Annotated in this window: 100 protein-coding genes (2 of these 100 cut by a window edge); 59 read left to right on the top strand and 41 right to left on the bottom strand. The window is 72.9% G+C overall.

Annotation, left to right across the window (positions count from 1 at the left end; genetic code table 11):
- Nucleotides 1-95, top strand: partial view of a GNAT family N-acetyltransferase gene (locus QSK10_RS02085; protein ID WP_285660850.1) — the 3' end only. The gene continues 406 nt to the left of window position 1, outside the view; 95 of the gene's 501 nt are visible here — the last part of the coding sequence; its start codon lies off the left edge, out of view; the stop codon is at nt 93-95.
- Here QSK10_RS02085 and QSK10_RS02080 read toward each other — a convergent pair.
- Complete coding sequence (locus tag QSK10_RS02080) at nt 77-1,390, bottom strand: glycosyltransferase family 87 protein (protein WP_285660849.1); 1,314 nt, start codon at nt 1,388-1,390, stop codon at nt 77-79. The genes QSK10_RS02085 and QSK10_RS02080 overlap by 19 nt on opposite strands.
- Nucleotides 1,391-1,466: 76 nt before the next feature.
- Here QSK10_RS02080 and QSK10_RS02075 point away from each other — a divergent pair, with 76 nt between their 5' ends.
- The 4 genes from QSK10_RS02075 to QSK10_RS02060 are packed head-to-tail and all read left to right on the top strand — an operon-like array spanning nt 1,467 to nt 4,670.
- A complete protein-coding gene (locus QSK10_RS02075; RefSeq protein WP_285660848.1) occupies nt 1,467-2,036 on the top strand; it encodes a GNAT family N-acetyltransferase in 570 nt (189 codons plus the stop codon).
- Between the two features lie 32 nt (nt 2,037-2,068).
- Nucleotides 2,069-2,749: an LppM family (lipo)protein gene (locus tag QSK10_RS02070; RefSeq protein WP_285660847.1), complete on the top strand. Its 681-nt coding sequence runs from the start codon at nt 2,069-2,071 to the stop codon at nt 2,747-2,749.
- A 37-nt stretch (nt 2,750-2,786) separates the two neighbouring features.
- Nucleotides 2,787-4,025, top strand: coding sequence for a winged helix-turn-helix domain-containing protein (locus QSK10_RS02065; protein ID WP_285660846.1), 1,239 nt, complete (start codon nt 2,787-2,789; stop codon nt 4,023-4,025).
- Between the two features lie 51 nt (nt 4,026-4,076).
- Entirely contained in the window at nt 4,077-4,670 is a 594-nt protein-coding gene (locus QSK10_RS02060) for a DUF2752 domain-containing protein (RefSeq protein WP_285660845.1), read from the top strand.
- Nucleotides 4,671-4,744: 74 nt separating this feature from the next.
- Here QSK10_RS02060 and QSK10_RS02055 read toward each other — a convergent pair whose 3' ends face one another.
- Both QSK10_RS02055 and QSK10_RS02050 read right to left on the bottom strand, forming a co-directional pair.
- Nucleotides 4,745-5,548, bottom strand: a complete 804-nt coding sequence (locus QSK10_RS02055; protein ID WP_285660844.1) for a DUF4097 family beta strand repeat-containing protein — start codon at nt 5,546-5,548, stop codon at nt 4,745-4,747.
- Nucleotides 5,549-5,566: 18 nt separating this feature from the next.
- The gene (locus QSK10_RS02050; protein ID WP_285660843.1) at nt 5,567-6,073 is read right to left on the bottom strand and encodes a toxin-antitoxin system HicB family antitoxin; all 507 of its coding nucleotides are present in this window, start codon (nt 6,071-6,073) and stop codon (nt 5,567-5,569) included.
- Nucleotides 6,074-6,171: 98 nt separating this feature from the next.
- On the opposite strand from QSK10_RS02050, the gene thyX reads away from it, so the two are divergent.
- The 5 genes from thyX (at nt 6,172) to QSK10_RS02025 (ending at nt 11,250) form a co-directional block, all read left to right on the top strand.
- Complete coding sequence (gene thyX, locus QSK10_RS02045) at nt 6,172-6,933, top strand: FAD-dependent thymidylate synthase (RefSeq protein ID WP_285660842.1); 762 nt, start codon at nt 6,172-6,174, stop codon at nt 6,931-6,933.
- 33 nt (nt 6,934-6,966) lie between these two features.
- A complete protein-coding gene (gene dapA, locus QSK10_RS02040) occupies nt 6,967-7,884 on the top strand; it encodes a 4-hydroxy-tetrahydrodipicolinate synthase (protein WP_285660841.1) in 918 nt (305 codons plus the stop codon).
- Nucleotides 7,877-9,565 (top strand): ribonuclease J, encoded by a 1,689-nt coding sequence (locus QSK10_RS02035; protein ID WP_285660840.1) that lies wholly within the window; start codon nt 7,877-7,879, stop codon nt 9,563-9,565. Before dapA ends, QSK10_RS02035 begins: the two co-directional genes overlap by 8 nt.
- Nucleotides 9,566-9,658: 93 nt before the next feature.
- Nucleotides 9,659-10,747: a WD40/YVTN/BNR-like repeat-containing protein gene (locus tag QSK10_RS02030; protein ID WP_285660839.1), complete on the top strand. Its 1,089-nt coding sequence runs from the start codon at nt 9,659-9,661 to the stop codon at nt 10,745-10,747.
- A 47-nt stretch (nt 10,748-10,794) separates the two neighbouring features.
- A complete protein-coding gene (locus QSK10_RS02025; RefSeq protein WP_285660838.1) occupies nt 10,795-11,250 on the top strand; it encodes a hypothetical protein in 456 nt (151 codons plus the stop codon).
- On the opposite strand, the gene QSK10_RS02020 is transcribed toward QSK10_RS02025, so the two are convergent.
- Nucleotides 11,247-11,933, bottom strand: coding sequence for an SDR family oxidoreductase (locus tag QSK10_RS02020; protein WP_285660837.1), 687 nt, complete (start codon nt 11,931-11,933; stop codon nt 11,247-11,249). The two genes, QSK10_RS02025 and QSK10_RS02020, sit on opposite strands and share 4 nt — an antisense overlap.
- A 123-nt stretch (nt 11,934-12,056) precedes the next feature.
- On the opposite strand from QSK10_RS02020, the gene QSK10_RS02015 reads away from it, so the two are divergent.
- Nucleotides 12,057-13,829 (top strand): bifunctional metallophosphatase/5'-nucleotidase, encoded by a 1,773-nt coding sequence (locus QSK10_RS02015; protein WP_285660836.1) that lies wholly within the window; start codon nt 12,057-12,059, stop codon nt 13,827-13,829.
- Between the two features lie 45 nt (nt 13,830-13,874).
- Here the strand turns inward: QSK10_RS02015 and QSK10_RS02010 are convergent, their stop codons facing one another.
- A complete protein-coding gene (locus QSK10_RS02010) occupies nt 13,875-14,510 on the bottom strand; it encodes a TetR/AcrR family transcriptional regulator (protein WP_285660835.1) in 636 nt (211 codons plus the stop codon).
- Nucleotides 14,511-14,588: 78 nt separating this feature from the next.
- Here QSK10_RS02010 and QSK10_RS02005 point away from each other — a divergent pair, with 78 nt between their 5' ends.
- The 3 genes from QSK10_RS02005 to QSK10_RS01995 all read left to right on the top strand — a co-directional run bounded on the left by QSK10_RS02005 (nt 14,589) and on the right by QSK10_RS01995 (nt 17,574).
- Nucleotides 14,589-16,079 (top strand): MFS transporter, encoded by a 1,491-nt coding sequence (locus QSK10_RS02005; protein WP_285660834.1) that lies wholly within the window; start codon nt 14,589-14,591, stop codon nt 16,077-16,079.
- Nucleotides 16,080-16,127: 48 nt separating this feature from the next.
- The gene (locus QSK10_RS02000) at nt 16,128-17,222 is read left to right on the top strand and encodes a serine hydrolase domain-containing protein (protein ID WP_285660833.1); all 1,095 of its coding nucleotides are present in this window, start codon (nt 16,128-16,130) and stop codon (nt 17,220-17,222) included.
- 136 nt (nt 17,223-17,358) lie between these two features.
- Nucleotides 17,359-17,574 (top strand): hypothetical protein, encoded by a 216-nt coding sequence (locus QSK10_RS01995; RefSeq protein ID WP_285660832.1) that lies wholly within the window; start codon nt 17,359-17,361, stop codon nt 17,572-17,574.
- A gap of 7 nt (nt 17,575-17,581) precedes the next feature.
- Here QSK10_RS01995 and QSK10_RS01990 read toward each other — a convergent pair whose 3' ends face one another.
- Both QSK10_RS01990 and QSK10_RS01985 read right to left on the bottom strand, forming a co-directional pair.
- The gene (locus tag QSK10_RS01990; RefSeq protein ID WP_285660831.1) at nt 17,582-18,511 is read right to left on the bottom strand and encodes an NADP-dependent oxidoreductase; all 930 of its coding nucleotides are present in this window, start codon (nt 18,509-18,511) and stop codon (nt 17,582-17,584) included.
- Nucleotides 18,512-18,544: 33 nt separating this feature from the next.
- Nucleotides 18,545-19,093, bottom strand: a complete 549-nt coding sequence (locus tag QSK10_RS01985) for a GNAT family N-acetyltransferase (RefSeq protein WP_285660830.1) — start codon at nt 19,091-19,093, stop codon at nt 18,545-18,547.
- 75 nt (nt 19,094-19,168) lie between these two features.
- Between QSK10_RS01985 and QSK10_RS01980 the strand changes: the two genes are divergently transcribed.
- From QSK10_RS01980 to QSK10_RS01970, 3 genes are all read left to right on the top strand, one after another.
- Entirely contained in the window at nt 19,169-19,774 is a 606-nt protein-coding gene (locus tag QSK10_RS01980; protein WP_285660829.1) for a TetR/AcrR family transcriptional regulator, read from the top strand.
- Between the two features lie 38 nt (nt 19,775-19,812).
- A complete protein-coding gene (locus tag QSK10_RS01975; protein ID WP_285660828.1) occupies nt 19,813-20,280 on the top strand; it encodes a hypothetical protein in 468 nt (155 codons plus the stop codon).
- Nucleotides 20,281-20,409: 129 nt separating this feature from the next.
- Entirely contained in the window at nt 20,410-24,249 is a 3,840-nt protein-coding gene (locus QSK10_RS01970) for a GH92 family glycosyl hydrolase (protein ID WP_285660827.1), read from the top strand.
- Between the two features lie 34 nt (nt 24,250-24,283).
- Here the strand turns inward: QSK10_RS01970 and QSK10_RS01965 are convergent, their stop codons facing one another.
- Together QSK10_RS01965 and valS are read right to left on the bottom strand one after the other, a co-directional pair.
- Nucleotides 24,284-25,927, bottom strand: a complete 1,644-nt coding sequence (locus tag QSK10_RS01965; RefSeq protein ID WP_285660826.1) for a BCCT family transporter — start codon at nt 25,925-25,927, stop codon at nt 24,284-24,286.
- Nucleotides 25,928-26,030: 103 nt separating this feature from the next.
- Entirely contained in the window at nt 26,031-28,559 is a 2,529-nt protein-coding gene (gene valS / locus QSK10_RS01960) for a valine--tRNA ligase (RefSeq protein WP_285662893.1), read from the bottom strand.
- 174 nt (nt 28,560-28,733) lie between these two features.
- Between valS and QSK10_RS01955 the strand changes: the two genes are divergently transcribed.
- The 5 genes from QSK10_RS01955 (at nt 28,734) to QSK10_RS01935 (ending at nt 32,375) form a co-directional block, all read left to right on the top strand.
- Nucleotides 28,734-29,294, top strand: coding sequence for a non-canonical purine NTP pyrophosphatase (locus QSK10_RS01955; protein WP_285660825.1), 561 nt, complete (start codon nt 28,734-28,736; stop codon nt 29,292-29,294).
- Nucleotides 29,295-29,341: 47 nt separating this feature from the next.
- Nucleotides 29,342-30,361 carry a methyltransferase domain-containing protein gene (locus QSK10_RS01950; protein ID WP_285660824.1) on the top strand — a complete coding sequence of 340 codons (1,020 nt, stop codon included), beginning with the start codon at nt 29,342-29,344 and terminating at the stop codon, nt 30,359-30,361.
- 56 nt (nt 30,362-30,417) lie between these two features.
- Nucleotides 30,418-30,726 carry a thiamine-binding protein gene (locus QSK10_RS01945; protein ID WP_285660823.1) on the top strand — a complete coding sequence of 103 codons (309 nt, stop codon included), beginning with the start codon at nt 30,418-30,420 and terminating at the stop codon, nt 30,724-30,726.
- Between the two features lie 196 nt (nt 30,727-30,922).
- Nucleotides 30,923-31,681: a lysozyme gene (locus QSK10_RS01940; RefSeq protein WP_285660822.1), complete on the top strand. Its 759-nt coding sequence runs from the start codon at nt 30,923-30,925 to the stop codon at nt 31,679-31,681.
- A 58-nt stretch (nt 31,682-31,739) separates the two neighbouring features.
- Nucleotides 31,740-32,375, top strand: a complete 636-nt coding sequence (locus QSK10_RS01935; protein ID WP_285660821.1) for a peptidoglycan recognition protein family protein — start codon at nt 31,740-31,742, stop codon at nt 32,373-32,375.
- Nucleotides 32,376-32,424: 49 nt separating this feature from the next.
- Here QSK10_RS01935 and QSK10_RS01930 read toward each other — a convergent pair whose 3' ends face one another.
- The 6 genes from QSK10_RS01930 to QSK10_RS01905 form a co-directional block, all read right to left on the bottom strand.
- Entirely contained in the window at nt 32,425-33,612 is a 1,188-nt protein-coding gene (locus tag QSK10_RS01930; protein ID WP_285660820.1) for an acyl-CoA dehydrogenase family protein, read from the bottom strand.
- Nucleotides 33,609-34,106, bottom strand: coding sequence for a MaoC family dehydratase (locus QSK10_RS01925; RefSeq protein WP_285660819.1), 498 nt, complete (start codon nt 34,104-34,106; stop codon nt 33,609-33,611). The genes QSK10_RS01930 and QSK10_RS01925 overlap by 4 nt, the downstream gene beginning before the upstream one ends.
- Nucleotides 34,103-35,065 carry an HpcH/HpaI aldolase/citrate lyase family protein gene (locus QSK10_RS01920; RefSeq protein ID WP_285660818.1) on the bottom strand — a complete coding sequence of 321 codons (963 nt, stop codon included), beginning with the start codon at nt 35,063-35,065 and terminating at the stop codon, nt 34,103-34,105. Before QSK10_RS01920 ends, QSK10_RS01925 begins: the two co-directional genes overlap by 4 nt.
- On the bottom strand, nt 35,056-37,077 hold the full coding sequence (locus QSK10_RS01915) for a protein meaA (protein WP_285660817.1): 2,022 nt from the start codon (nt 37,075-37,077) through the stop codon (nt 35,056-35,058). Before QSK10_RS01915 ends, QSK10_RS01920 begins: the two co-directional genes overlap by 10 nt.
- Complete coding sequence (ccrA, locus tag QSK10_RS01910) at nt 37,074-38,426, bottom strand: crotonyl-CoA carboxylase/reductase (protein WP_285660816.1); 1,353 nt, start codon at nt 38,424-38,426, stop codon at nt 37,074-37,076. Before ccrA ends, QSK10_RS01915 begins: the two co-directional genes overlap by 4 nt.
- 464 nt (nt 38,427-38,890) lie before the next feature.
- On the bottom strand, nt 38,891-40,486 hold the full coding sequence (locus QSK10_RS01905) for a hypothetical protein (RefSeq protein ID WP_285660815.1): 1,596 nt from the start codon (nt 40,484-40,486) through the stop codon (nt 38,891-38,893).
- Between the two features lie 246 nt (nt 40,487-40,732).
- Between QSK10_RS01905 and QSK10_RS01900 the strand changes: the two genes are divergently transcribed.
- Nucleotides 40,733-41,761 (top strand): hypothetical protein, encoded by a 1,029-nt coding sequence (locus tag QSK10_RS01900; protein ID WP_285660814.1) that lies wholly within the window; start codon nt 40,733-40,735, stop codon nt 41,759-41,761.
- Between the two features lie 254 nt (nt 41,762-42,015).
- Here the strand turns inward: QSK10_RS01900 and QSK10_RS01895 are convergent, their stop codons facing one another.
- On the bottom strand, nt 42,016-42,729 hold the full coding sequence (locus QSK10_RS01895) for a TetR family transcriptional regulator (protein WP_285660813.1): 714 nt from the start codon (nt 42,727-42,729) through the stop codon (nt 42,016-42,018).
- 45 nt (nt 42,730-42,774) lie between these two features.
- On the bottom strand, nt 42,775-43,617 hold the full coding sequence (locus tag QSK10_RS01890; RefSeq protein WP_285660812.1) for a DUF6042 family protein: 843 nt from the start codon (nt 43,615-43,617) through the stop codon (nt 42,775-42,777).
- 190 nt (nt 43,618-43,807) lie between these two features.
- Between QSK10_RS01890 and QSK10_RS01885 the strand changes: the two genes are divergently transcribed.
- Both QSK10_RS01885 and QSK10_RS01880 read left to right on the top strand, forming a co-directional pair.
- A complete protein-coding gene (locus tag QSK10_RS01885) occupies nt 43,808-44,497 on the top strand; it encodes a response regulator transcription factor (RefSeq protein ID WP_285660811.1) in 690 nt (229 codons plus the stop codon).
- Nucleotides 44,494-45,843 (top strand): sensor histidine kinase, encoded by a 1,350-nt coding sequence (locus QSK10_RS01880; protein WP_285660810.1) that lies wholly within the window; start codon nt 44,494-44,496, stop codon nt 45,841-45,843. The genes QSK10_RS01885 and QSK10_RS01880 overlap by 4 nt, the downstream gene beginning before the upstream one ends.
- Here the strand turns inward: QSK10_RS01880 and dacB are convergent.
- Entirely contained in the window at nt 45,840-47,399 is a 1,560-nt protein-coding gene (gene dacB, locus QSK10_RS01875) for a D-alanyl-D-alanine carboxypeptidase/D-alanyl-D-alanine endopeptidase (protein WP_285660809.1), read from the bottom strand. The two genes, QSK10_RS01880 and dacB, sit on opposite strands and share 4 nt — an antisense overlap.
- A gap of 134 nt (nt 47,400-47,533) precedes the next feature.
- A complete protein-coding gene (locus QSK10_RS01870; protein ID WP_285660808.1) occupies nt 47,534-50,359 on the bottom strand; it encodes an AfsR/SARP family transcriptional regulator in 2,826 nt (941 codons plus the stop codon).
- A 187-nt stretch (nt 50,360-50,546) separates the two neighbouring features.
- Between QSK10_RS01870 and QSK10_RS01865 the strand changes: the two genes are divergently transcribed.
- The 4 genes from QSK10_RS01865 to QSK10_RS01850 all read left to right on the top strand — a co-directional run bounded on the left by QSK10_RS01865 (nt 50,547) and on the right by QSK10_RS01850 (nt 53,712).
- Nucleotides 50,547-51,707: an MFS transporter gene (locus QSK10_RS01865; protein ID WP_285660807.1), complete on the top strand. Its 1,161-nt coding sequence runs from the start codon at nt 50,547-50,549 to the stop codon at nt 51,705-51,707.
- 12 nt (nt 51,708-51,719) lie between these two features.
- Complete coding sequence (locus QSK10_RS01860) at nt 51,720-52,343, top strand: HD domain-containing protein (RefSeq protein WP_285660806.1); 624 nt, start codon at nt 51,720-51,722, stop codon at nt 52,341-52,343.
- A 10-nt stretch (nt 52,344-52,353) separates the two neighbouring features.
- On the top strand, nt 52,354-53,214 hold the full coding sequence (locus QSK10_RS01855) for an alpha/beta fold hydrolase (protein ID WP_285660805.1): 861 nt from the start codon (nt 52,354-52,356) through the stop codon (nt 53,212-53,214).
- Nucleotides 53,215-53,277: 63 nt separating this feature from the next.
- Nucleotides 53,278-53,712 (top strand): nuclear transport factor 2 family protein, encoded by a 435-nt coding sequence (locus tag QSK10_RS01850; protein ID WP_285660804.1) that lies wholly within the window; start codon nt 53,278-53,280, stop codon nt 53,710-53,712.
- Nucleotides 53,713-53,937: 225 nt separating this feature from the next.
- On the opposite strand, the gene QSK10_RS01845 is transcribed toward QSK10_RS01850, so the two are convergent.
- Nucleotides 53,938-54,888, bottom strand: a complete 951-nt coding sequence (locus tag QSK10_RS01845; RefSeq protein ID WP_285660803.1) for an amidohydrolase family protein — start codon at nt 54,886-54,888, stop codon at nt 53,938-53,940.
- A gap of 173 nt (nt 54,889-55,061) precedes the next feature.
- On the opposite strand from QSK10_RS01845, the gene QSK10_RS01840 reads away from it, so the two are divergent.
- The gene (locus QSK10_RS01840; protein ID WP_285660802.1) at nt 55,062-55,631 is read left to right on the top strand and encodes an NADPH-dependent FMN reductase; all 570 of its coding nucleotides are present in this window, start codon (nt 55,062-55,064) and stop codon (nt 55,629-55,631) included.
- Between the two features lie 25 nt (nt 55,632-55,656).
- On the opposite strand, the gene QSK10_RS01835 is transcribed toward QSK10_RS01840, so the two are convergent.
- A complete protein-coding gene (locus QSK10_RS01835) occupies nt 55,657-56,715 on the bottom strand; it encodes a CapA family protein (protein WP_285660801.1) in 1,059 nt (352 codons plus the stop codon).
- 328 nt (nt 56,716-57,043) lie between these two features.
- On the opposite strand from QSK10_RS01835, the gene QSK10_RS01830 reads away from it, so the two are divergent.
- The 5 genes from QSK10_RS01830 to QSK10_RS01810 all read left to right on the top strand — a co-directional run bounded on the left by QSK10_RS01830 (nt 57,044) and on the right by QSK10_RS01810 (nt 63,753).
- Complete coding sequence (locus tag QSK10_RS01830) at nt 57,044-58,183, top strand: citrate synthase/methylcitrate synthase (protein ID WP_285660800.1); 1,140 nt, start codon at nt 57,044-57,046, stop codon at nt 58,181-58,183.
- A 184-nt stretch (nt 58,184-58,367) separates the two neighbouring features.
- Nucleotides 58,368-61,673, top strand: coding sequence for a bifunctional lysylphosphatidylglycerol synthetase/lysine--tRNA ligase LysX (gene lysX / locus QSK10_RS01825; RefSeq protein WP_285660799.1), 3,306 nt, complete (start codon nt 58,368-58,370; stop codon nt 61,671-61,673).
- Nucleotides 61,670-62,299, top strand: a complete 630-nt coding sequence (locus QSK10_RS01820) for a DUF998 domain-containing protein (protein ID WP_285660798.1) — start codon at nt 61,670-61,672, stop codon at nt 62,297-62,299. The genes lysX and QSK10_RS01820 overlap by 4 nt, the downstream gene beginning before the upstream one ends.
- Nucleotides 62,284-63,000 (top strand): alpha/beta fold hydrolase, encoded by a 717-nt coding sequence (locus tag QSK10_RS01815; protein WP_285660797.1) that lies wholly within the window; start codon nt 62,284-62,286, stop codon nt 62,998-63,000. Before QSK10_RS01820 ends, QSK10_RS01815 begins: the two co-directional genes overlap by 16 nt.
- A gap of 156 nt (nt 63,001-63,156) precedes the next feature.
- Nucleotides 63,157-63,753 (top strand): hypothetical protein, encoded by a 597-nt coding sequence (locus QSK10_RS01810; RefSeq protein WP_285660796.1) that lies wholly within the window; start codon nt 63,157-63,159, stop codon nt 63,751-63,753.
- Nucleotides 63,754-63,808: 55 nt separating this feature from the next.
- Here the strand turns inward: QSK10_RS01810 and QSK10_RS01805 are convergent, their stop codons facing one another.
- The 3 genes from QSK10_RS01805 to QSK10_RS01795 all read right to left on the bottom strand — a co-directional run bounded on the left by QSK10_RS01805 (nt 63,809) and on the right by QSK10_RS01795 (nt 66,703).
- Nucleotides 63,809-64,567, bottom strand: coding sequence for a hypothetical protein (locus QSK10_RS01805; protein ID WP_285660795.1), 759 nt, complete (start codon nt 64,565-64,567; stop codon nt 63,809-63,811).
- A gap of 262 nt (nt 64,568-64,829) precedes the next feature.
- On the bottom strand, nt 64,830-65,483 hold the full coding sequence (locus QSK10_RS01800) for a response regulator transcription factor (protein WP_285660794.1): 654 nt from the start codon (nt 65,481-65,483) through the stop codon (nt 64,830-64,832).
- The gene (locus QSK10_RS01795; RefSeq protein ID WP_285660793.1) at nt 65,471-66,703 is read right to left on the bottom strand and encodes a sensor histidine kinase; all 1,233 of its coding nucleotides are present in this window, start codon (nt 66,701-66,703) and stop codon (nt 65,471-65,473) included. Before QSK10_RS01795 ends, QSK10_RS01800 begins: the two co-directional genes overlap by 13 nt.
- Nucleotides 66,704-66,865: 162 nt before the next feature.
- Here QSK10_RS01795 and QSK10_RS01790 point away from each other — a divergent pair, with 162 nt between their 5' ends.
- From QSK10_RS01790 to QSK10_RS01775, 4 genes are read left to right on the top strand one after another with little or no spacing between them, the layout of a single operon-like run.
- Nucleotides 66,866-67,108, top strand: coding sequence for a hypothetical protein (locus QSK10_RS01790; RefSeq protein ID WP_285660792.1), 243 nt, complete (start codon nt 66,866-66,868; stop codon nt 67,106-67,108).
- Nucleotides 67,109-67,113: 5 nt separating this feature from the next.
- The gene (locus tag QSK10_RS01785) at nt 67,114-67,830 is read left to right on the top strand and encodes an ABC transporter ATP-binding protein (protein WP_285662892.1); all 717 of its coding nucleotides are present in this window, start codon (nt 67,114-67,116) and stop codon (nt 67,828-67,830) included.
- Nucleotides 67,827-70,247, top strand: a complete 2,421-nt coding sequence (locus tag QSK10_RS01780) for an ABC transporter permease (protein ID WP_285660791.1) — start codon at nt 67,827-67,829, stop codon at nt 70,245-70,247. Before QSK10_RS01785 ends, QSK10_RS01780 begins: the two co-directional genes overlap by 4 nt.
- A 48-nt stretch (nt 70,248-70,295) precedes the next feature.
- Nucleotides 70,296-70,868, top strand: a complete 573-nt coding sequence (locus tag QSK10_RS01775; protein WP_285660790.1) for a flavoprotein — start codon at nt 70,296-70,298, stop codon at nt 70,866-70,868.
- On the opposite strand, the gene QSK10_RS01770 is transcribed toward QSK10_RS01775, so the two are convergent.
- Together QSK10_RS01770 and QSK10_RS01765 are read right to left on the bottom strand one after the other, a co-directional pair.
- Entirely contained in the window at nt 70,806-72,053 is a 1,248-nt protein-coding gene (locus QSK10_RS01770; RefSeq protein WP_285660789.1) for an MFS transporter, read from the bottom strand. The two genes, QSK10_RS01775 and QSK10_RS01770, sit on opposite strands and share 63 nt — an antisense overlap.
- Nucleotides 72,054-72,112: 59 nt before the next feature.
- A complete protein-coding gene (locus tag QSK10_RS01765) occupies nt 72,113-73,378 on the bottom strand; it encodes an MFS transporter (protein ID WP_285660788.1) in 1,266 nt (421 codons plus the stop codon).
- 278 nt (nt 73,379-73,656) lie between these two features.
- Between QSK10_RS01765 and pta the strand changes: the two genes are divergently transcribed.
- A complete protein-coding gene (gene pta, locus QSK10_RS01760) occupies nt 73,657-75,714 on the top strand; it encodes a phosphate acetyltransferase (RefSeq protein WP_285660787.1) in 2,058 nt (685 codons plus the stop codon).
- On the top strand, nt 75,711-76,889 hold the full coding sequence (locus QSK10_RS01755; RefSeq protein WP_285660786.1) for an acetate/propionate family kinase: 1,179 nt from the start codon (nt 75,711-75,713) through the stop codon (nt 76,887-76,889). Before pta ends, QSK10_RS01755 begins: the two co-directional genes overlap by 4 nt.
- Here QSK10_RS01755 and QSK10_RS01750 read toward each other — a convergent pair.
- Nucleotides 76,886-77,470 carry an HIT family protein gene (locus QSK10_RS01750; RefSeq protein ID WP_285660785.1) on the bottom strand — a complete coding sequence of 195 codons (585 nt, stop codon included), beginning with the start codon at nt 77,468-77,470 and terminating at the stop codon, nt 76,886-76,888. The genes QSK10_RS01755 and QSK10_RS01750 overlap by 4 nt on opposite strands.
- A 40-nt stretch (nt 77,471-77,510) precedes the next feature.
- A complete protein-coding gene (locus QSK10_RS01745; protein ID WP_285660784.1) occupies nt 77,511-78,329 on the bottom strand; it encodes a TrmH family RNA methyltransferase in 819 nt (272 codons plus the stop codon).
- A 93-nt stretch (nt 78,330-78,422) separates the two neighbouring features.
- Here QSK10_RS01745 and hutH point away from each other — a divergent pair, with 93 nt between their 5' ends.
- Together hutH and QSK10_RS01735 are read left to right on the top strand one after the other, a co-directional pair.
- A complete protein-coding gene (hutH, locus tag QSK10_RS01740; RefSeq protein ID WP_285660783.1) occupies nt 78,423-79,967 on the top strand; it encodes a histidine ammonia-lyase in 1,545 nt (514 codons plus the stop codon).
- A gap of 40 nt (nt 79,968-80,007) precedes the next feature.
- Complete coding sequence (locus QSK10_RS01735; protein ID WP_285660782.1) at nt 80,008-80,892, top strand: GNAT family N-acetyltransferase; 885 nt, start codon at nt 80,008-80,010, stop codon at nt 80,890-80,892.
- Nucleotides 80,893-81,062: 170 nt separating this feature from the next.
- On the opposite strand, the gene QSK10_RS01730 is transcribed toward QSK10_RS01735, so the two are convergent.
- Nucleotides 81,063-81,500: an SsgA family sporulation/cell division regulator gene (locus QSK10_RS01730; RefSeq protein ID WP_285660781.1), complete on the bottom strand. Its 438-nt coding sequence runs from the start codon at nt 81,498-81,500 to the stop codon at nt 81,063-81,065.
- Between the two features lie 213 nt (nt 81,501-81,713).
- On the opposite strand from QSK10_RS01730, the gene QSK10_RS01725 reads away from it, so the two are divergent.
- Entirely contained in the window at nt 81,714-82,124 is a 411-nt protein-coding gene (locus QSK10_RS01725; protein ID WP_285660780.1) for a TIGR02611 family protein, read from the top strand.
- Here the strand turns inward: QSK10_RS01725 and QSK10_RS01720 are convergent.
- Nucleotides 82,113-82,565: a hypothetical protein gene (locus tag QSK10_RS01720; RefSeq protein ID WP_285660779.1), complete on the bottom strand. Its 453-nt coding sequence runs from the start codon at nt 82,563-82,565 to the stop codon at nt 82,113-82,115. The genes QSK10_RS01725 and QSK10_RS01720 overlap by 12 nt on opposite strands.
- A gap of 82 nt (nt 82,566-82,647) precedes the next feature.
- Between QSK10_RS01720 and QSK10_RS01715 the strand changes: the two genes are divergently transcribed.
- Nucleotides 82,648-84,561: a tetratricopeptide repeat protein gene (locus QSK10_RS01715; RefSeq protein ID WP_285660777.1), complete on the top strand. Its 1,914-nt coding sequence runs from the start codon at nt 82,648-82,650 to the stop codon at nt 84,559-84,561.
- Here the strand turns inward: QSK10_RS01715 and QSK10_RS01710 are convergent.
- Together QSK10_RS01710 and QSK10_RS01705 are read right to left on the bottom strand one after the other, a co-directional pair.
- Nucleotides 84,505-86,169, bottom strand: a complete 1,665-nt coding sequence (locus tag QSK10_RS01710; protein ID WP_285660773.1) for a hypothetical protein — start codon at nt 86,167-86,169, stop codon at nt 84,505-84,507. The genes QSK10_RS01715 and QSK10_RS01710 overlap by 57 nt on opposite strands.
- An 82-nt stretch (nt 86,170-86,251) precedes the next feature.
- Nucleotides 86,252-86,656, bottom strand: a complete 405-nt coding sequence (locus tag QSK10_RS01705) for a hypothetical protein (protein WP_285660771.1) — start codon at nt 86,654-86,656, stop codon at nt 86,252-86,254.
- 289 nt (nt 86,657-86,945) lie between these two features.
- On the opposite strand from QSK10_RS01705, the gene QSK10_RS01700 reads away from it, so the two are divergent.
- The gene (locus tag QSK10_RS01700) at nt 86,946-87,128 is read left to right on the top strand and encodes a hypothetical protein (protein WP_285660769.1); all 183 of its coding nucleotides are present in this window, start codon (nt 86,946-86,948) and stop codon (nt 87,126-87,128) included.
- A 52-nt stretch (nt 87,129-87,180) separates the two neighbouring features.
- Here the strand turns inward: QSK10_RS01700 and QSK10_RS01695 are convergent, their stop codons facing one another.
- A complete protein-coding gene (locus tag QSK10_RS01695; protein WP_285662891.1) occupies nt 87,181-88,791 on the bottom strand; it encodes a bifunctional 3'-5' exonuclease/DNA polymerase in 1,611 nt (536 codons plus the stop codon).
- 53 nt (nt 88,792-88,844) lie between these two features.
- Between QSK10_RS01695 and QSK10_RS01690 the strand changes: the two genes are divergently transcribed.
- From QSK10_RS01690 to QSK10_RS01680, 3 genes are all read left to right on the top strand, one after another.
- A complete protein-coding gene (locus tag QSK10_RS01690; RefSeq protein WP_285660767.1) occupies nt 88,845-89,285 on the top strand; it encodes a DUF1801 domain-containing protein in 441 nt (146 codons plus the stop codon).
- A gap of 1,235 nt (nt 89,286-90,520) precedes the next feature.
- Nucleotides 90,521-91,150 carry a TetR/AcrR family transcriptional regulator gene (locus tag QSK10_RS01685; protein WP_285660765.1) on the top strand — a complete coding sequence of 210 codons (630 nt, stop codon included), beginning with the start codon at nt 90,521-90,523 and terminating at the stop codon, nt 91,148-91,150.
- Nucleotides 91,147-91,929, top strand: coding sequence for an SDR family oxidoreductase (locus QSK10_RS01680; RefSeq protein WP_285660763.1), 783 nt, complete (start codon nt 91,147-91,149; stop codon nt 91,927-91,929). Before QSK10_RS01685 ends, QSK10_RS01680 begins: the two co-directional genes overlap by 4 nt.
- Before the next feature lie 102 nt (nt 91,930-92,031).
- Here the strand turns inward: QSK10_RS01680 and QSK10_RS01675 are convergent, their stop codons facing one another.
- Together QSK10_RS01675 and ddaH are read right to left on the bottom strand one after the other, a co-directional pair.
- Nucleotides 92,032-92,994 carry a zinc-dependent alcohol dehydrogenase gene (locus QSK10_RS01675; protein WP_285660761.1) on the bottom strand — a complete coding sequence of 321 codons (963 nt, stop codon included), beginning with the start codon at nt 92,992-92,994 and terminating at the stop codon, nt 92,032-92,034.
- 155 nt (nt 92,995-93,149) lie between these two features.
- Nucleotides 93,150-93,965: a dimethylargininase gene (gene ddaH / locus QSK10_RS01670; protein WP_349497668.1), complete on the bottom strand. Its 816-nt coding sequence runs from the start codon at nt 93,963-93,965 to the stop codon at nt 93,150-93,152.
- A 297-nt stretch (nt 93,966-94,262) separates the two neighbouring features.
- Between ddaH and QSK10_RS01665 the strand changes: the two genes are divergently transcribed.
- Nucleotides 94,263-94,685 carry an Lrp/AsnC family transcriptional regulator gene (locus QSK10_RS01665; RefSeq protein WP_285662889.1) on the top strand — a complete coding sequence of 141 codons (423 nt, stop codon included), beginning with the start codon at nt 94,263-94,265 and terminating at the stop codon, nt 94,683-94,685.
- Between the two features lie 117 nt (nt 94,686-94,802).
- Here the strand turns inward: QSK10_RS01665 and QSK10_RS01660 are convergent, their stop codons facing one another.
- A complete protein-coding gene (locus QSK10_RS01660) occupies nt 94,803-96,005 on the bottom strand; it encodes an MFS transporter (RefSeq protein WP_285660759.1) in 1,203 nt (400 codons plus the stop codon).
- 184 nt (nt 96,006-96,189) lie between these two features.
- Between QSK10_RS01660 and QSK10_RS01655 the strand changes: the two genes are divergently transcribed.
- Entirely contained in the window at nt 96,190-97,479 is a 1,290-nt protein-coding gene (locus QSK10_RS01655) for a Dyp-type peroxidase (protein WP_285660758.1), read from the top strand.
- A gap of 46 nt (nt 97,480-97,525) precedes the next feature.
- Entirely contained in the window at nt 97,526-98,014 is a 489-nt protein-coding gene (locus QSK10_RS01650; protein WP_285660757.1) for a hypothetical protein, read from the top strand.
- A 40-nt stretch (nt 98,015-98,054) separates the two neighbouring features.
- Here the strand turns inward: QSK10_RS01650 and QSK10_RS01645 are convergent, their stop codons facing one another.
- Genes QSK10_RS01645 through QSK10_RS01625 form a run of 5 tightly spaced genes read right to left on the bottom strand, consistent with a single transcriptional unit; the run spans nt 98,055 to nt 105,246 of the window.
- Nucleotides 98,055-100,196 (bottom strand): MGH1-like glycoside hydrolase domain-containing protein, encoded by a 2,142-nt coding sequence (locus QSK10_RS01645; protein ID WP_285660756.1) that lies wholly within the window; start codon nt 100,194-100,196, stop codon nt 98,055-98,057.
- 28 nt (nt 100,197-100,224) lie between these two features.
- On the bottom strand, nt 100,225-102,219 hold the full coding sequence (locus tag QSK10_RS01640) for a beta-galactosidase (RefSeq protein WP_285660755.1): 1,995 nt from the start codon (nt 102,217-102,219) through the stop codon (nt 100,225-100,227).
- A 5-nt stretch (nt 102,220-102,224) separates the two neighbouring features.
- Nucleotides 102,225-103,031: a carbohydrate ABC transporter permease gene (locus tag QSK10_RS01635; RefSeq protein ID WP_285660754.1), complete on the bottom strand. Its 807-nt coding sequence runs from the start codon at nt 103,029-103,031 to the stop codon at nt 102,225-102,227.
- The gene (locus tag QSK10_RS01630; protein ID WP_285660753.1) at nt 103,028-103,906 is read right to left on the bottom strand and encodes a carbohydrate ABC transporter permease; all 879 of its coding nucleotides are present in this window, start codon (nt 103,904-103,906) and stop codon (nt 103,028-103,030) included. Before QSK10_RS01630 ends, QSK10_RS01635 begins: the two co-directional genes overlap by 4 nt.
- Complete coding sequence (locus QSK10_RS01625; protein ID WP_285660752.1) at nt 103,903-105,246, bottom strand: ABC transporter substrate-binding protein; 1,344 nt, start codon at nt 105,244-105,246, stop codon at nt 103,903-103,905. Before QSK10_RS01625 ends, QSK10_RS01630 begins: the two co-directional genes overlap by 4 nt.
- A 106-nt stretch (nt 105,247-105,352) precedes the next feature.
- On the opposite strand from QSK10_RS01625, the gene gcvPA reads away from it, so the two are divergent.
- The 7 genes from gcvPA to QSK10_RS01590 all read left to right on the top strand — a co-directional run.
- The gene (gene gcvPA, locus QSK10_RS01620; RefSeq protein ID WP_285660751.1) at nt 105,353-106,678 is read left to right on the top strand and encodes an aminomethyl-transferring glycine dehydrogenase subunit GcvPA; all 1,326 of its coding nucleotides are present in this window, start codon (nt 105,353-105,355) and stop codon (nt 106,676-106,678) included.
- On the top strand, nt 106,675-108,276 hold the full coding sequence (gene gcvPB, locus QSK10_RS01615; protein WP_285660750.1) for an aminomethyl-transferring glycine dehydrogenase subunit GcvPB: 1,602 nt from the start codon (nt 106,675-106,677) through the stop codon (nt 108,274-108,276). Before gcvPA ends, gcvPB begins: the two co-directional genes overlap by 4 nt.
- Complete coding sequence (locus QSK10_RS01610) at nt 108,273-109,349, top strand: ATP-NAD kinase family protein (RefSeq protein WP_285660749.1); 1,077 nt, start codon at nt 108,273-108,275, stop codon at nt 109,347-109,349. Before gcvPB ends, QSK10_RS01610 begins: the two co-directional genes overlap by 4 nt.
- Nucleotides 109,346-110,092, top strand: coding sequence for an SDR family NAD(P)-dependent oxidoreductase (locus QSK10_RS01605; protein ID WP_285660748.1), 747 nt, complete (start codon nt 109,346-109,348; stop codon nt 110,090-110,092). Before QSK10_RS01610 ends, QSK10_RS01605 begins: the two co-directional genes overlap by 4 nt.
- A 27-nt stretch (nt 110,093-110,119) precedes the next feature.
- Complete coding sequence (locus QSK10_RS01600) at nt 110,120-110,767, top strand: GntR family transcriptional regulator (protein ID WP_285660747.1); 648 nt, start codon at nt 110,120-110,122, stop codon at nt 110,765-110,767.
- A 75-nt stretch (nt 110,768-110,842) separates the two neighbouring features.
- Complete coding sequence (locus QSK10_RS01595; RefSeq protein WP_285660746.1) at nt 110,843-111,340, top strand: hypothetical protein; 498 nt, start codon at nt 110,843-110,845, stop codon at nt 111,338-111,340.
- 376 nt (nt 111,341-111,716) lie between these two features.
- Nucleotides 111,717-113,932, top strand: the 5' portion of a protein-coding gene (locus QSK10_RS01590) for an AfsR/SARP family transcriptional regulator (protein ID WP_285660745.1). It continues 826 nt past the right edge of the window; the window shows 2,216 of its 3,042 coding nt (coding positions 1-2,216); the start codon lies at nt 111,717-111,719; the stop codon falls past the right edge of the window.

Here is a 113,932-nt window from a genome sequence, read left to right as displayed (position 1 = left end):
ACCTGCGGCACGGCTTCAGCGAGGACGGCGAGAGCTCGGTCTACGACTTCTTCGGGGCCGAGCTGGACGTGGTCCGCTACACCTTCGACGGCTGAGGCGCGCGCCGGAACACCGGCCACCACACGCCGGGGCGGCTGTCGGTGGCGTCCACGCCCTTGCGGATCGGCAGCCAGACGAGCAGCGCGACCAGCACGAACACGTAGGTGTTCTCGGCCAGGAACCACGGGAGGCCGTGGTCCCAGTGCTTGCCGGGCTCCTCGGCGAACAGCCAGACGAAGGAGTACATGAAGGGCAGATAGGTCAGCGCGCCCAGCACGGCGTAGGACCATTTCGCGCGGGAGGACATGGTCCGCCAGCCGGTGGCGACGACGTCGGCGATGATCAGCAGAGCGGGGACGATCCAGTACACGTGGTGCGTCCAGGACACCGGTGAGATGAGGATGCCGACGACGCCGGTGATGGTCAGCCCGGCGATCTCGTCGCCCTCGCGGACGGCCTTCGCCGCCCGCCACATGCCGTAGCCGACGGCCGCGGCGACCAGGATCAGCCACATGATCTGCGGGTAGGGCCGGGGGTCGAAGATCCGGGCGAGGAGCCCGGCGATCGACTGGTTGGACGTGTTGTCGTTGTGGCCGACGCGCCCGGAGTCCCAGGCGGTGATCAGCCAGAACCGGATCGACATGCGCGGGTCGACCACCGCCGCCAGCAGCGACGCGGCCGCCGCGGCGACCACCGAACCGGCCGCCGCGCGCCAGCGGCGGGTGACCAGCAGGTAGACGATGAAGATGCCGGGGGTGAGCTTGATGGCGGTGGCCAGGCCGATGCCGACGCCGGCCAGCCGCGAGTCGCGGCGGACCAGGAACAGGACGTCCCCCAGGACCAGCGCGATCAGCATGAGGTTGACCTGGCCGAAGCTGAGGGTCTCCCGGATCGGCTCGACGCTGACGATGAAGCACCCGGCGACGGCCAGGCCCAGCCAGATGGGCACCTTGTGCCTGCGCAGCAGGGGCGCCAGCAGCCAGTACGAGGTCACGATCAGGCAGGCCGCCATCGCCAGGATGTGCGCCCATTTCGCCACGTCCCACGGCAGCGCCCCCATCGGCGCCATCAGCACCGAGGCGAACGGCGGATAGGTGTAGCCGAGGGTGCCGTTGATGACGTCGGGCTGCCAGTAGTCGTAGACGTTGCCGCCGGCCAGCCAGTAGCGGACGGCCTTGCGGTAGATGCGGAAGTCGAAGAGGTGGTGCTGGCCGCCGTAGACGTCCACCAGGTACCAGGTCAGCCCGACCAGGGCCAGGACGGCCAGGAGCTGGAGCGCGAGCCGGGCCCGCGGGTTGCGGGGACGGCGTGGATCGGCCGACTCACCGGCCTCCCGCTCCGCCTCGACCACAGCCACCTTCTCCCGCAACTCCAAACCTCACCCGGTGCCCCGCGAGCGCTCCGGAACGTGCCCGTACTCTTGCCGCATGGCGACCGGTTATGTGCGCCCGGCACGCGCAGAGGACGCTGCCGAGATAGCGCGGCTGCAACTCCTCACCTGGCGTACCGCGTACGCCCTTCTGGTCCCCCCGCACATTCTCGAACGGCTCGACAAGTCCTGGCTGACCGACCGCTGGCGGGAGGCCGTGACCGCCCCGCCCTCGGATCGTCACCACGTCCTGATCGCCGTCGAGCAGTCCGGAGGCGCCGAGATGGCCGTCGGATTCGTGGCGATCGGTCCAGCGGACGACGATACCGCAGCACCCGGCGAGGATTCCCCTCGCCCGGACGCGCCGGTGACCACCGCCGCCATCACGGATCTCTTGGTGGAGCCGCGTTTCGGCAGGCGCGGTCACGGCAGCCGTCTCCTGTCGGCCGCCACGGCCCACTGGGGTGACGAGGGCTTCACCGGCGCGCGGGCCTGGGCGTTCGGCGAGGACCCGGCGACCATCAAGTTCCTGACCTCGGCGGGCTGGGCCTTCGACGGCAAGACCCGCGGCCTGGACATGGACGGCGTCGTCGTGCCGCAACGCCGTCTGCACGTCGCGCTTACCTAACGGCCCGCGACCGATCCATTACGATCGGTCGCGTGATCACCACACGGGGGCGGGTCCTGGGCACGGCACTGCTGGCGCTGTTCGGCGTCCTCGCGCTGGCCGGGTGCGTCAAGTTCGACATGAACGTCACGGTCAACCGGGACGACACCGTCAGCGGCACGGTCGTGGTCGCCTTCGACAAGGCGCTCCGGGACAGGCTGAACCTGGGCGGCGACCCGCTGGGCGGCGAGCCCGTCAAGGGCATCACCCGGCAGGAGCCCTACGACGACGGCGTCTACGCGGGGGTGCGGTACACCTTCGAGAACACGCCGCTGTCGGAGTTCAATGACACCGACGACTCCGGCGGCGACCACATCCGCATCGTCCACGAGGGTGAGGACTACGTCCTGACCGGTGTGATCGACCAGACCTACACCCCGCCCTCCGGTGGCGGGCCGATCGATCCGGAGATCATCGCCGCCTTCGACCGGGCCGACATGCGGGTCGCGGTGACGTTCCCCGGGCGCGTGCTGACCACCAACGGGGAGGTGGGCGCGAACGGGAAGACGGTCACCTGGAAGCTGCGGCTGGGCGAGCGGAACGAGCTGCGCGCCACCGCCGGGCCGGGCCCGAACACCGCGCTGGCGATGTGGGTCCTGTGGATCATGATCGCCCTGATGGTGATCGTGTTCCTGCTCATCGTGTGGCGGCTCATGCGCGTCTCGCTCCGCTAGCGGAGATCCCGTCGGACCCCTGCGGTAGCCTCCGCCGGTGGCCACGACTCTCTCCACGGCGACCCTGACCAACGCCCAGGCGCGCCGCGTCGCCCTGGCCGCGCAGGGCTTCGCGGCGGCGCGTCCCACCGCGACGCCCACCGCCCGGCACCTGCGCAAGGTCCTCGCCCACACCAACGCGCTGCAGATCGACTCGGTGAACGTGCTGGTGCGCGCGCACTACATGCCCGTCTTCTCCCGGCTGGGCGCCTATCCCGCCACGCTCGTGGACAACGCCGCCTACCGGGGCGAGCGCGAGCTGTTCGAGTACTGGGGGCACGCCGCCTCGCTGTTGCCGGTGCGGTTCCAGCCGCTGCTGCGCTGGCGGATGGCCGCCGCCGACGAGCACGCCTGGGGCTCGATGCGCCGGATGGGCCGCGACCACCGCGAGTTCGTCAAGCGGGTGCTGGCCACCGTCGAGGAGCACGGCCCGCTCACCGCGCGCGGCATCGAGGCCGAGCTGGCCAAGGAGGACGCCTCGATCCTGGACCGCCGCAAGGACCACTGGGGCTGGAACTGGAGCGCGGTCAAGGCGACCCTGGAGTACCTGTTCTGGGCCGGTGAGGTGACCGCCGCCGGGCGGCCCAACTTCGAGCGCACCTACGACCTCACCTCCCGGGTGCTGCCGAAGGCGGTCGTGGACGCGCCGACGCCCGATGTCGCCGACGCCCACCGCGAGCTGATGGCCGCCGCCGCGGTGTCCTTCGGCGTGGCCACCGAGACCGACCTGCGCGACTACTTCCGGCTCAAGCCCGCCCCGGCCCGCGCGGCACTGACGGAGCTGCTGGAGGAGGGCGTGCTGACCCCGGTGACCGTGCAGGGCTGGGCCAAGCCCGCCTACCTGCACCGGGACGCCCGCGTCCCGCGCAAGGTCTCGGCGGCGGCCCTGGTCAGCCCCTTCGACCCCCTGGTCTGGGAGCGGGACCGCACGCTGCGGCTGTGGGACTTCCACTACCGCATCGAGATCTACGTGCCCGAGCCCAAGCGCCAGTACGGGTACTACGTGCTGCCGTTCCTGTTCGGGGACGGCCTGGCCGCGCGCGTGGACCTCAAGGCCGACCGCAAGGCGGGCGTCCTGCGGGTCCCGGCGGTCTGGCGCGAACCGCACGCGCCCGGCGGCACCGCCGCCGCGCTGGCCGCCGAGCTGCGCGAGATGGCGCGCTGGCTGGGCCTGGACGACGTGGAGGCCCCGGTGCGCGGCGACTTCGCCGGCGAGGTCGCCGCGGCCCTGGCGTGAGCGCGCGGCGGGTATCGTGAGACTCCCCACGCGCGCACCCGGAGGCGAGAGATGAGCGAGACGGCCGCCGTCGGCACGTCCCCTGCCACGGGATACCCCGAGCCCTGCGCGGCCGACTGCGCCGAGCACGCCGAGCACCGGCAGATGGTGCTCGGGCCCGACGGGAACCTGTACCCCGCGCCGGTCTACCCCGAGCCGAAGAACGGCCCGGTCCGGCGGGTGTTCCGGAAGATCGCCACCGGCCCGCTGGGGCCCCTGGCGCTGCTGCTGTGCGCGGCCCTGCCGGTCTGGTACGTGCTGGCCAACAACCCCACCGACGACCAGCCGGACCTGGGGGCGTGCGCGTTCAAGCTGGTCACCGGCTTCGACTGCCCGGGCTGCGGCGGCACGCGCGCGCTCTGGTACCTCCTGCACGGCGACCTGCCCGAGGCGGCCCGCTACCACGCCATCGCGGTCTTCGCCGCGCCGTTCATCGTCTACATGTACCTGTCGTGGGCGTGGCGGACGTGGTTCCCGAACGCGAGGCTGAAGCTACCGAAGCTCGCCTTCGGTCCCAACACCATCAGCGTGTTCCTGGCCGTGTGGGGCGTGTTCTGGGTCGTCCGCAACCTGCCCTGGGCGCCGTTCACCGGCCTCTACGTCTAGACGACGGGAGGCGGCCACCGTCCGGTGACCGCCCCTCGCTGGATTCTCGCCCCGCACCCCTGAGGCGTGCCGCCTCAGTCCAGGGTGCGCAGAACCTCGATGTCGCCGCTGATGGTGCGGACCTGCAGGTTCAGGTCCGGCTCACCGATGTTCCCGGCGGGGGTGTCCCCGACCGAGAGGTCGCTGCTGGTGCGGCCGGAGGTGGTGCTCAGGTCGAGCCACACGCCGGTGCCCTTGGCGACGCCGATGGAGACCGAGCCGGAGACGGTGCGCACCTTGTGCACGCCCCGCCGGCCCTGCCGGACCAGCACGTCGCCGGAGGCCGTGGTCGCCGACAGCTTCGCGCCGGCGAAGCCGACCCGGATGTCGCCGGAGGCCGACTTCGCGTTGACCTCGCCGTCGGCGTGGTCGATCTCGATGTCGCCGGAGGCGGAGTTGGCGTGCACCGAACCCGCGGCGCGCATGACCTTCACGTCACCGCTGGCGGTGTTGACGCCGATGTCGTGCGCGTCGGCCACCGACAGCGAGCCGCTGCCGCTGTTCAGCTGGACGCGCGTGGACTGGCCCCGGGAGATCAGGTCGGCCGAGGCCGACTTGGCGTTGACCGAGGATCCCGAGGGCAGCTTGACGGTGATCCGCAGCGCGGGCTGGCGCTTGAACAGCCATCCGATGCCCGCCTCGGGGACCCGGACGGTGAGCCGGTCGCCGTCGAAGCGGACCTCGGTGGCCGCGGCCACCTCGGCGCCGTTGCGGTCGCCGGGCTCGTAGGGCGAGACGTCGACGTAGGCCGACTCGCGCTCCTCGCAGGTGATGTCGCCGAGACCGGCCGCCATGGTGATGTCGGCGTGCACGGGCGTTGCGCAGGGGAATTCAGGCATCACAATCCTCTTCGGGTCTCAGGCCTGGGCGTAGCCGGTGATGCGGCGGCCGCCGGTGAACCTGGCGCGACCGGTGGTCGCCCCGGGCGTCGGGCCGCCGTGGTGGACCGCGGCGTTGATGGCCCGGACCAGCCAGGCGTTGACCGAGATGCTCTCGGCGGAGGCGGCCTGCTCGACGGCCTCCTTGAGCTGCTCGGGCAACCGCAGGGTGATGCGCGCGACATCGCCGGAGTCGCCGGCGCTGGTCGGCGGGGGAGCGGGCGCGGCGGCCGGGGCGTCGGTGACGACCAGGTCGGCCTGGCGTCCGCGCATCCGCACCTCGACGGTGGCGGGGTGGCCGCTCTTGTCCAGCTCGTCGGTGATCTCATCGGCCGCGGCGGACAGGACCTCCATCATCGACAGCCGGATGGCCGCCTCGATGGAGCCGGCGAGGAGCTCGGCGGTGCGCGTGACGTCCTCGCCCCCGGGGGCCGCGCTGCTGACGAAGTCCCGGCGGAGTGCTTCGAGATAAGGGCTCAGATCCATGACGCCAGTATGACACCTTCAGTGGCGTCATGCAATGCCAACCCAGCACAGAACTATTCTCAAGGCGAATCAACCGACATTGACCGAGGGGCGACATCGTGTCCGGAGAGCCGGCAACCACCACACCGGAGTTCAGGCTGATCGCCTGGACCCACTTCGAGGCCCCGGCCGACGTGCCGTGGAGCACCGACGCCGACGGCGGCCAGGCGCTCGCCGAGTTCGCCGGACGCGCCTGCTACCAGTCCTGGGGCAAGCCGAACCCGGCCACCGCCACCAACGAGGGCTACCTGCGCCACATCCTGGAGGTCGGCCACCTCTCCGTCCTGGAGCACGGCTCGGCGTCCTTCTACATGACCGGCATCTCGCGCTCGCTCACCCACGAGCTCATCCGGCACCGCCACTTCTCCTACAGCCAGCTCTCCCAGCGCTACGTCCCCGAGCGCGACGCCATGATGGTCGAGCCCGACGTCATCGCCGAGGACCCCGAGCTGCACGCGAAGTTCCTCGCCGCCGCGGCCGCCTCCCAGCAGGCCTACATCGAGCTCCTCGAAGGCCTGGAGAAGAAGTTCGCCGACGTCCCCAACGCGACCCTGCGCCGCAAGCAGGCCCGCCAGGCCGCGCGCGCCGTGCTCCCCAACGCCACCGAGACCCGCATCGTGGTCACCGGCAACTACCGCGCCTGGCGCCACTTCATCGCCATGCGCGCCACCGAGCACGCCGACGTCGAGATCCGCGCCGCCGCGATCGACTGCCTCCGCAAGCTCCAGGAGGCCGCGCCCAACGTCTTCCGCGACTTCACCATCACCGCCCTGGAGGACGGCACCGAGGTCGCCAGCAGCCCGTACGTGCACGAAGGCTGATAGAGGCGTCCGGCCTCAGTTAGGTTTGACCATATGACGACGCACATCGCACGCCCGTTCGGGCGCCTGCTCACCGCGATGATCACCCCGTTCGACGAGCGGTCCGAAGTCGACGTCGCCGGTGCGCAGGAACTCGCCGCGCACCTCGTGGACGTGCAGCGCTGCGACGGGCTCGTGCTGAACGGGACCACCGGCGAGTCGGCCACCACGAGCGACGCCGAGAAGGAGACGGTCCTGCGGGCCGTCCTGGAGGCCGTCGGCGACCGCGCCACCGTGATCAGTGGCGTGGGCACCAACGACACCGCCCACAGCGTCGAACTCGCCCGCCGCGCCGAGAAGACCGGCGCCCACGGGCTCCTCGCCGTGACGCCCTACTACAACAAGCCCCCGCAGGCCGGGCTCGTCCGCCACTTCACGGCCGTCGCCGACGCCACCGGCCTCCCGGTGATGCTCTACGACATCCCCGGCCGCACCGGCCTGGCGATCGAGACCGGCACCATCATCACCCTCGCCGCGCACCCCCGCGTCGCCGCGGTGAAGGACTCCAAGGGCGACCTCTTCGCCACCCAGCGCGTCCTGCGCGAGACGGACCTGGCCGTCTACAGCGGCATCGACGAGCTGAACCTGGCCTCGGCGGCCATCGGCGGGTCCGGCGCGGTCAGCGTCGTCGCCCACCTCTTCGGGCACCGCCTCGCCGACATGTACGACGCGTTCGACCGCGGCGACACCCTCGCCGCCCGCGACGTCAACCTGGCCCTGACCCCCGCCATCGCCGGGATCATGGGCCGCACCCAGGGCACCATCGCCGTCAAGGCCCTGCTCGCGCTCAAGGGCCTGCCCGCCGGTCCGGTGCGCTCGCCGCTGATCGACGCCGATGACGAGCTGCGCGCGTTGCTGGTGGCCGACCTGGCCGCCTCCGGTGAGACCGTCAAGGAGGCCTCCGATGTCTAAGACCAGCTCCGAACTGGCACCCCCGCCGCCGCTGGCGGACGGCGCCCTGCGCATCATCCCGCTCGGCGGGCTGGGCGCGATCGGCCGCAACATGGCCGTCTTCGAGTACGACGGGAAGCTCCTCGTCGTCGACTGCGGTGTCCTGTTCCCCGACATGGACCAGCCCGGCGTCGACCTGATCCTGCCGGACTTCACCCCCATCATGGACCGCCTCGGCGACATCGAGGCCGTCGTCCTCACCCACGGGCACGAGGACCACATCGGCGCGGTGCCCTACCTGCTCCAGCACAAGCCCGACATCCCCCTCGTCGGTTCGCAGTTCACCATCGCGCTCATCGAGGCCAAGCTCGCCGAGCGGCGCATCAAGCCCTACAGCCTCGTGGTCAGCGAGGGCGGCAAGGAGCGCCTGGGGCCCTTCGAGCTGGAGTTCTTCGCGGTCAACCACTCCATCCCCGACGCGATGGCCGTGGCGATCCGCACCGGCGCGGGCACCGTCCTGCACACCGGCGACTTCAAGATGGACCAGCTCCCGCTCGACGGCCGCATCACCGACCTGGCCGGTTTCGCGCGCCTGGGCGCCGAGGGCGTCGACCTGCTGATGTCGGACTCCACCAACGCCGAGATCCCCGGCTTCGTGACCTCCGAGCAGGCCATCCGGCCCGTCCTGGACGACATCTTCCGCACCGCCACCGGCCGCATCATCGTGGCGTCCTTCGCCTCGCACGTGCACCGCGTGCAGCAGGTCATGGACTCCGCCGCCGAGCACGGCCGCAAGGTCGCCCTCATCGGCCGCTCGATGGTCCGCAACATGGGCATCGCGCGGGACCTGAAGCTGCTGAACATCCCCGGCGACCTGCTGGTCTCCCTCGACGAGGCCGCGTCGCTGCCGCCGGAGGAGATCGTGTTCATGTCGACCGGTTCGCAGGGCGAGCCGATGTCGGCGCTGGGGCGGATGGCCTCCGGCGACCACCGGCACATCACCGTGGGCCCCGGCGACACCGTCGTCCTGGCCTCGTCGCTGGTGCCGGGCAACGAGACGGCCGTCTACGGCGTCATCAACCGCCTGTCCCGCGCGGGCGCGACGGTCATCCACAAGGACGTGGCGAAGGTGCACGTGTCGGGGCACGCCCCGGCCGGTGAGCTGCTGTACCTGCTGAACATGGTGCGGCCCAGCAACTTCATGCCCGTGCACGGCGAGTGGCGGCACCTGCGGGCGCACGCGCGTCTCGCGGTGGCCTCCGGCGTCCCCGCCGAGCAGGTGGCGATGTGCGAGGACGGCGACGTGGTCGACCTCGTCGACGGTGTCGCGCGCGTGGTCGGGCACGTCCCGAACAGCTACATCTACGTCGACGGCCTGGCCGTGGGCGACGTGGGCGAGAGCCTGCTGACCGAGCGGCGCATCCTCGGCGACGGCGGTTTCATCGCCGCGACCGTGGTCATCGATTCGGTGACCGGAAAGGTCGTCGGCGGCCCGACGGTGTCGGCGAAGGGCTTCAGCGAGGACCCCGCCGCCTTCGACCCGGTGCTGCCGGTGATCACCGCGGCCCTCGACCGGGCCTCCGAGGACGGCGTCACCGACCCGCACCAGCTGCAGCAGCTCGTCCGGCGCACGGTCGGGCGGTGGGTCAACGAGACCTACCGCCGCCGGCCGATGATCGTGCCGAACGTGCTGGAGGTCTGAGCGCGAGTGGAGGGCGCCCCGCGAGGGGCGCCCTTTTTCGCGCCCGCGCCGGGATCTTGTCCGCACCCCCTCGCGGTTGGTAGGTTGCCGCCTATGCGGAAGACCATGCGCGCGGCCGCGGCCGGGCTGGCTTTAATCGTGGCGGTCACGGGCGCTCCCGGGAGCGCGCAGGCCGGGCCCGAGGGCACGGCGATCCCGAAGCACGAACGGTCCCTCGACCTGGGCTGGACGCTCACCGACACCGGTGTGACGAGCCAGTTCCGGGGCCTGTCGGCGGTTTCGGCCACCACGGCCTGGGTCGCCGGAAGCAAGGGGACGGTCCTGCGGACCACCGACGCCGGGCGCAGCTGGCGGAACGTCTCGCCGCCCGACGCCGCCGCGCTGGAGTTCCGCGACATCGAGGCCTTCGACGCCAGGAGCGCGGTGGCCCTCACCATCGGCCCGGGCGCCGACTCGCGGGTCTACGTCACCGATGACGGCGGCGCGACCTGGACGAAGACCTTCACCAATGACGAAGAGGCCGCCTTCTACGACTGCATGGCCTTCTTCGACTCCCGCCACGGCATCGCCATGAGCGACCCGGTGGACGGGCGCATCCGCTTCGTGCGCACCCCCGACGGCGGGCGCACCTGGACGCGCCTGGCCCCGGAGGTCTCGCCCGAGGCCCTGCCCGGCGAGTTCGCCTTCGCCGCCAGCGGGCAGTGCCTGGTGGCCGCCGACTCCACGAACGGGTTCCTGGTGACCGGCGGCGGCGCCAAGGCGCGCGTGCTGCACACCCCCGACCGGGGCGCCACCTGGAAGGCCTACGACACGCCCGTGCCCAGTGGGCCGAGCGCGGGCATCTACGCCGCCGCGTTCCGGGACGCCAGGCACGGGATCTTCGTGGGCGGCGACTACACCACCCCCGACGCCGCCCCCGGCGGCGCGGCCTACACCGAGCGCGGGCCCTCGGCGGTCACCACCGCCCGGTCGGTGCCGGGGCAGTACCGCTCGGGCGTGTCCTTCCTGGCCGGGCCGATCGCGGTCACCGTCGGTCCCGGCGGCAGCGACATCACCCTCGACGGCGGACGCACCTGGCGGCGCTTCGACGACGGCGCCTTCGACAGCGTCGACTGCGTGCACGGATTCGCCTGCTGGGCCTCCGGCCCGAAGGGACGGGTCGCCCGGCTGAGCCTGGGCTGACGCGGCGGGCTCCCCGGTCCGGCCGCGGCCGCGCCGGGGAGGGACTCGTGGAAGGGGAAGAGCGGCGCGCGATGATCGTCCACCTGCTTCCGGCCGACGACGCCGATCCCGACGCGGTGGCGAAGCTGGCCGCCGACCTGGCCTGGCCGTGCCTGGACGCCTCGCCGCCACCGCCGCCCGGCGCGGTGGCGCAGGGCGCGTGGGCCGCCGGTGACGGCACCGTCGTGTCCTGCGCCGAACACACGCTGCTCGGCACGCGCCTCGTCGCCGTCGACGGCGACGAGACGGTCGCCGCGGTGATCCGTGCGGCGGTGCCCACGGTCGACGCCGCCGAGGTCCTGGCCGTCCTCGCCGACGAGGACGCCGGGGCCGTCGCGCTGATCCGCGCCGTCCGGCAGCTGGCCACGCTCCGGCTGGTCTCGGACGTGCCCGGCGGCGCGCTCGAACGCCTCGCCGGGCATCCCAACGCGCACGTGCGCCGGGCCCTGCGGATGATCGGCTAGGGCTTGCTCGCCGGGTGCGGCATCGGCACCGGGGGAGTGAGGCGCAGGTCCACGACCATCGCGTCGGCCGGTACGTCCAGGACGTACTCCAGGGTCTTGGCGACCGTTTCGGCGCTCATCGCGCGGGTGGGGTCGTAGGCGCTGGACAGGTCCTCGCGCAACTGCCGCTGCATCCCGGTGTCGGTGACGCCCGGGTAGACGGTGGTGACCCGGACCGCGCCGGTCTCCTCGGCGCGCAGCGCGTCGGCGAGGGCCTTCAATCCGTGTTTGCTCGCCCCGTAGACCGACCACATCGGACCGGCGGCGAGGCCGACGCCGGAGTTGACGAACACGACGTGCCCGCGCGAGGCCCGCAGCGCCGGCAGCGTCGCGCGGGTCAGTTCGGCGGGCGCGACGAGATTGATGTTGAGTTCGCGCTGCCAGCCGGCCACGGAGAAGCCGTCGACGGGACCGGCGGAGGCCACGCCCGCGCAGTGCACGAGGGCGTCCAGGCGGTCGAGCGCGGGCAGCGCGCGGGCGAGGGCGGCGGGGTCGGCCAGGTCGGCGGCGACCGCCTCGGTGCCCTCGGGCGCGGTGGCGGGATCGCGGACGACGGCCAGGACGCGGTCGCCGCGCGCGGCGAGCAGCGCGGCGAGGGCCGCGCCGATGCCGCGGGAGGCTCCGGTGATCATGACGGTGCGCATGGATGAAGGTTAATTTCCCGGCGCGGTCCCGGGGGAGGCCCACCCCTTGTTACCCGTCCGTTTCCTCCTTCTGCTTATCTGTGCACTGCACAGCCCGATACCCCTCTCACAAGGGAGCCCCTCATGACCGGACGGCGGCGTCGCGCACTCGCGGCGTTCGGCGCGGTCGCGGTGCTCGGAAGCGTGGCCTTCGCCGCGCCCACGGCCACCGCGAAACCGGACAAGTACACCGACATTCAGCTCCTGGCGTTCAACGACTTCCACGGGAACCTGGAGCCGCCCACCGGCTCCTCGGCCAACACCCAGATCGGGATCGGTCCCGACGGGAAGCCGGTCACCGTCCTGTCGGGCGGCGTGGAGTACCTGGCCACGCACCTGAAGCAGGCGCGCCAGGGCCACCAGAACACCGTGACCGTCGCCGCCGGCGACCTCATCGGCGCCTCTCCGCTGCTGTCGGCCGCCTTCCACGACGAGCCCACCGTCGAGGCGATGGAGGCCCTGGGCCTGGACGTGACCTCGGTCGGCAACCACGAGTTCGACGAGGGCATCGACGAGCTGCGCCGGATCCAGCGGGGCGGCTGCCACCAGAAGGACGGCTGCGCCGACCCGGCCAGCCCGTACGACGGCGCCGACTACCCGCTGCTGGGCGCCAACGTCGTCGACAAGCGCACCGGCCTGCCGGCCCTGCCGCCGGTGTGGGTGAAGAACTTCGCCGACGGCGCGCGCGTCGGGTTCATCGGGATGACCCTGGAGGGCACCGGTGACATCGTGGCCAAGGAGGGCGTGAAGAACCTGGTCTTCAAGGACGAGGTCGCCACGGCCAACTTCTACGCCAAGCTGCTCAAGCTGGTCGGCGTCAAGTCGATCGTGGTGCTGCTGCACGAGGGCGGCCTGCCCGCCAGCAACACCTACAACTACAACTGCGACTCGCCCGGTCCCGGCGACGGCATCTCCGGCCCGATCACCGACATCGCCAAGAACCTGGACCCGCAGATCGACCTCGTGGTCACCGGTCACACGCACCAGTCGTACGTGTGCAACATCCCCGACCCCGAGGGCAAGCCGCGCATGGTGACCTCGTCCTCGTCGTTCGGGCGGCTGTTCACCGAGATCAACGTGACCTACGACAAGAGGGCGCGCGACATCGTCCGCACCTCCGTCAAGGCCTCGAACAAGATCGTCACGCGCGACGTCACCAAGGACGCCGGCGAGACCGCGATCATCGCCAAGTACAAGACGAAGGTCGACCCGATCGCCAACAAGAAGATCGGGTACATCACCGACACCATGCTCGGCCGCGGCTCGAAGAACCCCGAGAGCCCGCTGGGCGACCTCATCGCCGACTCGCAGCTGGCGGTGACCTCCGCCGCCGACAAGGGCGGGGCGGTGATCGCGCTGATGAACCCCGGCGGCGTGCGGGCCGACCTCAGCTACGCCTCCTCGCCGGCGGGCGAGGGCGACGGGGTGGTCACCTACGGCGAGGCCTTCACGGTCCAGCCGTTCAACAACAACGTGACCACCATCAGCCTGACCGGCGCGCAGATCGTCACCGTGCTCCAGCAGCAGTACAGCGGGCCCAACCTGAACAGCCCGAAGGTCCTCCAGCCCTCGGCCGGATTCACCTACACCGTGGACCAGGCCAAGACCGGCGCCGAGAAGATCGTCGTGGACAGCGTCAAGCTGAACGGCGTGAAGCTCGACCCGGCCGCCAAGTACCGCGTCACGGTGAACATCTTCCTCGCCGACGGCGGGGACGGCTTCGCCGAGCTCGCCAAGGGCACCGACCGCCTCGTCGGCGGCCTGGACATCGACGCCCTGGTGGACTGGTTCGCCGCGCACAGCTCGCCGACCGCCCCGGCGGCGCCGCTCCCGGCCAACCGCATCACCTTCATCTAGGCGCACCTCCCCGAAGGGCCCCGGCGTACGCGCCGGGGCCCTTCGTCACGCGCGGCGCAGGAGGCCGCCGTGCCCGTCGCGCAGCAGCCCGAAGGCGAGCTCGGCGTCGGCCACCGCGTCCGGGTACCGGTCGTCGGCGCTGGTTCCCGCGCGCATCGCCAGGTAGTTCATCTCCACGAGGCTGTCGCGGACGGCGAGGATCTGCTCGGCCATCAGCCGCGCGGTGACCTCGCCGGTCTCCTCGCCGAGGGCCCGCGCCAGGCTCCGGCGGCCGTCCTGCCGGAAGCTCAGGGCCCGCTGGAACAGCGCGGGGGTGTCGCGGATGAGGTCCTGCACCTTGCGGACCAGCGGTACGTCGCTGAGGCCGGTGGCCGCGTCGCGTTCGGCGAGCGCGCGCATGAAGTGCGCGTGCCAGGCCTCCACCGGTGTCGTGCCCGGTGGGCGGGAGCCGATCACGCGGGCGGGCTCGTCGGTGTGCTGGGCCAGCGGATGGACGACGAGGTCCTCCTTGGTGGGGAAGTAGTTGAACACCGTCATCTTCGAGACCTCGGCGGCCTCGGCGATCTCCTTGACCGAGACGGCGTCGAAGCCGCGCTCCAGGAACAGGTCGACGGCGGTGGTCCAGATCGTCCGCCCGGTCTGGATCTTCTTGCGTTCCCGCAGGCTGAGCTCCTCGTCCATGACCTGACTGTACCAGGATCAAAGATTGACCGCATCAAAACATTGACTCGGTAAAAGTTCGTGGTTATGGTTCTCGCCATGACCACGAACGTGAAGACCCCCACCGGGATGAGCGAGGCCCAGAAGGGCATCGGCATGATCGTCTGCCTCGCCACCATCGTCCTGGCGGTCCTCGACCAGAACATCGTCTCGGCCGCCGCCGTCCCGATCGTCCGCGAGCTCGACCCCGTCCACGGCATGGAGCGGATGCCCTGGCTGATCAGCGCCTTCGCGCTCGCCTCCACCGCCGCCCTGCCCCTCTACGGCAAGCTCTGCGACGTCCTGGGCGCCAAGCGCGTCTTCATCGGCGCCGTCGGCGTCTTCCTGGCCGGCTCGGCGCTGTGCGGGATCGCCCAGGACATGGGCCAGCTCATCGCCTTCCGCGCCCTCCAGGGCATTGGGGGCGGCGGCCTGATGAGCGTCACGATGGTCGTCATCGCCCGCATCAAGGAGGGCGAGGCCGGTGGGTCCGGGCGCGGCGGCAGCATGGGCGGGATCTTCGCCGGTGTCGGCATGTCGGTCGGCCCGTTCATCGGCGGACTGTTCGCCGACGCCGGCAACTGGCGCTGGATCTTCTACATCAACATCCCCCTGGGCGTGCTGATCATCGCCGCCGCGGCCCTCGTCCTGCGCTTCCCCCGCCACTCCAGCGCGCACAAGGTCGACTTCCTCGGCGCCGGGCTCGCCGCGGCCTTCGCCTCCGGGCTGCTGCTCATCACCGAGTGGGGCGGCGACGAGTACGCGTGGAGCTCGCCGGTCGTCCTCGGCCTGATCGCCGCCACCCTCGCCATGCTCGGCCTGTTCATCTGGCGGCAGGCGGTGGCCGCCGAGCCGATCCTCCCGCTGAAGCTGTTCACCATCCGCGTGGTGCGCCTCGGCTTCGCCGTGCAGGGCCTGGTGGGCCTGGCGATGATGGGCTCGATCGTCTACGTCATGACCTACCTGATGGTCGCCAGGGGAGTCGCCTCCAGCAGCGCCGGGACCTTCATGATCCCCATGGCGATCGGCCTGACCGCCGTCGGCCTGCTGTCGGGGCGGCTGGCCGCCAAGGGCTGGTCCACCCGCACCTTCCTGGTCTCCGGCTCGCTGTTCAACACCGTCGCCCTGTTGCTGCTCGGCATGTCCGGCACCGGCACCTCCCTGTGGGCGATCCGCGGCGAGATGCTGCTGATCGGCATCGGCTTCGGGCAGCTCATCGGGATCCTGATCATGGCCGTCCAGGACGCCGCCCCCCGCGAGCACCTCGGCGTGGCCACCACCGGCGTCCGCTTCTTCCAGACCCTCGGCGGCTCGCTCGGCGCGGCGATCTTCGGCTCGGTCATGGTCCGGCTCTACTCCGCCGAGGTCCCCGGCACCTCCATCAACGGGATCGCCCGGCTCGCCGGGGACGCCCGTGATCACGCCGTGGCATCGTTCGTCTCGGCGGTCGACGCGGTCTTCTTCACCGCCGCCGCGGTCTGCCTCCTGACCGCGCTGATCGCCCTGCGCTTTCCCACACCGAAGCCGGCCGAGCCCGTCCTCGCCGCCTGACTCCCATCACCCGGCCGCGCCGCCACCCCGAACGAAGGAGCCACCCCGATGTCCCAGCTCGCCACCCGCGTCCAGAAGCTCATCGACACCCTCGTCGCCGAGGGCGTGGAGACCGGCGTCCAGGTCGCCGTCCGCCACCACGGCGAGGTCCTCGTCGACGTCGTCGCCGGTGAGGCCGCCCCGGGCCGGCCCATGGAGCGCGACACCCTGGTGCCCAGCCACTCCACCGGCAAGGGCGTCACCGCCACCGTCGTCCACGTCCTGGCCGAGCGGGGCGCCCTCGGCTACGACACCCCGATCGCCGCGCACTGGCCGGAGTTCGCCGCCAACGGCAAGGCGGGGACCACCCTGCGGCACGCCCTCGCGCACCAGGCCGGTGTGCCGCACCTGCCGCACGACCTCACCCCGGAGACCCTCGTCGACTGGGACGCGATGTGCGCGATCCTGGAGGCCGCCGAGCCCATGTGGGAGCCCGGCACCGCGCACGGCTACCACGGCTGGACCTTCGGCTGGCTGCTCGGCGAGACCGTCCGGCGCGCCACCGGGCGCACCATCGGCGAGGTCCTCGCCGAGGAGGTCGCCGCGCCGCTCGGCGTGCCCGGTGAGCTCTACATCGGCGTCCCGAAGGAGGAACTGGGCCGCGTAGCGTATCTCAGTGACGGCAACTGGAACGCCCTCGTGGAGCGGATGATGGCCGCCGGTTTCGACGTCATCGTCCCCGACCGGGCCCGCCCCACCGCCGAGCTCACCAACCGGCCCGAGGTCGTCGGCGCCGAACTGGCCGCGCAGGGCACGGTGACCGCCCGGGCCCTGGCGAAGATGTACGCCGCGCTGCTCGGCGAGGTGGACGGCGTCCGGCTCGTCTCTCCGGAGCGGCTTGCCGAGATCGGTGCCGAGGCCACCACCGGCGACGACCGGATCTTCGGGCGCCCGCAGCAGAAGGCCCTCGGCTGGTTCACCGGCTTCCCGCAGGGCGCCGAGCGGCCCGGGACCTTCGGCATGAACGGCTCCGGCGGCTCGGTCGGCTTCGCCGACCCGGTCAACGGGCTGGCCGTGGCGATCACCAAGAACCACATGAACGTCGGCCCGCACACCGCGGCGGCGGTGGTGACGGCGGCGGTCTACGAGGAGCTCGGTCTCTGAGACGGCGCCACCGACGGAAAGGGCCAGGTCGCCGACCTGGCCCTTCCGCTCATCCCGCCTTGCCGAACAGTGTGGCGGGCGTCACACTTACCTCACGGGCGTCCATCGTGGACGGCCCGAGCGGAAGGCCCCCGTCATGACCGAAGTACCCGCGTGGGTCCTGGTGACCCTCGGCCTGGCCGTCGCCGGCGTCGAGATCGCCGCCCTCCTCACCCGCAAACCCGGCGACACCATCAGCGAACGGCTCCGCGTCCTGCTCGGCATCAAGCCGCCCCGCTGGTGGCGGCCCATCGGCGTGCTGGCCCTGGCCGGACTGTGCGCCTGGTTCCTGGTCCACATCGTCTTCGAATAGCGCTCCGTCAGCCGGTCACGAAGACCGACTTGCCCCTGGCGCGCCCGGTCTCGATGGCCCGGTGCGCCTCGGCGGCCTCCGACAGCCGGTAGGTGCGCGAGACCGTCAGCCTCAGGACCCCGTCGGACCACAGGTGCGCCAGCTCGTTGAGGCGCGCGGCCGTGCGCGGACCCCGGATCGCCACCGCCCGGCCCGCCTCGGCCTCCTCGTAGGCCACGATCGTGCCGACCCGCGAGGCGTCCTGGCCGGTCAGCTCCAGCGAGTCGGCGATGTGGCCCTCGCCGACCGCCGCGTCGAACGCCACCGTCACCGGCCCCGGCGCCACCGCGCGCACCCGCTCCGGCAGGCCCGGGCCGTAGGCCACCGGGATCGCGCCCAGCTCGCGCAGATACGCGTGGTTGCCCTCGCTGGCCGTCCCGATCACCGTCGCGCCCCGGTGCCGGGCCAGCTGGACGGCGACCGTGCCGACGCCACCGGCCGCGCCGTGCACCAGCAGCACGTCGCCGTCCTTCACCCCCAGCGCCTCCAGCGCGATGTGCGCGGTCTGCCCGGAGGCCGACAGGGAACCGGCGATCTCCCAGGGCATCGCCTCCGGCTTGGCCACCAGGTGCGCCCCCGGCAGGACCGCCCGCTCGGCGTAGGCGACCAGCGGCTGGAAGCCGAGGACGGCGTCCCCGGGCGCCCAGTCGTCCGAGGCCGACTCCACGACCACCCCGGCCAGCTCGTTGCCCGGGGTGATCGGGAAGGGCGGCGGGGCGATCGTGGCCGGCATGAGTCCCGCGCGGATCGAGGCGTCCACCGGCTGGATGCCCGCCGCCTTCACCGCCACCCGCACCTCACCCGGCGCCAGGGGCCGGTCCGGCAGCTCGGCCAGCTCCAGGACCTCCGGGCCGCCGAACCGGTTGACGACGACGGCCTTGTACGTGCTCTCAGTCATGGCCGCAGTCTCACACCTCAACTCAGGTTGAGGTCAACCCCGCGCGCGCCAGTCGGCGGCGGTCAGCGCCCACAGCTCCATGTCCACGTAGTCGCCGCGCGCCTTGAACGCGCCCCGCATCAGCCCCTCCCGGGTCATCCCCAGCCGCTGGGCCACCCGCCGGCTCGGCTCGTTCTCCGGCTCGCACTTCCACTCCACCCGGTTCAGGTCGCGCTCCTCGATCGCCCACTCGATCATGTGCCCGACGGCGGTGGTGATCAGGCCGCGGCCACCGGAGTCGCGCGACAGCCACGCGCCGATCTCGCAGGAGCCGAAACGCGCGGTGATCGAGCCGAACATCGTCCCGCCGGTCAGCTCGTCGCCGTCCCAGATCCCGTAGATGCGGCGGGTGTCGTCCAGCACGCCCTGCGCGAAGATCCGCAGCCAGGCCTCGGCGGCCTCCTTCTCGTGCATCCGGTCGGCCCACGCCAGGAAGTGCCGCAGGTGCTCGCGGTCACGGGCGACGTAGTCGGCGAACTCGGCGGCGTGCCAGGGTTCCAGGGCCTTCAGGACGGCCTTGTCATCGAGTTGGACGTACAGCATGGGGTGGCCTCCACAGGTGCGTAACAAACGTTCGGTACGTAGGATAGGCACGACCCCGCCGAGAGGACAACCCGCATGCCCGCCAAGGGAGACCACGACGCCCGCCGCCGCGACGTGTCCGAAGCCGTCTGGCGCGTCGTCGCCACCGCCGGATTCACCGGCCTCACCATGCGCGCCGTCGCCGCCGAACTCGGCGCCTCCACCGGCCTGGTCACCCACTACTTCCCCAGCAAGGCCCTCCTCGTCCGGCACGCCCTCGACCTCGCCGCCGAACGCACCGACGAGCGGCCCCTCCGCACCCCCGAGGCCCCCGGGCTCGCCGCGCTGCGCGCCGCCGTCCTCGACGTCGCCCCCGTCGACGGCGACGCGGTCGCCATGAACCGCGTCTGGGTCAGCTCCTGGGACCTCGCGCTCGCCGACGCCGGGTTCGGCGCCGCGCAGGCCGCGCGCTACACGCGCTGGCGGGCCAAGCTCGCCCGGCACGTCGCCGACGCCCAGGAGCGCGGCGAGATCGGCGCGGGCGACCCGGCCGACCTGGCGGCGCGGGTCGCCGCCTTCACCCACGGCCTGGTCACCCAGGCCCTGTTCGACCCGGAGGCCTTCGGCGCCGCCCGGCAGGAGCGCCTGGTGGACGGGTTCCTGGACTCCCTGCGGGCCGGTGCCCCGGCCCGGGATTCGTAGACTGCGTACTCCGACACCGACAGGCAGGGATGAACGCCATGAGCGACACCGAGGACGCGCCCACCACCTCCACCGAGGTCGTCTACGACCTGAACGGGGACGGTGTGCCCGACGCGACCACGCGGATCGGCGACACCATCTACATCGACTACAACAACGATGACAAGTTCGACGCCGTCGTCCACCCCGACGGTGAGGTCTACGTCGACCTCGACGGCGACGGGACCTTCGAGACGCACGCGATCGACGCCGACGGCGACGGCGTCATCGACACCCTGGAGACCGACCTCGACGGCGACGGCGTGCCCGACCTGATCGAGCGCGACCTCAACGGCGACGGCACCTTCGACGTCATCGAGCGCCGGGGAGTGGCGCTCGAAGCCACCGAAAATGCCGTGGCGCTCGAAGCCACCGAAGCCACCGAGGCCACTGAGGACGCTGCGGCGCCCGAGGCCGCAGGGAAGAAGGACGCCGGCGCCCCGGGCGAGGGCGCGGCCGCCGAGTAGACCCGACGCGGAGGGCGGCCCCGGGCCGCCCTTCGGCGCCGCGGCCGGCTCGGGAACGTATTGACAACGTTGTCCGTTTCTGGTCGGGTGGGCTCGGATTCGAGCCCCGCATCCCCCGGAGGCGCCGACGTGAACCGGAAGCACAGGCCCAGGTGGACGGTCCCGGCGACCGTCCTGATCACGATTGCGAGCACGCTCATCCCCGCCCAGGCCGCCGCCGAGCGCGGCACCGAATTCGCCACATCCTTCGAGGCCGGGCAGCCCGGGCCCGACTGGACGAGCACGGTGGAGACCGGGCCCGACGGGCGCCCGATGGCTCACGGCGTCGACGGGAACCTCCGCACCGGCATCCCCGGCAACGTGATGGACACCGTCGTGGCCGTCACCGCCAGCGGCGAGTACCCCGAGTCGGGGGAGGTCAAGGAGAACCTGACCGACGGCGACCCCGCCTCCAAGTGGCTGACCTTCACGCCCACCGCGTGGGCGGCGGTGGAGCTGTCGGCGCCGGTCACCGTCGTCCACTACGCCCTCACCTCCGCCAACGACGCCCCCGAGCGCGATCCCCGCGACTGGACGCTCCAGGGCAGCGAGGACGGCGCGGCCTGGGTGGACCTCGACCGGCGCGCGGGCGAGGAGTTCACCGAGCGGTTCCAGACCAAGGAGTACCGCTACGCCGGGACCACGCCCTACCGGCACTACCGCCTCGACGTCACCCGCAACGGCGGCGCCGGCATCGTCCAGCTCGGCGAGCTCCAGCTGTCCAACGGGGACGACACGCCGCCCCCGCCCACCGACATGCGCAGCGTGCTCGCGGGCGGCCCGCGCTCGGCTCCGGCGGCGAAGGCGCGCGTGGGCTACACCGGCCTGCGGTCCCTGGAGTTCGCCGGGCGGCACCTGGCCGAGGGGCGGGCGTACTCGTACAACAAGGTCCTCGACGTCGACGTCACCGTGATGGCCTCGACCGAGCTGTCCTACCTGATGTTCGTCAGCGCCACCGAGGGCGACCTGCGCAATCCCGGCACCTACGCCTCGGTCGACCTGGCCTTCGCCGACGGCACGTACCTCTCGCAGCTCGGCGCGGTGGACCAGCACGGCGTGCGGCTCGACCCGGTGTCGCAGGGGCGGTCCAAGACGCTCTCGGTGAACCAGTGGAACCACACCTCGGCGCGCATCGGCCTGGTCGCGGCGGGCAAGCGGATCAGCCGGATCCTGGTCGCCTACGACAACCCGGAGGGCCCGCCGACGGGGTTCCGGAACTTCCTCGACGACGTGTCCATCGTGGGCGCGCCGCCGGTGGAGACCCGGATCGCGCCCAGCGACTGGGTGCTGACCACGCGCGGGACGCAGTCGTCCGGCTCGTTCTCGCGCGGCAACAACCTCCCGGCGACCGCCGTCCCGCACGGCTTCAACTTCTACACCCCGGTGACCAGCGCGGGGTCCCTGAGCTGGCTGTACGAGTACCACCGCGCCAACGACGCGAACAACCGCACGGCGTTGCAGGCGCTGTCGGTGAGCCACCAGCCGAGCCCGTGGATGGGGGACCGGCAGACCTTCCAGGTGATGCCCTCGGCCGCCGCCGGCGCGCCCCCGGCCGACCGGCGGGCGCGGGCCCTGCCGTTCGGGCACGACAAGGAGACCGCCCGCGCCCACTACTACGGCGTGGAGTTCGACAACGGCCTCAAGGCCGAGATCGCCCCGGCCGACCACGCGGCGGTCTTCCGCTTCACGTACCCCGGCACCGACGCGAGCCTGGTCTTCGACAACGTCAACAACGGCGGCGGCCTGACCCTCGACGGCCGGGTGCTCACCGCGTACTCCGACGTCCGCAGCGGGCTGTCGGCGGGCGCCACGCGGCTGTTCGTCTACGCCGTCTTCGACCGGCCCGTGGTCTCGCGGGGAATGCTGCCCGGTGGCGGCGGCCCGGACGTGACCGGGTACCTGCGGTTCGCGCCCGGCGCGGACCGGACCGTCACCATGCGGCTGGCCACGTCGTTGATCAGTGTGGACCAGGCCCGCCGCAACCTGGAGTCCGAAGTGGGCGGCGCCTCCTTCGACCAGGTCCGCGACGCGGCCAAGGCGGCCTGGGACGCCAAGCTCGGCATCGTCACCGTCGAGGGCGCCACCCCCGACCAGCTGACCACCCTCTACTCCAACATGTACCGGCTGTTCCTCTACCCCAACTCCGGGCACGAGAACACCGGCACGCCCGCCGCTCCCGTCTACCGCCACGCCAGCCCCTTCGCCCCGAAGACGGGCACCGACACGCCCACGAGCACCGGCGCGGCGGTCGTGGACGGCACGATGTACGTCAACAACGGCTTCTGGGACACCTACCGCACCACCTGGCCGGCCTACAACCTGCTGACGCCCACGCAATCCGGGGCGATGATCGACGGGTTCCTGCGCCAGTACCAGGAGGGCGGATGGGTCTCACGCTGGTCCTCGCCGGGTTACGCCAACCTGATGACCGGCACCAGCTCCGACGCCGCCTTCGCCGACGCGCTCCTGAAGGGCGTGCCCGGCTTCGACGCCGAGACCGCCTACGACGCCGCCGTCAAGAACGCCACGGTCGCGCCCACCAGCGCGGCGGTCGGCCGCAAGGGCCTGGAGACCTCGGCCTTCCGGGGCTACACCTCCACCGACACCCCCGAGGGTTTCTCGTGGGCGATGGAGGGCTACGCCAACGACGCCGCCATCGCGGCCATGGCCAAGGCCCTCTACCTGCGCGACCCCGCCGGTCCCCGGGCCGGGCGGTACCTCGCCGACGCGGCCTACTTCCGCGGCCGGGCGCAGGAGTACGTGAACCTCTTCGACGCGTCCACCGGCTTCTTCCAGGGTCGCGACGCCGACGGGAAGTGGCGGGTCCCGGCCGGGGACTTCGACCCCGCCGTCTGGGGCTACGACTACACCGAGACCAACGCGTGGAACATGGCCTTCACCGTCCCGCAGGACGGCCGGGGCCTGGCCGCCCTCTACGGCGGGCCGCGCGGGCTCGGCGAGAAGCTCGACGCGTTCTTCGCCACGCCCGAGACCGGCTCGCCGGACAACACCGGGTCCTACGGCGGCGTCATCCACGAGATGACCGAGGCCCGCGACGTCCGCATGGGCATGTACGGGCACAGCAACCAGCCCTCGCACCACATCCCGTACATGTACCTGTTCAGCGACCGGCCGTGGAAGACGCAGGCCACCGTGCGCGAGGTGACGAGCCGCCTGTACCTGGGCAGCGAGATCGGGCAGGGCTACCCCGGCGACGAGGACAACGGCGAGATGTCGGCGTGGTGGCTGTTCTCCGCGCTCGGCTTCTACCCGCTCCAGCACGGCACCGGGACCTACGCGATCGGCTCGCCGCTGTTCACGAAGGCCACCGTGCACCTGGAGAACGGCCGCGACCTGGTGATCAACGCGCCCCGCAACTCCGCGCGCAACGTGTACGTCCAGGGCCTGCGCGTCAACGGCCTGAAGTGGGACGCGACCTGGCTGCCGCACGCCGCGCTGGCCGCCGGGGGCGTCCTCGACTTCGACATGGGCTCCTCGCCCTCGCGCTGGGGCACCGGGCCGCACGCCGCCCCGCCGTCCCTGAGCGACGGCGACGTGCCGTCCCCGCCGCGCGACGTGTCCGGCGACGGGAGGGTCTCCCACCCGGAGCTGTTCGACGACACCTCGGTGACCCAGTTCGTGTCCGAGGGGCCCTTCACGGTGACGGCCGATCTGCCCGAGCGCGCGCGGGTGGAGATGTACACCCTCACCTCCGCCGCCGGGCCCGGCGACCCCACCGGGTGGCGCGTCCTGGCGTCCCGCGACGGCCGCAAGTGGACGGTGATCGACCGGCGCGAGGGCGAGGACTTCGCCTGGCGGGACCAGACGCGCGCGTTCCGCGTCGAGGACCCCGGGAAGTACGCCCACTACCGGATCGAGTTCACCGGCTCCGGACGCCTGGGGCTGTCCGAGATCGAACTGCTCGCCTGAGGATCGGGGCCCGCCGTGGCGGCGGGCCCCGCCTTCACACCCGGCCGCGCGGGGCGCGCATCGCCTCGCCGACCGCCGCGCGCACCGCGTCCCGGATGCCCCGCACCGCGTGCGCCGGGGGAGCCCCCGCGCCCGGGTCCTCCCGCAGCTCCTTCAGCAGCGACCAGCACAGGGCCAGCATCACCAGCACGAACGGCAGCGCGACCAGGATCGTCGCCTGCTGGAGCGCCTTCAGGCCGCCCGCCACCAGCAGCACCGACGCGACCGCGCCGATCAGCACGCCCCACGTCACCACCAGCCACTTTGCCGGGGTCAGCGAACCCCGGCTGGACAGCGAACCCAGCACCAGCGAGGCCGAGTCCGCGCCCGTCACGAAGTACAGGGCGATCAGCACCACGCAGATCCCCGACGTGATCGTGTACAGCGGCAGCGACTCCAGCAGCGAGAACAGCGCCGCCTCCGAACCGTCCTTGAGGGAGGCGACGAGATCGGCGCGGCCGGTCGCCTGCGTCCGGATCGCCGTGCCGCCCAGCACCGAGAACCAGATCGCGCTCGCCCCGCTGGGCACGAGCAGGACGCCGATGACGAACTGCCGGATGGTGCGCCCGCGCGAGATGCGCGCGATGAACGTCCCCACGAACGGCGCCCAGGACAGCCACCACGCCCAGTAGAAGATCGTCCACGCGCCCAGCCAGTCGCTGTCGGAGAACGCGCCCGTGCGGGTGGCCATGGAGACCAGGTCGTTCAGGTAGCCGCCGACGCTGGCCGGGAGCACGTCGAGGATGTACACCGTCGGTCCCAGCACGAAGATGAAGACCATCACCACGCCCGCCAGGATCACGTTGGCGGTGCTCAGCCACTTCACGCCCTTGTGGACGCCGGAGAAGGCCGACACCACGAACGCCGCCGTCAGCGAGCCGATGATGACCAGCTCGACCGCGCGGTTGTCCGGCACCCCGAAGACCAGCCCGAGGCCCGCCGCGATCTGCAGTGCGCCCAGGCCCAGGCTCGTCGCCGAGCCGAAGACCGTCGCGAACACCGCCAGCAGGTCGATCGCCCGCCCCGGCCCGCCGTTGGCGCGCTTCTCGCCGAGCAGCGGGACGAAGGCCGCCGACAGCCGGTTCCCGCGCTTCTTGCGGAAGGTCGCGTAGGCAAGCGCGAGGCCGGAGACGGCGTAGATCGCCCACGGGTGCAGCAGCCAGTGGAAGAACGTGTACTCCATGGCGATGCGGCCCGCGTCATCGGACAGCGGCGCGGCGCCCGAGGCCGGGGGCGGCGCGGCGTAGTGCGTGAGCGGCTCGGCGACGCCGTAGAACATCAGGCCGATGCCCATCCCGGCACTGAACATCATCGCGATCCACGCGGGCGTGGTGAACTCCGGCCGCTCGCCGTCGTCCCCGAGGGTGACGCGCCCGTACCGGGAGAGCGCGATGACCACCGCCAGGACGAGGAACACGTCGGCGGCCACCACGAACAGCCAGCCGAAGTTGGCCAGCACCCAGCCCAGCGCGCCGCTGGACGACGAGTTGAGCGAGTCGGGCCCGATCGCGCCCCACGCGACGACGGCGAGGACGAGGACCGCGCCCACCCCGAAGACCACGAAGTCCGGCGGACGGTTCACGGGCGCGGCGGGCGGCGGTGTCGGCGGCGGAGCCTCGACGGTGGATGAATCCGGCATTTCGCCAGAATGCGCCGCAGGGGAGAGGATGGGGTGGCGGCGCGCCGGGCAGGGCGGGCCCAGTCGGCGCGGCCCCTCCCGGAGCCGCGCCGTCCGTTCGCGCCTAGACCGAGACCTTCACGTCCAGTTCCGCGCCGGAGACCGCCTCCAGTGCGGCCTCGCCGATGCTGCCGGCGTTGCGCACGTCCGACAGCACCAGGCGGGCCGCGGCGATGGTCTCGCCGTCGGCCGTGATGCGCACCGAGGCGACCTCGGCGCGCATGGACAGCTTCTGCTCCGACTTCGCCTTGCGCACCGCCGCGATGAGCGCGGTGGCGGTGTCCAGGACGCGCTCGTCGCCGTCCTCGACGATCAGCGGGGCCGGCCAGGCCGCGCGGTGCACCGAGCCGTCCTGCCACCAGGACCAGGTCTCCTCGGTGGTGTAGGGCAGGACCGGCGCGAACAGGCGCTGCACCGCTGACAGGGCGATCGCCAGGGTCGCGCGCGCCGACTCGGCCCCGGTGTCGCCGTGCTCGCCGTAGGCGCGGGACTTCACCAGCTCCACGTAGTCGTCGCAGAAGAGCCAGAAGAACTCCTCGGCCGCCGCCAGGGCCTTGCCGTAGTCGAAGGCCTCGAAGGCGGCGGTGACGGCGTCCACGGCGCGCGCGAGGCGGGCCAGCAGGGCGCGGTCGAGGGGCTCGGTGACCGCCTCGGGCGCCGCGGCGTGGGCGGCGGTCGCGCCGATGCCCAGGACGAAGCGGCTCGCGTTCAGCAGCTTCGTCGCCAGACGGCGGCCCACCTTCATCTGGCCCTCGTCGAAGGCGGTGTCCGCGCCGGGCCGGGCCGAGGCCGCCCAGTAGCGCACGCCGTCCGAGGAGTACTTCACCAGCAGGTCCATCGGCGTCACCACGTTGCCCACGGACTTCGACATCTTCTTGCGGTCGGGGTCCACGATCCAGCCGGAGATGGTCGCGTGCCGCCACGGCAGCGTGCCGAACTCCTGGTGGGCACGCACGACCGTGGAGAACAGCCAGGTGCGGATGATCTCGTGGGCCTGTGGGCGCAGGTCCATCGGGAACACGCGCGCGAACAGGTCCGGGTCGCGCTCCCAGCCGCCGGCGATCTGCGGCGTCAGCGAGGACGTCGCCCAGGTGTCCATGATGTCGGGGTCGCCGGTGAAACCGCCCGGGACGTCGCGCTGCGCGCCGGTGTACCCGGGAGCCGCCTCGGAGCTCGGGTCGACCGGCAGGGACGCCTCGTCCGGGACGATCGGGGCGTCGTGGCGCGGGTCGCCGTTCTCGTCGAGGGGGTACCACACCGGGATCGGCACGCCGAAGAACCGCTGCCGCGAGATCAGCCAGTCGCCGGCCAGGCCGCCGACCCAGGACTCGTAACGGTGCCGCATGTACTCCGGATGCCACTGGAGCTCACGGCCGCGCTCCAGCAGCCGCTCGCGCAGCGCGGCGTCCCGGCCGCCGTTGCGGATGTACCACTGCCGCGTGGTGACGATCTCCAGGGGCTTGTCGCCCTTCTCGAAGAACTTCACCGGGTGCGAGATCTGGCGCGGCTCGCCCAGGAGGTCCCCCGACGCGCGCAGCAGCTCCACGACCTTCGCCTTCGCCGAGTGGACCGTCAGCCCGGCCAGCTGCGCGTACGCCTCCAGCCCGGCGGGGTCGGTGAGCCCGCGCGGCGGCTCGGCCAGGATCCGGCCGTCGAAACCGAGGACCGAGCGGGTCTCCAGGGCCAGCTCGCGCCACCACACCACGTCGGTGGTGTCGCCGAAGGTGCACACCATCGCGATGCCGGTGCCCTTCTCCGGGTCGGCGAGGCGGTGGGCGACCACCGGCACGTCCACGCCGAACACCGGCGTGCGGACCGTCGAGCCGAACAGCGGCCGGTACCGCTCGTCGTCGGGGTGCGCCACCAGCGCCACGCACGCCGGGAGCAGCTCCGGGCGGGTCGTGGCGATCTCGACGGTGGCGCCGTCCGGGGCGTGGAACGTCAGGTGGTGGTAGGCGCCGGGCCGCTCCCGGTCCTCCAGCTCGGCCTGCGCCACCGCGGTGCGGAACGTGACGTCCCACAGGGTCGGGGCCTCGGACAGGTACGCCTCACCGCGCGCGAGGTTGCGCAGGAACGCGCGCTGCGCCGCCGCCCGCGAGTTCGCGTCGATCGTGGCGTAGGTCATCGACCAGTCCACCGACAGGCCCAGGTGCCGCCACAGCTCCTCGAAGGCCTTCTCGTCCTCGGCGGTCAGCCGCTGGCACAGCTCGATGAAGTTGCCGCGCGAGACCGGCACCTGCTGCTTGCCGGGCTTCTCCGGCGGCGTGAAGTCCGGGTCGTAGGGCACCGACGGGTCGCAGCGCACGCCGAAGTAGTTCTGCACCCGCCGCTCGGTGGGCAGGCCGTTGTCGTCCCAGCCCATCGGGTAGAACACCTCGCGGCCGCGCATGCGCTGGAAGCGCGCGATGGCGTCGGTGTGGGTGTAGGAGAACGCGTGCCCGATGTGCAGCGAGCCGGAGACGGTCGGAGGGGGCGTGTCGATCGAGAAGATCTCCTCGCGGGTCCGCGACCGGTCGAAGCGGTAGGTGCCCTGCTCCTCCCATACCCGTACCCACTTGGCCTCCAACCCGTCGAGGGTCGGTTTCTCTGGCACGCGCGGGGGCTGGGAGTAGTTCGTCATGGTCGAAGGTTACCGGCCGGTGGGAGGGGCGTCGCGTGTGTATCGGCCGCTCCGGCGGGCCCGCCAGCGTGGCGCGGACGGGTGAAGATCGCCGCCCGATACGCTCCGGTTCGTGATGATCTCGTGACGGCGCACACGGTGTCCTTCGTGACCGGCAACGACGCCAAGCTCGCCGCCGCCCGCGAGGCCCTGCGCGGCTTCGACGTCCGCGCCGTCGGCGTCGAGCTGGACGAGATCCAGTCGGTGGACGTGCGCGAGGTCGCCGAGCACAAGGCCCGTCAGGCCCACCGCGTCCTGGGCGGGCCGGTCATCGTGGAGGACTCCGGCTTCTCCATCGACGAGCTCGGCGGGTTCCCCGGCGCGCTCGCCAAGCCGCTGCTGGCCTCGGCGGGCGCGCGCGGCGTGGTGGCGCTGGCCGACCTGACCCGCTCCCGCGCGGCGCGGTTCACGTCGGTGCTGGTGTACATCGGCCCGGACGGCGCGTCGCGCACGTTCTGCGACGAGGGCCGCCCCGGGACGGTCTCGCCGGTGCCGATCGGCGCGGAGACGCCCGGGGTGTGGGCGCAGCTGTGGCGGGTGTTCATCCCGAGCGGCGAGCACACGACCCTGGCGGCGCTGGACGAGCGCGAGCGGGTCCGGCTGCTGGAGGGCTGGCGGCGGGAATCGGTGTTCACGCTGCTGGGGGAGTGGCTGGCGGCGGTGAACTGAATTCACTACTCCACGCCGCGCAGTACCCCCTGCGTAGCATCCCGCCCATGCAGACACGTGACGCGCAGCTCCTGGTCCTCTCCGCCCTCGCCGACGGCCCCATGCACGGCTACGCGCTGAACGCCGCCATCGAGCGGATCGCCGGGTCGCGCCTCGGCGAGAGCAGCCTGTACAGCGCGCTCAACCGGTTGCGCGCGAAGGGGTTCGTGGAGTTCGCCGAGGAGCCGGGACGGCGGCGCCCGGCGCGGCTCACCGCCGAAGGGCACGCCGAGCTGGCGCGGGGACGGCGGGCGGCGCGCGAGGTCTTCGAGGCGGTCGCGCCGGAGCCGGGGGAGTACCTGCGGAGCGCGGCGGCCAGCGCGGCGGGCCGGTCCTACAAGGAGGTCGTCATGGAGCGGCTGGAGCTGGGCCCGGGCCTGACGGTGGCCGACCTGGGCTGCGGCGCGGGGGCCGACCTGGCGGCGATGCTGGCGGCGGGAAGCGCGGTGATCGGCGTCGACATCGATCCCGCCATGCTCGCCCGCGCGGCCGAGGCGGCCGGGCCGGACGCCACCGCGCTGGACCTCGTCCACGGCGACCTGCACGAGCTGCCGCTGCCGGACGCCTCCGTCGACCGCGCGCGCACCGACCGGGTCGTGCAGCACGTCGCCGAGCCGGGGCGGGTGCTGGCCGAGGCGTGGCGGGTGCTGCGGCCGGGCGGGCGCCTCGTCATGGGCGAGCCGGACTGGGACTCGCTGGCCATCGACCACCCGGAGCGGGACCTGGCGCGGCGCTACGCGCGCTTCGTCGCCGACCGGGTCGTGCGCAACGCCACGATCGGGCGGGAGCTGCCGCGGCTGGCGGCGGCGGTGGGCTTCGAGGTGGCCGACGTGACGCCGGTGACGCCGGTGTTCCGGGACCGGGCGGCCGCCGACGCGATCTTCGGGTTCCGGCGGGTGACGACGCGGGCGGTGGAGGCCGGGTACTTCGTGGAGCCCGAGGCCGAGCGGTGGCTGGACCACCTGGCCACGGGCCCGTTCCTGGCGGCGATGACGATGCACGTGGTGACGGTGGTCCGCCCGGACTGAGGGACGCTCCCGCCCGGGCGTGCCTATCCTGGTCCCGGCCGTCGAGAGGAGCCGTCATGTCCGCGCTGGTCGCCTTCAGCGTCACCCCGCTGGGAGTGGGTGAGCACGTCGGGGAGATCGTCGCCGAGGCCGTGCGCGTGGTGCGGGACTCGGGGCTGCCCAACCGCACCGACGCGATGTTCACCCTGGTCGAGGGCGAGAGCCTGGCCGAGGTGATGGCGGTGGTGCAGGCCGCGATCGAGGCGGTGGCCGCGCGGGCGCCGCGCGTCAGCACCGTCATCAAGCTCGACTACCACCCGGGCCGGGTGGACGGGCTGACGGCGAAGGTCGCCACGATCGAGCGGCACCTGGCCGGGGACGCCTAGGCCGCGCACGGCCCACGTCGCCGCACCGCGCGGCCACGATGACGCCCGGCCGGTCCATAAGGGACGGCCGGGTTAAACCCGTCCTAAATGCATGTCGGAAAGCTTCACAACACTTTTGCCGCGCGGAGTTTTCTGCCACGATGCTCCTACACCGCTCCCGGCAGAGCGGTCCGGCAACCATCAAGGAGCACCACCCATGCGCAAGGCTTTACCGCGCCTGCTCGCGTTCGCCGCGGCGGCCGTCATGACCATCGGATCCCTCCTCGCCGTCCCGGCATCGGCGCAGGCGGACGTCTCCACGCAGGCCAACCCCCAGGGCGTCGACGTGTCCCACTGGCAGGGCACCGTGAACTGGACGGCGGCCCGCAACGCGGGCATCGAGTTCGCCTACATCAAGGCGACCGAGGGCACCACGTACAAGGACCCCTCCTTCAACACCAACTACCCCAACGCCTACTACGCGGGCGTCATCCGGGGCGCGTACCACTTCGCGCGTCCCAACATCTCCTCCGGCGCCACGCAGGCGAACTACTTCGTCAACAACGGCGGCGGCTGGTCGGCCGACAACCTGACCCTCCCGGGCGCGCTCGACATCGAGTGGAACCCCTACTCGGGCGGCACCTGCTACGGCCTGAGCACCACCGGCATCCGCAACTGGATCACCGACTTCGCCAACACGTACAAGTCGCGCACCGGCCGCGACGTCGTGATCTACACGGCGGCCAGCTGGTGGAACCAGTGCACCGGAAGCTGGACCGGGCGGGGCACGACCAACCCGCTCTGGGTCGCGCACTACACGACCGGCAGCCCGGCGATCCCCGCCGGCTGGCCCGTCTACACCATCTGGCAGTACACCTCCAGCGGTTCCGTCCCCGGCATCAGCGGCAACGCCGACCGGAACGTGTTCAACGGATCCCGGGCCCGTCTCCTCGCCCTGGCCAACAACACGGCGTGACCCACCCCGGAGCGGCCCCTCACGCGAGGGGCCGCTCCCCTTTCGCACGGAGGTAACCATGGGCACGACCCGGCGGACCCTGCTCACCGGCATCACCGCCGCCGCGACCGCGGCGGCCCTGCCGCTCTCGGCGGCGAACGCGGCCGTCCCGAAGCCGCGCATCTACTCGTGCGCCGAGTGGGGCGCGCGGCCGCCGTCCTCGGCGGTGACGGTGGTGAAGAACCGGCCGAACAAGATCATCGTCCACCACACCGCCTTCCCGAACGTCACCGACTTCTCCCTGGCCTACGCCTTCCAGAACTCGCGTGACATCCAGGACCTGCACATGGACGGCAACGGCTGGCTCGACTCCGGCCAGCACTTCACCAACAGCCGCGGCGGGTACCTCACCGAGGGCCGCCACCGCAGCCTGGAGATGCTGACCGGCGGCACGCGCATGATCCAGGGCGCGCACTGCGTCGGCCAGAACTCCCAGGCCATCGGCATCGAGAACGACGGCAGCTACCACACCGGCGAGCCCGTCCCGGCCGCCCAGTGGGAGAGCCTGATCGCCTTCTGCGCCTACGTCTGCCAGCAGTACCGGATCCCGGCGACCGAGATCTACGGGCACAAGGACTTCAATAACACCCTGTGCCCCGGCGGGATCTGGGACCGGCTGCCCGAGCTGCGCGCCGCGGTGGCGGCGCGGCTGTAGGACGCCCGGCGCCGCGCGTGCGGGAGGAGGGCCGCGCGGCGCCGGGGTCTCAGTCCGCCTTGTACTCCTCCAGGAGCCGCCGCGCGATGATCGTCTTCTGGATCTCGGCGGTGCCCTCGCCGATCAGCAGCATCGGCGCCTCCCGGTAGAGCCGCTCGATCTCGTATTCCCTGGCGTAGCCGTAGCCGCCGTGGATGCGGAAGGCGTCCTCCACGACCTCCTTGCAGTACTCGGCCGCGAGGTACTTGGCCATGCCCGCCTCCAGGTCGTTGCGGTCGCCGCCGTCCTTGCGGCGGGCGGCCATGACCATCATCTGGTGGGCGGCCTCGACCTTGGTGGCCATCTCGGCGAGCTTGAAGGAGATCGCCTGGTGCCCGGCGATGGGCTTGCCGAAGGCCCGCCGCTGCTGCGCGTAGGACACGCCCAGCTCGAAGGCGCGCAGGGCCACGCCGCAGCCGCGCGCCGCCACGTTCACGCGGCCGACCTCGACGCCGTCCATCATCTGGTAGAAGCCGCGCCCGGGCGCCTCGCCGAGGATCGCCGAGGCCGGCAGCCGCAGCCCGTCCAGGATGAGCTCGGTGGTGTCGACGCCCTTGTAGCCCATCTTCTCGATCTTCCCGGGGACCGTCAGGCCCGGCCGGACCTCGCCGAAGCCCGGCTCCTTCTCCACCAGGAACGCCGACAGCCCGCGATGCCCCTCGCCCTCGCCGGTGCGGCACAGCACGGCGACCAGGTTCGACGTGGCGCCGTTGGTCAGCCACATCTTCTGCCCGTCCAGGACGTACTCGTCCCCGTCGCGCCGGGCGCGCGTGCGCAGGGCCGCCACGTCGGAGCCGACGCCGGGCTCCGACATGGAGAACGCCCCGCGCACCTCCCCGGTGGCCATGCGCGGCAGGTACCGCGCGCGCTGCTCTTCCGTCCCGTGGTGGGCGAGCAGGTGGGCGACGATGAAGTGGGTGTTGACGATGCCGGACACGCTCATCCAGCCGCGCGCCAGCTCCTCCACGACCAGCGCGTAGGTCAGCAGCGACTCGCCGAGGCCGCCGTACTCCCCGGGGATCGTCAGCCCGAACAGCCCGAGCCCCTTCATGCCCTCCACGATCGCGGTGGGGTACTCGTCGCGGTGCTCCAGCCCGGTGGCGACCGGCAGGATCTCCTTCTCGGTGAACTCCCGCACGGCCGCCAGGATGTCGCGCTGGATCTCGGTGAGCCCCTCGGTGCGGGCCAGTCTCCTCATCGCCGGAACTCCTTCGGGACGGGCCGGGGCTCGGCGGCGGCCGGATGCGCCGCCGTCGGCACCATGACCTTGCGCCGGAACACGCACACCACGGTCCCGTCCTGCTTGTACCCGCGCGTCTCCACGTGCACCACGCCCCGGTCGGGGCGGCTCGCCGACGGCGTCACCGCCAGCACCTCCGTCTCGCCGTAGAGGGTGTCGCCGTGGAAGGTCGGCGCGATGTGCCGCAGCGACTCCACTTCCAGGTTCGCGATGGCCTTGCCCGACACGTCCGGCACCGACATCCCCAGCAGCAGCGAGTAGACGTAGTTGCCGACGACGACGTTGCGGCCGAACTCGGTGCCCCCGGCGTAGTGGGCGTCCAGGTGCAGCGGGTGGTGGTTCATGGTGAGCAGGCAGAACAGGTGGTCGTCGTACTCGGTGACGGTCTTGCCCGGCCAGTGCTTGTAGACCTCGCCGACGGCGAACTCCTCCAGGACCCGCCCGAACCTCATGACTCCTCCGGCGCGGTGAAGGACGTGGTCCGCGACAGGCCCGCCGCGCGGCCCTTGCCCGCGATGACCAGGGCCATCTTGCGGCTGGCCTCGTCGATCATCTCGTCACCGAGCATCGCCGAGCCCTTGAAACCGCCCGCCGCCGAGGTCGCCCACGCGTAGGCGTCCAGGATCAGCTCGGCGTGGTCGTAGTCTTCCTGGGACGGCGAGTAGACCGCGTTGGCCGCGTCCACCTGCCCCGGGTGCAGCACCCACTTCCCGTCGAAGCCCAGGGCCGCCGAGCGGCGTGCGACTTCCTCGAAGCCCGCCACGTCCCGGATCTGGAGGTAGGGGCCGTCGATGGCCTGGAGGTCGTGGGTGCGGGCCGCCATGAGGATGCGCATGAGGATGTAGTGGTAAGCGTCGGCGGGGTAGCCCGGCGGCTGCTCGCCGACCACGAGGGACTTCATGTTGATGGAGGCCATGAAGTCGGCCGGCCCGAACACGATCGTCTCCAGCCGCGGTGAGGAACCGGCGATCTCGTCGACGTTGACCAGGCCCTTGGCGTTCTCGATCTGCGCCTCGATGCCGATGCGGCCCACCGGCAGCCCGACGGTCTTCTCGATCTGCGTGAGCAGCAGGTCCAGCCAGCGCACCTGGGTGGCGTCCTGGACCTTGGGCAGCATCACGCAGTCCAGCCGGTCCCCGGCGCCCTCCACCACGGTGATCACGTCCCGGTAGGTCCAGTGCGTGGTCAGGTCGTTGACGCGGACGACGACGGTCTTGCCGCTCCAGTCGCCGGTGGTGATGGCCTTGACGATCTGGTGGCGCGCGCTCTCCTTCACCGCGGGGGCGCAGGCGTCCTCCAGGTCCAGGAACACCTGGTCCACCGGCAGCCCCTGCGCCTTCTCCAGGAACCGCTGGCTGGACCCCGGCACGGCCAGGCACGATCGGCGCGGCCGGTGACGGTCTACTGGCATGGCACGGTTCCCTTCGGTTCGCTCGCCAGGTCGTTGGCGAGGCGTATCTGCGTGACGATCCCGTCGATGATGGCGGTCAGGTCGAAGTCCTTCGGCGTGTACACCGCCGCCACACCGGCCCGGCGCAGGCGCGCGGCGTCGGCGGCGGGGATGATGCCACCGACGACCACGGGGAGTTCGCCCGCGCCGGACCGGCGCAGCAGGTCCAGGATCTCCGGCACCAGTTCGGTGTGCGCGCCGGAGAGTATCGACAGGCCCAGGCAGTGCGGGTCCTCGGCCACCGCCGCCGCCGCGATCTGCCGGGGCGTGAGCCGGATGCCCTGGTAGATCACTTCGAAACCGGCGTCGCGCGCGCGGACGGCGATCTGCTCGGCGCCGTTGGAGTGGCCGTCCAGGCCCGGCTTCCCGATCAGCAGCCGCAGCGCGCCCGCGCCCAGGTCGGCGGCGGTGGCCTTGACGCGGTCGCGGACCCGCGCCAGCTCGCCGCCCGCCGCGCCCCTCACCGGCGCGCCCGCCACGCCCGTGGGCGCGCGGTACTCGCCGAAGACCTCCCGCAGCGCCCGCGCCCACTCGCCGGTGGTGACGCCGGCCCGGGCGCAGGCCAGCGACGCGGGCATGAGGCTCGCGCCGGGCGTGCGCGCGTCGGCCGACAGGCGCGCCAGGGCGGTGCGGACGTCGTGCGCGTCGCGGCCCGCCCGCCACGCGCGCAGCCGCGCCACCGCCCCGGCCTCGGCGGCGGGGTCCATCCGGTGCACCGCGCCGTCGAGGTCGCGGGTGAGGGGACCGTCCTCGGTGGTCTCGAAGCAGTTGACGCCGACGACCTTGTCCTCACCGGACTCGATGCGCGCGCGCCGCCGCGCGTGGGACGCCACCAGTTCCGCCTTCAGCAGCCCCGACTCCAGCGCGGCGATGACGCCGCCCAGCTCCAGGATCCGGTCCAGCTCGGCGCGCGCCTCCGCGGCCAGCTCATCGACCTTGGCCTCCACGACCGTGGACCCGGTGAACAGGTCGCCGTACTCCAAAAGGTCGCTCTCGTAGGCGAGGATCTGCTGCGCGCGCAGGGACCACTGCTGGTCCCAGGGGCGCGGCAGGCCCAGGGCCTCGTTCCAGGCGGGCAGCTGCACCGCCCGCGCCCGCGCGTCGCGCGACAGCGTCACCCCGAGCATCTCCAGCACGATCCGGGGCAGGTTGTTCTCCGGCTGCGCCTCGGTCAGCCCCAGCGAGTTGACCTGCACGCCGTAGCGGAACCGCCGGTGCCGCGGCTCGGCGACGCCGTAGCGCTCGCGGGTCAGTTCGTCCCACAGCCGCGCGAAGGCGCGCATCTTGCACAGCTCCTCCACGAAGCGCACCCCCGCGTTCACGAAGAACGACACCCGGCCCACCACGCGCGGGAAGTCGGCGGGGGAGACGCGCTCGCGGACGGCGTCCAGCACCGCCACGGCCGTGCCGAGCGCGAAGGCGATCTCCTGGACGGGCGTGGCCCCGGCCTCCTGGAGGTGGTAGGAGCACACGTTGATCGGGTTCCAGCGCGGCATGACCGCCACGGTGTGCGCGATCAGGTCGCAGGTGAGCCGCAGCGACGGGCCGGGCGGGAACACGTGCGTGCCGCGCGAGAGGTACTCCTTGACGATGTCGTTCTGGACGGTCCCGGCCAGCGCGGCCACGTCGGCGCCGCGCTCCTCGGCCAGGACCTGGTAGAGCGCCAGCAGCCACATCGCCGTGGCGTTGATCGTCATCGACGTGTTCGCCGCGTCCAGGGGGATGCCCTCGAACAGCTCGCGCATGTCGCCCAGGTGCGCCACGGGCACGCCGACGCGCCCGACCTCGCCGCGCGCGAGGGGATGGTCGGCGTCGTAGCCGGTCTGGGTGGGCAGGTCGAAGGCCACCGACAGGCCCGTCTGGCCCTTGGCGAGGTTGCGGCGGTACAGCTCGTTGGACGCGCGCGCCGAGCTGTGCCCGGCGTAGGTCCGCATCAGCCACGGGGAGTCGCGGGCGGTGCCCCCGGAGGTCATCCGAGGACCCCGGCGGGCGCGCGGAAGCGGTTGATGGCCTTCTCGAAGCGCAGGCGCGTCTCGTGGTCGGTGACGCCCAGGCCCTCGGCGGGGGCCAGGCACAGGACGCCGACCTTGCCCTGGTGCAGGTTCTTGTGCACGTCGTGGGCGGCCTGCCCGGCGTGCTCCAGCCGGTAGGAGCGCGACAGGGTCGGGTGGATGCGGCCCTTGGCGATGAGCCGGTTGGCCGCCCAGGCCTCCTTGTAGTTGGCGAAGTGCGAGCCGATGATGCGCTTGAGGTTCATCCACAGGTACCGGTTGTCGTACTCGTGGGTGAAGCCGGTGGTGGACGCGCAGGTCACCACCGTCCCGCCGCGCTTGGCGACGAACACCGACGCGCCGAAGGTCTCGCGCCCGGGGTGCTCGAAGACGATGTCGACGTCCTCGCCGCCGGTCAGCTCGCGGATGCGCGAGCCGAGCCGCTTCCACTCCTTGGGGTCCTGCTCGCCCGTGTCGGTCCAGAAGCGGTAGTCCTCGGCGGAGCGGTCGATGATGGCCTCGGCGCCCATCGCGCGGCACAGCTCGGCCTTGGCGGGGGAGGAGACCACGCACACCGGGGTGGCGCCGCCGGCGAGGGCGTACTGGACGGCGTAGGAGCCCAGGCCGCCGCTGGCGCCCCAGATGAGCACGTTGTCGCCCTGCTTCATGGCCGCGCCGTTGGTGGAGACGAGCTGCCGGTAGGCGGTGGAGTTGACCAGGCCCGGGCAGGCGGCCTCCTCCCAGGTGAGGTGCTCGGGCTTGGGCATGAGCTGGTTGGTCTTGACCAGCGCCAGTTCCGCCAGGCCGCCGAAGTTGGTCTCGAAGCCCCAGATGCGCTGCTCGGGGTCGAGCATGGTGTCGCCGTGGCCCTCGGCGCTCTCCAGCTCCACCGACAGGCAGTGCGCCACGACCCGGTCGCCGGGCTTCCACATGTTCACCCCCGGCCCGACGCGCAGGACGACGCCGGCCAGGTCGGAGCCGATCTGGTGGTAGGGCAGGTCGTGGCGGGCGGCGAGGGGGGAGACGCGGCCGTAGCGCTTGAGGAACGCGAAGGTGGGCAGCGGCTCGAAGATGGCCGACCACACGGTGTTGTAGTTGATCGCGGCGGCCATGACCGCGATGACGGCCTCGCCGGGGCCGAGCTCGGGGGGCGCGACCTCGTCGACGTGCATCGAGCGGCGGGGGTCCTTGTCGGCCGAGGCGAGGCCTTCGAACATGCCGGTCTCGTCGGCGTGGAGCGTCACCGCCCGGTAGGACTCCGGGAGCGGGATGGCGGCGTAGTCGGCGGGGGTGGCGTCCGGCGCGCTGATCGCGTCGAGGATGTCCTTCACGATGACCTCCGATGCCCGGTGCCCCTTCCGTCCAGGTGTGACGTGGGGCACAGCTCGTTACTCGTGAGTAACACCATAATGGCATGGGATGCCGTCGGCAAGGCACGGAGTGCCAGAAGTTTTCCGCCTCTTTTTCGCCATGTTTCGCAGGAAAGTTCGCTTAGCGATCGCCGGGCGGGGGCTCGCCTTGGGCTCAGGGGTGAAGGGAGGCTCACCGTGACCGTCCGGGGACGGGCCGATGGCCGGTCCCGCTCCGCCCGCCCGCGCGTGGGAGGGCTCCGTTCGAGGGTGGGGCCGGGGGAGCGGCGGCGAGTGAGCCGGTGCGAGTGCGGTCCCGCCCCGGGCGTGCTGAGGCCGCGCGGCCCTGGCGGGACCGCGCGGCCTTCGGCCGTCCGGGGAGGAGGAGGCGCCGTCCGGACGGCGGCGCGCCCGGGGCCGTGTGCGGGCCCCGGGCGGGTCTGCGGCTACATCGCGATCGTGTGCTCGTAGAGCACGCCCTTCGCGTCGGCGCCGGTGGGCAGGCCGGTGCGCGGCCGGTCGGTGGTGAACCACTCCCGCAGCGACGAGGAGACGTAGCGGCGCATGTTGTCCAGGGTGGGTGCCTGGCCGCCGTCGATCCGGTCCCACAGGTCGATGAGGGCGCCGGCCACGCGGCCCTCGACAGTCTCGCCGTTCTCCCAGTTGGTCGCGCCGACCGGCCTGGCCGGGTCGTTCCAGGCGGTGTTCATCAGGCTGATCTGCGCGCCGCCCGGCCACACGAAGCGGTAGTCGTGGAGGGCGTGGCCCATCGCCGCGTTGGCGAAGCCCTCGGTCCAGGCGCACATGTTGCCACTGCGCTTGTGGATGTAGTGCGGGCTCGGGCAGTCCGAGGCGGGCCACCAGAACCCGTAGAGCATGTGCTGGAAGGCGTGCCCGGACTCGTGCAGGACGAGGTGCTCGGAGTCGGGGTCCTCCTCGGTCAGCGCGATCCAGCTGTTCGCGCCGCTGGAGCCCACGTTGTAGTAGGTGCCGTCGGTGCTGCCGGGGTACCAGCGGACGGTGACGCTGGAGCAGTTCGCCGTCTCGCGCGCCGTCCAGCAGCCGGTGCCCGAACTGCGCCACCACCACAGCTTGTTCAGGGTGTCGAAGGCGTGCCAGCCGCGCATGTGCAGCGCGCTGGGGGCGGTGCTGCCGAAGGCGGCGTCGGTGCCGGACGGCACGTTGCTCCGCGCGGCGGTGGTGACGGTGTAGGGGGTGCTCCCGTTGCGCGCGACCACGCGCCACACGCTCGCCTGGGAGGTGAAGACCACCCACACCGAGGCCATGGTCGTGACGGTGGGCGTGAAGCAGACGCGGTACCCGCCGTCGGTCGTGTTCGTCAGGCCGGTGGCGTAGGTGCGCGCCGCGGCGGTGGACGTCGTCCGGCCGAGCACCGCGACGGGCACATTGCGGCCGGGCCGCCACGCGCCGCCCGCGTCGGCGTAGGTGAAGGCGCCGGTGGCGCAGATCTGCCCGGCGGCGGCCCCGGCCGATGGCGCGGGTGGCGCCTCGCCGACGGGCACCGCGGCCGAGTCCGTGCCGTCCGCACCCTCGCGGGAGGTGCCGGGCCGATCCCCGACGGTGAGGACGGTGGACGCGTAGGCGGTGCGTGCGGGGGAGGGGCTCGCGGCGTCGGTGAGCTCGGCCTCGACCCGGGCCGGTCCGGTGGCGAGGGCCTCGACGGTGAAGCTCAGCTCGCGCCCTCGCGGGGTGAGCGTCAGGGAACGGGTGGACACGGTGGTGAGCCCGGCGCGGGCCGGCGCGGTGCCGGTCAGGCGCAGGCCCTCAGTCAGGCGCAGCGTCAGCCGGGCCGAGGCGACCTCGACCTGGGAGCCGAGCCGGACGCGCAGCGTCGCCCGCTCGCCCAGGGCGGGCAGGCGGTCGAAGCTCGTGGCGGCGGTGACGCAGCCGGGTGTCTTCTCACCGGCCACGACGGTGTCGCAGGCGGGCGCGGCTGCGGCGGGCACGGCCAGGGGGACGGCGACGAGGGCTAACGCGACGGCGGCGATCAGCGCCCCGCGCGGGAACGTCCGGTGGAACATGACTCGTCCTCTCCGGCGGTCGGGAGCCGCCGAACGGTGATGGGGAGGCCAGTATCGGTTCAACCGGCAGGTGAATGCAATATCACACGTCATATTTGGCATACCGGGTGGCAGGCGTGGCCTACCGTCGATCCCGTGACGCCCTTCACGAACGAACCGCGACCCAAAGTGGCGGCTCCATCGCGGCGCGTGCCCCCCGCCACGCTGACCTCGCAGGCCACCTGCCCAGCCGGTACTCTTTCGCCCGTGCCCCCGACGACACGAAAAACCTCTCTCCGACTGAGCGCGGCCGCCACACTGGCCGCCGCCGCACTCGCGCTGAGCGCCTGCTCCTCGACGCCGCCGACGCTCGCGTCCCCCATCGGGGCCACCGAGGTCGTCCCGGCCGGATCGGTGACGCTGGAGAAGACCTTCGACGCCGCGCAGACCTCCCTCGTCGGGCCGCACTTCGCGCTCGCCGTCGCCTCCGCGCAGTTCTTCCCGGAGATCACCGCGGCCAAGGCCAAGGAACTCGGCCTGGACAAGCCGCTCAGCCCGCCCCCGGGCTACGAGGTCCTCGCCTTCACGATCTCCCCCGACTTCAAAGTCGACCCGGCCCTCTCCGACGAGGACCCCGAGGCCAAGATCGTCACCGGCGGCAAAGAAGTCGCCCTCGGCCAGGTCCCCGGACCCGGCGACCTCGTCGTCGCGCTCGTGCAGAAGGACCAGCCCGCCGAACTCGTCATCACCGACGCCGGGCGCCCCTTCAGCGTCAACCTGCGCGACGGGTCCCGCAAGGACTTCAACGACGCCCTCCTGAAGGCCGGCGCCACCGGCTTCGGCAACGCCGACGACTACGACGCCGAAGTCGAGATGCGCAGCGGCAACTGGATCATCACGATCCCCTACTACGCGCGCTTCGAAGTCACCAAGTCCGCCTGGCTCCCCGGCCACGACTGGGCCCCCGACGGCAAACTGTGGGTCCAGGTCGACTTCACCTCCCAGTTCCTCTGGAAGGGCGACAAGTTCGACGTCGAATGGAACCTCGACCCCGCCGCCTCCATCCAGCTCAAGGCCGGCGACACCCTCAAACCCGCCAAGAGCGAAACCGGCACCAAGAGCGGACAGGCCGTGACCTACACCGCCGTGTTCGAGGTCGCGCCCGACGCCGAGAGCATCGAGATCGTGTTCCGGCCCAGCGGGGACCTCAAGGTCAACGAAGGCGGCAAGAGCTCCAAGGCCTCGGTCACCAAGGACGCCAAGGAGAAGACCATCAAGGTCGACTTCGGAGGCTGAACCGGCTTCGGGAAAGGCCCGCCGCGCTGAAGCGGCGGGCCTTTTTCGTGCGCCGGAGTGTCGGGTTGACGGTTGCGAGAGGCGGGCACCCAAGGGACTCCGTCCCCTGGACCCCCACCAAAGGGCTTCGCCCTCTGGACTCCCACCAGGGAACTCCGTCCCCTGGACCCCGGCGCTTTCTCACCTACGTGAATGGTGGCGGCCGTAGCCGACGGAAGCCAGGGGCCACGGCCGCGCCGGTCCGTTCGGAGCTACTAGCCCTCCAGGGCCTTGCGGACGCGATCGGCGACCTCCGACGGATCCGCGTCGGCACGCGTCACCACGACCACCGTCGCGGCCCCGTCCAGATCGCCGCCCTCACGGGCCAGACGACGGCGGATGATGCCCACCGCGCTCTCCAGACGCGCCTCCACATCACCCTCACCCGCGGCGCGCAGCCACTGACGCAGGACGTGATTGTGGGCGGCGACGATCGCGGCCGCGGCCACCTCCGCCAGCAGCGGCGCGTCCTCGTGCTCACCGATCGCGCGATCGGCGTGATCCAGCAGATAACGCGTGAACAACCGCTCATAACGCGAGACCACCGCGATCTCCCGCTCCCGCAGCGCCGGGACCTCCCGCAGCAGCCGGTAACGCGCCACCGACGCCTTCGGATCGGCCGCGTACATGCGCAGCACCTCCCGGATGCCCCGGTAGACCACCGACAGCGGCTCCTCCAGCGCGTCGGCGCCGTCGAGGACGGCGGCGACGCGCGCGAGGGTCTCATCGTGATCGGGGAAGATCGCGTCGTCCTTGCCCGGGAAGTACCGGAAGAACGTCCGGCGGGCCACACCCGCCGCCGCCGCGATCTGATCGACGGTGGTGTCGGCGTACCCCTGCTCGGCGAACAGCGCCAGCGCCGAGGCCGCGATCTGCTGCCGCGTGCGCCGCTGCCTGTCCTCCGCGCCGGTGTGCTCCCGAACCGCCATGTGTGCCTCCCCAGCTCGCTCGGTGCGAGCCTAGGCGCGGCCCCCTCAGTCCGGCTCGGTGGGGTGTTCGGGATCCAGGCGGTGGACGCGCAGGCTCCGCTCCGCCAGCGCCGCCCAGTCGAAGGTGATGCGGAAGGGCGCCTCATCGGCCAGCCGCTCCGGATCGGCGTGCGTCAGCCCACCCGGGCCGTCCACCGTCAGCGACACGATCGGCTCACTGGTGAGGAACACCAGCGGGTTCACCGCGAAGTCCACCAGGCCGTGCCGGACGTCCTCGGTGTCATGGTCGATGAGCCGCGCCAGCTCGGCGATCGTGGTGACCACCTCGTCCGGCCGGTTCAGCTCACCGGTGAACAACTGCGCCAGATCACCCGTGATCGCCGCTATCTGGTACTGCCAGCGGATCTCATCGGACTCCCGGGCCCACTCCTCGTCCATCGGCAGGACCTCCGCCGGCAGCGGCAGGACCTGCGGGACGCGCCACCGCTCGGTGCCCGCGTCCACCTCGTGCCGGCACAACCCGAGCGCGCCCATCAGCCACGCCAGGTCGCGGACCGTGCGCGGCTCGCGCAACCCCAGCCGCCCCAGCGCGGCCACGCAGCGCTCCCGGCGCAGCTGGTCGGTGGCGACGATCTCGGCGGTGCGCCAGCGCTCCTCATCGGAGAAGCCCCAGAAGATGCGGGCCTCCAAACCGCCCGTGGCGGTGTCGAACCATTTCTCCCCGGAACGCTGACCGCGTTCCACGAGCGCGTCCAGGGTGCCGTCCGCCCGGGACCTCGTCGCCCCCATCAGCAGCAGCCAGAGCCACTGGCCCTGCGTCATCGGGAGGACCTGGAACCAGCCCGAGGCCATCCACTCGTTTCCGTTCGGGTCCTTCCGCCTGGCCATCTCGACTCCCACGTTCGGTGTAGCGCCGGTGTAGTCGTGCGGTGTCGCCGAAAACCGCCCGCCCGGTGAATGCCCAGGTCGGGCCGCTCAGACTTCCATTGTGGACCCGGATCGCCCGCCGGGATGAGAACTGCATGAGAATCCTGTCGCAAACCCGTCACCGGCCACTTCGCCCGGGTACGTTCGCCAGGTGGATACACACGGCCGACCCGCGCGCGTGCTGGTCGCCGACGACGACCCCGCCGTGCGCGAGGTCCTCACCACCGCCTTCGAGGTCGCCGGGCACACCGTGCGCGCCGAACCCGACGGCGCCCGCGCGCTGGCCGCCGTCGCCGCGTGGCCGCCGGACGCGCTCGTCCTCGACCTGCTCATGCCGCACATGGACGGCCTGGAGGTGTGCCGCCGCCTGCGCCTGCGCGGCGACCGGACCCCCATCCTCATCCTCACCGCCCGCGACGCCGTCGGCGACCGCGTCGCCGGGCTCGACGCCGGGGCCGACGACTACCTCGTGAAACCCTTCGACCTCGACGAACTGCTCGCCCGGGTGCGCGCGCTGCTGCGCCGCGCGACCCCGGAGGACGCGCACCTGGTGTCCTACGCCGGGGTGTCCCTGGACGCCGCCGACCGCCGCGCCTGGCGCGACGGCGCCGAACTGGAGCTGACCCGCACCGAGTTCGCGCTGCTGGAGCACCTCGTCCGCAACGGGGGACGCACCGTCGCGCGCGAGACCCTCCTCGAACGCGTCTGGGGCTACGACTTCGGGCCCGCCTCCAACCCCCTCGACGTCTACGTCGGCTACGTGCGCCGCAAACTGGAGGCCGGCGGCGGGACCCGGCTCGTCCACACCGTCCGGGGCGTCGGCTACCGGCTGTCGGCATGACCCTCTCCATCCGCGCCCGCGTCGCCGTGACGGCCGCGCTCGCCGCCGCCATCGCCGCCGTCCTGGCGCTGCTGGCCGCCTACATCGTCACCAGCCACGAACTGACCGCCGAGGTCGACCTGAGCCTCGTGCGCGCCGCCAAGAACGTGCAGCGGCAGGTGCGCGCCGGGACGTGGGTGCACGCGGGAGAGTGCCTGTGGCTGTCCTCGCCCGGCTGCGTCCAGTTCGTCACCGCCGACGGGACGGTCACCCCCGAGCCGGACGGGACGCAGCCGCCGGTCGACCCGCGCGTCCGCGACGTCGCCTCCGGCGCGCGCGGCCCGTTCTTCGCCGATGACGAGGTGGGCGGCTACCCGGTCCGCAGCTACGTGGAGTGGATCGAAGGCGACACCGCCGTGCAGATCTCGGTGCGCGCCGACTCCGTCGACCGGGGCCTCACCCGCGTCGGCGCGGCCCTCGCGGTCACCGGGCTGGCCGCCGTCGTCCTGGCCGCCGCCCTCGGCTGGCTCGTCGCGCGCACCAGCCTGCGTCCGGTCACCGGGCTCAGCCGCGCCGCCCAGGACATCGCCGCCAGCCGCGACACCCGCCGCCGCGTCACGGTCACCGGACGCGACGAGGTCGCCCGCCTCGCCGCCAGCATCAACACCATGCTCGACGCGCTCGACGGCGCCGTCGACGCGCAGCGGCAGCTCGTCGCCGACGCCTCGCACGAACTGCGCACGCCCCTCACCAGCCTGCGCGCGGGCGTCGACCTGCTCGCCCGGGGCCTGCCGCCGGAGCGCGCGGAGAAGGTCCTCGCCGGGCTGCGCGCGCAGGGCGTGGAGCTCACCGGCCTGGTCAACGACCTCATCGAACTCGCGCGCGGCGACGAGCCCGGCCGCCACACCGAGGAGGTCCGGCTCGACGCGCTCGTGCGGCACTGCGTGGAGTCGGCCCGGCGGAACTGGCCGGGGGTGGAGTTCACCACCGACCTGGCGCCCACCGTCCTGGACGGCTCACCCGACCGCCTCGCGCGCGCGGTCGGCAACCTCCTCGACAACGCGGCCAAGTTTTCAGGAGGCGCTGTTTCGGGGGGTGCCGCCTCCGGCGGGACCGTGGCGGTGTCCCTGCGCGACGGCGTCGTCCGCGTCGCCGATGACGGGCCCGGCATCGCCGCGGCCGACCTGCCGCACGTCTTCGACCGCTTCTACCGCGCCGACGCCTCGCGCGCCCTGCCCGGCTCCGGGCTGGGCCTGGCCATCGTCCGGCAGGTCGCCGAGGCGCACGGCGGCACCGCGACCGCGCGGTCCGCGCCGGGGAAGGGCACCGTCATGGAGCTCGCCCTCCCCGGCGCGGAACCGGCCTAGCAGCGGGCGGGGACCACCCACGAGCACTCGACGCCGCCCGGCACGACCGGCGCCGGTTCGGGGTCGGGCGCGGTGAAGCGGGCCTTGCTCGGCGCGGTCGTGTAGGACGCCAGGGCCACGCCGATGCGGTCCTCGATCGGCTTCACGTTCTCCGAGATCAGGTCATTGAGCTGGACGGCGAAGATCAGGTGCCGTCCGTCGGCGGTGGTGACGTACCCGGACAGGGCCGAGACGCCGGTCATCGACCCGGTCTTGCCGCGCAGGTTGTTCGTCGCCGCGGTGTTCTTCATCCGGTTCTGCAGGGTCCCGCCGATGGCGTAATCGGGGTTGCCCGCCACCGGCAGCGCGTCCAGCCAGGTCGCGTACCAGGTCTCCGAGCGGATGTTGGTGAGCACGTCGGCGATGTCGGCGGCCGAGATGAAGTCGCGGCGGGACAGGCCCGAGCCGTCGCCCAGGGCGAAGGCGCCGTCATCGACGCCCTTGCTCACCCCGTACTCCGCGACGGCCTCCAGCCCGGCGCCCCAGGAGCCGACACCGGCGACCTCCTGGCCGATGGCCTTCACGAGGACCTCGGCGTGCATGTTCCGCGACCACTTCAGGAAGGGCTTGAGCAGCTGCTTGAGCGGCATCGACTTGCGCCCGACGAGGGTGGTGGAGCCCTGCGGGGTCTTCACGCCGAGCTTGGTGGCGCCGGTGACGGTGATGCCGTTGCGGACCAGCGCCTGGCGCAGCACGTCGGTGGCGTAGCCGGTGGGCTGCCACACCGACAGGAGGTTGCCGCCGGTCTGCCCGGCGGGCACGGTCCCGTTGACGCGCACGACGTTGGAGCCGTGGTCGCGGCTGATGCCCAGGTTCATCGACGCGCCGGTCTTGGCGGTGCTGACCACGGTGATGTAGCTGGAGGGCGGGTTCACGGTGACCTTCACCGGGTCCCCGTTGGCCGTGCCGCCGGTGACGCTGATGTAGGTCGTGTTGGTGTTGTACGCGGTGTCGCCGTTGACGCTCAGGGCCGAGGTCTCCGCCGTCCACGAGGTGCCCTCGTCGTCCCAGGCCCATTCCAGGCCCAGGCGCGTGGAGTCGAACCAGGTGTCGTCGCCGACGAGCGAGCCGGTGACCTTCGTGACGCCGGTGGCGGCGAGGTCGCGCGCCATCGTGTCGTAGTCGGTGGCGGTCATCGTCGGATCGCCGGTGCCGCGCAGGTACAGGTCGCCGTTCAGGACGCCCCCGCTCGGCGCGACGGTGGCGCGCAGCTGCGTACCGAACGTGTACTCGGGGCCGAGGATGCTCATCGCGGCCGCCGAGGTGAGGATCTTCAGGTTCGATCCGGGGTTGCCGCGGTGGGACGCGTCGCGGTCGTACAGGGTCTGGCCGGTGTCGCCGTCGCGGACGGTCACCGAGGCCTGCGCGCCCGACAGGCGCGCGTCCTGGAGGATGCCGTCCAGGATCTGGGCGAGCTTGGGGTCCTCGCCGGTGGCCTGGGCCGAGGACGTCAGGGTCACGGCGGTCGCGGCCGCCAGGAGGGGCAGCAGGAGCAGCCCGATGGACTTTCTGCGCATGAAATCTCCGTTGCTCGGGGTCTCACGGTCCCGATCCGCCCGTTCGCCGAACGCGTGGGGTCCCCACGGGAAGATCGATCGCAGGAGACGGTACACAAGGGACGCCGCTCGCGGGAGGTCTGAAGATCGCGGCCTCAGCCGAGCCCGGCGAGCAGCTCGCGGACCTCGGTGGCGCCCGCCGGGAGGTCCAGGAGCGTGTACAGCTCCAGCGCCAGGCCCGCCTGCTCGCGTGCCCGGTCGCGCTCGCCGAGGGCGAGCAGCGCCTGGGCGAGTGCCGCGTGGCTCATGGCCTGCGAGGGCTGGTTGCCGAGGGTGAGGGCCAGTTCGAGGGCCTCCTCGTGGTGGTTCCTGGCGGCCTCGGGTTCGCCGAGTTCGCGTTCGGCGTTGCCGAGCATGTTCAGGGCCTGGATCTCACCGAGGGGGAAGCAGGCCTCCCGGAACAGTTCCACCGCGCGCCGGTGTTCGCCGCGGGCGGTGGCGAAGTCGCCCATGCGCTGGCGCGCCCACGCGGCGTTGGTCATGGCGTTGGCCATGGAGCTGATGTCGTCGAAGGCGGCGTGCAAGGCCCCGGCGGCCTGGAACGCCTCCAGCGCGGCCTGGTGGTGGCCGAGGCGGTCGCTGAGCACGCCGAGGTTGTTCAGCACGCTGCCCTCCCCGGCGCGGTCGCCGGTCTCGCGGGCGACCGCGAGGGCCGCGCGGAAGCACTCCTCGGCCTCTTCGAGCGCGTCGGCGGTCCACAGTGTCAGGCCCAGGACGTTCACCGCGCGGAACTCGGCGACCCGGTCGCCGATCTCGCGGGCCAGCGGCAGGGCCGCGCGCAGGTCGGCGGTGGCCTTGGCGTGCTCGCCGCGCCGCCAGCGGATGATGCCCAGGCCGACCAGGGCGTGCGCCTCCCCGGCGCGGTCGCCGGTGGCGCGTGAGACGTGCAGGGCCGTGCCGTGCAGGGTGAGCGCGTCGGCGTGGTGACAGTGCCCGTCGAGGTAGCGGTGCAGGGTCTGGGCGAAGCGGGCGGCGCGGCCGGGCCGTCCCGGGCCCGCCGCGGCGGCCACCGCGAGGAGGTTGGCGCGCTCGGCGTCCAGCCAGGCCTTCGCCGGGCGCTCCCGGCCGCCGGGCGTGCCGGGGGAGGGGAACAGCTCAGCCATGGCCCGCTCGGCGCCGTGCTGGTAGTGGTCGATGAGGCGGGTCAGCGCCTCGGTCCGGGCGTCGGCGGTCTCCTCCTCGGCGACGGTGGCGCGGGAGTGCTCGCGCAGGAGGTCGTGGAAGGTGTAGCGGCCGGGTTCGCGCTGGGCGAGCATGTGCGCGTCCAGCAGGTCCTCCAGCAGCGTCTCGGCGTGGGCGAGGGGGACGCCCGCGAGCGCGGCGGCGGCCCCGGCGTCGATGTCGCGGCCGGGGTGCAGGCCCGCCAGGCGGAACATGCGCCGCTGCCGGGAGTCGAGCTGCCGGTAGGAGAGGGTGAACGCGGCGGCCACGCCCCGGTCGGCGGTGGACAGCTCGCCCAGGCGGCGGCGTTCGTCGCGCAGCCGCCCCGCCAGGTACTCCACCGTCCACTGCGGGCGGTGGGCCAGCCGGGCGGCGGCGATCCGGATCGCCAGCGGCAGGAACCCGCACAGCCGCAGCACGTCCAGCACCGCCTCCGGCTCGGCCCCGGCGCGTTCCCCGGCGACGCCGGCGAACAGCGGCAGCGCGTCCTCGGCGGGCAGCGCGTCCACCGACATCGCGCGGGCCCCGTCCAGGTCGACCAGGCGGCGCCGGCTGGTGATCAGGATCAGGCTCGGTGAGACGCCCGGCAGCAGCGGGCGGACGTGGGCGGTGCCGGAGGCGTTGTCCAGCACCACCAGCACGCGCTTCCCGGACAGTTCGGCGCGCCACAGCGCGCCCCGCTCGTCGGCCGAGGCCGGGATCCGCTCGGCCGGTACGCCCAGCTGCCCCAGCAGCACGCCCAGCGCCTCGCCCGGCGAGGCCGGTTCCTGACCGGCGGTGTGCGCCCGCAGGTCCATGAACAGCTGGCCGTCGGGGTAGCGGGGCGCCAGTTTGTGCGCGGCGTGGATGGCCAGCGCGGTCTTGCCGATGCCCGCCATCCCGTCGATCGCCGAGATCGCCACGAGCCCGGCCGGGCGCTCGGCGGTCAGCCGCGCCAGCTCCTCGGCGCGCCCGGTGAAGTCGGGGGTGTCGTAGGGCAGGTGCGAGACCCTGGACGGCGGCTCCGGCGCCGCCGCCGGGGCGCTCAGACCCGGGTCGTCGCGCAGGATCCGCGACTCCAGTTCGGTGAAGGCGCGGCCGGGGTCCAGGCCCTGCCCCTCGGCCAGCGCCGCCCGGTGGACGCGCGCGGCGGCCAGCGCCTCGGCGGTGCGCCCGCAGCGGTGCAGCGCCAGCATCAGGTGCAGCGTGAACCGCTCCCGCAGCGGATGCGCCGCCGCCAGCCCGGCCAGCTCGTCGGCGAGCTCGGCGTGCCGCCCCAGCGTCAGCTCCAGTTCCGCGACCCGCTCCAGGACGGCCAGCCGCCGCTCCTCCAGCCGGGCCCGCGCCTCGTCCACATAGGACGCGGTGATCCCGCCGAGCGGCTCGCCCCGCCACAGCCCGAGCGCGCCGCGCAGCCCGGCGGCGGCCTCGGCGTCGGGCAGGGACCGCGCGGCGGTGACCCGCTCGGTGAACTCGGCCAGGTCCAGCTGTCCCGGCGCCGGCAGCGCCACGTAACCCGCCGGGCGCGTCGCCACCAGGTCCGGCGCGCCCGCCTCGCGCAGGGTCCGCCGGATCGCCGCCATCGAGGTGTGCAGCTGGGAACGCGCGGTTCCAGGCGGCGAACCGCCCCACATCGCGCCCGTCAGCCGCTCGGCGCTCACCGGTGTCCCCGCGTGCAGCAGCAGGTAGGCCAGCATCGCCCGCTGTCGCGGCGCCGCGCCCACCGGACGTCCCTCCGCGCTCACCCCGACCGGGCCCAGCAGCGTCAGCCGAACTCCCATGACCGCCACCCTCCATGTGCACTCCGGACGGCACAGGCGCCCGGATGGCCGACGGATGGCGAACGTATCAGGGACCGCCCGCACTCTTCGATCACCGAAGTCCCGCCGAAACCACGGGAACCGGGACATGTCCCGGGATCCCGGCTGGAAAAGCGAGCGGCGTCACACGAACCGAACGGACCGCACCATGACCTCCTTGGCACCCACCCCGTCCCCCTGGATCACCCGGGCGGCCCTCGCCGCGATGACCGTGTCCTTCGGGCTCAACTTCACCTCCGGGGTCTTCTTCACCCCCGCCGCCGCCGAATACCACCTCGACGTCTCGGCCCTCGCCATCGCCGCCGCCCTGGCCACCGCGCTCACCGGCGCCGCGCAGACCGTCATCGGCCGCCTCCTGGACAAGGCGGGCGCCAAATGGGTCCTCGTCGGCGGCCTGGCGTCCATCTCCCTCGGCTACGCCGGACTGGCCCTGGTGGTGAACACCTGGCAGTTCATCACCGTCTTCACCGTCCTGGTCGGGCTCGGCTTCGCCTCCGCCTCCAGCCTCACCGTCACCACCCTCCTCGGCCGCGCACACGGCGAGAAGGTCGCGCCCGCCCTGGCCCGCGCCTCCATCGGCATCAACCTCGGGCAGCTCATCGGGCCGTGGGCCGCGACCTCCCTGTTCGCGCCCATCGGAGTCCGCGGCGCCTACCTCGTCCTCGGCGGCGCCGGGATCCTCGTCACCGCGCTGCTCGCCCTCACGCTCCCCGGCGACCGCGCCCCCGGCACCTCCGCCGGACGCGAGAGCCTGCGCGGCCGGGGACCCACCCTGGTGTCCTTCGGGCTCCACGCCGCCGTGATGTACGTCGTCGTCCTGCTGCTGCCCAAGCACGCCACCGAAGCGGGCTGGACCGCCGTCGGCGCCGGGCGCCTCGTCGCCGTCGCCGCCCTCACCGCCGGGATCACCTCCGCGCTGCTGCCCCGCCTCCTGCGCTTCAGCACCCCCGAGGCGCTCCTGCGCGTCCTCTACCTCCTGCGCGCCGCCGTCCTCGTCCTCGCCACCGCCGACACCTCCAGCGCGAGCCTCATCATCGTCGCCGCCCTCTTCGGCGTCGCCTCCTTCCCCGCGATCCCGCTGACCATGGCGATCCTGTCGCGTGGCCTCGACCGCGCCCGCATGGGACGCACCCTCGCCCCCGCCTGGGTCATCCACCAGCTCGCCGCCGCCGCCGGGCTCGGCGTCGCCGTCGGGATCCACGCCCTGACCGGCGGCCACCGCGCCTACTGGGCGCTCGGCGCCGTCCTCAGCCTCGGCGCGGCCGCACTGCTCATCCGGCGCCGCGCCGCGGCGCTGGCCACCGTCTGAAGGAGACACCCGATGACCCTGCCCGCCGTCCCCGACTCCCGGCTCGCCCGGGAGGCCACCGAACTGGTCCGCGACGTCGCGCCGCCGCTGATCTACCACCACTCCCGGCGCGTGTACTTCTTCGGCGCCCTGCGCGGCGAGCGCGACGGGCTCGCCTACGACCCGGAGCTGCTGTACGTGGGCGCGATGTTCCACGACCTCGGCCTGGTCGAGGGCCGCCGCGGCGCGGGCCGCTTCGAGCTCGACGGCGCCGACGAGGCGCGCGGATTCCTGCTGTCGCACGGCGTCCCCGCCGACGCCGCCGCGCTGGTGTGGACCGCGATCGCGCTGCACACCACCCCGGAGATCCCGCTGCGCATGGCGCCGGAGGTGGCGCTGGTGACGCGCGGCGTCGAGCTGGACGTCCTCGGCCTCGGCTACGACGCGATCACCGGCGAGCAGCGGGCGGCGGTCGTCGCCGAGCACCCGCGCCCCGACTTCAAGCGGCGGATCCTCGCCGCGTTCACCGACGGCATCAGGGACCGGCCCGAGACGACCTTCGGGAACGTCAAGGCCGACGTCCTGGCCCATTTCGTCCCCGGCTTCCGCCGCGGCGACTTCGTCGAGGTCATCCAGGCCTCACCGTGGTCCGAATAGGAGCTACACCATGAGCGTCACCCACCACACGATCGAGATCCAGGGCCTGCCGGTCTTCTACCGCGAGGCCGGGGACCCGGCCAAGCCCACCCTGGTGCTGCTGCACGGCTTCCCGTCCAGCTCGGCGATGTTCCGCAACCTGCTGCGGGACCTGGCCGGCGACTACCACCTGATCGCCCCCGACCACATCGGCTTCGGGCGGTCGGCGGCCCCGGCGGTCGCCGACTTCGGCTACACCTTCGACAAGCTCACCGAGATCACCCTGGAGCTGCTGGACAAGCTCGGCCTGGACCGCTTCGCCCTGTACATCCAGGACTACGGCGCCCCGATCGGGCTGCGCATCGCCAGCCGCAACCCCGAGCGGGTCACCGCGCTGATCAGCCAGAGCGGCAACGCCTACATGGACGGGTTCACGCCCTTCTGGGAGCCGCTGTTCGCGCACGCCGTGGACCGCGTCACCCACGAGCCGGCCGTCCGCGAGCTGCTCACCGCCCAGGCCACCGAGTGGCAGTACACCCACGGTGTGCCCGCCGACCGCCTCGACCGCCTCAGCCCCGACACCTGGACCCTCGACCAGGCCTACCTCGACCGGCCCGGCAACAAGGAGGTCCAGCTGGAGCTGTTCCACGACTACAAGAACAACCTCGACGGCTACCCCGCCTTCCAGGAGTACTTCCGCACCCACCAGCCGCCGACGCTGGTGGCGTGGGGCCGCAACGACGAGATCTTCGGCGAGGCCGGGGCCCGCGCCTACGCCCGGGACCTGCCCGACGCCGAGATCCACCTGCTGGACGCCGGGCACTTCGCCCTGGAGACGCACGGCGAGGAGATCGCCGCGCTGATCCGCGCCTTCCTCGGGCGCGTCCTCTAAGCACGCACCGGCCGGGCCCGCACGGGCCCGGCCTCCACCGTCCCCAAGGAACAAGGAGCCGTCATGACCCGCCCGCCGCTGCCCCCGTTCACCGCCGAAACGGCCGCCGCCAAGGTCCAGGCCGCCGAGGACGCCTGGAACACCCGCGATCCCGAGCGCGTGTCCCTCGCCTACACGCCCGACTCCGTCTGGCGCAACCGCGGCGAGTTCCTCACCGGCCGCGAGGCCATCCGCGAGTTCCTCACCCGCAAGTGGGCCAAGGAGAACGACTACGCCCTGCGCAAGCAGCTGTGGTCCTTCACCGGCGACCGCATCGCCGTCCGCTTCCAGTACGAGTGGCGCGACGCCGGCGGCCAGTGGTGGCGCAGCCACGGCAACGAGCTGTGGGAGTTCGCCGCCGACGGGCTCATGGCCCGCCGCGAGGCCAGCATCAACGACGTCGCGATCGAGGAGGGCCAGCGGAGCATCTTCGGTGCCCGCGTCCCCGGCGAGGACTGAGCGGGGCGAGTACGAAAAGCGGGCCGGAGGCGAATGCCTCCGGCCCTTTGCCGTATCGGGCGGATCCCGCTCACCACGCCGTCCCGCGGACGGCCCGGCGGGGACGACCGCACCGGGACGCGCGCCCGGCGCGGCGGATCAGGGCGTGCCGGACGCGACGCGCGGCGCATCCGCCCCCGGTGGGGTGGGGCGGATGCGCCGTGTGCCCGGCGGCCGGGCCGGTCCTCACGCCGCGCGGCCGAGACCCAGCACCGCCGCCGCGTTGGCGTCCAGGACCGCGCTCGCCCCGGCGGGGTCCAGCGCGTCGCCGATCGACGTGACGGCGCGCCGCAGCAGATCGCCGTTCTGGTAGGGGAAGTCGGTGCCGAGGACGAGCCGGTCGGCGCCGAAGGTCTCCGCCGCCGCGCGCAGGGCGGGCACGTGCCCGTGGCTGACGGTGTCGTACCACATGCGGCGGGCGGTCTCGCTGGGCAGCTCGCGGGTCTCGGGCGACTCCCAGCGGTACTGGTTGTCGGCGCGCTGCAGCAGCATCGGCAGCGCCCCGCCGAGGTGCGAGTTGATGATCTTCAGGCGCGGGTAGCGGGACGGGATGTCGGCCAGGATCATGTGCATCGCGGCGATGGTGTCCTCCATGGGCGCGCCGACCATCCAGCGCATCCGGTGCCGCTCGATCAGCGGCGTCCCGGCGCCGTGGCCGGAGGGGTGGACGTACAGGACGCTGCCGCGCCGGTTGAGCTCGGCCAGCACCGGCGCGAGCAGCGGGTCGGCGAGGGTGTGCCCGAGGACGTCGGTGGTCACCGCGACGCCGAGCATCCCCAGGGTGTCCAGCGCGCGCTCCAGCTCGGCGAGGGCGGCGTCGACGTGCGGCAGCGGGAGGGCCGCGAAGGCCGAGAAGCGGCCCGGGTGGGCGGCGACGGCCTCGGCGTAGACGTCGTTGGCCATGCGCGCGGCGCCGATGGCGTGGTCGCGGCGGGCGAAGTGCGGGTTCTGCGGCGAGACCGACAGGACCTGGTGGCCGATGCCGGCCGAGTCGTTCAGCGCGAAGCGCGCCTCCAGTTCGGCCTCGGTGTACCCGGCTCCGGTGCCGCGCTGGGTGGCGGTGTCGGCGCGGCCGTAGGAGTCGAGCAGGTCCAGGTAGGCGTCGGTCCAAAGGTGTGCGTGCACGTCGATGCGCATGGTCGCTCCCAGATGAGTCGGTGGTCGATGCCGCCGACGATGCGCCGGGACGCTGATGCGCGCGCCATCCGTCCGCCATCGGTGGCGCGCGTGGCGAACGAGTAGGCGATGCATCAACCCGGGCCCGCACGCTGACTCCCGTACCGGTTGGACCACCACCCAGGAGCCACGACATGACCATCAAGATCCTCGGCGTCAGCGGCAGCCTTCGCGCCGACTCCCACAACACCGCTCTGCTGCGCGCGGCCCAGGAGCACGCCCCGGAGGGCGTGGAGATCGAGATCTACGACCGCCTGCGGGAGATCCCGCCCTACGACTTCGACCTGGACACCGAGGAGCTGCGCCCCGAGCCCGCCGCCGACCTGCGCCGCCGCGTCGCCGAGGCCGACGGGCTGCTGATCGCCACGCCCGAGTTCAACTACTCGGTCCCGGGCGTCCTCAAGAACGCCATCGACTGGGCCAGCACCGACTGGGCCAGGACGGGCGGCCCGCTCGACCGCAAGCCCACCGCGATCATGGGCGCCGCCCCCACCAACTTCGGGACGGTCCGCGCGCAGCTGGCGCTGCGGCAGGTCTTCGTGTGGACCCACACCGACGTGGTGGTCAAGCCCGAGGTGATCGTGTTCCGCTCCTACGAGCGCTTCGACGAGAAGGGGAACCTCGCCGACGAGGCCACCATCGGGCTCGTGCGCGAGCTGCTGGGCGCGCTCACCGGCAAGATCGCGGCGGCGGTCGCCGCCTGACCGGACGCGGGCACGCCCCGGCCGCTCAGGCCGGGGCGTCCTTGAGACCGGTGCACTTGCGCAGGCCGTCGAGCTTGCCCGAGATCCGCTCGGCCTCGGCGCCCGAGGACGGGATCGGCTGCCCCGTCGAGGAGATGTGCGCCGGGACGAAGCGCGTGCCGGTCAGGTGCCCGCCCGAGACGGTCAGCTCCAGCACGCCGGTGTCGTTGCTGAAGGCGTCGTCCCACCACCACAGGAAGTTGCCCAGGCCGTAGAAGACGTAGGAGTCGTTCAGCCGGCCCTCGCCCTGCATGAGGTGGGCGTGGGTGCCGATGATCGCGTCGGCCCCGGCCTCCGACAGGCGCTTCGCCCAGTCCTTCTGCTCGCCGTTGGGGCACTCCTGCCCTTCGGTGCCCCAGTGCATCATCAGGATCACCACGTCGGCCTGCTTCTTGGCGTCGCGGACGGCCTCGGTGACGAGGTCCTCGTGCGCGGTGTGGGCGATGCCGGGCCGGTCGTCCCCGGCCATCCAGGTGTCCCACAGCTCCCAGATCTGGGACACGCCGATGAAGGCGACGCGGGTGCCGTTCAGGTCGGCGATGACGGGGGCCAGCGCGGCGGCGGTGTTCGCGCCCGCGCCGATGTGCGGGACCCCGGCGGCGTCGGCGGCGGCGAGGGTGTCCTCCAGCCCGCCGCGCCCGAAGTCCAGCACGTGGTTGTTGGCCAGGCTGACCAGGTCGATCCCGGCGTCCTTGACGGCCTGGAAGGCCGCCGGGGACGTCTTGAACTTGTACTGCTTGGGCTGCGCGGTGGTCCGCTCGGTCACCGAGGTCTCGAAGTTGACCATGGCGTAGTCGGCGGACCTGAACACCTCCGCGACCGGGCCGAAGGCCGTCGCCGGGTTCGCCAGGAGGTCGGCGACGCGTCCCTCGAAGTGGACGTCACCGGCGATCGCGATCGTCGCGGAGTCCCGGGGAGCGCTCGATGACGCCGCCGGCGGGGACGGCGGCGAGGCCGCCGTGCCGTCGTCGCCGGAGGAGCCGCACGCGGCCGTGGCGAACAGGAGGACGGCGGCGGTCAGGGCTGCGGTGAGGCGGGTGCGCACGCCGACAGCCTCGCACGAACGCCGTCGCGGGCGCGCGCCGACACGGTCACCGAGGGCGAGGTTGCGCAAGTGTGACGCAGGTGACGTTCCTCGCTCAGTGTCACTCGGTGCCAGCCCGCGCGGCCGCGATCAAGGCGGCGAGGTGCGTAAACACACGCCCCGCTGGAAGCGTTTACCGGCGGGCTTAAACGCAGCGTGGCCCACATTACGGGGGCGGGGACGGCCGTTGCGGCACACAAGGTTGACAATGGGTCTGTTACCGCAGGAGTGTGTGTCCGCCGGGCCATCCCCGGCACACAGTGTCGTCATGACTGACAGGGAGGTCGACATGACTGATTTCATCGAGGTGCCGCGGGGTCTGGCCGGTGTCATCGTCACCGAGACCGAGGTCGGCGATGTGCGTGGTGAAGAGGGCTTCTACCACTACCGCCAGTACTCGGCCATCGAGCTGATCCAGAAGCGCGACTTCGAGGACGTATGGCACCTCATGCTGAAGGGCGAGCTGCCGACGGTGGCGCAGCGCGAGGCCTTCATCGCCGAGGTGACGCCCCTGCGGCACCTGCCGAAGGCCGTGGCGGACCTGCTGCCGTCCCTGACCGTCTCGGTGCCGATGGAGGGCCTGCGCACCGCGCTGTCCTTCGCCGCCGCGCTGCGGGGCATGAAGCCCGTCCTGGACATCGACGAGGAGACGCGTCTGGCCGACGCGGTGTACGCCTCGGCGATCGTCCCGACGATCCTCACCTCGCTGCACCGCCTGCGCCAGGGCCTGGAGCCGATCGCGCCCCGCGACGACCTCGCCTACGCGGCCAACTACCTCTACATGCTCACCGGTGAGGAGCCCAAGCCCGAGCACGCCCGGGCGATCGAGGCCTACCTCATGTCCACCATCGACCACGGCTTCAACGCCTCCACCTTCACCGCCCGCGTCATCGCCTCCACCGGCGCCGACATGGGCGCCGCGCTGGTCGGCGCGATCGGCGCGCTGTCCGGCCCGCTGCACGGCGGCGCCCCCAGCCGCGCCCTGGACGCCCTGGACGCCATCGGCACGCCGGAGAACATCGACTCCTGGGTCCGCGGCAAGATCGAGGGCGGCGAGCGGCTGATGGGCTTCGGCCACGCCGTCTACAAGACCGACGACCCGCGCTCGCTGATGCTGCGCGACGTCGCCACGTCCCTCGGCGGCCACCGCGTGGAGTTCGCCAAGCAGGTCGAGAAGCGGGTCGTGGAGATCCTGGCCGAGCTGAAGCCGGGCCGCAACCTCTACACCAATGTGGAGTTCTTCGCCGGTGTGGTCATGGAGGACTGCGGCGTCCCGCGCGACATGTTCACCCCCACCTTCGCCGCGTCGCGCGTGATCGGCTGGGCGGCGAACGTGCTGGAGCAGGCCCGCGACAGCAAGATCATCCGTCCTCGCGCCAAGTACGTCGGCGAGGTCCCGCCCGTCCCGGTCCCGCCGATCGCCGAGTAGGGCGTCTGCGGATCCGCGCCCGTCACGGGCACTGAACCGGCCACCCGGAACACTCCGGGGGCCGGTTTCTTCTTGCCCGTGAACCCCTGGGACGCCCGGGTTGCCGCCCCGGGCGGTGCGTTCGGCCACTTTCGGCACCACCCATCTGTCGGACAGGGTGGGGGGCTCCTAGCAGAATGGCGCCATGAGCACAGGGGAGAAGGCTCGGACCGAGGGGTGGCTCCACAAGGTCCCGAAGGTATTCGCGGGTCTGCTGACGATCGTGGCCGCCCTGTCGGCGCTGGCCGCCGTCGGGGGAGCGTTCCGGCAGAAGCTCGGCCCGGTGCGCACCGCCATCGAGTGGGTCTTCGTGCCGGTGCCCGCCAACCTCGCCTACGCGGCCTTCCTGGCGATCATCGCGATGGCCGTGGCCCGCCGCAAGCGCCTGGCGTGGTGGATCCTCACCCTCTACTTCTTCGTGCAGCTCGGCCTCGGGATGCTCCTGGGCGGCCTGATGGCCATGTTCCCCACGGAGGTGTTCACCGACGAGGGCGGCGAGACGATCGAGACGCCCAAGCGCATGATCATCGCCATCACCCTCAACCTCGTCATCACGCTCCTGGCGGTGGTGATCCTGCTGGTGGCCCGCCGCGAGTTCAACGCGCGCGTCCAGCGGGCCAGCCTGTGGAAGGCCGTGGGCACCTACGTGGGCCTGTTCGCGCTGTTCACGCTGCTGGGCTGGCTGCTGCTGAACGCGTTCCCCGGCCACGTCGACCGCGCCGACCGGCTCCCGTACGTCCTGGAACGCATGCTCGGCGGCGTGTTCCGGCACGGCAACCTCGGGCACGCGCCCGGCTGGGTGAACCTGTTCCTCGGCCTGTTCGGCGCCATCGCGCTCTTCGCGTCCCTGTTCACCCTCTTCGGCTCGCAGCGGCAGGCCGCCGTGCACAGCCCCGAGGAAGAGGTGCGGCTGCGGGTCCTGCTGGCCAGGGACACCACGCCCGACTCCCTGGGCTACTTCGCCACCCGCCGCGACAAGTCCCTCATCTTCTCCCCGCGCGGGGACGCCGCGATCGGCTACCGGACCCTCGCCGGGATCTGCCTGGCCGCCGGTGATCCCATCGGCGAACCCGCCGACTGGCCCGGCGCGATCAACGCGTGGCTGGAGCACACCCGCGCCTACGGCTGGTCCCCGGCGGTGCTCGGCGCCGGCGAGGAGGCCGCCACCGCCTACGCCGCGGCCGGGCTGCGGGTCCGCGAGATCGGCGACGAGGCGATCCTGCACCCCCGCGACTACAGCCTGGAGGGCGCCGACATGCGCCCGGTGCGGCAGGCCGTGGCGCGCGTCCGCCGCGCCGGGTACACCGCCCGCATCCGCCGCCACCGCGATCTCACTCCGGTGGAGATGCGCGCGACCATCGACCGCGCCGACGCCTGGCGCGACACCTCCACCGAACGCGGCTTCAGCATGGCCCTGTCCCGCCTCGGCGACCCCGACGACGGCGACAGCCTGCTGGTCGAGGCCGTCGACGCCGACGGGCGCGTCCGCGCGCTGCTGTCCTTCGTCCCGTGGGGCGACCGGGGACTGTCGCTGGACCTGATGCGCCGCGACCGCGACGGCGACAACGGGCTCATGGAGTTCATGGTCAGCGCCCTGTGCGAAGAGGCCTTCGACCACGGCGTGGAACGGATCTCGCTCAACTTCGCCATGTTCCGCGCGGTCTTCGAGGAAGGCGCGCGCATCGGCGCCGGGCCGATCCTGCGGGCCTGGCGCGGGCTGCTGCTCTTCTTCTCCCGCTGGTGGCAGCTGGAGTCGCTGTACCGCTCGAACCTGAAGTACCGGCCGCAATGGCTGCCCCGCTACCTCTGCTACGGCGAGCGCCGGACCCTGCCGAAGGTCGGCATGGCCGCCGCGATCGCCGAGGGCTTCGTGACCATGCCCAGCCGCCGCGTGTCCATCGGCCGCGCCGCCGCGCCCATGCCGCTGCCCGGCCTCGCCGAGGCGCTGGCCGCCGCGAGCGTCCAGCGCGAGTCCGCCGGGACCGGGCGCGCCGCGCTGCCCGAGCAGATGCGCGTCCGCCTCGACCGCCTCGACATGCTGCGGGCGTCCGGTGTGGACCCCTACCCCGTCGGTTTCGACCGCACCGCCACGTGCGCGGCGGTCGCCGCGAGTTACGTCGGCCTCCCGCCCGACATGCGCACCGGCGAACAGGTCCGCCTCACCGGGCGCGTCATGCTGATGCGCCACCACGGCCGCCTCACCTTCGCCACCGTCCGCGACTGGAGCGGCGACCTCCAGCTCATGCTCACCGGCGACGCCGGTTTCGCCGCCGCCATCGACATCGGCGACCACGTCGGCGTCGCCGGGGAGATCATCACCACCCGGCGCGGCGAACTCTCGGTGCACGTGACGGAGTGGACGCTCACCGCCAAGTGCCTGCGCCCGCTGCCCGACAAGCACAAGGGACTGTCCGACCCCGAGGCCAAGGTCCGGCAGCGGCACCTCGACCTCATCGTCGACGCCGAGGCGCGCGAGGTCCTGCGGGCCCGCGCCGCCGTCCTGCACTCGCTGCGGACCACCCTCCACGACCGGGCGTTCCTGGAGGTGGAGACGCCGATCCTCCAGCGCGTCCACGGCGGCGCCAACGCCCGCCCCTTCGTCACCCACATCAACGCCTACGACATGCGCCTCTACCTGCGCATCGCGCCGGAGCTGTACCTCAAGCGCCTGTGCGTCGGCGGCGTCGAGCGGGTCTTCGAGCTGGGCCGCACCTTCCGCAACGAGGGCGTGTCCTTCAAGCACAATCCCGAGTTCACGATGCTGGAGGCCTACCAGGCCTACACCGACTACCACGGGATGCGCGAACTCACCGAGACCCTCGTGCGCGAGGCGGCCCGCGCGGCCTTCGGCACCACCGTCATCGAACGCGACGGCGTCACCATCGACCTCGCCGAGCCCTGGCCCGTGCTGACCGTGCACGGCGCGATCTCGGCCGCCCTCGGCGAGGAGATCGACCCGGGCACGTCCCTGGAGCGGCTCCGCGAGCTCGCCGAGGCCGCGAAGGTGCCCCTCGACCCGAAGTGGGGTCCCGGCGCGGTGGTGCTGGAGATGTACGAGCGGCTCGTCGAGCACGACACCACCACCCCGACCTTCTACACCGACTTCCCCACCGAGGTCTCGCCCCTGACCCGCCAGCACCGCCTCGACCCGCGCCTGGCCGAACGCTGGGACCTGGTGGCCTTCGGCACCGAGCTCGGCACCGCCTACTCCGAGCTCATCGACCCCGTCGAGCAGCGCCGCAGGCTCACCGCCCAGTCACTGCTCGCCGCCGGCGGCGACCCCGAGGCCATGGAACTCGACGAGGACTTCCTGTCCGCCCTGGAGTACGCGATGCCGCCCACCGGCGGCCTCGGCATCGGCGTGGACCGCCTGGTGATGTTCCTGACCGGCCGCACCATCCGCGAGACGCTCCCGTTCCCGCTGGTCCGCGCGAGCGAGGACGCCTCATGACCTCCCCGCGCGTCCTCGACCGCCGCTGGTGGGCGTACGCGCTCATCGCCGCCGCCGTCTGCTACCTGACCTGGGTCTTCGACGAGGCCGTCAACCCCGCCCTGGACCCCCTGCGCTCCTACGTCAGCGAGTACGCCGCCGACGACCAGCCCGGCGCGTGGTTCTTCCGCATCGGCGACGTCCTCACCGGCACCCTCGCCGGGGCCGCGGCGGTGATGTTCGCCAAACGGGCGTCCGACATCGTGGTCAAGGCCGCGTGGTGGTCGGTAGTCGTCTTCGGCGTCGCGACCCTCCTCGACGCCGGGCCCTTCACCCTCACCTGCGCCCCGTCCATCGACGCCACCTGCCGCGCCGCCGAACAGGCCGGGACCCTCCCCGTCCCCGACCAGGTCCACTCGGTGGCCTCCGTGCTCAGCGCCGCCGCGATCCTGGTCGCCGCCTTCGGCTTCGCCGTCACCTCCCGCGCGCCCCTCATGTGGGGCCTCGCCGTCCTGCTCGCCCTGGCCACCGCCGCGACCCTCATCGCCGTCCTCGGCGACACCGACGTCGGCGTCGTCCAGCGCCTCCAGCTCCTGCTCACCTCGGTGTGGCTGACCGCGCTCGGGTGGCGATGGCGGACGTCCTGATCCTCCCCGGCCTCGGCGACGGCGCCTTCACCTGGGGACCCGTCACCCGCCACCCCGGCCGATACACGTTCCTGGAACGCCTCGACGGGACCACCTGGAACCTGCGCGCCGAAACCGCCCGCGTCGCCGAAGCCGTCGCCCGCCTCGACCGGCCCGTCCTCGTCGGCCACTCCATGGGCGCCCTCTACGCCGAGGCCTACGCGCGCCTGCACCCCGGGCGCGTCGCCGGGCTCGTCCTGTCCGACCCCTCCTTCGAGGACGCCCACCGCCCCGGCGTGCGCGGCCCCGTCCCACCCTGGGCCGCCTGGCTCGCCGCCCCCGCCCTCGCCTGGCGCCTCGGGCCGCCCGTGTGGACCCTCGGCACCCTCACCGCGAGCCGCCGCGCGCCCGACCGCGCCGTCCTGCGCGCCGGGCGCCTGCGCTACCGCGACCCCCGCGCCTTCCGCGCCGCGCTCGCCGAATGGTTCGCCTACCCGGAGGTCACCTCCGACCTCGCCGGGCTGCGCGCGTCCACCGTGCCCCCCGACGTGCCCACCGTCGTCCTGTCGGCCACCTCCGGCGCGGTCCCGCCGGTCGGGCACGTGCGCCTCGCCGGGCTGTTCCCGCGCGGTGAGCTGTGGCGTGTCCGCCGCTCCGGGCACCTCGTGCACCTCGACCGGCCCGACGCCGTCCTCGCCGCGATCGCCGCCGTGGAGGAGTGACCGGTCCTTCACCGGGACGAGCGGCGCTCCACCTCAGGTATGACCGGACCACACCGTGTCTCGGCGCACGTTTCCTTCCGGAGAAGGAAGTGCCCGGCCCCGCGCGGCCCTATCGTCACATTGTCGAAAGAGAAGTCCGCGATCAATGGAGCCGACATGAGTGAGTTCACCCCTCCGCTCGCCCAGCCCGTCAGCAAGCCCACGCCCGGCGTCGTGAACATCGCCGCCTACCTGCAGTGGTTCACCGTCCTGCTCAGCCTCGTCGGGGTCGTGCTGACCGCGATGTACGCCGGTGACCTCACCGACGCGATGGTGAAGGCCTACGAGGACCAGGGCGCCGCCAAGAACGTCATCGACGGCGTGAAGTTCTCCGGGACCATCATCACCGTCTCGGCCATCATCGGCCTCGTGGTCGCCCTCGTCTACGCGCTGCTCGGCTTCCTCAACCGCAAGGGCAAGAACGGCTCGCGCATCGCCACCTGGGTCCTGTCCGGGATCTTCCTGCTGTGCGGCGCGGCCAGCTTCGGCCTGAACGCGATGTCCGGCGGCACGCAGAACGACATCAACATGGACAAGGTCAACGACGCCATCGCCGACGCCGTCCCGCCGATCTTCACCGTCTGGCAGTCGATCAGCGGCATCGTCAGCCTCGTCATCTACGTCGCGGTGATCGTGCTGCTGGCCCTGCCCGCGGCCAACGACTTCTTCCGCAAGGAGCCGCCGCCGGCGGTCATCTTCGACCCGAAGGTGTAAGGCGAGGGGCGCAAGGGGACGGGAGGGACGCCACGGCGTCCCTCCCTTTTTCACGTCAGTGGTGCCGCCCGGCGATCAGCTCCTGGAACCAGATCTTCGCCCGGATCACCGGCCGCCGGAACCGCTTTTCCCGCCACATCGCGTCGGCCATCTTCCGCTCCCCGCGCCGCCGCTCCGGCACGTACCGCCACCGCGCCCACGGCGAACCCGGCCGCGCCAGCCGCACCGCGCCCACGTACAGGAACAACGGGATCAGCAGCCCCAGCAGCCCCGACCAGATCTTGCCCTTCAGCAGCGTCACCACCGCGAACGCCAGGTTCACCAGCGTGAACCCCACCGCGATCGGCAGCGCGTACGGCTCCCCCTGGAAGTCCAGGAAATCGGCGACCCCGATCGGCCGGAACCCCAGCAGCAGCAACCCCGTGAACGCCGCCGCCACGAAGACCGCGTCGACCGACGTGCGGCCCTCCTCGGTCCAGTACACGTCCTTCAGGTGCAGGATCAGCGCGAACTCGTCCAGCACCAGCGCCGCGCCGATCCCGAACAGCGAAGCCGCCACGCACCGCCACACCGTGAGCTCATCGGGCACCGCCAGCCCCGTCACACCCCCCACGAGCATGAAGACCACGCCGAACACGACATGGTGGATGTGCAGCCCACCCGGCGTGACGTTCCCCGGCCACCAGCGGACCTGCGCGCGGATGAGCCGCACCGACAGGCGGATGAAACCGAACCCGGCGAGGAACGCGACGAAGAAGCAGAACAGCGGGACGAGACCGGGGGCGACGATGGTGGCGTGGAACCAGGACTTCACGTGATCAATTGAACGTGGTGGCGGGTGAGGGCGCGCGGGGTTTTGCGGCGATGGTGGGGGTGGGGTGGTGGGTGGGTTGGACGCGGCGAGCTTGATGGCGAGCTCGGCGGCGCGGCGGGTGGGTTGGGCGGCGCCGCGCCGTCGCATGCGCGGCGCGCCATGACCGGGTCCCGCGGCTCCGCCGCGCCGTCACCGCCCCGCGCCGTCACGGCGCCGCCCCGCCCCGCCGCCGTCGCGAGCCCGCGCCGTGTCCGCCCCACCCCTACCTCCGCGTCCCCTCCAGGTGCCGCAGCACCGCCGCCACGCGGCGGTCCACGCGTTCGTCCGGGGGCAGTTCCAGTTTCGCGAAGATCGCGCGGATGTGCTTGTGCACGGCGTTGGGGGTGACGAAGAGCTTCTCGGCGATGGCGGTGTTCCCGAGTCCTTCGGCCATGAGGGTCAGCACTTCGCGTTCGCGGGCGCTGAGGCGTTCGAGGGGGTCGCCGGCGCGGCGGGTGGCGAAGAGCTGCGCGATGACCTCGGGGTCGATGGCGGTGCCGCCGTCGGCGACGCGGCGGAGGGCGGCGAGGAAGGCCTCGACGCGGCCGACGCGTTCCTTGAGCAGGTAGCCGATCTTGTCGGCGCCGTCGGCGAGGAGGTCGGTGGCGAAGCTCTGCTCCACGTAGGCCGACAGGACGAGGACGGCGAGGCCGGGGTGGGCGCGGCGGGCGGCGACGGCGGCGCGGATGCCCTCGTCGGTGTGGGTGGGGGGCATGCGGACGTCGACGACGGCGAGGTCGGGTTTCTTTTCGTCCACGAGGGCGAGGAAGGTTTCGGGGTCACCGGCGGCGCCGGCGACGTCGAAGCCCTCCGCGCTCAGCAGCAGGGTCAGTCCCTCGCGGAGGAGGGCGTCGTCCTCGGCGATCACGATCCGCACGGCAGCTCCACGCGGACCATTGTGGGCCCTCCGCGTGGACTGTCGACGAGCAAGGTCCCGTCGTGTGCTTCCACTCGCCCTTTCAGGCCGTTGAGGCCGCTGCCGCCGTCACCGTCGGCGCCGCCCTTCCCGTCGTCGCGGACGGTGACGGTGAGCCGGTCGCCGGTGCGGGTGACCTCGACGGACGCGGTGGTCGCGCGGCTGTGTTTGGACACGTTGGTGAGGGCCTCGGCGACGGCGAAGTAGGCGGTGGCCTCCACCGAGGTCGGCAGGCGCCCGGGGATGTCGGCCTCGAAGGTGCAGGGGACGGCGCAGCCCGCGGCGAGCGCGGACAGGGCGCCGTGCAGCCCGCGCTGCTCCAGGACCGGCGGGAGGATGCTGCGGACGACGGCGCGCAGCTCGGCGAGGGCCTCCTCGGCGCCGGTCTGGGCGCGTTCCAGGATCGCGTCGGCGGTCGCGGGGTCGCGGGTGAGGGCGCGGCGGGCCGCGCCGGTGAGGACGGCGACGCCGACGAGGCGGTTCTGGGCGCCGTCGTGGAGGGCGCGCTCGATGCGGCGCAGCTCGGCGGTGTGGGCGTCGAGGACGGCGGCGCGGGTGCGGGTCAGCTGCGCGACGCGCGCGGTGAGGTCCATGCCGTCCACGGGCCCGAGGAGGCGGCGCCCGGCGTAGGTCTGGCCCCGGGCGATGGCGGGGGCGAGCGCGAAGACCAGCAGCAGCCACACGGGCCCGGTGAGGGCGGTGACGGCGGCGATGTCCCAGGAGTCGACGGGGGCGTCCCACATCGTCGTGAGCCCGGCGTCGGGTGGGATGAGGTACCACCACAGGGGCATGGTGATGTCGCGGATGGAGTTGCTGACCAGGGAGAAGACGATGAGGCCGAGGGCGAGCCCGCCGATGCCGTGCGCGGCCAGCCACGCCAGGTCGCGGCGGGTCGCCGGGTCGGTGAACGCGGTCCGCATGGACGGCCCCCAGCCGTGGGGGAGGGGCGCGTAGGGCTCGGGGACCTCGTAGCCGAGGCGGCGCAGGCGGCGCCGCTCCAGGTTGGCCAGGCCGCGCTGGAGGCGCAGGCCGTAGGGCAGCAGCGGCAGCCCGACGGAGATCAGGCAGAGACCCGCCAGCAGCAGCGTCCCGGCGAGGCCGAGGTAGGCCAGGAACGCGGTGCCGGTGCCGCGGCCGAGCGTCGCCAGGGCCGTGAGGGTGCGCCGGAGCAGGGGTTTCACGCCGATGACGGTACGTGCCCGCGGGGGCGCGGCCAAGGGGACGCGACGAGAAGTACAGCCTGCGCTACCCCGGTTCGGTAGCTGCCTGGATTGTCCGTTTCCCCGCGCGTCCATAGCGTGAGGGACGTCAGTTGGGCACACCCAGAACCGGAAGGAACCCCGATGTCGGACCCCTACCGCTTGAGCGACTCCGCCACCCCGGCCACCGCCTCGCCCCGCCGCGCCTCCGGCGGGCACACGGCCCTGCGCCTGCTGCTGTGGCCGGTGGCGATCGGCGGCGCCGGAGCCAACACGATCATGAACTTCGGCGGGACCACCGTCCTGGGCATCCTCGCCGGGTCCATCAGCGTCCTGGCCGTGGTCGGCCTGGTCATCTCCTACGTGTCCACCCGGAAGCGCAAGTGACCGCGGTGGAGCTGCGGGGCGTCACCCGCGTCTACGACGGCGGCGTCACCGCGCTGGACGGGGTGTCGCTGCGCGTGCCGCGCGGGGCGTTCCTGGCGGTGATGGGCCAGTCGGGTTCGGGCAAGAGCACCCTCCTGCACTGCGCCTCCGGGCTGGACGTCCCCACGTCCGGCTCGATCACCATCGCCGGGACCGAGATCGCCGGGCTCAAGGAGTCCAAGCGCGCCCTCGTCCGCCGCGAGCACGTCGGCTTCGTGTTCCAGTCCTACAACCTGGTGCCCTCGCTGAGCGTGGAACAGAACATCACCCTCCCGCTGCGCCTGGCGGGGACGTCGCCCGACCGCGCCTGGCTCGCCTCCCTCGTCGCCCGCACCGGCCTGTCGGGGATGCTCGGGCGGGCCCCCGCCGAGCTGTCCGGCGGGCAGCGGCAGCGCGTCTCCATCGTCCGCGCCCTCGCCGCCCGGCCCGCCGTGGTCTTCGCCGACGAGCCCACCGGCGCCCTCGACTCCCGCACCGCCGCGGGGATCCTCGACCTGTTCACCGAGCTCGTCGACGAGCTCGGCCAGACCATCGTCATGGTCACCCACGACCCGGCCGCCGCGGCCCGCGCCCACGACACCCTCGTGATGAGCGACGGGCGCATCGGCGAGATCCTGAGCCGCGCCACCGCCGGTGAGCTCGCCGCCCGCCTCGGGCGCGTCTGGGAAGGGGCCGGCGCGTGAGGGCGATCGCGTTCACCATGGCCCGCAAGCGCGTGGCCAGCCTCATCGCGGTGTTCGTGGCGGTGCTCTTCGGCGCCGTCGCCGTCACCACCTGCGCCGTGCTCGGCGAGACCGGCATCCGGGGGACCGCGCCGCCGGGCCGCTTCGCCGACGCCGACGTCCTCGTGGGCGCCCCGGCGGAGCTGGAGCAGGTCGAGGACATCGACATCCCCCTCGCCGCCCGCGCCCCCGTCGACGCCTCCGTCATCGCGGCCGTCGCGGCGGTCCCCGGCGTCGAGCGCGTCATCGCCGACCTGAGCGTCCCCGCCGCGCCCGTCACCGGCGGGCAGGCCGTCCCCGGGCTCACCGGGCACGGCTGGTCCTCGGCGATGACCGGCGAGATCACCGGCCGCGCCCCCACCGGCCCCGGCGAGCTCGCCCTGGACGCGGCCACCGCCGCGCGGCTGGGCCTGGCGCCCGGCGCCACCACCGACGTCATCGCCGGTGGGAAGCGCGCGTCCTACACCGTCACCGGCGTCGCCGCCGGCGCCCCCGAGGGCCTGTACTGGGACGACGCGACGGCCGCGGCGCTGGCCGGGCGCGCCGCCGACCTGCTGGCGGTGTGGGCCGCGCCGGGCGCCGACACCGGGGACCTGGCCGAGGCGATCGCCGCCGCGGCCGGCCCGGGCCCGGTGGTGGCCACCGGCGACGACCGGGGCGAGGTGGAGAACCCCGCCGCGGCCGGTTCGGCCGGTGAGCTCATCGCGATGGCCGGCGCGCTGTCCGGGACGATCCTGATGGTCGTCGGGTTCATGGTCGCCGCCGCGCTGTCGGTGCACGTCGCCGGGCAGGCGCCGGAGCTGGCGCTGATGCGCGCCGTGGGCGCCACGCCGCGCCAGGCCCGCCGCCTCGTCGCCGCGCAGGGCACCGTCACGGCGCTGCTGGCGCTGCCGTTCGGCATCGCCGGGGGGTACGCGCTGGCCGGTGTGGCGCGGGACTGGTTCGTCTCGCTGGGGATGCTCTCCCCGGAGATCGCCACCGCGTGGAGCCCGCTGCCCGCGCTGATCGCGATCGTGCTGTTCCTGCTCACCGTCGGGCTGTCGGCGCGGGCCGCCGCGTTCGGGGTGTCCCGGCTGCCGGTGACCAGCGCCCTGGCGCAGACCAACACCGAACCGCGCCCGGAGGGCCCGGTGCGCTCGGCGATCGGCTTCGGCCTGGTCGGGCTGGCGCTGGTGATGACGGCGGCCCCGGTGGCCATGCCCGGCATCGCGGGCCTGGCGGCGGTCGGCGGCGCCTCCCTGATGTCGGTGATCGGCCTGGCCCTGGCCGGTCCGGCGCTGATGCGCAAGGGCGCGGTGCTCATCGCGCGGTTCCTGCCGCGCCGGGCGGGGGTGACCTCGTGGCTGGCCGCGCACAACATCGGCGCCTACGCCGCCCGCACCGCCGGGGCGGTCACCGGCCTCGCGCTGGCCGTCACGCTCGCCGTCACCAACGCGTTCCTCCAGACCACGCCGGACGAGGCCGCCCGCGCCGAACTCGCCGCCGGGCTGAGCGCGCCGGTCAGCGTCACCGCCCCGGCCCTGCGCGGCGTGCCCGCCTACGCCGTCGACGCCCTGGCCGCCGAACCCGGCGCCCGGGTGGCCACCTTCGGCTCCACCACCGTCTACGAGCCCTCCGAGCAGGACGGCAAGCAGCGCTACGAGGATCACCCGGCCACGGTCCTGGGCGGCGACGTCGCCCTGGCCGATCCGGAGGTCACCGACGGCGACCTGGCCGCGGTCAAGGACACGAGCGTGGCGGTCTCGGCGTCCTTCGCGCTGTGGGGCGGCCTGTCGACCGGGGACGAGGTCGGCCTGCTGCTCGCCGACGGGCGGCCGGTCACGGTCACCGTGGTCGCCGTCTACGCGCGCGAGTTCGGTTTCGGTTCGATGATCCTCGCGCCGGGCCTGGGCTCGGGGCCGCCGTCGACGGTGATCGCCGAGGGCCTGGACGCCGCCCGCGCCCGGGAGGTCCTGTCGATCGCGCCCGGGACGCTCGTGGGCGGCGAGGTGGGCGCCGCAGCCGCCGAGCGGCCCGACAAGTGGGTCAACCTCGTGGTGATCGGCGGGCTGCTCGGGTACGTCCTGCTGGGCGTGGTCAACGGCCTGGTCGCGGCCACGGCGCGGCGGCGGCCGGAGTTCGACGCGCTGCGGCACTCCGGTGCCACGCCGCGGCAGCTGATGGCGGTGGCGCGCGCGGAGGCGCTGTTCTTCGGGGCCGGGGCGGCCGCGGTGGGGCTGGCGCTGTCGCTGCCGCCGCTGCTGTTCCTGGGCGTGGGGGCGCTGGGGAGCCCGCTCCCGGTGGGCCCGTACTGGCTGATACCGGTCATGTGCGGGGTGGTCCTGGCGGCGGCCTACTTCGCCACGGTGGTGCCCGCGCGGCGGCTGCTGGCCCGCTGACCGGTTCGGTGGGATGCGATTCACCGTTCGGCGGAGGATCCTGGTGGGATGGCAGCCGGCCCGAAGATCGCCCACATCGTCGCCTGCGCCGCGCCCCCGGTGCTGGAACTGGCCGCGCTCCTCGACCTGGTCGAGGAGCGCGGCTGGTCGCCGTGCGTCATCCTGACGCCGACGGCGGCGGACTGGGTGGACGTGGCCGCGCTGGAGGCGCGCACCGGGCGCCCGGTGCGCTCGGCGCCGCGGCGGCCCGGGGAGGACGACCCGTTCCCGGCGCCGGACGCGGTCATCGCCGCGCCCCTCACGTTCAACACGCTGAACAAGTGGGCGTGGGGCGCCGGTGACACCTTCGCGCTGGGGCACCTGAACCGGGCGCTGGGCCTGGGCGTCCCGGTGGTGGCGGCGCCGATGGTGAGCCCGGCGCTGCGGCACCACCCGGCCTACGCGACCAGCCTCGCCACCCTGGCCGGGGCCGGGGTGGCGCTGCTGGATCCCGACGCGGTGACCTTCCGCCGTCCCGACGGTTCGGTCACCGCCGACTGGGGGCCGGTCGCCGGGGCGCTAGAGGTGGTTCAGCGCGGTGATGTGGCGGCTGAAGGTGAACAGGGCGGCCACGGCCAGTAGGGCGGCGGCCGTCCCGAAGGCCCACGGCGTGCCCCAGGCGTCGAAGATGGTGCCCAGCAGCAGCGGGCCGATCGGCTGGAGCGCCTGGGCCAGCACGTTCGTCCCGGCGTTGGCGCGGCCCTGGAGCTCGTCGGGCACGCGCTCGGCGATGAAGGCGAGCATGACCGTGTTCAGCGCCGGGAGCAGCAGCATCGCCAGCATGAACGCCACCGCGATGGGGATGACGCCCGGCAGGAACGCCATGACGGCGGTGAGCACCGGGAGCACCCAGGCCAGGGAGCGGACCAGCGTCGCGGGTTTCACCGCGCGGGTGATGGGGCCGGTGAGCAGCGCGCCGAGCAGGCCCCCGGCGGTGGCCAGCGCCGACAGCAGGCCGATGGAGGCCTCGCTGGCGCCGCGCGCGTGCCAGGTGGCGATGAGGATGAGGAAGAAGCCGGAGTAGGCGAGGTTGACGCCCATGCCCCACGACATCACCGCGCGGATGATGCGGTCGGCGAAGACGAACTTCAGCCCGGCGGCCATGTCCTTGAAGGCGAACATGTCCTTGAACCGCAGGGGACGGCGATCGTCGCGCTCGTCCTGGAGGGGCCTGCGGATGAACAGCAGAGCGATCGCGCCCAGGACGTAGGTGATCGCGTCCACCAGGAACGGCACCGAGCGGCCCAGCCCGAGCAGCCAGCCGCCCACCGGCGGCCCGAGGAGCTGGGCGCCGTGCATGCGGGCCTGGTTCTGGGCCTGCGCCTGCTTCATCTGCGCGGGCGTGACCAGCGCCTTGATCGCCGCGCCGGAGGCCGGGTTGAACAGGGCGCCGAAGGCCGCCGAGCCGATCGCGGTCGCGATGATGAGCGGGATGCTCGTGTGCCCGGTGAACACCGCCAGGGCGAGACCGCCCAGCAGGACGGCGCGGCCGAGGTCGGCGACGATCATGATCGTGCGGCGGTTCATCCGGTCGGCCAGCAGGCCGGCGGGGAGGGAGACGATCAGGCTGGTGATCAGCTGGGACGCGCCGAGCATGCCGGCGTACCCGGCGGAGCCGGTGATGGCGAGCATGAGCAGCGGGTAGGCGATCTCGGTGACCTGGCTGCCGAGGGCGGAGACGGCGCGGCCGGACCACAGGATCTGGAAGTCGCGGTTGCGGCGCAGGGGCACCGCGGGAGCGGCCGGGGTGGGGGTGGTGATCGACACTCGCAAGATCCTCTACCGGGAACGGGACGGTGGCAAGGTTTGTCGGCGGAACTCCGGACTCAGCCGAGCTGTTCCGGGCGGGGGATGGTCCGCATCGCCTTGGTGAGGGTGAAGAAGGCCCCGGCCAGGGCCATGCCCGCCATGGTGAGGAAGGCGGCGGTGCTGCCGGAGGCGTCGAAGATGGTGCCGATGGTGACCGGCGCCAGCGGCTGGAGCAGCATCGACAGGAAGCTCGCGGCGGCGGCCACGCGGCCCTGGAGCGCGTCGGGCGTCCCGGCGGTGATGTAGGCGATGCCCAGGGCGTTCAGGGCGGGCAGGAGCAGGCCCAGGACGGCGTTGAGGGCGGCGATGGGGATGATCCCGGGGACCAGGCCCATCGCGGCCACGCCGACCGGCAGGCCCCAGGCCAGGCACAGGATCAGCAGCGAGGGCTTCATCTTGCGGATGATGACCGGCGCCAGCAGCGCCCCGGTCAGCCCGCCGAGGGTCGCCACGGCGACCAGCGCGCCGATGCCGCCCTCGGTGGCGCCGCGCTCGCGCCAGGTGGCGATCATGGTCAGGTAGAGGCCGCCGAGGGACAGGTTGATGGCCATCGACCAGGCCATCATGTAGCGCAGCCGCCGGTCCTTCCACATGTGCCGCAGCCCGGCGGTGGCGGCCTTGAGGGGCGATTCGGCCGGGCCCTGGGGGACGGCCCGCTCGGCCTGGAGCGGCTTGCGGATGAACAGCAGCGCGGCGGCGGCCAGCAGGTAGGTGACCGCGTCGGCGATGAACGGCAGCGCGCGGCCGAGCCCGAACAGCCAGCCGCCGATGGGCGGGCCGATCAGGCCCGTGACGCGCATGCGGGCCTCGTTCTGGGCCTGCGCGGCGGCCAGCTGCGAGGTCGGCACGAGCTGCTTCATCGCGCTCATCGCCACGGGGTTGAAGAAGCCGTGGAAGATCGCGCTGGCGGTGGCCGCGGCGATGATGATCGGGATGGTCGCCAGGCCCGCGATGACCAGCACGGTCAGGGTGGTGAAGATCAGGCCCCGGGCGAGGTCGCAGACGATCATGATGGTGCGCCGGTTGAGGCGGTCGGCGAGGACCCCGGCGGGCAGCGAGACCAGCAGCATGGCCACGAGCTGGCCGGTGGCCAGCAGGCCGGCGTACCCGGCGGAGCCGGTGACGGCCAGCATCAGCAGCGGGAACGAGATCCCGGCGACCTCCTGGCCGAGCCCGGCGATCGCGCGGCCGCTCCACAGGATCTGGAAGTCCCGGTTGCGGCGCAATGGCACGACGGGGGCGTCTTTGGTGGCGGCGTCCGACTCAATAGCGGCGGTAGACATGACGCCATACTGACGTCAGAGTGGAGCCCTTGTCAAGGTCGAACCCGAGACGATCTCGCCCCGCCCGGAGATCGCCGGGTCCCGGGCGTCACCCGCCCGCGCCCGGCTCGTTGGACACAGTGGACGGAGGCCCCGGCGGGGAGGACTCCCTTCATGAACCCCGCGCCCCGGGTTCCGCCGCCGGTCACGTGCCCGGTGGGCCCTCCCGCCGCCCGGGGCGGCGGGCCATTGAGGACGTTCCGGCGAGACGGCGACCCCAGTCGATCTAAGGTGCTCAGGTGGCGAAGAGTCTGTACCTCGCGGCCCTCGACGCGGCCAGCGGCAAGTCGACCGTCGCGCTCGGCCTGACCGAGCTGCTCACCCGCACCGCCGGATCGGTGGGGGTGTTCCGGCCCGTCATCCGCGGCGACGAGCGGCCCGACCCGCTCGTCGAGCTGCTCCGCGAGCGCTTCAAGCTCACCCAGGACTACGAGGAGAGCGTCGGCGTCACCTACGACGACGTGCGCGCCGACTCCGAGGCCGCCGTCGGCCGCGTCGTCGAGCGCTACCACGCGCTGGCCGCCCGCCACGACGCCGTCCTCGTCATCGGCACCGACTACACCGACGTCGCCTCGCCCACCGAGTTCGAGTTCAACCTGCGCGTCGCGGTCAACCTCGCCTCCCCGGTCCTGCTCGTGGTCACCGGCGACGGCCGGACGCCCGCCGAGATCGCCGCCGCCGTCCGCCTCGGCACCGCCGAGGCCGAGTCCGCCCACGCCACCGTCTGCGGCGTCGTGGTCAACCGCGTCGCGCCCGCGGCGCTCGCCGACGTCCGCGAGCGCGCCCCGGGCGCGTGGGTGATGCCGGAGACCCCGGCGCTGACCGCGCCCACCGTCGGCGAGCTGGCCGCCGCGTGCGGCGCCGAGCTGATCGCCGGGTCCCGCGAGCTCCTCGGCCGCGAGGCGCGCGGCCTGCTCGTGGGCGCGATGACGCTGCCGAACCTCCTCGACCACCTCGTGGACGGCGCGGTGGTGATGACGCCGGGGGACCGCACCGAGCTGCTGCTCGGGCTGCTGGTCGCCCACCACTCCGTGGGCGTCCCGGCGGTCGGCGCGATCATGCTCACCGGCGGCATCCGCCCGCCCCTGCAGATCCGCCGCCTCCTCGCCGGGGTCGACGCGGCCCTGCCGATCCTGCTCACCGAGGCCGACACCTTCGAGACCGCCACCCGCCTCAACGCCGTCAAGGGCACCATGACCGCCGGCTCCGACGGCAAGATCGCCACCGCGCTGGGCATGTTCGCCACGAGCGTGGACGGCGCGACGCTGCTGGACCGGATGCGCCTGGCCGCCTCGCCCGCGGTGACGCCGCTGATGTTCGAGCACCGCCTCGTCGAGCGCGCCCGCGCGTCCCGCCGCCGCATCGTGCTCCCCGAGGGCGGCGAGCCGCGCGTCATCCGCGCCGCCGACATCATCCTGCGCCGCGGCGTGGCCGACGTGACGCTGCTCGGCGACGCCGCCGAGGTCCACCGCCTGGCCGCGCAGCTGGGCGCCGACCTGTCGGCGGCGACCGTCGTCAGCCCCTTCGACCCGGAGCTGCGCGAGCGCTTCGCCCACGAGTACGCGCGCCTGCGCGCCCACAAGGGCGTCACGCCCGAGCTGGCCCTGGACGTGGTCACCGACGTGTCGTACTTCGGCACGATGATGGTCCAGGAGGGACTCGCCGACGGCATGGTCTCCGGCGCCGCGCACACCACCGCGCACACCATCCGGCCGGCCTTCGAGATCATCCGGACCGTGCCCGGCACCAAGGTCGTCTCCAGCGTGTTCTTCATGTGCCTGGCCGACCGGGTCCTCGTCTACGGCGACTGTGCGGTCATCCCCGAGCCGACCGCCGAGCAGCTCGCCGACATCGCCATCTCCTCGGCGCACACCGCCGAGGCCTTCGGGGTGGAGCCGCGCGTGGCGATGCTGTCCTACTCCACGGGCGCCTCGGGCGCCGGGAGCGAGGTGGACAAGGTGCGCGAGGCGACCGCGCTGGTCCGCGCGCGCGTCCCCGGGCTGCCCGTCGAGGGGCCCATCCAGTACGACGCGGCCGTCGACACCGGCGTGGCGTCCACGAAGCTGCCCGGCAGCGACGTCGCCGGGCGCGCCACCGTGTTCGTGGTTCCGGATCTGAACACGGGGAACAACCTCTACAAGGCCGTGCAGCGCAGCGCGGGCGCGGTGGCCGTCGGGCCGGTCCTCCAGGGCCTGCGCCGTCCGGTCAACGACCTCTCGCGCGGCGCGACCGTGCACGACATCGTCAACACCGTCGCCCTGACCGCCGTACAGGCGCAGATGGAGGCTCCGCTGTGACACAGGTGCTCGTCGTCAACTCGGGTTCGTCCTCGATCAAGTACCGGCTCCTCGACCTGCCCTCGGGCCACGCCGTCGCCAAGGGCGCCGTGGAACGCATCGGCGAGTCCGAGGGGCTGCTCACCCACCGCGGTCCCGCCGGGGAGGTCGAGCGGCGTGAGCCCGTCGCCGACCACGCCGCCGGGATGCGCGCCATGCTCGCCGCCTTCGCCGAGGCCGGGCCGGACCTGGCCGCCGTCCACCTCGCCGCCGTCGGCCACCGCGTCGTGCACGGCGGCGAGCGCTTCACCGCGCCCACCCTCGTCACCGACGAGGTCTGCGAGGTCATCGCGTCCCTTTCGGACCTGGCGCCCCTGCACAACCCCGCCAACCTCAAGGGCATCCAGGTCGCGCGCGAGGTGTTCCCGGACGTCCCGCACGTCGCCGTCTTCGACACCGCGTTCCACGCGACCCTCCCGCCGCACGCCCACACCTACGCCGTGCCCCGCGAGTGGCGCGCCGAGTACGGCGTCCGCCGCTACGGCTTCCACGGCACCTCCCACGCCTACGTCTCCCGCATGTCGGCGCGCCTGCTGGACTGCGGGCCCGCCGACGTCAACGTGATCGTGCTGCACCTGGGCAACGGCGCCTCCGTCTCGGCGGTGCGCGGCGGCGTGTGCGTGGAGACCTCCATGGGCCTCACGCCGCTGGAGGGCCTGGTCATGGGCACCCGCAGCGGCGACGTGGACCCCGGCGTGATCTTCCACCTGCGCCGCGCCGCCGGGCTCACCGTCGACGACCTCGACGACGCGCTCAACCGCCGTTCCGGGCTCCTCGGGCTGTCCGGCGTCAACGACATGCGCGAGCTGATCAAGCTCATCGACAACGGCGACGAGGACGCCCGGCTCGCCCTCGACGTCTACTGCCACCGCGTGCGCAAGTACGTCGGCGCCTACATGGCCGTCCTCGGGCACACCGACGCGGTGGTGTTCACCGCCGGGGTCGGCGAGAACAACGCGCGCGTCCGCGAGCACGCCCTCACCGGGCTCGGCGACCTCGGCGTCCGCCTCGACCACGACCGCAACGAGCGCGGCGGGCCGGTCATCTCGGCGCCGGGCTCGCCGGTGACGGTCCTGGTGGTGCCCACCGACGAGGAACTGGAGATCGCCACGCAGGCCCTGGCGCTGGTCTCCTAGACGTGCGCGGTGCCGCCGCCCTCCGCCAGGTGCGCGGCGATCGCGGAGAGACCGGCGCGCCAGCGGTCCTCCGGCACCGGCGGCAGCACGTCGTCCCACAGCGACAGGAACGTGCCGCGCAGCTGGACCATCCCCTCGGGGCGCCCGAAGAACCACAGGTGCAGGTGCTCCGAACCGTCGCCCCACCGCGCCTGCTGCACGCGGGCGATGCCGCCCAGCGCGAGGTAGGCGCGCTCCACGCGCTGGATCATCGGCCCGTACCCGGCGGCCAGCTCCGGTGGCATGTCCACCAGGTCGTGGTGGGCGCGCGGGTACAGGAACAGCACGGCCGGGAGCCCGGTGGGCGCCTTCGTCGTCCCGACGCGCCAGTGCTCGTCGGTCCACACGAATGACGCGTCGGGCCGCGCGCAGGTCCCGCAGTCCACGCCGCCGGCGCCGTGGCGGGGCGGCTCCGGCGCCACCGGCGGCGTGAAGGGCTTCAGGCGCAGATCGCCCTCGAACGGGAAGGTGTGCCAGGAGGCGAAGTCGGGCATGATGCCGGTCTCGCCGAAGGGCACGTGCTCCAGGTGGGGGTTGGTCATGCCCGCGAGGCTAGCGGCGCGCGGCCCTCCCTGCCGTCCCTCATCCCCGCCGTCCCCGGTCGCGCTGCACCCGCGCCTCGTAGAACGCGATCGTCGCCGCCGTCGCGGCGTTCAGGGAACTCGCCGTGCCGCCCATCGGGATGCGCACCAGGACGTCGGCGGCCTCGCGCCAGCCCTGGCTCAGCCCGGCTGTCTCGTTGCCGATGAGCAGCAGCGTCGGCCGGGTCAGGTCCAGGTCGGCCAGCTCGACCGTGCCCGCCTCGTCGGTGGCGGCGATGACCAGCCCCGGATGCGTGCGCGCCCAGTCCACCACCGGCGCGTGCGAGGCCGCGCGGACCGTCGGCACCGCGAACAGCGAACCCGTCGAGGCCCGCACCGCGCGCGGGTCGTAGACGTCGGCGGCGTGCCCGGTCACGATCACCCCCGAGGCCCCGAAGGCGTCGGCGGAGCGGATCAGCGTCCCGATGTTGCCGGGGCTGGTGGGCCGGTCGAAGACCGCGCCCAGGAAACCCGGGCCGACTTCGATGCGCGACAGGTCGTCGGCGGGCATGTCCGCCACCAGCAGCACCTCGGGTGGCTCCTCGGGCCGCTCGCCCAATTCAGCGATCAGCTCGGCTGAGACCTCCGCCACCGGCGCGCCGACCTGGTCCAGCACCCCCCGGGCCCACTCCGACAGGCGCGTCTCGGCCCGGCACAGCACCGCCGACACCGGCCACCCGGCGCGCGCGGCCATCGTCACCGGGCGCACCCCCTGCACCAGGAAGGCGCCCGCACGCTGCCGCTTCTTCCGGTTGACCAGCAGCGACTCCCACTGCTGGAACGTCGCGTTCCTGCGTCCCACGTACGACCGGCCCGACACCCGACGATCTCCCCTCGACCGGCTCACTCTACGCAGCCGCGGGTATGTCCCCACCGCGACCGCGCTGGACCCGCGACGGTTAGTGTCTGCCCTATGCGTGATCTTCCACTGACCGGAGACGCGCTCACGGTCGAAGACGTCGTCGATGTCGCACACCGCCGTGCGCGTGTAAGCCTTGGCCCGTACCTCGCCGAGAAGATGGCCCCCAGCAGGGGCGTCGTCGTCGACGCCGTCAACCGCAAGGACGTCGTTTACGGCGTGACCACCGGATTCGGCGCCCTCGCCGACACCACGATCGGCTCCGAGGACCTCGCCGCGCTCCAGCTCGCGCTCGTGCGCAGCCACGCCGCCGGAGTCGGCGAGCCGCTGCCGGACGAGGTCGTCCGCGCGCTGCTGCTCCTGCGCGCCCGGACCCTGTCCGCCGGGCACTCCGGGGTCCGCATCGACCTCCCGAAACTGTTCATCGACCTCCTGAACGCCGACCTCCTGCCGGTGATCCCCTCCAAGGGCTCCGTGGGCGCCTCCGGGGACCTCGCGCAGCTGGCGCACCTGGCGCTGCCGCTCATCGGCGAGGGACGCCTCAAGGCCCCCGGCGGCCCCAAGGAGGGCCGCCCCGCCGCCGAGGTCCTCGCCGAGCACGGGCTCACCCCGCTGGTCCTGGAGCCGAAGGAGGGCCTGTCCCTCATCAACGGCACCGAGCCGATGCAGGCCGTACTGGCCCTGGCCATCGTGGACGCCGAGGAGCTGTGCGAGCTCGCCGACATCGCCTGCGCGATGTCGGTGGAGGCCCTCTTCGGCACCGACCGCGCCTATGACGAGCGCGTCCAGGTCATCCGCCCCCACCCGGGGCAGCTGGCCTCGGCGGCGAACCTGCGGCGCCTGCTGGCCGACAGCCCGCTGCTGGCCAGCCACCGCTGGTCCGACCACGCCGTGCAGGACTCCTACTCGCTGCGCTGCGCGCCGCAGGTGCACGGCTCCTCGCGCGACCTGATCGCGCACTGCCGCCGCGTCATCACCATCGAGCTCGGCTCGGTCGTGGACAACCCCGTCGTCGTCACCGACAACGACGGCGGCTACGAGGTCATGAGCACCGGCAACTTCCACGGCCAGCCCCTGGCCTTCGCCGCCGACGCCCTCGCGATGGCCGTGGCCGAGCTGGCCAGCATCGCCGAGCGCCGCGTGTACCGGATGCTGGACCCGGCGACCTCGCGCGGCCTGCCGCCGTTCCTGGCACCCGACGCCGGCACCAACTCCGGCTTCATGCTCGCCCAGTACACCGCCGCGAGCGTGGTCAGCGAGAACAAGGTCCTGTGCCACCCCGCCAGCGTCGACTCGATCGTGACCTCGGGCAACCAGGAGGACCACGTGTCGATGGGCTGGCACGCGGTCCGCAAGGCCCACGAGGTCATCGACAACGCGCGCACCGTCCTGGCCATCGAGGTGCTGTGCGCGGCGCAGGGCCTCGACCTGCGCGCCGACGTGGCGGTGCCCGGACCGGCGACCGGCGCCGTGCACGCCCGCGTCCGCCGCGACGTGCCCGCCATGATGGTCGACCGCGAGATGACCCCGCAGATCGAGGGCGTGCGCGCGATGCGCTCCGACATCGTGGAACTGGCCCGCGCGGGCGGCTGGATCTAGCGGTGTGCGATCCGTCGCCGGGGCGAGCTACGCTCCGGCGATGGATCTACGTCACGCCACCCCCGCCGACGTCGCCGCCTGGGAGGCCGACTGGCGCGAGCGGCTCCCCGAGGGCTACCGCCAGCGCGTCGAGCGCCGCCGCGAGAAGCCCGCGGACAGCAGGTTCGAGTTCGCCCTGCACACCGGGGGTGAGCACGTCGGCCTGCTGGCCATGAGCGACGTCCCCGGGCAGCAGCCGGTCCAGATGCTCCTCGACGACATCGTCATCGACCCCGCCCACCGCCGCAAGGGCCACGCCCGCGCAGCGCTGGCCGCCGCCGTGGAGCACGCCCGCTCGCGCGGCGCGGCCCTCGTCCGCGTCAACCTCCAGCCCGAGGACGCCGCCCAGGCCGCGCTCGTCGAGGGCCTGGTCGTCACCTCGCAGCACATGAACCTGGAGCTGGCCGGGGCGAAGCCGCTGCCCGAGGGCGTCACCGCCGAGCGCCTCACCGGGGCCGACTTCGACGCCTGGCGCGCCGAGAGCGTCCAGGGCTACGCCGAACTGAACGCCGAGAACGGCCTGGGCACCCTGGAGGAGCTGCTGCCGGAGGCCGAGAAGGAGTTCGCCGCGCTGCTCCCGCAGGGCGCCGACACCGAGGGCCACCACCTGCACAAGCTCGTCGCCGGCGGGGAATGGGTCGCCACCATCTGGGTGAAGGCCTTCTACGAGCCGGGCACCCACTTCATCTTCGACGTGGTCGCCGACCCCGCCCACCGCGGCAAGGGCTACGGCAGGGCCGCGATGCTGCACGGCGAGAACCTCGCCGTCGCCGACGGCGCGACGCACCTCAAGCTCAATGTGCACGGCACCAACACCCTGGCGATCGGGCTGTACGAGCGCCTCGGGTACCGGACCGTCTACCAGTTCCGGGCGATCGAGCTGTGACCGGCGGCCCGCGCTAGCGGGTCTCGAAGGCGGCCCGCTCTCGCGGGCCGCCCCTCACGTCCATCTCCGATTTCGCGTTCGCTTCCCCCGTGGGAGACCGTCGTCCCGGGCCGTTCACGCCCACGCCCCGTGTGCCGGAAACGTGGGCGAGGCTTCGCCGGGACGAGCGGTCACTTCTCCCGTTCGGCGAGCAGGCGCGTGAGCGCCTGGTCCACGTCGAGGTGCTCCGACTCCCGGCCGCGCGGGACCACACCGTAGGTGCGCCGCAGGAACCGGGTGAGCACGTTGCGGGGCACCTCGAACAGCGCGTTCCCGTCCGGCGACGACAGGGCGAGGGCGATGGCCTCGCCGCGCGGCGTGTTCCACGGCCACACGCGGACGTCCCCTATTCCGGAGGGTTCGGCCAGACCGGTGGCGAGCAGCTCCCTGGCGAAGGACCAGCTGATCGACTCGCCGCCCTCGCCGTCCGGGTGGAACACCACGTGGACCGCGTACGGATCCCGCTGGTCGTAGCGCAGGCTCGCGCGGACGGCGAGCGTGGCGAAATCGGGCGCGACCAGGCGCATCGACGTGTCGACCTCGATGGTGACCGGTTGTGTCGTAGCCATGTCTGCCCCCCGGCACTTGGGTGGGCCCCTTCCCGGTGCCCACCATGTTCACTTGTGGTCTTACCACCACGGAGAGCTCCGTACCCCCTGATCGGTGCTACTTGGGGAATCGCGTCCGGGTGAAGTGACCACGGATCAACGCAAACCGGACCATCGGCATCCCGCCACCGTAGTGTTTCGGTACCGTCTAGTGACCACGTCGAGAGGGCGGCGATGACGGACGAGGAGGAGACACCGCGGCAGCGGCCATTGCACGCCTGGCTGGACCGCGTCCGGCGCACCCGCTCCGGCAGCCTCACCCTCAAGATCGCCGTCGGCGTCCTCGGGACCGCCGTCATCGCGCTGGGGATCGTGCTGATCCCGTTCCCGGGACCGGGCTGGGCGATCGTCCTGGCCGGACTGGCGATCCTGGCCCTGGAGTTCCACTGGGCCCACCGGCTCTTCACCTTCACCAAGCGGCAGCTCACCCGCTGGCTCGACTGGATCAAGCGGCGGCACTGGACGGTCCGGGTCCTCATCGGCGCCGCCGGGCTGGTGTTCGTGGCGTGCGTGATCTGGGCGTCGGTGTACGTGAGCTTCGACGTGAACCTGTGGACGGAGATCTCGCGGCGGCTAGGGCACTAGCCGCGTGGCGCAGCCCAGGTGCTCGCCGACGCGCGTCAGGCCCGCCAGGAAGCCCTGCCGGGTGCGCTCGGGGAAGCCGCGGAAGAAGTTGTTGGCCAGCGGCACCGCCCACCGCGAGCCCGCCCCCGCGACGTTGCGGACGCGATGCGTCAGCAGCGTCCCGCCCTCCCGCCCGGTGAGCGCCCACTCGCCCCGGTACCACCACCCGCCCTGCGCGGCGATCGTGCCCGCCTCGCGGTCGACGTCCACGGTCAGGTTCCCGCCGGGATAGGCCACCGCGAACCGCCCCGGCCCGCCCGACACGCGCGTGGCGCCCATCCCGCTCAGCAGCCAGAGGTTCTCCTCGCCGACCGGGCCTTCGTGGACGGTGAGCAGCAGGCCGGCCACCCGCTGGACGGGGGCGTCGATCTCACCGGCGAGCGTGACCAGGGCTTCGCGCATGCCGTCACCGTACTTCCCCCGCGCACGGATCGGGACGTATGGTGGGCGGTGCGCGTTCGGGGACGGTGAGCGGGGGAGAGTCGTGCGGAAACCACAAGAGCTGCCTGCCGCGCCACGGATCTTCTTCAACCGGGACGACGAGGCGCGCGAACTCGATGTCCTCTCCGCGCCCGCCGACGGCCGCACGGTGCCCAGGCTGATCCTGGTCACCGGCATGCCGGGTTCGGGCAAGACCGCCGTGGCCGTACTGGCGGCGCTGCGCGCGAGCGAGGCGTTCACCGAGGGCGTCCTCTACGTCGACCTCGGTGAACTGAGGCGCAGAGGGATCGCCGATCTCGGCGACGTCCTCCTGGGCTTCCTGCGCTCCCTGGGCGTTGCACGCGAGGAGATCCCCGACGACGAGGCCGCCCGCGCCCGCCTGTTCCGCAGCGTGACCAGCCACAAGGCGATCCTGGTCTTCGTGGACAACGCCGTCGACCGGCGCGAGATCGACCGGCTCATGCCCTCCTCGCCCCGCAGCGCGATGGTGGTCACCTCGTTCCGCCGCCCCGAGGAACTCGACCCCCTCGCCGACGTGCGCCTGTCCCTGTCCGGCCTCGGCAACGGGCACGCCCGCCAGGTCCTCGCCGCGTACTGCGACCCCGCGCGCCTCGACGCCGAACCGGAGGCCACCGCCGCGCTTCTCCACGCCGCCTCGGGCGTACCGCTGGCCCTGCACCTCATCGGCGGCCGCCTCGCCCGCAGCACCGCCTCCCCGGCGCAGGTGCTCGCCGAACTGCACGCCAAGGGCCGTGACGCGATGCTGGAGGACATCGCCGAGATCGCCTACGCCGGGCTCACCGAGGAGACCCGCCGCGCCTACCGCCTGCTGGCCGCGCATCCCGGTCCCGGTTTCGACGTCGCCGACGTCGCCGCCCTCACCGGCGCGACCGGCACCGCCGCGCGCGGCGCCGTCGAGGAGCTGCGCGGCTCCCACTTGGTGTCCGGCGGCGAGGACGGCCGCTACAACATGGGCGAGCTGATCCGCGCGCACGCCCGCGTCCTGGCCGCCGGAGAGGACCTCGACTCCGCGCAGACCCGCCTCATCGGCGATCTCCTCACCCGCGCGTCCTTCGCCGACCTCGCCATGGGCGAGCGGCTGCGCGTCATCGAACCCGCGAAGGGCACCGGCCCCTTCGGCGACCGCGCCGAGGCCATGACCTGGATGGAACGGCGGCGGGCCCTGCTCGTCACGGTCCAGCGGCGCGCGTTCCGCAGCGGCTTCATGCGCGAGGTGTGCGGCTTCACCGAGGCGATGTGGCCGCTGTTCATGGACCGCCGCAACGAGCTCGACTGGTACGAGTCGAGTGACCTGGGGGTCCGTGCCGCCCCGTCGCTCGGCCCGGACGTCGAGGCGCGGATGCTGACCCTGGCCAGCCGCTGGGACATGGAGCACGGCGAGCTCGCCGACGCGGTGTCCAAGCTGGAGGGCGCGATCGGGCTGGCCCGCCGCGCCGACGTGCTGGCCTCGGCCTGGGAGTTCCTCGGGCGGGCGCTGGTCCGCCGGGGCGAGTACGAGCGGGCGGTGACCGCGCACGAGACCGCCTACGGCATCGACGAGGGCAACCGGGCGCGCGGGTTGCAGAAGCAGTTCACCGGGCAGGCCTACGCGGCTCTCGGCGACCACGCCAGGGCCGTGGCGGCGCTGCGCGAGGCCCGCGCCCGTTTCACCGCCCACCCGCGCGACCTCGGGAAGGTCCTCATGGACCTGGCCCGGCTGGCCGGGGACGACGAGGCCCGCGAGCTCTTCGCCGCCGCCGCGGCCGTCCTGGAGGCCGAGGGCGCCGCCTACTACCAGGCGGAGGCCCTCGCCGAGCTCGGCACGCGCTTCGGCGACGACGGCGCCCTGGAGCGGGCGCGCGCGATCTACGCCGGGATGGGCAGCTCGCGCGCGGCGGCGCTAGCGGGACAGGCGCGGGCGGAACTCGCGTCCGCCGACCAGCACGACCTCCGGTAGCGGGCCGCCGGAGCGCAGGCCCGGCAGCAGCGCCGAGCCCAGCAGCACGTCCGGCAGGCCGCCGCCGTCCTCGACGCGGATCACGCCGTGGCGGGTGCGCGCGCCTCCGCCGCCGACGGCGACCTCGCACGCGGGATAGCGCTCCAGTAGCGCCGCCGGGTCGCGTCCGGCCAGCACGGCCGCCGCGCGCCGGAAGCGCGGATCGGGCTCGTCCTCGCCGGCCGCGTGATGGCGGCCGGGCGCGGGCGCGTACTCGGCGGTGGCGGCGGGGAAGCGGGTCAGCCGGACGGCGCCGCCGGTCCGCTCGGCGGTGACCACGTGCGACAGCGGCTCGGTGCGGTCCAGGCGCGGGACGGCCGGGGCCCGCGAGCCGCGCTCGCGCGGTGGCGGCGTCAGGCGCATCAGCCGGTACATGGTGTCGCGGTAGACGCGCGCGGCGTCGACCTCGGCGAGGGAGGGCCCGGTGAGGCCGCGCAGGACGCCGGGCCGGTGTTTGGCGATCGCGTCCTCGATCTGGGCGAGGACGCCGCCGCCGGGGTCGAAGCGGGGCGCGGCGGCGGCGAGGGCGAGGCTGGGGGAGTCCGGCGGGACCTCACCGTCCCCGGTGGCCGCCAGCAGCAGCGGGATGTCGAGGGCGGCGGCGTAGAAGCCCACCGAGCCGTGATCGCCGATGACGCAGTCGGAGGCGGTCAGCACCGCCTGCCAGCCCTCGTGCGGGGGGACGAGCAGCAGCCCGGCGTCGATGGCGTCCACCGCGCGGTGCCGGATCTGCCAGGAGCCGTGCCGGGCGGCGATGTTCGGGTGCAGGACGGCCGCCACCCGGTACTCGTCGGCGGGCAGGGACGCCAGCAGCCGCTCCGGCAGGTCCGGGTGGCGGGCCAGGAGCGAGGCCGGTCCCCACGTCGAGGTGACCGTCACCAGCCGCACTCCGGGGCCGAGGCCGAGAGCGCGGCGGTACCGGTCGCGGTCGGGCGCCGCCGCCACCAGCTGCTGGTGGCTGAGGTCCCCGGCGACCAGGGCCCGCGCGGCGGCGCCGGGGCAGTCGCGGCGCAGGAGGGCCAGGGGCGCCTCACCGGTGACGAGGATGGCGGTGGGGACCACGCGCCCGTCGACCACGAGCTGCTCGGGCGCGGCGCCGTGCACGCCGCGGCGCGGGTCGGAGGCGTCCAGGTACTTGTGCTGCCCCGCGCCGTGCGGCATGAGCAGGACGGGCGCGCGCAGCTCGTGCAGCGGGCCGTTGGCGCTGGCCGACAGGGCCAGGTCGAAGCGCTCGGCGACGGCCTCCCGCCAGGGCATCGGGTGGACGCCGAGGTCGCTCATCAGCTCGTGGTCGCCGGGGTGGAAGGCGGTGGAGCGGGTCAGGGTGAAGGCGACCTCGACGCGGCGGTCGCCGCGCAGGAGCGACAGCGCGTCCATCAGCCGCGTCGTGGCGGGCACGTTCCGCGCGACGGCGAGGACGCGCCGCTCGGCGGCGAAGGTGTCCCAGCGGCCCACGTCAGGCGCGTCGGCCGGGACGCTCACCGCGGCCACCGGCGCGCGGCGCCGCCCGCTGCCCGCTGCCCGCTGCCCGCTGCCCGCTGCCCGCTGCCCGCTGCCGGGGTACCACATTCAGGCGTTTCGCTGGGTCCCGGCCGCGTGTCGATCACGGTCTCACGATAGGCGGCGCGGCTCGCCGCGCGCAAAGACTCGCTCAGGCGGGTTCGTCGCCGAAGTCCAGACCGGACGGCCAGGAGCCGCCCGCGGCCTCGCCGAGCCGCTCGGCCATCTCGGCCATGCGGGTGACGCGGGCGCGGATGATGCACTGCAACTCGGCGGCCACGTCGTCGCGGACGCGCTTGTACTCGCGGCTGGCGCGGCCGAGGGCCTCCACGGCGGCGCGCAGGGCCTCGTCGTCGCCGAGTTCCTTGACGTAGGACACGACCCGCTGCGCCTCGGCGAGGCGCGTCATGGCGGCTCTGCGCCCGGCGAGGAGGTGGTCGCGGTGCAGGGCCGCGACATGGCTTTCGGCCTCGTTGACCGCGATGTGCTGCCAGAGGCGGGCGCGCGCGGCGGCCGGGTCGGCGGGGCGCCGCCCGTCGGGATCGTTCGCTGCCATCGGTCGTCCTTGGGGGAGGGGACTTCTTCTGCGGTCACGGGGCGTCACCGGACCGGGACGTTCCTAAGTGGACGTTACTGGATCGGCGGCCGTCCCGATACCGGCCGTCCAAGATCGATGCCGAACTCCGGCGACTTCGCCGGTGCCGAGCGGGATCCGCCGGTTCGTCCACAAGGGACCATATGCGCTGCGGTATGCGCCGGGGCGTTGCGGAAGATGATCTACGACTTGTATGGTCCACCGCGTCGCCGCCGACCGGCGGCGGCGAACTGAGCGAACGGAGATCGAGATGCGCCGCCTGGGTACTGTCGCCGACCGCCTGCTCAACCGCCTCGTCCCGGCCTCCAAGGCCGCGGCCGCGCCCGGGAAGTGCACGCCGATGTGGGGTTCGAAGGAATGCCCCGGCGGGGAGATCGTCAGCTGCTACACCGACGCCTCCTGCAACACGACGTGCGGCGTGTGTCCGGCCTGACGGCCGCGCGCTCGCGGGGCCGTCCGTCACCCGCGGTGACGGGCGGCCCGCCTCACTTGGCGTCCGCGTAGGACTCCACGGCCGCGGTGTGCATCGGGATCCGCACCGGCGTCCCCGGGAACAGCAGCTCGGTGGCCGCCCGCCCCGCCGCGGCGATGACCTCCCCGACCCGCCCGGCCCGCTCGGCCGGGCAGTGCACGATCACCTCGTCGTGCTGGAAGAACACCAGCTCGCCCAGCGACTCCTCGCGCAGCCGGTTCCGCAGGAACGCCATCAGCGCCAGCGCCCACTCGGCGGCGGTGCCCTGGACGACGAAGTTGCGCGTGAACCGGCCCCGGTCCCGCACCGCCCGCGAGGCCTCCGGCCCGGCGCCCATGCTCTTGAACGACGACGATGCCGGCGGGCACGTGCGGCCCAGCCACGAGCGCACCAGGCGTCCCCGCTCGCCCGCCTGCGCCGCCGCCTCCACATAGGCGTAGGCCGCCGGGAACCGCTGGCGCATCACCGCCAGCAGCGTCATCGCCTCGGGACTGCCCCCGCCGTACATCGCCGACAGCAGCGCGATCTTCGCGTCGTCCCGCTTCCCCCCGAAGGTGCCCGACAGCGCCTCGTACAGGTCGATCTCGCCCGCCGCCCGCGCCATGCCCGCGTCACCCGACATCGCCGCCAGCACCCGCGGCTCCAGCTGCGCGGCGTCGGCGACGACCAGCAGGTGTCCCGGATCGGCGCGGACGGCCCCCCGCACCGCCTTCGGGATCTGCAGCGCGCCACCCCCGTCCGTCGCCCACCGGCCCGAGACCACACCGCCCACGACGTACTCCGGGCGCAGCCGCTGCCCGTCCCCGCCCGGGCTCACCCACTGGTCCGCCCACGACCAGCCGTGCGCCGTCCAGATACGGGCCAGCTCCTTGTACTCCAGCAGCGGCTCCACCGCCGCGTGATCGAGCCGCTTCAGCACCCACGACCGCGTCGACTCGATCGGCATCCCCGCCGACTTGAACGCGGCCAGGATCTGCTGCGGCGAATCCGGGTTCACCGGACGCCCGAACGCCGCGCTCACCCGGTCGGCGAGCTCCTGCAGATGACGCGGCCGCAGCCCCTTCACCGGCCGCGACCCCAGCATCCCCGTCAGGATCGCGTCGTGCGCCTCGCGGCTGAACGGCAGCCCGTGGAAGGTCATCTCCGCCGCGATCAGCCCGCCCGCCGACTCCGCCGCCGCCAGCGTCGCCATCCGCCCCCGCGACTCCAGCCGCGCCATCTGGCCGGCGTGCACCTCGTCCAGCAGCACCGCCTCGGCCGCCCCGTCCTTCGGCGGCCGCTCGTCGTCGAACAACGTGCCCGTCACCGCCTCCGGCACCGGCGGCGGAGGCGGCAGCCCCCGCAACCGCGCGTGCGCCGCCGCGGGCGCCGACGGCTCACCGTAACGCCCGTCGTAACCCAGCAGCAGCGACTCGGTCAGCGTCACGTCATGGCACCGCCCCAGCCGCGCGCCCCGCCGCAGCAGCCGCGGATACACCTGCGCCAGATCGGCCACGACCCAGCGCGGCTCACCCGCGTCCTCGAACTCGCCGACACTCGCCGCCAGATCGGGCACACGCGTGACCGGACCGCCGTCGGCGGCCCGCAGCCAGCCCCCGTCACCCTCGTCCGGGACGATCACCATGCGCACCACACGATCATCGCAGCGACGTGCGACATTCCCGCTACCGTGAACGCATGCGAAGCGCCGCCACCACACCCGACGCGTACCTGGAGTCGCTGCCCGCCGACCGCCGCGCCGAACTGGCGGCCGTCCGCGAGGTGATCCTGGAGCACCTGCCGGAAGGGTATGCGGAGACCGTGGACTTCGGGATGCTCGCCTACGTCGTCCCGCTGGAGCGCTACCCGGGCACCTACAACGAGAAGCCGCTGCAACTGGCCGCCCTCGCCGCGCAGAGGAACCACCTGTCGCTCTACCTGATGTGCGTGTACGGGGACGAGGAGCGAGAGACGGTGTTCCGCGCGCGCTTCGCGGCAGCGGGCAAGCGGCTGGACATGGGGAAGAGCTGCGTGCGCTTCAAGCGCGCCGACGACCTCGCGCTGGATGCGGTGGGCGAGGCGATCGCGGCGGTGGGGGTGGAGGAGTACCTGGAGCGGTACGAGGCGGCGCGGGGGTAGGAGTGGGGCGGCGTGCCCGGGGTGTGCCTGGGGTGTGCCCGGGGCGTCGCGGGGGAGGGGCTTCGGGGTGGCCGGGCGCCCGGACCGCCGATGGTGGTTCGGGGCATCGGGTGCGATGAGCGAGGCGTGGCGCGGAGTGGGCGGCGGACGTGGGGGCGCGCCCGAGGCGAGCATGTGGCCGTGATGCTCGACCAGCACGGGTGCAGGTGCGGGGTTCCGGGTGCGGGCGGGAGCATGCCGCTCGTGTGGGCACACCGGAGGTGAGTGCGCAACCGTGACACCCGAACAAACATGGGCGCGGGCGCGGCGCGGTTCCGGGGGCGGGGCGGGAGCACGAGCGTGACGGCGGTCCTGGCGGTAGAGCGTGGGGGCAATCGCGGCGGTCTCGGCGGCGGTGGCAGTGGCAGCGGCGGCGAGACTTCAAGGCGGTGTTCTCGCGTTTTCGCGCACCTCTTCTTTGGTGGGGGCCCAGAGCCCGCCCCGCTGGGACGGACCGTAGTACACCGCCACGCATGGGTGTCAAACGCGTCTCGCGAAACCTGTGGATAACACGCCGAATGTGGATAACTTCGCCAGCTGCCAGCTGCCAGCCGCCAGCCGCCAGTAGGCCCGCTGTTCACCCGCCTTCCTCTCGGCCGAGGCTGCCCTCGGCCCGCCGTGAGTGCGGCGCTCACCTCGCCGGGATGGGGGCGTGCTGATGGCCGCTGTGCGCCGCCAGCCGCCAGTAGGTTCGCCGTTCACCTGCATTCCATGCCGCCGGGTCCGGGCTCGCCTTGCCGTGAGTGCGGCGCTCACCTCGCCGGGATCGGGTAGTTGTCGTGCCAGGTCGTAGTGCCGGTGGCCGCGGCACGCTGCCAGCCGCCAGTGGGCCCGCCGTTCACGCGCGTTCCACGCCGCCGAGGCCGCGCTCGGCTCGTGGTGAGGGCGGCGTTCACCCCGGCGAGATGAGGTGGTTGTCGTGCCAGGTCGTCGGGCCGGTGGCCGCGGCGCGCCGCCAGCCCGGAAAGCCGTGAGGGCGACCTCACCCCGCCGGGACGGGGGCTGTCGCACGAGGTCCTCGTACCAGGTCCTCGTGCCGGTTCGGCTCGCCCGCACGCCGTCGGCCGTGCCGAGCCCGCCCCGTCCGTGCCTCACACGCGTCCTCACCCTTGCCCTCACCCGCGCCCGCCCACCCACCAATCACCCACCCGGGTACCTCAATCACCCACGCGGAAAATTAGTGCTACGCTTCCCCCATGCCCCGCCGCGCACCCGATCCCGATTCCCGCCTCCGCGATGCCGAGCGGACCCGGCGGCGTCTCCTCGACGCCGCGTTCGACGAGTTCGCCGCGCGGGGTTACGCCGGTGCGCGGGTGCAGGACATCGCGGCGCGGGCGGGCGTGAACAAGCAGCTCATCACCTACTACTTCGGCGGCAAGGAGGGCCTGTACACGGCCCTTCGCGAGTCCTGGCACGACTGGGAGGCCGCCGAGGCGGGACCCGAGGTCCCGCTCACCGAGGCGATCGCGCGCTACGCCGGGCACGCGCTGGAGGATCCGCGGGCCGCGCGGCTCATCCTGTGGCACGGGCTCGCCGAGAGCGACGCCGATACGCCGGACGCCACCGCCGATCTCGGCGATGACGTCGAGAAGATGCGCGCCCGGCGCGAGCGGGGCGAGTTTCCCGCCGAGCTCGATCCGGGCGTCTTTCAGCTGGTGCTGATGGCGATCTCCGTGGCGCCGGTGGCGTTGCGGGACGCGGCGAGGGTCCTCACCGGACTCGACGCCGCCTCGCCGGAGTTCGCCGCCCTATATCTCGACCAGATCCGCCGCATCGTCGGGCGGATCGCCGAGACCCACCCCGACCAGACAAAGGAGTCCCCGTGACCTTCCTCGTCACCGGAGCGCGCGGCGGCGTCGCGCGCGCCGTCATCACCCGCCTCACCGAGGCCGGGCACGCCGTCCGCACCGCCAGCGCGAGCCCCGACGCGGGCGCCGACGTGGTGCTCGACATCAACGACCCGGCGTCGCTCGACGCGGCGCTGGACGGCGTCGCCGGCGCGTTCGTGTACGCCTTCCACGGCGGCGGCCAGAACTTCGCCGACGCGGCGAAGCGCGTGGGCGTGCCGAAGCTGGCGATGCTCTCGTCGATCGCGGCGGCGTTCCCGTCGAACCCGATCGGCGACAACCACCTCCGCACCGAGCGGCCGCTCCAGGACACCGGGATCCCGCTGGCGATCCTGCGTCCGGGCGCCTTCGCCACCAACGCGCTCGGCTGGGCGCCGGGCATCCGGGAGGACCGCCGCGCGCTGGTGGCCTTCCCGAACATCCAGATGAACCCCATCCACGAGGGCGACATGGCCGACGTGGCCGTGGCGGCCCTCACCGGCGACCTCACCGGGATCGTCCCGCTGGGCGGACCGGAGTCGCTGCCGCAGTACCGCCAGGTCGAGCTGATCGGCGAGGCACTCGGCGAGAAGATCGAGATCGTCGAGCTGACCCTGGAGCAGGCGCGCGAGACGCTCTACCCGCCGGTCTTCGAGATGTGGTCGAAGATGGACGACTCCCCGGCGCCGACCGGCCCGCTCTCACAGGACGTCACCGGCGTGCCCTCCCGCAGCTTCGCGCAGTGGGCGGCCGACCACGTGGCCGACTACCGGGGCTGACGTCCCTCGCGCGGCTTCGCGCGGTGGGCCGATGGTGAGGCCCCGACGCCACCTCACCCACCGGTCCGCCGGGACCGGGACGGCGTGGTCACCCCTCGCGCCTCAGGGCCCGACCACCGTCTTCAAACCCGCCCGCGCCGCCGCGTGCGCGAACGCCTCACCGGCCTTCTCCAGCGGGAAGACGTCGGTGACCAGGGACGTCAGGTCCACCGCCGCCGCGACCGACATCGCGCGGGGGTAGACCTCCTTCATCCGCCGGGCGAGGGCGATCGTCAGCCCTCGCCGGCGGGCGGGGGAGGCCCGGAACGTCGTCGTGTCGGTCTCCGGGATCCCCACCAGCACCAGGCGGGCGCCGGGACGGCAGGCGCCGATCGCCAGGTCCACCGCCGCGTCGTTGCCGGCGACCTCGAAGGCCACGTGGGCCCCGGCCACCGGCTCGTCGAAGACGTCGTCGGCGCCCATCCGCAGGGCCGCCTCGCGCCGGTGCGGCAGCGGATCGGCGGCCAGGACGCGCGTCGCCCCGGCCAGGCGCGCCAGCCGCACCAGCATCAGCCCGATCGGGCCGCAGCCGACCACCGCGACCGACATGCCGAGCCGGACGCGCCCGAGGTCGAGCGCGTGGATCGCGACCCCCAGCGGCTCCAGCAGGGCGCCCTCGGCGTCGCCGATCGCGTCGGGCAGGACGTGCAGGCGGTGCTCGGGCCAGGTCAGGTACTCGCGCAGCCCGCCCGGGGTGTCGGCGTAACCGGCGAAGCGCAGGTCCGCGCACAGGTTCGGGTGCCCCTCGACGCACAGCTCACAGCGGTGGCAGGGGATCGCCGGGTCGACGGCGACGCGCCTGCCGGTCAGGGCGCCCGACATCACCACCCCGGCGGTCTCGTGACCGGGGACGATCGGCTCGCTCAGGCGGACGTCGCCGATGGCGCCCTCGCCGTACCAGTGCAGGTCGGAGCCGCACAGGCCGACCGCGGTCACCTTCACGAGGGCCTCGCCGGGACCGGGCTCGGGCACCGGCCCCTCGGTCACGCGGACGTCCCCGGCACCGTGCAGCCACGCCGTTCTCATGCGCGCACGGTCCCAGACGAACATGACCGGGCGCAATACTGATCGCGGCCGCCCGGTCTCCATCGGGTGACGGAGTTCGGGCGGCCGCGATCCCCGCCGCCACGGCCGCCCTCACGGACCCCGGCGGCACCCCGCTCACGCGGGACGTCAGGGTGTCAGTCGCGCAGTTCGGCGATGCAGCACTTGACGCTGCCGCCGGACTTCTTCAGCTCGGCCAGCTCGACGCGCACGGTGGTGAAACCGGCGGCTTCGAGCTTGGCGGCCAGGCCGTCGGCCTCGGTGTTCAGCACGACGTTCTTGCCGTCGGAGACCAGGTTCAGGCCGAAGGCGAGCGCGTCGGCGTCGTCGGCGATGACGGCATCGGGGAAGAGCTGGCGCAGGATCGCCTGCGAGGCCTCGGAGAAGGCGCCCGGGTAGTAGACGATGTTGTCGTCGGACAGCGAGGCCAGCGCGGTGTCCAGGTGGTAGAAGCGGGGGTCGACCAGCTTCAGCGGGACCACGGGACGCCCGAGCACCTCGGCGGCCTCGGCCACGCCGCGCGCGTCGGTGCGGAAGCCGTAGCCGCCCAGGATCAGCCCGCGCTCGGGCAGGTAGACGAAGTCGCCCTCGCCCTCGTTGGTCTCGGTGGCGGGGGTGAAGGTCCAGCCCTGGGCGCGGAACCACTTCTCGTAGGCGCCGGCCTCGGCCTGGCGCTGCTCGTAGCGGAACTTCGCGCCGTAGACCTTGCCGTCGACGGTGAAGGAGCCGTTGGCCGCGAAGACCATGTCCGGCAGGCCCGCCTCGGGCTCGATGGTGAAGACGGTGTGGCCGAGCTCGCGGAGGGTGTCGACGAGGCCGGACCACTGGTTCAGGGCGGTGGCGGCGGAGACGTCGGCGGCCGGGTCCATCCACGGGTTGATCACGTATTCGACGGCGAAGTGCGCCGGGGGACACATGAGGTAGGTGCGGGGGCGAGCCACGAGTTCGGTCATGACCGGAAGACTAAGAGCCGCGTCTATGCAATGACAATGCGCCGATCATGCGTTCATCTGGATGATCGTTGCGTACATCCGCCGTTTCGCGGTGATCCATTGTTCTCGCAGCTGAAGGGTGGGTGCGAGGGGCGCGGATCGCAAGGCTAGAACGCCGGTCGGCGGGCCGCAAGCACCCGATCGGCCGATACGGTGTTGAATCGTTGCATGAACGACCCACAAGACGGCGAAACGTTGTCCCGGGAGACCGCGCCCACCGAGCCCCTGTCCGCCCACGCCGAGCCCGCGCCGGGCGATCTGGACGAGATCGACCGCCGCATCGTGGCCGCGCTCATGAACGACGCGCGGCAGTCCTTCGCGACGATCGGCGCGTCCGTCGCGCTGTCGGCCCCGGCGGTCAAGCGCCGCGTGGACCGGCTGCGCGCGGCCGGGATCATCACCGGCTTCACCGCCGTGGTCGACCCCTCGCGGCTGGGCTGGACCACCGAGGCGTTCGTCGAGCTGTTCTGCACCGGGCGCACCAACCCCGACCAGATCCAGCAGGCGGCGCGCAAGCATCCCGAGGTCACCGCCGCGTGCACGGTCACCGGCGAGGCCGACGCGATCGTCCAGTTGCGCGCCAAGGACATGGCCCACCTGGAGCAGGCCCTGGAGCGGCTGCGCGCCGAGCCCTTCGTGACGCGCACGAAATCGGTGGTCGTGCTCTCGCGCCTGACCTGACGGGTGTAACACTCCCGCGCCCGGTGGCGCTGAGCCGAGTACGCGTGCCACGCGTACGGAGACCCTCCCGGTCTCCCGGGCCGCGGGGCCCCGCCCGTCGCCTGCGGGGCCCCGCGCTCACTCCCGGGCCGGGGAGAGGAAGGCCGCCGCGAGCATCAGCGCGGCGGCGGCGCCCAGGGCGCCGCGCGTGCCGGTGAGCGCGGCGAGCCCCGTCCCCGCGAGGGTGAACAGGGGCGCGGCGGCGGTGGTGGCGAAGGCCCACAGGGCCGCCACCCGGACCTGGAGCCCGTCGGGCGTCCGCAGCTGCCGGTAGGTGCCCTGCGCGGAGTTGGCGATCGAGGAGAAGAACAGCATCGCGCCGAAGGCGAGCCCGCACACCACGAGTCCCGCGACGCCCACGGGCGCCAGCGCGATGAGCCCGTACCAGGGGCCGCGCGCGAAGGCCGACCAGCGCAGCAACCGCAGCATGCCCCACCGTTCGGCGGCCGCGCGGACCACGCGCGCGCCGAAGAAGCCGCCGAGCGAGGGCACGCCCATCAGCAGCCCGTACTGCCAGGGCGTGAATCCCAGGTCCCGCAGGTAGAAGACGGTGGACACCGGGAACGCCATGGCCGAGGCGCCCGCGTAGATCACCCATCCCGCCAGCAGCCGCCGCAGCGCCGGTTCCCGCCGGACGAAGGCGAGCCCCGCGAGGAGCTCCGCCCGCCTGCGCCCGGCGGTCCGCTCCGGCGGCGCGGGCTCCGGGGCGCGCAGCCGCGTCACGGCCAGGGCCCCGGCCAGGAACGACACCGCGTCCACGACCAGGGTCCCCAGCGCGCCGATCAGCCCGGCGAGGACGCCGCCCAGCGAGCGGCCGACCGTCAGGCTCAGCCACGTGGTCGACTCCAGGCGCGCGTTGGCGTCGAGGAGCCGGTCGCCGTCCACGAGGGCCTTCAGGTGCGCCTGGGACGCCGCCGCGAAGGCCAGCTGCCCGGCGGCGTTGACCGCGGCCACCGCGCACAGCTGCGCGAAGGTCAGCGCGCCCGCCAGCGCGGCCACCGGCACCGACAGCAGCGTGAGGCAGCGGGCGAGGTCGGCGGCGACCAGCACCGGGCGCTTGCGCCGGTGCTCGGCGAACGCGCCGACGGGGAAGGACAGCAGCAGCGTGGTCGCGGCGGCGATCGCGGCCAGCAGGCCGATCTGGAACGCGCTGGCGTCCAGGACGCCGACCGCGACGAGGGGCAGGGCGACCGCGCCGACGTCGGAGCCGAACTGGCTGATCGCGCGGCCGGTCCACAGGACGCCGAAGTCGCGGTGGCCTTTGACGGTGAGGGTGGACACGAAGACTCCCGGGGTGGGGGAGGGGGAGCCTAGCCGAGCGGCGAAACCGGTGGTCCGGCCGCAGCTCACCGCCATGATCGCCGCCGGGTTCCCGGGCCACCCCGTGTTCATGCACACGCATGGGCCCGGGAACCCGGCCCGCCCGCGCGGCGACTGTCCACTCACGACGCCGGAAGGAGAAATCATGGCCACCCCACCCGTCAGCCGCCGCGCGCTCGTCGGCTCCCTCGCGGCCACCGCCGCCCTCGCCGGGGCCGGGGGCGTCCTCATCGGGCGGACCACCGGGGACGAACCCGAACCGCCGCCCGCCGAGTCCGGCACGGTCCCCTTCCACGGGACGCGCCAGCCCGGCATCGACACGCCCCAGCAGAAGCACGCCCTGTTCGCCGCCTTCGACCTGCTCATCGCCGACCCCCGCACCGGGGAACGCCTCACCCCCGAGGCGCTGGGAAAGATGACCGACGAGCTGCTGGCCGACTGGTCGGCGGTGATCGCCGCGCTCATGGCCGGCCGGAAACCGCCGCCGCTGAAGGGGACCACCCCCGAGCAGTTCCCCGACGACCTCACCGCCGAGGGCCTGCCCACCGCGAAGCTGACGGTCACCGTCGGCGTCGGCCCGTGGGTGTTCCAGGTGACCGGACGGCAGGACCGGCGCCCGCGTCGCCTCGCCGAGCTGCCGTCCTTCCCCGGCGACCAGCTGAACCCGGCCTGGTCCGGCGGCGACTTCCTGCTGCAGATCTGCGCCGACGACCCGCAGGTGGTCAGCGGCGCGTTCCTGGCGCTGCGCGCGCGGGTCATGGGCACCTGCCAGCTCCGCTGGACCCAGCACGGGTTCCTGTCCAAACCGGCCGACGGCGGCACGTCCCGCAACCTCCTCGGCTTCAAGGACGGCACCGCCAACCCCAAGCCCGGCGACGCCGCATTCGACGCCGCGGTCTGGGCCACCAAGGACGAGCCGGACTGGTTCGCCGGCGGCAGCTACCTGGTGTTCCGCAAGATCCGGATGCGCCTGCCGGAGTGGAGCCTGGCCACCGCCGCCGAGCAGGAGGGCAGCATCGGGCGGAAGCGCGACAGCGGCGCGCCCCTCACCGGCACCGCCGAGTTCGACGAGCCCGACCTGGCCGCCGCCGCTCCCGCGGGCGGGCCGGTGATCCCCCTCGACGCGCACGTCCGCCTCGTCAAGGGCATCCCCATGTTCCGGCGCGGCTACAACTACGACTACGGGTTCCTCACCCAGGGCACCCTCGGCACCGACGACCACGCCGTGGGCACCGACGGCCACAACCACGACAAGAACCCCTACGACGCCGGGCTGCTGTTCACCGCCTACGTCGCCGACCCGAAGTCCTTCATCGACGCCCAGAACCGCATGTCGGCCTCCGACCGGCTGCGCGACTTCCTGGTCAACCTCGGCGGCGCGATCTTCGCCGTCCCGCCGGGCGCCCCGGAGGGCGGCGCGCTCACCATCGGATGATGCGCGGGCTTCCTATCATCGGCGGCAGCCTAGATGGGGAGCCCGCATGAACCCTTACCAGCAGCCGTATCAGCCCCAACAGCCCTTAGTCCGCCCCCGACGCCCCGGGACGGTCACCGCCGCGATGGTCTTCACCGGCCTGGTGATGGCCGCCTTCGCGGCGGCGAACGCGTTCCTGGTGAAAGGACCGCCCACCGGCACCGGCCCGGTCACCGACCCCGACCTGCTCGGCGTCCTGCGCCTCTTCGACGCCGGTCTCGGCCTCCTGTACTTCGTGTTCCTGATCTACATCGTGGCCGGGCTGCGCGTCGGCCGTCCCGCCTCGCGTCAGGCGACGCTGATGGTGGTGCCGCTGCTGACCGCGCTCAAGACCCCGGCCTCGATCCTCGTGGCCACCTCACAGACCACCCCCGGGAGGGGAGCCCTCTGGTCGGTGGTGGCGGCGGGCCTGGCCGTCCCCCTCGCCGCCCTCGCGGTGATCCTGCTGCTCCCGGCGGCCTCGGCGGCGTACTTCGCCGCCGGGCCGCCGCGCTAGGACGGCCGGGGGCGGGCGAACCCGCCCCCGGCCGCCGGGCTCACTCGCCCCGGGCCAGCAGCAGGTACGACGCCGCCGACCAGCTGAAGTTCGCCGCGTTCAGGCGCGCGCCCGTCAGCGGGTTGTAGTTCTCGTGGATCGGCTTGTCGCCGGTGAGCCCGTCGGCGTTGGCGAACAGCCGGGCCACCAGGGCCTCGGCATCGGCGCCGAAACCGTTGCGGCGCAGCCCCGCCACCGCGAAGTACGCCTGGTCCAGCCACACCGGGCCGCGCCAGTACGCCTCGGCGTCGAAGTCGGCGCTGTCGCGGGCCACCGTCGGCAGCGGCAGGTGCGTCCCGAAGCCCTCCGGCGACACCAGCACGTCGCGGACCGCCGCGGCCTGCGCCTTGGACGCCACGCCCGTCCACAGCGGGATCGCGCCCTCGATGCCCTTGCCGCGCTCGACGAGGGGCCGCTTGGTGGCCAGGTCCCCGTCGTAGAAGAAGCCGGTCGCCGGGTCGAACATGTGGTCCCGGACGTAACCCGCGATGACGCGGGCCTCCTTCTCCCGGCGGCGGGCGTCGCGGTGCTCGCCCAGCTCGTCGGCGATGCGCGCCAGGTAGATCTTCTCGGCGAACAGGTAGGAGTTCAGGTCCACCGACTCCTGGTTGATCGAGAAGCCGCGCAGGGTCCCGTCGGCGGCCTCGTTGCGCAGGACCGCCACGCCCTTGGCGACGTCGAAGCGCGGCGCGTTGTCCATGCCGCTCTCCCACGCCGCCGCCTCGATCACCGCCTCGTCGGTGGCGTTGGCCGGGTCGGCCGTCGCCCCGTACTCGGCGATGCCGTTCCCGTCGTGGTCGCGGGCGGCGTACCACCAGTCGTGGTACGACACCAGCTTCGGGTACAGCCGCTTCAGCAGCTTGCGGTCGCGGCCCTGGCGGTAGGTCTCCCACACCGCCCACGCGGCCAGCGGCGGCTTGGTGTTCCGCTCGTTCCAGTTGCCGCCCCCGTCGGAGGGGTCGTTGTAGAAGACGCAGTCGGGGATCATCCCGTCGGCGCGCTGGTAGTCGAACTGCGACTCGATGACCGAGGCGGCCAGCTCCGGGTCGAAACGGGCCACGCCGACCGCCTGCTTCCAGGAGTCCCACGACCACATGCCGCCCGCGAACCAGATGTAGGACACCGAGGGCGTGATGCCGCCGTGCTTGAGCCGCCCGGCCGCGCTGCGCCAGTTGGTGACCAGCGTCTGCACCGCCTTCACCGCCACGCCCCGCCGCTCGGCCGGGACGCCGCGCAGGGCCCGCTCGGTGTACTCCCGCCAGCGGCGGTCGGCGCGGTCGGCGAACCGCGAGGGCGAGCGCAGCACGTCCCGCGAGATCCCCGCCGCGCGCTCGCGGTCGGCGTCGGCGAAGGTGAACGACTCCGTCCACACCAGGCGGTGGGACGAGCGCGCGCCCACGCGCACGGGCGCGTTGAGCGCGGTGGTGTAGGTGTCGCCGGTGACGGTGGTGGTCACCGGGTCGCCGTGGTGGACCTCGAAGCGCATGCCGGTGGTGGAGAAGAACGACCACTGCTCGCGGACCTCGGCGAAGGTCACCGCCACGCCCGTCGCGGTCGCGGACAGGGTGGGCGCGCTGGCGATCGGCTCGGCGGTGTGCCGCAGCAGCGTGCCCGTCCACGACAGCGACAGGTTCCGGGCCGAGCGGCCGCGGTTGGCGATCTCGGCGCGCACGAACGAGGTCCGGTCGCCGGCGTAGCGCAGCTCCAGCGTGACCCGCAGGCCCTCGGTCTCGAAGGACTGGGTGAGCCGCCCCGGGTGGGAGTCGATCTTCGGGGCCGGGTCCTTCGCGAGGTCGACCACCGCGCCGGTGTCGGCGTCGGTGATCACGAGGCGGCTGAAGGCCCGCCCCAGCCACCACGGGTACTCCTCGGCGATGTACAGCGGGCCGCTGAACCCGCCGTAGGAGGCCGGGTCGGTGGGCAGGGCGTAGGCGTGCCACGCGCCCAGGTCGGCGAACACCGAGATCGGGTTGCGGGACGGCGGGCGGGCGGTGGTGGGCGTGCCGCGCAGGTCGAGCACGTTGCGCGGCCCTTCGTGGCGGTCGGATGACTCGTCGGCTGAGGCCGCCGCGGGAACGGCGAGCGGCAGCGCGGCCGCGGCGGGCGCGGCGGCCATCAGCGAGATGAGACGGCGTCGTTTCATCGTTCGGCTCCGGGGGTGGTGGGGTGGGTTAGGGGAGAGGGACGAGGCAGCGGACGCCGGACGGCGCGACGGTGACGCGCCCTTCGGCCTCCTCGCCGGTCAGCAGGTCGCGCGCCCGTCCGGGCACCTCGACCTCCACGGACGCGGCGGTGTGGTTGAGGACGAACAGGTGCTCGCCCCGGCGGCAGAGCTCGACCCCTTCGGGGGCCGTGCCGACGGGGGTGACCCCGGCCTCGCGCAGCGCGCGGCCGAGGATCGCGGTGAGCCCGCGGGCGTCCGGGAGCGTGGACAGGTACCAGGCCGAGCCCTCGCCGTGCGCGTTGCGGGTGATCGCGGGACGCCCGGCGAGCTCGCCGGTGGTGTAGGTCGCGACCGCCTCGGCGGTGGTCGGGTCGAGCCAGTCGCGCCAGACGGTCCCGGTGAACGCCTCGCCGCCGGCGTCCAGGCCCACCGTCTCCCCGGCGGGGAGGGGCCAGAACTCGTCGGCGACCAGGCCGAGCAGGTCGCGCAGGGCGCCGGGGTGCGGGCCGTCGTGGACGTGGTCGTGCTCGTCGACGATGCCGCTGAAGAACCCGGCGACCAGGGTGCCGCCGCCGTCCACGTAGGACGACAGGGACGCGGCGGTGGCGGCGGTGGTCAGGTACAGGTTGGGTGCCAGTACCGCCCGGTAGCCGCTCAGGTCGGCGTCGGCGGGCACGAAGTCGCAGGCGATGTTGGCCGCCCACAGGACGCCGTACCAGGCGCGGATGAGGTCGCGGACGCGCACCAGGTGCGAGGGGTGCTGCTCCTGGTCGAACTCCGCGGCCCACCACGAGTCCCAGTCGTGCATGATCGCGACCCGGGCCTCGCTGCGTGAACCGGCGACGGGGGCCAGGGCCAAGAGGTCGGCGCCCATCTCGACGGTGCGCCGCCAGCCGCGGGCGGCGGTGCCGCCGTGGGGGAGCATCGCCGAGTGGAACTTCTCGGCGCCGGCCCGCGAGGCCCGCCACTGGAAGTGCATGACGCCGTCGGCGCCGCGCGCCACCGTCTGCAGGCTCCACAGCCGGTACTGCTCGGGCGTCTTGGGGACGTTCACCTCGCGCCAGCTGACCGCCGAGGGCGCCTGCTCCAGCAGCAGCCACGGCCGCCCCTTGCCCAGGGAGCGCATGAGGTCGTAGTTCATGGCGGCCGTGACGTGCGCGTTCGGGTCGGTGGGGTCGGGGTAGGCGTCGTCGGAGACGATGTCCTCGCGTTCGGCCCACGCCCAGTAGTCCAGGTCCTTCATCATGCTCATGAAGTTGGTGGTGACCGGGACGCCGGGGGAGAGGCGGTCCAGGACGTCCTTCTCGGCCTGGTAGCAGGCCAGCAGGGCGTCGGAGCTGAAGCGCCGCCAGTCGAGGGACTGGGTCGGGTTGCCCGGGCCGGGCGCCAGGCGCGGCGGCTCGATCTGCTCGAAGGACGTGTAGCGCTGGCTCCAGAAGTCGGTGCCCCACGCGTGGTTGAGGGCGTCGAGGTCGCCGTAGCGCTCCTTCAGCCAGCGCCGGAAGTCGGCCGCCGAGACCTCGCAGAAGCACTCGGTGATGTGGTCGCCGTACTCGTTGGAGATGTGCCACATCGCCAGCGCGGGGTGGTCCTTGAAACGCAGCGCCATCTGCTCGGCCAGAGCCACCGTCGCCGCCCGGAACAGCGGCGAGCTGGGGCAGTAGTGCTGGCGGGAGCCGAACTCCAGGCGGATGCCGTGCTTGTCGACGGGCAGCGCCTCGGGGTGCTTCCGCACGAACCACGCCGGGGGAGAGGCGGTCGCGGTGGCCAGGTCCACGTGGACGCCGTGCTCCCACAGCAGGTCCATGATGTGCCCGAGCCAGTCCAGGTCGTACTTCCCCGGCTCCGGCTCCAGGCGCGCCCAGGAGAACACCCCGAGGGTGATCATGTTGACGCCGGCCTCGGCCATCAGGCGGGCGTCTTCGGCCCAGACCTCCGAGGGCCACTGCTCCGGGTTGTAGTCCCCGCCGTAGAGGAGCCCGGGGACACGGGTGATGCGCACGTGGGTCAACCTTTCACCGAGCCGCCGAGCAGCCCGGACACGAATTGCCGCTGGAAGAACAGGAACACCGCCATGATCGGCAGCGTGGCCGCGAAGGAGCCGAGCATGAGCCCGGAGTAGTCCACCTTCGACAGCCCGACCATGGTCGACAGCGCGACCGGGATCGTGTACTTGTCCTCGGTGTTCAGCATGAGCAGCGGCCACAGGAACGCGCCCCACTGCCCGATGAAGGTGAAGATCACCACCGCCGCCAGCTGCGGCTTGGCCGCCGGCAGCACGATGCGGTAGAAGATCCGGGTCTCGCCGCAGCCGTCGATGCGCCCGGCCTCGATGAGCTCCTGGGGGAAGTCCAGGAACGCCTGGCGCATCAGGAAGATGCCGAAGGCGTTGGCCAGGAACGGGATGATCACCGCCTGGTAGGTGTCGATCCAGCCGAAGGACGCCATCATCTCGAACAGCGGCACCAGCAGGACCTGGAACGGGATCATCATCGTGGCCAGGATGACCGCGAGGAAGAAGCCGCGTCCCTTGAAGCGGAACTTCGCCAGGCCGTAGCCGCACATCGCCGACAGCAGTGAGCTGAGGACGGTGTAGACCAGCGAGACGCCGACGGTGTTCAGCGTGACCTGGGTGAAGCCGATGCTCTCTTCGAGGCGCCTGAGGTTGTTCAGCAGCTCGCCGCCGGGGAGCAGCGGCGGGGACGACGTGAACAGGTCCTCGGTCTTGTGGGTGGCGGCGATGATCATCCAGTAGAACGGGAAGAGGCTGATCACCGCGCCCACGATGAGCGGCAGGTGGAGCAGGCGTTTCACTCGCGCCTCCCCAGGAACTTGAACTGGACGAAGGACAGGACGCCGATGATGGCCACCACCGCCCACGCGATCGCCGAGGCGTAGCCGAAGTCGAGCTGCTCGAAGCCGATCTTGTACAGGTGCACCAGCGGGGTGAGCGTGGCGTTGTCCGGCCCGCCCTGGGTGAGCAGGTACGGCTCGTCGAACAGCTGGAGCGTGCCGATGGTGGAGGTGATCAGGCAGAACAGGATCACCGGCCGCAGCTGCGGGACGATCACCTTGACGTAGGTGGTGAGCGCGCCCGCGCCGTCCACCGACGCCGCCTCGTACTGCTCCTTGGGGATCGACTGGAGCCCGGCCAGGATGATGACCATGTTGTAGCCGGTCCAGCGCCAGGTGATGGACGCGATGAGCGCGACCTTCGCCCAGAACGGGTCGTGCAGCCAGTCGATGGGGGCCACGCCCAGGTAGCCGAGCAGGTGGTTCATGACGCCGTTGTCGGCCCGCAGCAGCACCCGGAACACGATCGCGTAGGCGACCAGGGTGGTGACGGCGGGCAGGAAGTAGGCGATCCGGTAGCCCGAGCGCAGCTTGAGCCAGGACTGGTTGAGGATCTGGGCGACGATGAGCGCCAGGACGGTCATGACCGGCACCTGGACGATCAGGATCAGCCCGGTGTTGATCAGGGACTTCCCGAACAGCTCGTCGCCGAAGAGGCGGGAGTAGTTGTCGAAACCGGCCCACACCGTCTCGCCCCGGTCGTCGGTCTGGAAGCTCTGTACCAGGCTGGCGACGAGTGGGTAGGCGAAGAAGACGGCGAAGAGCGCGATCGCCGGGCCCACGAAGATCCACGCCGTGAGGCGGGACTTTCGCAGGCCCATGGTCGGTGAGGTCACGCCTTGGCCCGTTTCGTCGTCTCCGCGAGCCGGTCGGCGGCGGACTTGAGCTCGGCGGCGGCGTCCTTGCCGTTGAGCACGACCGCCGAGACGACGCCCTTCATGGCGTCGGCGGCCGCGGAGTAGTCGTCGGTGTAGGTGATGGCGGGGATCTTGGCGGTCTGCTCGCTGAACATCGTGTAGATCTCCTGGCCGCCGAAGTAGTCCTGCTTCTGGCTGAAGTAGGGGTCCTTCAGAGCGGGCAGGTAGGCGGGGAAGAGGCCCTCGTTCTTCATCATCGAGGCCTGGGTGTCGGTCTGGGTGAGCGCGAACTTCATGAACGCCCAGGCCGCGTCGGGGTTCTTGGCCTGCGCGGGGATCGCCAGGCCGGAGCCGCCGTTGGCGGCGGTGCGCGCGCCGCCGGCGGTGACGGCGGGCAGCGGCATGGCCGCGAACTTCCCGGCCAGCTCGGGCATCTCGGTGGTGAGGGTGCCCGACCACCAGACGCCGCTGGCCTCGGTGGCGACCTTGCCCTCCTTGTTGGCGCGGACGAGGGCGTCCCAGCCGGTCTCGTTGTGGATGAGCCCGGCGTCGTTCATGCGCTTGACGATGTCCAGGGCGGTGTGCGCGGCGGGGGAGTCCAGGTTGACCTTGCCGTCGGCGGTGAAGTAGCCCGCGCCCTGCTGCTGCATGATCATCGGGACGAGGGCCGCGCTGTCGGTCAGGTCGCCGACCATCAGTTCGGCGCCGGTGGCCTCCTTGACCTTGGTCCCGGCCGCGATCAGGTCGTCCCAGGTCTGGATGGTCGCGGGGTCGACCCCGGCCTTCTGGAAGTAGTCGGTGCGGTAGAACAGCCCGGCGGTGCCGGAGTCCCACGGCATGGACATCAGGCGGCCGTTCTCGTCGCTGGAGGCGGCCCACTTGGACGGGTCCATGTCGGCCTTGAAGGCCGCGGCGGCGTCGGTCAGGTCGGCGAAGCCCTTGGGGAACTTGCCCGCGTAGTTCTGGACCTGCTGGGTCTCCAGGGTGATCAGGTCGGGCAGGCCGCTGCCGGACTTCAGGCCGACCGGGATCTTGTCCACCGCGTTGTCGTAGCCGATGTCGGTGACCTCGACGGTGACGTTGGGGTACTTGGCGTGGAAGTCGGCGGCCAGGCGCGTCAGCGCGGTGGCGGCCACGTCCCAGGACCAGACGGTGACGGTGCCGGACAGCTTGTCGGCGGCCACGTCCTTGGCCGGGCCCGCGTCCGGCTTCGACGAGCCGCAGCCCGCCACGACGGTCAGGGCGAGCGCTCCGGCGGCGGCCGCGAGGATCGCGCGGCGCGCGAGCCCGTTGGAACGCGGTGGGGTGTGGTGGAGCATGTGTGTCTCCTCGCTTGGATTCTGAATACAAAATATTGAACCCAGTCTTTCCTTCAGGTCAAGGGTTCCGTATGCTGTATACAAAATTCAGTACGTGAGGAGGACCGTGGAGCACCCATATATCCCGAACTCCGCGCCCCGGGTGAAGGCCGAGATGCTGGCCGCCGTGGGAGCCGCGGACATCGAGGAGTTCTACGCCGACATTCCCGAGTCGCTGCGGCTGCGCCGCCCGCTGGACCTGCCCGCGCCCATGCGCGGCGAGGCCGACCTGGTGCGCCACGTGGAGGGCCTCCTCGACCGCAACACCAGCACCCGCGACGCCCTGAGCTTCCTGGGCGGCGGCTCCTACGCCCACCACGTCCCCGCCGTGTGCGACGAGGTGAACTCCCGCAGCGAGTTCCTCACCGCCTACGCCGGTGAGCCCTACGAGGACCACGGCCGCTTCCAGGCGCTGTGGGAGTACCAGGGCCTCATGGGCGAGCTGCTGGAGATGGACGTGGTGAACGTCCCGACCTACGACGGCTTCCAGGCCGTGGCCACCGCGCTGCGGATGGCCGGGCGCGTCACCGGGCGCACCCGCGTGGCCCTGGCGACCCCGATCGACCCCGCCCTGCGCTCCAAGCTGGACGACTACCTGCGCGGCGCGATGACCATCGGCGGGCCCCTGGAGGGCGACGACCTCGCCGCCGTCTACACCGCCTACCCGACCTACCTCGGCGTAGTGGACCCGAAGACGCCCGAGTACGTGGCCGCCGCGCACGCCGCCGGAGCGGTCGCGGTGGTCGGCTGCGACCCGATCGGGCTCGGGGTCCTGGCACCTCCGTCGTCCTTCGGCGCCGACATCGTCTGCGGCGACATCCAGCCCCTGGGCATCCACCCGCACTTCGGCGGAGGGCACGCCGGGTACATCGCCACCCGCGACGAGCAGCGCTTCGTCCAGGAGTTCCCCTCCCGCCTCTTCGGCATCGTGCCCACCGCGGTCGAGGGCGAGTACGGCTTCGGCGACGTCTACTACGACCGGACCTCCTTCGCGCTGCGCGAGGAAGGGAAGGAATGGGTGGGCACCGCCGCGGCCCTGTGGGGCATCACCGCCGGGGTGTACCTGTCCCTGATGGGACCGGCGGGCATGGCCGAGCTGGGCGAGGGCCTGATGGCCCGCTGCCGCTACCTCATGGACGCCCTTGCCTCCGTGCCGGGGATCGAGGTCCTCGACGCCGGTGTGCCGCACCTGAAGGAGTTCGCCGTCCGCTACACCGGCAAGACCGCCGCCGAGGTGGACGACGCCCTGCGCGACCGCGGCATCCACGGCGGCGTGGTCCTGTCGAAGACCTTCCCCGAGCTGGGCGAGTCGGCCCTGTACTGCGTGACCGAGCTGCACACCCAGGCCGACCTCGACCGCCTGGCCGCCGAGCTGAAGGAGATCCTCGCGTGAGCGCCCACGCCCCCAGCGGACCCGTCGATCCCGCCGACGCGAAGGTCGCGCCCAAGCCCGCGCTGCGCCGCTACCACGCCGCGCGCTGGGACGAGTCGCTCATCTTCGAGCAGTCGACGCCCGGGCAGCGCGGCGTCCTCCCGCCCGCCCTCGACGCCGGGATCGCCGAGTCGGTCGGCGACGCCACCGCGTCCCTGCCGCCCGCGCTGCGCCGCCAGAAGCCCCCGGCGCTGCCGGAGCTGGGCCAGCAGGCCGTCCTGCGCCACTACCTGCGCCTGTCCCAGGAGAACCTGGGCGCCGACCTGAACATCGACGTCGGCCAGGGCACCTGCACCATGAAGTACAGCCCCAAGGTCAACGACCAGCTGATCCGCTCCCACAAGCTCGCGCGGCTGCACCCCGGCCAGCACGACGACACCACCCAGGGCGTCCTGGAGATCTTGTGGCGGATGGAGAAGATGCTCGCCGAGATCTCCGGCATGGACCGGGTGACCCTCCAGCCCGGCGCGGGCTCGGCGGCGATCTGGACGAACGTGGCGATGATCCGCGCCTACCACGCCTCGCGGGGCGAGAGCCACCGCGACCAGGTCATCACCACGATCTTCTCGCACCCCTCCAACGCCGCGTGCGCCAAGACCGCCGGGTACGAGGTCATCACCCTCTACCCCGACGCCGACGGCTACCCGGACCTGGAGGCCCTCAAGGCCGCCGTCTCCGACCGCACCGCCGCGCTGCTGATCACCAACCCCGAGGACACCGGGATCTTCAACCCGAGGATCAAGGAGTTCGTCGACGTCGTGCACTCCGTGGGCGGCCTCGCCTGCTACGACCAGGCCAACGCCAACGGCATCCTGGGCATCACCCGCGCCCGCGACGCCGGTTTCGACCTGTGCCACTTCAACCTGCACAAGACCTTCTCCACCCCGCACGCCTGCGGCGGCCCGGCCGCCGGTGCCTGCGGCGTCACCGGTGCCCTCGCGCCGTTCCTGCCGTCCCCGACGGTGGAGTTCGACGGCGAGCGCTACTTCCTCGACCACGACCGGCCCGAGTCCATCGGCAAGGTCCGCCCGTACACGGGCGTCGCGCCCAACATCGTGCGCGCCTACTCGTGGATCATGAGCCTGGGCGCCGAGGGCCTGCGCGAGGTCGCCGAGATCGCGGTGCTGAACAACAACTACCTGCTCACCGAGATGCTCAAGATCCCCGGCGTGTCCGCGCCCTACGCGAAGGGCAAGCGGCGCATCGAGCAGGTCCGGTACTCGTGGGAGGAACTGGCCGGGGAGACCGGCGTGCACTCCGAGGACATCGGGCTGCGCGCGGCCGACTACGGCGTCCACTACTGGACCAGCCACCACCCCTACCTGGTGCCGGAACCGGCGACGCTGGAGCCGACCGAGTCCTACTCGAAGGCCGACCTCGACGAGTACGTGGCGATCATGCGCGCCGTCGCCGAGGAGGCCCGCACCGACCCGGAGACCGTGCGCACCGCTCCGCACCGCTCCAGCGTCCACCGCAACCGCGAGGCCGCCCTCGACGACCCGAACGTGTGGGCCGTGACCTGGCGCGCCTACCGCCGCAAGGTCCTGGACGCGTCGTGACGCCCCTGGGCCTCATCGTGAACCCCGTCGCGGGGCTCGGCGGGACCGTCGGCCTCAAGGGCAGCGACGGGGCCCAGGTGCAGCGCCTGGCGCGTGAGCGCGGCGCCGTCCCCCGCGCGGGGACGCGCGCCGCCCTCGCGGTCGCCGAGCTCGCCGCGCGTTGCCCGGACGCCGAGATCCTCACCGTCGCCGGTGACATGGGCGCCGACGCGGCCGGGCCGCGCGGGCGCGTGGTGTGCGAACGGCCGGAGACCACCGGCCCCGCCGACACCCGCCGCGCCGTGGACGCCCTCGTCGCCGCCGGGGCCGGGCTGATCATGTTCGCCGGCGGCGACGGCACCGCCCGCGACGTCCTGGACGCCCTCGGCGGGCGCGTGCCCGCCATTGGGATCCCCGCCGGGGTCAAGATGCACTCGGCGGTGCACGCGGTCAACCCGCGCGCCGCCGGTGAGGTCGCCGCCGCGTTCCTGGCCGGGACCGCGCACGTGGCGCCCGCCGAGGTCGCCGACCGGGAGGGCGACGCCATCGTCCTCTACGGGCTCATGCCGGTCCCGCGCCTGGGCGAGCGCGTCCAGCGCGGCAAGGTCGGCTCGGCGCGCACCGGCGGCGACGATCTCGCCGGGATCGCCGCCGAGCTCGCCGCGCACGCCGTCCCCGGCGGCCTCGACGTCTACGGGCCCGGCACCACCACTCACGGCGTCCTGCGCGTCCTCGGCGTCGACACCCCGCCCACCGGCGTGACCGCCGTGTCGGGCGGGCGCTGCCTGGTCGCCGACGCCGACGCCGCCGCGCTGGAGGGGCTGGCCGCCGGGCGGCCCGGTGTCCGGGTCATCGTCTCGCCCATCGGCGGGCAGGGCTTCCTGTTCGGGCGCGGCAACCAGCAGATCACGCCCGCGCTGCTGCGCGGCGCCACCGTCACCGTCGTGTGCGGCGAGGCCAAGCTCGCCGCGCTCGGCGGGCGTCCACTGCTCGTGGACACCGGGGACGACGCGCTCGACGCGTCCCTGACCGGCTACCTTCCGATCGTGACCGGCCGCGGCCGGCGCGTCATGTACAAGTTGGGAGAACCATGATCGACCTGAGCGGCAAGAGCGCCGTCGTCACCGGCGCGGCCTCCGGCATCGGCCGCGCCACCGCCGAACTCCTCGCCGAGCTCGGCGCGTCCGTCACCGTCGTCGACCTCGACGGTGAGGGCGCCCGCGAGGTGGCGAAGGGCTTCGGCGGGCTCGCCGCCGCCGCCGACGTGTCGAAGGCCGCCGACTGCGAGGCCGCCGTGGCCGCCGCGGCCGGGGCCTTCGGGGGCGTCGACATCCTGGTCAACAACGCCGGGATCATCCGCCGCTCCACCGTCCTGGACATCACCGAGGACGACTGGGACCTGGTCATGGCGGTCAACATCAAGTCCGTGATGCTGATGAGCCGCTACGCCGTGCCGCACATGATCGCCCGCGGTGGCGGCAGCATCGTCAACACCGGCTCCGGCTGGGGCATCAAGGGTGGTGGCCGCGCCATCTCCTACTGCGCCTCCAAGGGCGCCGTGGTGAACATGACCCGCGCCATGGCCATCGACCACGGCCCCGACGGCATCCGCGTCAACTGCGTCTGCCCCGGCGACACCGCCACCCCCATGCTCGCCGAGGAGGCCCGCCAGCTGGGCGAGTCGCCCGACGCGTTCCTCGCCGAGGCTGCCGACCGTCCACTTCGGCGCATCGGGCAGCCCCGCGACATCGCCCAGTCCATCGCCTACCTCGCCTCGGAGGCCTCCGGCTTCGTCAGCGGGGCCGTCCTCACCGTCGATGGCGCCGGTACGGCATGATCTGTCTCCGGGGATTGAGGTGACACCATGGCCATCGAACGGCGACCACTGCGCGACCAGATCAGGGACGAGGTCCTGGCGCGGCTGCGCCGCGGCGACTTCCCCGCCGGGCAGGACGTCAACGAGGCGCGCCTGGCCGCCGACCTGGGCGTGTCCCGCACGCCCTTGCGGGAGGCGCTGATCGCGCTGGAGATCGAGGGGCTCATCCAGAGCCGCCCCGGCAAGGGTTTCCGCTTCGCGCCGGTCAGCCCCAAGGAGTACCGCGAACTCTGCCCCGTCGTGGCCGCCCTGGAGGCGCTCGCGCTGGAGTCCTCCGACCCGGAGTACCTGGCGCGGACCGCGCCGAAGCTGCTGACCATGGCCACCGAGTTCGACGTGTCGGTGGCCTCCCAGGCCGAGATCGAGCAGCGCGACGACGAGTGGCACGACCTGCTCCTCGGCGGCTGCCGCAACGAGCGCCTGATGGACCTGCTGACCACGGTCAAGGCCAGCCTGCGCCGCTACGTCCACGTCGTCATCGACGACGAGACCGAGATCAGCCGCTCCGCCGGTGAGCACAAGCTCATCGCCGAACGGCTCATCTCGGGGGACCTGGCCGGCGCGGTGGAGGCGCTCAAGGCGAACTGGACGAGCGGCACCGAACGCGTCCTGGAGAAGCTGACGCGCGAGTCCTGACACTGCCCGAACGGGCGGGCGGCACGGGCGGGACTCCCTCTACCGTGGAGGGAGCCCTTGCCCGAAAGGAACGCCGTGCCGCCCACACGCGCCCGTGACGTCACGCTGCCCTCCTCCGTCGCCGGCCGCCGCTTCGCCTGGGCGGCCGTCCTTCTCCTGCTAGCCCTGTGCGCGGTGATCACCGCCGGGTTCCTCGACGCCGCCGCCGACCGGGCGCAGCGGGAGAAGGGCACCGAGCTCACCGTCGTCGTGTGGACGCTGGAGCAGCGGGTCATCACCTCGAAGAAGTCCGAGAGCGTGGTGACGGTCTTCCTGGTGGAGTACGAGCTTGCCGGTCCCCACGAGGTGTGGGTCGGCTGCCGCGACGACTGCCCGGCTCCCGGCTCCCGGCTGACCATCTGGGTCGATCCGGACGACCCGGAGTACTTCGTGGACGCCCTCGGCCGCTACCCGTGGCGCGCGCCCGAGCCCGGCCACGAAGGGCTCGCCATCATGGCGGCGATCGCGCTGGGCGTGGCCGGCGTGGTGTTCCTCGCCCGCGGGTTGCGCGCGAGGCGGAGCCGCCGCCGCTGAGACTTGCGCCCGGCGCCTACTGTGGACGAAGACCTTCCACGGAAGCGAGCGCCGCCCCGCGCGCCGGAAGGACCATCACCACGCCCGTCCTCGGAAGGACCGCTGATGGCCCCTCACCGCCTCCGCTGCCACTCGTCCCCCGGTTTCTTCGCCGCCGCGATCGCGATCGCCGCGTGGTTCCTCCGGCCGGCGGCGACCCGGGGCACTCCCGGGTCGCGACGATGATCGCGATCGGCCCCGGGATCGCCGGTACGGCCGCGTTCGCGGCCGGTTTCCGCGCCCACGAGTGACGCTGTTGCAGGCGTGTGAATCAGGGTCTTAACCCCCGTGTCGATATGCACCCTCTGACGTAGGCTGCACCCGGGGAGGAGGGGTGATGCGTCCGTTATATCGGGTTCTGGGCCCGCTCGCGGTGGACGGAGGAGACGGACCGGTCGCCATACCCGCGGCGAAGCACCGGGTCGTCCTCGCCGTCCTGCTCGCGCGCGCCGGGCAGGTCGTGTCCGGCGACCGGCTCATCGCCGAGGTGTGGCCGGACGACCCGCCGCGCACCGCCCGCAACGTCCTCCAGGGCTACGTCTCGCACTTGCGGCGGCTGCTGCCCGGCGGGGGCCCGAACTGGGAGGGCTTCGGGTACCGCCTGGCCTTCGGTGAGGGGCAGCTGGACACCGAGCTCTTCGAGACCCTGCGCGCCGACGGCGAGCGCGCCCTCGCCGACGGGCGTCCCGGACCGGCGCGGGACCTGCTGACGGCGGCCCTGGGCCTGTGGCGGGGACCGGCGTTCGCCGACGTGCCGGGCGGCCCGCTCATCGACGCCGAGGCCGCGCGGCTCACCGGGCAGCGCGACGCGGTCCTGTCCGCGCGCGTGGACGCCGACCTGGCGCTGGGCCTGCACCTGCGGCTGATCCCGGAGCTGGAGGAGCTGACCGCGCTCCACCCGCTCGACGAGGGCCTGCACCGGCACCTGATCCTCGCGCTGTACCGGGGTGGGCGGGTCGCCGACGCCCTGGAGCGCTACGGGCGGCTGCGCGCGGCCCTGCGCGACGGGCTCGGCATCGAGCCGGGGGAGCGGATGCGCTCGCTGCACCGCGCGGTCCTGCACCGCGACCCGGCGCTGGACGCGCCCGCGCCCGGCCCGCGACTCATCGTCGGCAAGGGGGAGAGGGGGACGCCGCCGCCGCGCCCGGCGCAGCTCCCGCCCGACCTCGCCGGTTTCGTGGGACGCGAGGAGCCCGGCGACCGCGTCGCCGCCCACCTCACCGGCCGCGGCCCGGACGCCCCGGCGCCGATCGCGGTCATCACCGGCGATCCCGGCGTCGGCAAGAGCGCGCTGGCGGTGCGGGTCGCGCACCGGCTGCGCGAGGAGTTCCCCGACGGGCAGCTCTACGTCGACCTCGGCGCGACCGAGACGATGCCGATGAACCCGGCGGAGGTCCTCACGCAGATGCTCGGCGCGCTCGGCGTCGACCCCCGCACCGTGCCCGCCGGTTTCGCCGAGCGCAGCGCGCTGCTGCGCTCCTACCTCGCCGACCGCTCGGTGCTGGTGCTGCTGGACAACGCGATGAGCGAGACGCAGGTCCGGCCGCTGCTGCCCGGCGGGCGCGGCTGCGCGGTCCTGATCACCACCCGCCGCTCGCTGCCCGGCATCGGCGCGGCCGTCACGACCCGGCTGCGGCCCATGGACACCGGGGAGGCGGTGCGGCTGCTGGCGCGCGGCGTGGGCGCCGAGCGCGTCCGCGCCGAACCCGAGCAGGCCGAGCGCATCGCCGCCCTCTGCGACGGGATGCCCCTCGCGCTCGGCATCGCCGCCGCGCGGCTGGCCGCTCGCCCGCACCGGGGCATCGGCTGGTTCGCCGACCGCCTCGCCGACGAGCGCCGCCGCCTCGACGAGCTCGTCATCGGCGACCGCGCGGTCCGCTCCAGCCTCGACCTCAGCTACGGAGCCCTCGACGGCGCCGACCGGACCGCGCTGCGGCTCCTGGGCGTCCCCGACGTCCCCGACCTCGCGCCGTGGCTGGCCGCCGCCGTCCTCGACACCGACCTCGCCGAGGCCGAGGAGCAGCTGGAGCGCCTCGTGGAGGCGCGGCTGCTGGACCTCGCCCCGCACTGGCGCGCCGACGCCCCCCGCTACCGCTTTCACCACCTGGTACGGATCTTCGCCCGCGAGAAGGCCGAGCGCGAGGAGAGCATCGAGGCCCTCGCGGGGGCCGCCGAACGCGCCTGGAGCGCCTGCCTCGGCGTCGCCGAGCAGCTCGAACCGCTGCTGCCGGGCTGGCTGGCCAAACTCGGCCGGGGCGGCGCGCCGCGCGGGCGCGTGCGCGGGCTGCCCGTCGCCGACCTCGCCGCCGATCCCGCCGCGTGGTTCGACGCCGAACGCGAGACCCTCATCGCCGTCGTGCGGCAGTCGGCCGACGGCGGCCACTTCGACCTCGCCTGGGACCTGGCCACCACCCTCGTCCGCTACTTCGAGCTGCGCGGGCTGCTCACCGACTGGGAACGCGTCCACCGCGTCGCCCTCGTCGCCGCCCACCGCGGCGGGCACCGCGCGGGCGTCGCGTGCGTCCTGCGCGGCCTGGGCGAACTGGAACTGCG

This window comes from Actinorhabdospora filicis (assembly GCF_030269765.1).
Classification (GTDB): domain Bacteria; phylum Actinomycetota; class Actinomycetes; order Mycobacteriales; family Micromonosporaceae; genus Actinorhabdospora; species Actinorhabdospora filicis.
The sequence above is the reverse complement of the archived record's forward strand: the minus strand, read 5'-3'. Positions and strand labels throughout refer to the sequence as shown.

Excerpts from the sequence above, each read along its gene's own strand:
- QSK10_RS02060 (WP_285660845.1), top strand. The coding sequence starts at position 4,077 with ATGAGCGAGACGGCCGCCGTCGGCACGTCCCCTGCCACGGGATACCCC.
- QSK10_RS01790 (WP_285660792.1), top strand. The coding sequence starts at position 66,866 with ATGTCGGACCCCTACCGCTTGAGCGACTCCGCCACCCCGGCCACCGCC.
- QSK10_RS01645 (WP_285660756.1), bottom strand. The coding sequence starts at position 100,196 with ATGAAACGACGCCGTCTCATCTCGCTGATGGCCGCCGCGCCCGCCGCG.
- QSK10_RS01730 (WP_285660781.1), bottom strand. The coding sequence starts at position 81,500 with ATGGCTACGACACAACCGGTCACCATCGAGGTCGACACGTCGATGCGC.
- QSK10_RS01815 (WP_285660797.1), top strand. The coding sequence starts at position 62,284 with ATGGCGGACGTCCTGATCCTCCCCGGCCTCGGCGACGGCGCCTTCACC.
- QSK10_RS01735 (WP_285660782.1), top strand. The coding sequence starts at position 80,008 with ATGGATCTACGTCACGCCACCCCCGCCGACGTCGCCGCCTGGGAGGCC.
- QSK10_RS01995 (WP_285660832.1), top strand. The coding sequence starts at position 17,359 with ATGACCGAAGTACCCGCGTGGGTCCTGGTGACCCTCGGCCTGGCCGTC.
- QSK10_RS01895 (WP_285660813.1), bottom strand. The coding sequence starts at position 42,729 with ATGGCGGTTCGGGAGCACACCGGCGCGGAGGACAGGCAGCGGCGCACG.
- QSK10_RS01865 (WP_285660807.1), top strand. The coding sequence starts at position 50,547 with ATGACCTCCTTGGCACCCACCCCGTCCCCCTGGATCACCCGGGCGGCC.
- QSK10_RS01935 (WP_285660821.1), top strand. The coding sequence starts at position 31,740 with ATGGGCACGACCCGGCGGACCCTGCTCACCGGCATCACCGCCGCCGCG.
- QSK10_RS01945 (WP_285660823.1), top strand. The coding sequence starts at position 30,418 with ATGTCCGCGCTGGTCGCCTTCAGCGTCACCCCGCTGGGAGTGGGTGAG.
- QSK10_RS01830 (WP_285660800.1), top strand. The coding sequence starts at position 57,044 with ATGACTGATTTCATCGAGGTGCCGCGGGGTCTGGCCGGTGTCATCGTC.
- QSK10_RS02015 (WP_285660836.1), top strand. The coding sequence starts at position 12,057 with ATGACCGGACGGCGGCGTCGCGCACTCGCGGCGTTCGGCGCGGTCGCG.
- QSK10_RS02075 (WP_285660848.1), top strand. The coding sequence starts at position 1,467 with ATGGCGACCGGTTATGTGCGCCCGGCACGCGCAGAGGACGCTGCCGAG.
- QSK10_RS01705 (WP_285660771.1), bottom strand. The coding sequence starts at position 86,656 with ATGGCAGCGAACGATCCCGACGGGCGGCGCCCCGCCGACCCGGCCGCC.
- QSK10_RS01625 (WP_285660752.1), bottom strand. The coding sequence starts at position 105,246 with ATGCTCCACCACACCCCACCGCGTTCCAACGGGCTCGCGCGCCGCGCG.
- QSK10_RS01605 (WP_285660748.1), top strand. The coding sequence starts at position 109,346 with ATGATCGACCTGAGCGGCAAGAGCGCCGTCGTCACCGGCGCGGCCTCC.
- QSK10_RS02035 (WP_285660840.1), top strand. The coding sequence starts at position 7,877 with ATGTCTAAGACCAGCTCCGAACTGGCACCCCCGCCGCCGCTGGCGGAC.
- QSK10_RS01870 (WP_285660808.1), bottom strand. The coding sequence starts at position 50,359 with ATGGGAGTTCGGCTGACGCTGCTGGGCCCGGTCGGGGTGAGCGCGGAG.
- QSK10_RS02030 (WP_285660839.1), top strand. The coding sequence starts at position 9,659 with ATGCGGAAGACCATGCGCGCGGCCGCGGCCGGGCTGGCTTTAATCGTG.
- QSK10_RS01920 (WP_285660818.1), bottom strand. The coding sequence starts at position 35,065 with ATGCCAGTAGACCGTCACCGGCCGCGCCGATCGTGCCTGGCCGTGCCG.
- QSK10_RS01600 (WP_285660747.1), top strand. The coding sequence starts at position 110,120 with ATGGCCATCGAACGGCGACCACTGCGCGACCAGATCAGGGACGAGGTC.
- QSK10_RS01980 (WP_285660829.1), top strand. The coding sequence starts at position 19,169 with ATGCCCGCCAAGGGAGACCACGACGCCCGCCGCCGCGACGTGTCCGAA.
- dapA (WP_285660841.1), top strand. The coding sequence starts at position 6,967 with ATGACGACGCACATCGCACGCCCGTTCGGGCGCCTGCTCACCGCGATG.
- QSK10_RS01840 (WP_285660802.1), top strand. The coding sequence starts at position 55,062 with ATGACCATCAAGATCCTCGGCGTCAGCGGCAGCCTTCGCGCCGACTCC.
- QSK10_RS01880 (WP_285660810.1), top strand. The coding sequence starts at position 44,494 with ATGACCCTCTCCATCCGCGCCCGCGTCGCCGTGACGGCCGCGCTCGCC.
- QSK10_RS01685 (WP_285660765.1), top strand. The coding sequence starts at position 90,521 with ATGCCCCGCCGCGCACCCGATCCCGATTCCCGCCTCCGCGATGCCGAG.
- QSK10_RS01965 (WP_285660826.1), bottom strand. The coding sequence starts at position 25,927 with ATGCCGGATTCATCCACCGTCGAGGCTCCGCCGCCGACACCGCCGCCC.
- QSK10_RS01925 (WP_285660819.1), bottom strand. The coding sequence starts at position 34,106 with ATGAGGTTCGGGCGGGTCCTGGAGGAGTTCGCCGTCGGCGAGGTCTAC.
- QSK10_RS01700 (WP_285660769.1), top strand. The coding sequence starts at position 86,946 with ATGCGCCGCCTGGGTACTGTCGCCGACCGCCTGCTCAACCGCCTCGTC.
- QSK10_RS01950 (WP_285660824.1), top strand. The coding sequence starts at position 29,342 with ATGCAGACACGTGACGCGCAGCTCCTGGTCCTCTCCGCCCTCGCCGAC.
- dacB (WP_285660809.1), bottom strand. The coding sequence starts at position 47,399 with ATGCGCAGAAAGTCCATCGGGCTGCTCCTGCTGCCCCTCCTGGCGGCC.
- QSK10_RS01675 (WP_285660761.1), bottom strand. The coding sequence starts at position 92,994 with ATGAGAACGGCGTGGCTGCACGGTGCCGGGGACGTCCGCGTGACCGAG.
- QSK10_RS01985 (WP_285660830.1), bottom strand. The coding sequence starts at position 19,093 with ATGCTGTACGTCCAACTCGATGACAAGGCCGTCCTGAAGGCCCTGGAA.
- QSK10_RS01720 (WP_285660779.1), bottom strand. The coding sequence starts at position 82,565 with ATGCGCGAAGCCCTGGTCACGCTCGCCGGTGAGATCGACGCCCCCGTC.
- QSK10_RS01890 (WP_285660812.1), bottom strand. The coding sequence starts at position 43,617 with ATGGCCAGGCGGAAGGACCCGAACGGAAACGAGTGGATGGCCTCGGGC.
- QSK10_RS01725 (WP_285660780.1), top strand. The coding sequence starts at position 81,714 with ATGACGGACGAGGAGGAGACACCGCGGCAGCGGCCATTGCACGCCTGG.
- QSK10_RS01710 (WP_285660773.1), bottom strand. The coding sequence starts at position 86,169 with ATGTGGTACCCCGGCAGCGGGCAGCGGGCAGCGGGCAGCGGGCAGCGG.
- QSK10_RS01930 (WP_285660820.1), bottom strand. The coding sequence starts at position 33,612 with ATGAGGAGACTGGCCCGCACCGAGGGGCTCACCGAGATCCAGCGCGAC.
- QSK10_RS01690 (WP_285660767.1), top strand. The coding sequence starts at position 88,845 with ATGCGAAGCGCCGCCACCACACCCGACGCGTACCTGGAGTCGCTGCCC.
- QSK10_RS01765 (WP_285660788.1), bottom strand. The coding sequence starts at position 73,378 with ATGTCTACCGCCGCTATTGAGTCGGACGCCGCCACCAAAGACGCCCCC.
- QSK10_RS02005 (WP_285660834.1), top strand. The coding sequence starts at position 14,589 with ATGACCACGAACGTGAAGACCCCCACCGGGATGAGCGAGGCCCAGAAG.
- hutH (WP_285660783.1), top strand. The coding sequence starts at position 78,423 with ATGCGTGATCTTCCACTGACCGGAGACGCGCTCACGGTCGAAGACGTC.
- QSK10_RS01915 (WP_285660817.1), bottom strand. The coding sequence starts at position 37,077 with ATGACCTCCGGGGGCACCGCCCGCGACTCCCCGTGGCTGATGCGGACC.
- QSK10_RS01850 (WP_285660804.1), top strand. The coding sequence starts at position 53,278 with ATGACCCGCCCGCCGCTGCCCCCGTTCACCGCCGAAACGGCCGCCGCC.
- QSK10_RS01940 (WP_285660822.1), top strand. The coding sequence starts at position 30,923 with ATGCGCAAGGCTTTACCGCGCCTGCTCGCGTTCGCCGCGGCGGCCGTC.
- QSK10_RS01775 (WP_285660790.1), top strand. The coding sequence starts at position 70,296 with ATGGCAGCCGGCCCGAAGATCGCCCACATCGTCGCCTGCGCCGCGCCC.
- QSK10_RS01975 (WP_285660828.1), top strand. The coding sequence starts at position 19,813 with ATGAGCGACACCGAGGACGCGCCCACCACCTCCACCGAGGTCGTCTAC.
- QSK10_RS01860 (WP_285660806.1), top strand. The coding sequence starts at position 51,720 with ATGACCCTGCCCGCCGTCCCCGACTCCCGGCTCGCCCGGGAGGCCACC.
- QSK10_RS01820 (WP_285660798.1), top strand. The coding sequence starts at position 61,670 with ATGACCTCCCCGCGCGTCCTCGACCGCCGCTGGTGGGCGTACGCGCTC.
- QSK10_RS02050 (WP_285660843.1), bottom strand. The coding sequence starts at position 6,073 with ATGGATCTGAGCCCTTATCTCGAAGCACTCCGCCGGGACTTCGTCAGC.
- QSK10_RS02010 (WP_285660835.1), bottom strand. The coding sequence starts at position 14,510 with ATGGACGAGGAGCTCAGCCTGCGGGAACGCAAGAAGATCCAGACCGGG.
- QSK10_RS02055 (WP_285660844.1), bottom strand. The coding sequence starts at position 5,548 with ATGCCTGAATTCCCCTGCGCAACGCCCGTGCACGCCGACATCACCATG.
- lysX (WP_285660799.1), top strand. The coding sequence starts at position 58,368 with ATGAGCACAGGGGAGAAGGCTCGGACCGAGGGGTGGCTCCACAAGGTC.
- QSK10_RS01655 (WP_285660758.1), top strand. The coding sequence starts at position 96,190 with ATGGCCACCCCACCCGTCAGCCGCCGCGCGCTCGTCGGCTCCCTCGCG.
- QSK10_RS01650 (WP_285660757.1), top strand. The coding sequence starts at position 97,526 with ATGAACCCTTACCAGCAGCCGTATCAGCCCCAACAGCCCTTAGTCCGC.
- QSK10_RS01990 (WP_285660831.1), bottom strand. The coding sequence starts at position 18,511 with ATGACTGAGAGCACGTACAAGGCCGTCGTCGTCAACCGGTTCGGCGGC.
- QSK10_RS02000 (WP_285660833.1), top strand. The coding sequence starts at position 16,128 with ATGTCCCAGCTCGCCACCCGCGTCCAGAAGCTCATCGACACCCTCGTC.
- QSK10_RS01810 (WP_285660796.1), top strand. The coding sequence starts at position 63,157 with ATGAGTGAGTTCACCCCTCCGCTCGCCCAGCCCGTCAGCAAGCCCACG.
- QSK10_RS01845 (WP_285660803.1), bottom strand. The coding sequence starts at position 54,888 with ATGCGCATCGACGTGCACGCACACCTTTGGACCGACGCCTACCTGGAC.
- QSK10_RS01855 (WP_285660805.1), top strand. The coding sequence starts at position 52,354 with ATGAGCGTCACCCACCACACGATCGAGATCCAGGGCCTGCCGGTCTTC.
- QSK10_RS01695 (WP_285662891.1), bottom strand. The coding sequence starts at position 88,791 with ATGGTGATCGTCCCGGACGAGGGTGACGGGGGCTGGCTGCGGGCCGCC.
- QSK10_RS02020 (WP_285660837.1), bottom strand. The coding sequence starts at position 11,933 with ATGCGCACCGTCATGATCACCGGAGCCTCCCGCGGCATCGGCGCGGCC.
- ddaH (WP_349497668.1), bottom strand. The coding sequence starts at position 93,965 with ATGACCGAACTCGTGGCTCGCCCCCGCACCTACCTCATGTGTCCCCCG.
- QSK10_RS01905 (WP_285660815.1), bottom strand. The coding sequence starts at position 40,486 with ATGTTCCACCGGACGTTCCCGCGCGGGGCGCTGATCGCCGCCGTCGCG.
- QSK10_RS01750 (WP_285660785.1), bottom strand. The coding sequence starts at position 77,470 with ATGACCAACCCCCACCTGGAGCACGTGCCCTTCGGCGAGACCGGCATC.